Source organism: Phycisphaerae bacterium (assembly GCA_035275405.1).
Lineage (GTDB): Bacteria > Planctomycetota > Phycisphaerae > UBA1845 > UTPLA1 > DATEMU01.
Genome location: DATEMU010000003.1, coordinates 115,344 through 230,686 on the forward strand (window position 1 = coordinate 115,344; position 115,343 = coordinate 230,686).

Annotated in this window: 86 protein-coding genes (2 of these 86 cut by a window edge); 42 read left to right on the top strand and 44 right to left on the bottom strand. The window is 61.9% G+C overall.

Features of this window, described 5'->3' with window-relative positions; all coding sequences use genetic code 11:
• The 5 genes in view from VJZ71_02450 to nuoH are tightly spaced (at most 21 nt apart) and all read right to left on the bottom strand, a layout consistent with a single transcriptional unit that may run on beyond the window.
• Positions 1-301: the start of an NADH-quinone oxidoreductase subunit M gene (locus VJZ71_02450; GenBank protein ID HKQ46911.1), read on the bottom strand. The gene continues 1,265 nt to the left of window position 1, outside the view; 301 of the gene's 1,566 nt are visible here — the first part of the coding sequence; its start codon is at positions 299-301; its stop codon lies off the left edge, out of view.
• 17 nt (positions 302-318) lie between these two features.
• Complete coding sequence (locus VJZ71_02455) at positions 319-2,739, bottom strand: NADH-quinone oxidoreductase subunit L (GenBank protein ID HKQ46912.1); 2,421 nt, start codon at positions 2,737-2,739, stop codon at positions 319-321.
• 9 nt (positions 2,740-2,748) lie between these two features.
• On the bottom strand, positions 2,749-3,060 hold the full coding sequence (gene nuoK / locus VJZ71_02460) for an NADH-quinone oxidoreductase subunit NuoK (protein HKQ46913.1): 312 nt from the start codon (positions 3,058-3,060) through the stop codon (positions 2,749-2,751).
• Between the two features lie 5 nt (positions 3,061-3,065).
• Positions 3,066-3,560 carry an NADH-quinone oxidoreductase subunit J gene (locus VJZ71_02465; protein HKQ46914.1) on the bottom strand — a complete coding sequence of 165 codons (495 nt, stop codon included), beginning with the start codon at positions 3,558-3,560 and terminating at the stop codon, positions 3,066-3,068.
• A 21-nt stretch (positions 3,561-3,581) separates the two neighbouring features.
• Positions 3,582-5,309 carry an NADH-quinone oxidoreductase subunit NuoH gene (nuoH, locus tag VJZ71_02470; GenBank protein HKQ46915.1) on the bottom strand — a complete coding sequence of 576 codons (1,728 nt, stop codon included), beginning with the start codon at positions 5,307-5,309 and terminating at the stop codon, positions 3,582-3,584.
• A gap of 437 nt (positions 5,310-5,746) precedes the next feature.
• Here nuoH and VJZ71_02475 point away from each other — a divergent pair, with 437 nt between their 5' ends.
• Positions 5,747-10,225, top strand: coding sequence for a hypothetical protein (locus VJZ71_02475; protein ID HKQ46916.1), 4,479 nt, complete (start codon positions 5,747-5,749; stop codon positions 10,223-10,225).
• A gap of 60 nt (positions 10,226-10,285) precedes the next feature.
• Here VJZ71_02475 and VJZ71_02480 read toward each other — a convergent pair whose 3' ends face one another.
• The 6 genes from VJZ71_02480 to VJZ71_02505 all read right to left on the bottom strand — a co-directional run bounded on the left by VJZ71_02480 (position 10,286) and on the right by VJZ71_02505 (position 15,851).
• The gene (locus VJZ71_02480; GenBank protein HKQ46917.1) at positions 10,286-12,166 is read right to left on the bottom strand and encodes a S8 family serine peptidase; all 1,881 of its coding nucleotides are present in this window, start codon (positions 12,164-12,166) and stop codon (positions 10,286-10,288) included.
• Between the two features lie 267 nt (positions 12,167-12,433).
• Positions 12,434-13,624, bottom strand: a complete 1,191-nt coding sequence (locus tag VJZ71_02485; protein HKQ46918.1) for an NADH-quinone oxidoreductase subunit D — start codon at positions 13,622-13,624, stop codon at positions 12,434-12,436.
• An 11-nt stretch (positions 13,625-13,635) separates the two neighbouring features.
• Positions 13,636-14,199 (bottom strand): NADH-quinone oxidoreductase subunit C, encoded by a 564-nt coding sequence (locus VJZ71_02490; protein HKQ46919.1) that lies wholly within the window; start codon positions 14,197-14,199, stop codon positions 13,636-13,638.
• Between the two features lie 14 nt (positions 14,200-14,213).
• The gene (nuoB, locus tag VJZ71_02495) at positions 14,214-14,750 is read right to left on the bottom strand and encodes an NADH-quinone oxidoreductase subunit NuoB (protein HKQ46920.1); all 537 of its coding nucleotides are present in this window, start codon (positions 14,748-14,750) and stop codon (positions 14,214-14,216) included.
• Positions 14,751-14,770: 20 nt separating this feature from the next.
• Positions 14,771-15,217 carry an NADH-quinone oxidoreductase subunit A gene (locus VJZ71_02500; GenBank protein ID HKQ46921.1) on the bottom strand — a complete coding sequence of 149 codons (447 nt, stop codon included), beginning with the start codon at positions 15,215-15,217 and terminating at the stop codon, positions 14,771-14,773.
• A gap of 4 nt (positions 15,218-15,221) precedes the next feature.
• Complete coding sequence (locus VJZ71_02505) at positions 15,222-15,851, bottom strand: NADH-quinone oxidoreductase subunit I (GenBank protein HKQ46922.1); 630 nt, start codon at positions 15,849-15,851, stop codon at positions 15,222-15,224.
• Positions 15,852-16,104: 253 nt separating this feature from the next.
• On the opposite strand from VJZ71_02505, the gene VJZ71_02510 reads away from it, so the two are divergent.
• Together VJZ71_02510 and VJZ71_02515 are read left to right on the top strand one after the other, a co-directional pair.
• A complete protein-coding gene (locus VJZ71_02510; GenBank protein HKQ46923.1) occupies positions 16,105-16,506 on the top strand; it encodes a BlaI/MecI/CopY family transcriptional regulator in 402 nt (133 codons plus the stop codon).
• A 575-nt stretch (positions 16,507-17,081) separates the two neighbouring features.
• Complete coding sequence (locus VJZ71_02515) at positions 17,082-19,622, top strand: M56 family metallopeptidase (GenBank protein ID HKQ46924.1); 2,541 nt, start codon at positions 17,082-17,084, stop codon at positions 19,620-19,622.
• Here the strand turns inward: VJZ71_02515 and VJZ71_02520 are convergent.
• Genes VJZ71_02520 through VJZ71_02530 form a run of 3 tightly spaced genes read right to left on the bottom strand, consistent with a single transcriptional unit; the run spans position 19,619 to position 22,532 of the window.
• A complete protein-coding gene (locus VJZ71_02520) occupies positions 19,619-20,530 on the bottom strand; it encodes a hydroxymethylglutaryl-CoA lyase (GenBank protein ID HKQ46925.1) in 912 nt (303 codons plus the stop codon). The genes VJZ71_02515 and VJZ71_02520 overlap by 4 nt on opposite strands.
• The gene (locus tag VJZ71_02525; GenBank protein ID HKQ46926.1) at positions 20,502-21,038 is read right to left on the bottom strand and encodes a biotin/lipoyl-containing protein; all 537 of its coding nucleotides are present in this window, start codon (positions 21,036-21,038) and stop codon (positions 20,502-20,504) included. The genes VJZ71_02520 and VJZ71_02525 overlap by 29 nt, the downstream gene beginning before the upstream one ends.
• A complete protein-coding gene (locus tag VJZ71_02530) occupies positions 21,039-22,532 on the bottom strand; it encodes an acetyl-CoA carboxylase biotin carboxylase subunit (protein HKQ46927.1) in 1,494 nt (497 codons plus the stop codon).
• A 115-nt stretch (positions 22,533-22,647) separates the two neighbouring features.
• On the opposite strand from VJZ71_02530, the gene VJZ71_02535 reads away from it, so the two are divergent.
• Both VJZ71_02535 and VJZ71_02540 read left to right on the top strand, forming a co-directional pair.
• Positions 22,648-22,917 carry a DUF4160 domain-containing protein gene (locus VJZ71_02535; protein ID HKQ46928.1) on the top strand — a complete coding sequence of 90 codons (270 nt, stop codon included), beginning with the start codon at positions 22,648-22,650 and terminating at the stop codon, positions 22,915-22,917.
• Between the two features lie 15 nt (positions 22,918-22,932).
• On the top strand, positions 22,933-23,232 hold the full coding sequence (locus tag VJZ71_02540; GenBank protein ID HKQ46929.1) for a DUF2442 domain-containing protein: 300 nt from the start codon (positions 22,933-22,935) through the stop codon (positions 23,230-23,232).
• A 20-nt stretch (positions 23,233-23,252) separates the two neighbouring features.
• Here VJZ71_02540 and VJZ71_02545 read toward each other — a convergent pair whose 3' ends face one another.
• From VJZ71_02545 to VJZ71_02555, 3 genes are all read right to left on the bottom strand, one after another.
• Positions 23,253-24,038, bottom strand: coding sequence for an enoyl-CoA hydratase/isomerase family protein (locus tag VJZ71_02545; GenBank protein HKQ46930.1), 786 nt, complete (start codon positions 24,036-24,038; stop codon positions 23,253-23,255).
• 103 nt (positions 24,039-24,141) lie between these two features.
• Positions 24,142-25,557, bottom strand: coding sequence for a M64 family metallopeptidase (locus tag VJZ71_02550; GenBank protein ID HKQ46931.1), 1,416 nt, complete (start codon positions 25,555-25,557; stop codon positions 24,142-24,144).
• Between the two features lie 119 nt (positions 25,558-25,676).
• Positions 25,677-27,287: a carboxyl transferase domain-containing protein gene (locus VJZ71_02555; GenBank protein HKQ46932.1), complete on the bottom strand. Its 1,611-nt coding sequence runs from the start codon at positions 27,285-27,287 to the stop codon at positions 25,677-25,679.
• 67 nt (positions 27,288-27,354) lie between these two features.
• Between VJZ71_02555 and VJZ71_02560 the strand changes: the two genes are divergently transcribed.
• Genes VJZ71_02560 through VJZ71_02570 form a run of 3 tightly spaced genes read left to right on the top strand, consistent with a single transcriptional unit; the run spans position 27,355 to position 29,989 of the window.
• On the top strand, positions 27,355-27,999 hold the full coding sequence (locus VJZ71_02560) for a CDP-alcohol phosphatidyltransferase family protein (GenBank protein HKQ46933.1): 645 nt from the start codon (positions 27,355-27,357) through the stop codon (positions 27,997-27,999).
• Between the two features lie 3 nt (positions 28,000-28,002).
• Positions 28,003-29,256 carry a GTP cyclohydrolase II gene (gene ribA, locus VJZ71_02565; GenBank protein ID HKQ46934.1) on the top strand — a complete coding sequence of 418 codons (1,254 nt, stop codon included), beginning with the start codon at positions 28,003-28,005 and terminating at the stop codon, positions 29,254-29,256.
• Positions 29,246-29,989 carry a GNAT family protein gene (locus VJZ71_02570; GenBank protein ID HKQ46935.1) on the top strand — a complete coding sequence of 248 codons (744 nt, stop codon included), beginning with the start codon at positions 29,246-29,248 and terminating at the stop codon, positions 29,987-29,989. Before ribA ends, VJZ71_02570 begins: the two co-directional genes overlap by 11 nt.
• A gap of 349 nt (positions 29,990-30,338) precedes the next feature.
• Here VJZ71_02570 and VJZ71_02575 read toward each other — a convergent pair whose 3' ends face one another.
• The 3 genes from VJZ71_02575 to VJZ71_02585 all read right to left on the bottom strand — a co-directional run bounded on the left by VJZ71_02575 (position 30,339) and on the right by VJZ71_02585 (position 32,475).
• Positions 30,339-30,575 (bottom strand): hypothetical protein, encoded by a 237-nt coding sequence (locus VJZ71_02575; GenBank protein ID HKQ46936.1) that lies wholly within the window; start codon positions 30,573-30,575, stop codon positions 30,339-30,341.
• The gene (locus tag VJZ71_02580) at positions 30,553-30,840 is read right to left on the bottom strand and encodes a BrnT family toxin (protein ID HKQ46937.1); all 288 of its coding nucleotides are present in this window, start codon (positions 30,838-30,840) and stop codon (positions 30,553-30,555) included. Before VJZ71_02580 ends, VJZ71_02575 begins: the two co-directional genes overlap by 23 nt.
• Before the next feature lie 912 nt (positions 30,841-31,752).
• The gene (locus VJZ71_02585) at positions 31,753-32,475 is read right to left on the bottom strand and encodes a phosphatase PAP2 family protein (protein HKQ46938.1); all 723 of its coding nucleotides are present in this window, start codon (positions 32,473-32,475) and stop codon (positions 31,753-31,755) included.
• 295 nt (positions 32,476-32,770) lie between these two features.
• Here VJZ71_02585 and VJZ71_02590 point away from each other — a divergent pair, with 295 nt between their 5' ends.
• Complete coding sequence (locus tag VJZ71_02590; GenBank protein ID HKQ46939.1) at positions 32,771-34,834, top strand: glycoside hydrolase family 9 protein; 2,064 nt, start codon at positions 32,771-32,773, stop codon at positions 34,832-34,834.
• Here VJZ71_02590 and VJZ71_02595 read toward each other — a convergent pair.
• Positions 34,829-35,368 (bottom strand): hypothetical protein, encoded by a 540-nt coding sequence (locus VJZ71_02595; GenBank protein HKQ46940.1) that lies wholly within the window; start codon positions 35,366-35,368, stop codon positions 34,829-34,831. The genes VJZ71_02590 and VJZ71_02595 overlap by 6 nt on opposite strands.
• A 50-nt stretch (positions 35,369-35,418) precedes the next feature.
• Between VJZ71_02595 and nadB the strand changes: the two genes are divergently transcribed.
• Together nadB and VJZ71_02605 are read left to right on the top strand one after the other, a co-directional pair.
• The gene (gene nadB / locus VJZ71_02600; protein ID HKQ46941.1) at positions 35,419-37,068 is read left to right on the top strand and encodes an L-aspartate oxidase; all 1,650 of its coding nucleotides are present in this window, start codon (positions 35,419-35,421) and stop codon (positions 37,066-37,068) included.
• 113 nt (positions 37,069-37,181) lie between these two features.
• On the top strand, positions 37,182-37,811 hold the full coding sequence (locus tag VJZ71_02605; protein ID HKQ46942.1) for a MotA/TolQ/ExbB proton channel family protein: 630 nt from the start codon (positions 37,182-37,184) through the stop codon (positions 37,809-37,811).
• Here VJZ71_02605 and VJZ71_02610 read toward each other — a convergent pair.
• From VJZ71_02610 to VJZ71_02625, 4 genes are read right to left on the bottom strand one after another with little or no spacing between them, the layout of a single operon-like run.
• Positions 37,789-39,870, bottom strand: a complete 2,082-nt coding sequence (locus VJZ71_02610; protein HKQ46943.1) for a hypothetical protein — start codon at positions 39,868-39,870, stop codon at positions 37,789-37,791. The genes VJZ71_02605 and VJZ71_02610 overlap by 23 nt on opposite strands.
• The gene (gene rsgA / locus VJZ71_02615; GenBank protein HKQ46944.1) at positions 39,863-41,020 is read right to left on the bottom strand and encodes a ribosome small subunit-dependent GTPase A; all 1,158 of its coding nucleotides are present in this window, start codon (positions 41,018-41,020) and stop codon (positions 39,863-39,865) included. The genes VJZ71_02610 and rsgA overlap by 8 nt, the downstream gene beginning before the upstream one ends.
• Positions 41,020-41,778 carry a hypothetical protein gene (locus tag VJZ71_02620; GenBank protein HKQ46945.1) on the bottom strand — a complete coding sequence of 253 codons (759 nt, stop codon included), beginning with the start codon at positions 41,776-41,778 and terminating at the stop codon, positions 41,020-41,022. Before VJZ71_02620 ends, rsgA begins: the two co-directional genes overlap by 1 nt.
• Positions 41,771-42,391: a sigma-70 family RNA polymerase sigma factor gene (locus tag VJZ71_02625; protein HKQ46946.1), complete on the bottom strand. Its 621-nt coding sequence runs from the start codon at positions 42,389-42,391 to the stop codon at positions 41,771-41,773. The genes VJZ71_02620 and VJZ71_02625 overlap by 8 nt, the downstream gene beginning before the upstream one ends.
• Before the next feature lie 107 nt (positions 42,392-42,498).
• Here VJZ71_02625 and moaA point away from each other — a divergent pair, with 107 nt between their 5' ends.
• The 5 genes from moaA to VJZ71_02650 all read left to right on the top strand — a co-directional run bounded on the left by moaA (position 42,499) and on the right by VJZ71_02650 (position 51,878).
• A complete protein-coding gene (gene moaA, locus VJZ71_02630; protein HKQ46947.1) occupies positions 42,499-43,530 on the top strand; it encodes a GTP 3',8-cyclase MoaA in 1,032 nt (343 codons plus the stop codon).
• A gap of 67 nt (positions 43,531-43,597) precedes the next feature.
• Positions 43,598-44,674, top strand: a complete 1,077-nt coding sequence (gene tilS / locus VJZ71_02635; GenBank protein ID HKQ46948.1) for a tRNA lysidine(34) synthetase TilS — start codon at positions 43,598-43,600, stop codon at positions 44,672-44,674.
• Positions 44,671-46,002, top strand: a complete 1,332-nt coding sequence (locus tag VJZ71_02640; protein HKQ46949.1) for a glycosyltransferase family 39 protein — start codon at positions 44,671-44,673, stop codon at positions 46,000-46,002. Before tilS ends, VJZ71_02640 begins: the two co-directional genes overlap by 4 nt.
• Complete coding sequence (locus VJZ71_02645) at positions 45,987-49,631, top strand: hypothetical protein (GenBank protein ID HKQ46950.1); 3,645 nt, start codon at positions 45,987-45,989, stop codon at positions 49,629-49,631. The genes VJZ71_02640 and VJZ71_02645 overlap by 16 nt, the downstream gene beginning before the upstream one ends.
• A 162-nt stretch (positions 49,632-49,793) precedes the next feature.
• A complete protein-coding gene (locus VJZ71_02650; GenBank protein HKQ46951.1) occupies positions 49,794-51,878 on the top strand; it encodes an amylo-alpha-1,6-glucosidase in 2,085 nt (694 codons plus the stop codon).
• A gap of 63 nt (positions 51,879-51,941) precedes the next feature.
• Here VJZ71_02650 and VJZ71_02655 read toward each other — a convergent pair whose 3' ends face one another.
• Positions 51,942-55,121: an integrin alpha gene (locus tag VJZ71_02655; GenBank protein ID HKQ46952.1), complete on the bottom strand. Its 3,180-nt coding sequence runs from the start codon at positions 55,119-55,121 to the stop codon at positions 51,942-51,944.
• A gap of 390 nt (positions 55,122-55,511) precedes the next feature.
• Between VJZ71_02655 and VJZ71_02660 the strand changes: the two genes are divergently transcribed.
• On the top strand, positions 55,512-57,509 hold the full coding sequence (locus tag VJZ71_02660) for a TIGR03960 family B12-binding radical SAM protein (GenBank protein ID HKQ46953.1): 1,998 nt from the start codon (positions 55,512-55,514) through the stop codon (positions 57,507-57,509).
• Between the two features lie 9 nt (positions 57,510-57,518).
• On the opposite strand, the gene VJZ71_02665 is transcribed toward VJZ71_02660, so the two are convergent.
• Positions 57,519-58,247, bottom strand: coding sequence for a hypothetical protein (locus VJZ71_02665; GenBank protein ID HKQ46954.1), 729 nt, complete (start codon positions 58,245-58,247; stop codon positions 57,519-57,521).
• A gap of 156 nt (positions 58,248-58,403) precedes the next feature.
• Between VJZ71_02665 and VJZ71_02670 the strand changes: the two genes are divergently transcribed.
• Positions 58,404-58,988 carry a YiiX/YebB-like N1pC/P60 family cysteine hydrolase gene (locus VJZ71_02670; GenBank protein ID HKQ46955.1) on the top strand — a complete coding sequence of 195 codons (585 nt, stop codon included), beginning with the start codon at positions 58,404-58,406 and terminating at the stop codon, positions 58,986-58,988.
• A gap of 135 nt (positions 58,989-59,123) precedes the next feature.
• Here the strand turns inward: VJZ71_02670 and VJZ71_02675 are convergent, their stop codons facing one another.
• The gene (locus VJZ71_02675) at positions 59,124-60,176 is read right to left on the bottom strand and encodes a P63C domain-containing protein (GenBank protein ID HKQ46956.1); all 1,053 of its coding nucleotides are present in this window, start codon (positions 60,174-60,176) and stop codon (positions 59,124-59,126) included.
• Positions 60,177-60,280: 104 nt separating this feature from the next.
• On the opposite strand from VJZ71_02675, the gene VJZ71_02680 reads away from it, so the two are divergent.
• The 3 genes from VJZ71_02680 (at position 60,281) to VJZ71_02690 (ending at position 64,727) form a co-directional block, all read left to right on the top strand.
• On the top strand, positions 60,281-61,108 hold the full coding sequence (locus VJZ71_02680; protein ID HKQ46957.1) for an IS1 family transposase: 828 nt from the start codon (positions 60,281-60,283) through the stop codon (positions 61,106-61,108).
• Between the two features lie 89 nt (positions 61,109-61,197).
• Positions 61,198-61,836, top strand: a complete 639-nt coding sequence (locus tag VJZ71_02685) for an NYN domain-containing protein (GenBank protein HKQ46958.1) — start codon at positions 61,198-61,200, stop codon at positions 61,834-61,836.
• 110 nt (positions 61,837-61,946) lie between these two features.
• A complete protein-coding gene (locus tag VJZ71_02690; protein ID HKQ46959.1) occupies positions 61,947-64,727 on the top strand; it encodes a DUF2339 domain-containing protein in 2,781 nt (926 codons plus the stop codon).
• Positions 64,728-64,732: 5 nt separating this feature from the next.
• Here VJZ71_02690 and VJZ71_02695 read toward each other — a convergent pair whose 3' ends face one another.
• Both VJZ71_02695 and trxB read right to left on the bottom strand, forming a co-directional pair.
• The gene (locus VJZ71_02695) at positions 64,733-65,845 is read right to left on the bottom strand and encodes an SGNH/GDSL hydrolase family protein (protein ID HKQ46960.1); all 1,113 of its coding nucleotides are present in this window, start codon (positions 65,843-65,845) and stop codon (positions 64,733-64,735) included.
• A gap of 193 nt (positions 65,846-66,038) precedes the next feature.
• Positions 66,039-67,016: a thioredoxin-disulfide reductase gene (trxB, locus tag VJZ71_02700; protein ID HKQ46961.1), complete on the bottom strand. Its 978-nt coding sequence runs from the start codon at positions 67,014-67,016 to the stop codon at positions 66,039-66,041.
• 222 nt (positions 67,017-67,238) lie between these two features.
• Here trxB and pepT point away from each other — a divergent pair, with 222 nt between their 5' ends.
• Together pepT and VJZ71_02710 are read left to right on the top strand one after the other, a co-directional pair.
• On the top strand, positions 67,239-68,468 hold the full coding sequence (pepT, locus tag VJZ71_02705) for a peptidase T (GenBank protein HKQ46962.1): 1,230 nt from the start codon (positions 67,239-67,241) through the stop codon (positions 68,466-68,468).
• 127 nt (positions 68,469-68,595) lie between these two features.
• Entirely contained in the window at positions 68,596-70,725 is a 2,130-nt protein-coding gene (locus VJZ71_02710; protein HKQ46963.1) for an oligopeptide transporter, OPT family, read from the top strand.
• 14 nt (positions 70,726-70,739) lie between these two features.
• Here the strand turns inward: VJZ71_02710 and VJZ71_02715 are convergent, their stop codons facing one another.
• The 3 genes from VJZ71_02715 to VJZ71_02725 form a co-directional block, all read right to left on the bottom strand.
• The gene (locus tag VJZ71_02715; GenBank protein ID HKQ46964.1) at positions 70,740-72,293 is read right to left on the bottom strand and encodes a peptide MFS transporter; all 1,554 of its coding nucleotides are present in this window, start codon (positions 72,291-72,293) and stop codon (positions 70,740-70,742) included.
• A gap of 331 nt (positions 72,294-72,624) precedes the next feature.
• Positions 72,625-73,674, bottom strand: coding sequence for a lysophospholipid acyltransferase family protein (locus VJZ71_02720; protein HKQ46965.1), 1,050 nt, complete (start codon positions 73,672-73,674; stop codon positions 72,625-72,627).
• A gap of 98 nt (positions 73,675-73,772) precedes the next feature.
• Positions 73,773-74,324 carry a hypothetical protein gene (locus tag VJZ71_02725; protein ID HKQ46966.1) on the bottom strand — a complete coding sequence of 184 codons (552 nt, stop codon included), beginning with the start codon at positions 74,322-74,324 and terminating at the stop codon, positions 73,773-73,775.
• A gap of 256 nt (positions 74,325-74,580) precedes the next feature.
• On the opposite strand from VJZ71_02725, the gene queA reads away from it, so the two are divergent.
• Positions 74,581-75,621, top strand: a complete 1,041-nt coding sequence (gene queA / locus VJZ71_02730) for a tRNA preQ1(34) S-adenosylmethionine ribosyltransferase-isomerase QueA (protein ID HKQ46967.1) — start codon at positions 74,581-74,583, stop codon at positions 75,619-75,621.
• 41 nt (positions 75,622-75,662) lie between these two features.
• Here queA and VJZ71_02735 read toward each other — a convergent pair whose 3' ends face one another.
• From VJZ71_02735 to VJZ71_02745, 3 genes are all read right to left on the bottom strand, one after another.
• Entirely contained in the window at positions 75,663-77,084 is a 1,422-nt protein-coding gene (locus VJZ71_02735) for a hypothetical protein (protein HKQ46968.1), read from the bottom strand.
• A gap of 22 nt (positions 77,085-77,106) precedes the next feature.
• Entirely contained in the window at positions 77,107-77,730 is a 624-nt protein-coding gene (locus tag VJZ71_02740; protein HKQ46969.1) for a hypothetical protein, read from the bottom strand.
• 66 nt (positions 77,731-77,796) lie between these two features.
• On the bottom strand, positions 77,797-78,192 hold the full coding sequence (locus VJZ71_02745; protein ID HKQ46970.1) for a hypothetical protein: 396 nt from the start codon (positions 78,190-78,192) through the stop codon (positions 77,797-77,799).
• A gap of 161 nt (positions 78,193-78,353) precedes the next feature.
• On the opposite strand from VJZ71_02745, the gene VJZ71_02750 reads away from it, so the two are divergent.
• The 6 genes from VJZ71_02750 to VJZ71_02775 all read left to right on the top strand — a co-directional run bounded on the left by VJZ71_02750 (position 78,354) and on the right by VJZ71_02775 (position 85,404).
• On the top strand, positions 78,354-79,652 hold the full coding sequence (locus tag VJZ71_02750; protein HKQ46971.1) for a DEAD/DEAH box helicase: 1,299 nt from the start codon (positions 78,354-78,356) through the stop codon (positions 79,650-79,652).
• Positions 79,653-79,901: 249 nt separating this feature from the next.
• The gene (locus VJZ71_02755; GenBank protein ID HKQ46972.1) at positions 79,902-81,503 is read left to right on the top strand and encodes an NfeD family protein; all 1,602 of its coding nucleotides are present in this window, start codon (positions 79,902-79,904) and stop codon (positions 81,501-81,503) included.
• Positions 81,504-81,555: 52 nt separating this feature from the next.
• Positions 81,556-82,053 (top strand): NfeD family protein, encoded by a 498-nt coding sequence (locus VJZ71_02760; protein ID HKQ46973.1) that lies wholly within the window; start codon positions 81,556-81,558, stop codon positions 82,051-82,053.
• Positions 82,054-82,088: 35 nt separating this feature from the next.
• Positions 82,089-83,264, top strand: coding sequence for a flotillin-like FloA family protein (locus tag VJZ71_02765; GenBank protein ID HKQ46974.1), 1,176 nt, complete (start codon positions 82,089-82,091; stop codon positions 83,262-83,264).
• 8 nt (positions 83,265-83,272) lie between these two features.
• A complete protein-coding gene (locus VJZ71_02770; GenBank protein HKQ46975.1) occupies positions 83,273-83,857 on the top strand; it encodes a hypothetical protein in 585 nt (194 codons plus the stop codon).
• Positions 83,858-84,414: 557 nt separating this feature from the next.
• Positions 84,415-85,404, top strand: coding sequence for a sigma-70 family RNA polymerase sigma factor (locus VJZ71_02775; protein HKQ46976.1), 990 nt, complete (start codon positions 84,415-84,417; stop codon positions 85,402-85,404).
• A 153-nt stretch (positions 85,405-85,557) separates the two neighbouring features.
• Here VJZ71_02775 and VJZ71_02780 read toward each other — a convergent pair whose 3' ends face one another.
• The 3 genes from VJZ71_02780 to VJZ71_02790 all read right to left on the bottom strand — a co-directional run bounded on the left by VJZ71_02780 (position 85,558) and on the right by VJZ71_02790 (position 88,099).
• A complete protein-coding gene (locus VJZ71_02780; GenBank protein ID HKQ46977.1) occupies positions 85,558-86,832 on the bottom strand; it encodes a PDZ domain-containing protein in 1,275 nt (424 codons plus the stop codon).
• Between the two features lie 90 nt (positions 86,833-86,922).
• Positions 86,923-87,510, bottom strand: a complete 588-nt coding sequence (locus VJZ71_02785; GenBank protein HKQ46978.1) for a hypothetical protein — start codon at positions 87,508-87,510, stop codon at positions 86,923-86,925.
• Entirely contained in the window at positions 87,494-88,099 is a 606-nt protein-coding gene (locus VJZ71_02790; protein HKQ46979.1) for an RNA polymerase sigma factor, read from the bottom strand. The genes VJZ71_02785 and VJZ71_02790 overlap by 17 nt, the downstream gene beginning before the upstream one ends.
• A gap of 197 nt (positions 88,100-88,296) precedes the next feature.
• Between VJZ71_02790 and VJZ71_02795 the strand changes: the two genes are divergently transcribed.
• Positions 88,297-90,303 (top strand): PDZ domain-containing protein, encoded by a 2,007-nt coding sequence (locus VJZ71_02795; GenBank protein ID HKQ46980.1) that lies wholly within the window; start codon positions 88,297-88,299, stop codon positions 90,301-90,303.
• On the opposite strand, the gene VJZ71_02800 is transcribed toward VJZ71_02795, so the two are convergent.
• Positions 90,300-92,519, bottom strand: coding sequence for an oligopeptide transporter, OPT family (locus tag VJZ71_02800; GenBank protein HKQ46981.1), 2,220 nt, complete (start codon positions 92,517-92,519; stop codon positions 90,300-90,302). The genes VJZ71_02795 and VJZ71_02800 overlap by 4 nt on opposite strands.
• Positions 92,520-92,775: 256 nt before the next feature.
• On the opposite strand from VJZ71_02800, the gene VJZ71_02805 reads away from it, so the two are divergent.
• Complete coding sequence (locus tag VJZ71_02805; protein HKQ46982.1) at positions 92,776-95,319, top strand: M1 family aminopeptidase; 2,544 nt, start codon at positions 92,776-92,778, stop codon at positions 95,317-95,319.
• Between the two features lie 98 nt (positions 95,320-95,417).
• The gene (locus tag VJZ71_02810) at positions 95,418-97,862 is read left to right on the top strand and encodes a M1 family aminopeptidase (GenBank protein ID HKQ46983.1); all 2,445 of its coding nucleotides are present in this window, start codon (positions 95,418-95,420) and stop codon (positions 97,860-97,862) included.
• Positions 97,863-98,989: 1,127 nt separating this feature from the next.
• Here VJZ71_02810 and VJZ71_02815 read toward each other — a convergent pair.
• The 4 genes from VJZ71_02815 to VJZ71_02830 all read right to left on the bottom strand — a co-directional run bounded on the left by VJZ71_02815 (position 98,990) and on the right by VJZ71_02830 (position 103,334).
• The gene (locus VJZ71_02815; GenBank protein HKQ46984.1) at positions 98,990-100,534 is read right to left on the bottom strand and encodes an excinuclease ABC subunit UvrC; all 1,545 of its coding nucleotides are present in this window, start codon (positions 100,532-100,534) and stop codon (positions 98,990-98,992) included.
• A 179-nt stretch (positions 100,535-100,713) separates the two neighbouring features.
• Positions 100,714-101,418 carry a 7-cyano-7-deazaguanine synthase gene (locus tag VJZ71_02820; protein HKQ46985.1) on the bottom strand — a complete coding sequence of 235 codons (705 nt, stop codon included), beginning with the start codon at positions 101,416-101,418 and terminating at the stop codon, positions 100,714-100,716.
• A 144-nt stretch (positions 101,419-101,562) separates the two neighbouring features.
• Positions 101,563-102,384 (bottom strand): polyphenol oxidase family protein, encoded by an 822-nt coding sequence (locus VJZ71_02825; protein ID HKQ46986.1) that lies wholly within the window; start codon positions 102,382-102,384, stop codon positions 101,563-101,565.
• The gene (locus VJZ71_02830; GenBank protein ID HKQ46987.1) at positions 102,381-103,334 is read right to left on the bottom strand and encodes an alcohol dehydrogenase catalytic domain-containing protein; all 954 of its coding nucleotides are present in this window, start codon (positions 103,332-103,334) and stop codon (positions 102,381-102,383) included. The genes VJZ71_02825 and VJZ71_02830 overlap by 4 nt, the downstream gene beginning before the upstream one ends.
• A 166-nt stretch (positions 103,335-103,500) precedes the next feature.
• On the opposite strand from VJZ71_02830, the gene wecB reads away from it, so the two are divergent.
• From wecB to VJZ71_02875, 9 genes are all read left to right on the top strand, one after another.
• Positions 103,501-104,631 (top strand): UDP-N-acetylglucosamine 2-epimerase (non-hydrolyzing), encoded by a 1,131-nt coding sequence (wecB, locus tag VJZ71_02835; protein HKQ46988.1) that lies wholly within the window; start codon positions 103,501-103,503, stop codon positions 104,629-104,631.
• Entirely contained in the window at positions 104,631-105,584 is a 954-nt protein-coding gene (locus VJZ71_02840; protein ID HKQ46989.1) for a GDP-L-fucose synthase, read from the top strand. Before wecB ends, VJZ71_02840 begins: the two co-directional genes overlap by 1 nt.
• Entirely contained in the window at positions 105,571-106,170 is a 600-nt protein-coding gene (locus VJZ71_02845; protein ID HKQ46990.1) for a transcription termination/antitermination NusG family protein, read from the top strand. Before VJZ71_02840 ends, VJZ71_02845 begins: the two co-directional genes overlap by 14 nt.
• Before the next feature lie 242 nt (positions 106,171-106,412).
• Positions 106,413-107,357 carry an SDR family NAD(P)-dependent oxidoreductase gene (locus tag VJZ71_02850; GenBank protein ID HKQ46991.1) on the top strand — a complete coding sequence of 315 codons (945 nt, stop codon included), beginning with the start codon at positions 106,413-106,415 and terminating at the stop codon, positions 107,355-107,357.
• Between the two features lie 42 nt (positions 107,358-107,399).
• Entirely contained in the window at positions 107,400-109,055 is a 1,656-nt protein-coding gene (locus VJZ71_02855; GenBank protein ID HKQ46992.1) for a lipopolysaccharide biosynthesis protein, read from the top strand.
• A gap of 165 nt (positions 109,056-109,220) precedes the next feature.
• Complete coding sequence (locus tag VJZ71_02860; protein HKQ46993.1) at positions 109,221-110,282, top strand: sulfotransferase; 1,062 nt, start codon at positions 109,221-109,223, stop codon at positions 110,280-110,282.
• A 59-nt stretch (positions 110,283-110,341) separates the two neighbouring features.
• Positions 110,342-111,910, top strand: a complete 1,569-nt coding sequence (locus VJZ71_02865; protein ID HKQ46994.1) for a lipopolysaccharide biosynthesis protein — start codon at positions 110,342-110,344, stop codon at positions 111,908-111,910.
• Positions 111,907-114,618: a VCBS repeat-containing protein gene (locus VJZ71_02870; protein ID HKQ46995.1), complete on the top strand. Its 2,712-nt coding sequence runs from the start codon at positions 111,907-111,909 to the stop codon at positions 114,616-114,618. Before VJZ71_02865 ends, VJZ71_02870 begins: the two co-directional genes overlap by 4 nt.
• Positions 114,619-114,649: 31 nt before the next feature.
• A protein-coding gene (locus VJZ71_02875; GenBank protein HKQ46996.1) for an SGNH/GDSL hydrolase family protein crosses the window boundary here: on the top strand, positions 114,650-115,343 show its 5' portion. The gene runs 539 nt beyond the window's last position; 694 of the gene's 1,233 nt are visible here — the first part of the coding sequence; its start codon is at positions 114,650-114,652; its stop codon lies beyond the right edge, outside the window.

Sequence of the window (115,343 nt, forward strand, 5' to 3'; positions counted from 1 at the left end):
GCCATGTAATCAGCGTGGTAAGAATAATGAGCGGAAAAGAGAGCCCGTCGATGCCGACGTGGTAGTTGATATTGAAGTTGCCAACGTGGATCCACTCGACCTTGGTTTCGTATTGGAGGTTGGTGCCGTACTCGCCGCCGAAGGCCCCGCCGATGAACGGGCCGAAGAGGCTGCAGGAGATCAGAAAGACGGCGAAGGTAAATCCCCAGGTGATCGTCCGCGCCAGCCGCGCGGGGGCGGCGAGCACAATGATCGCGCCGATTGTCGGTAGAAAAATGAGCCAGTCAAGTATGCGTGCCACGGATCAAACTCCACAATTCATTTCTGTGCGACCGTCGTCGTCTTACTCGTAATCCACTGAAATCCCTCCGCCAGGCGCTCGTGAAACAGCACCGCCATGAGGGCAATCGCCGCCGCTCCGGCGACGCAGAGGACGTAGTTGCGTATTCGACCGTTCTGCGGGCGACGAATCTCCGTGCCGATGTCCAGCATCGCCCCGGCCAGACCGTTGGCGACGGCATCGACCAAACCGATGTCGCCGCGCTGCACGGGCATGTCCAGTTGCCGGCCCGTGAAGACGCCGAAGACGCGCGTGATCGCCGCGACGGCGTTGACGAGGCCGTCGATCACAAGCTTGTCGAAAAGACCGGCGATGCGCCCGAACAGGACCGTTCCGGCGACGAGCACGCCGTCATAGACGTGATCGAAGTAAAGCTTGTTCTCAAGGGCGGTGTGTACGGGTCCAAACGACCGCTTGAGTTTTTCGGCGACTTCCAATCCGCCGCGGTAGATCATGACGGCCAGGCCCATGCCGATGATCCACGCGAAACCGACGCCGTACTTCAGCCAATCGTGGGGGTTCTTACCGGCCGCGTGCGTCAGCGTCAGCATCGTGCCTTTTCCTGCCTCCGCGACGCTCTGCGCCTCGCCGTCGATGGCCACGATCGCCGGGGCATTCGTCGCCACTTTCGACGCGTCGTGAATCAGCGGACGAAACGTTGCATAGCTGCAATAGATCGTGCCGACGGCGAGAACGGCGAGCGGCAGGTACATCTTCCAATTCTCATGGGCGTGATCATAGACGTGGTGATCGCGCGGTTGGCCACAGAAGGTCAGCCACCAGACGCGCATCATGTAGAAGGGCGTGATATAGGCGATGAGGATCGGCAGCCAGAACATCCATTTGGGGAGTGTGCGAAGATTCGCGGCGATAGAGAGTTTTTCAGGTGTTCCGGTGCCGTGTTCTCCGCCGTGCTGGGCGGCTGCCCCGCCGTGCGGTGGGTCGCTCATGGCCAGGAGCAAGCGATTGTCGTTTGTTGCGGAGGCGATTTGAATTGGGCCTCCGGTTGCCTTCGCATGTTCCCCGGCATCGTCCGCTGCTGCGTCCGTCTTTTTCAGTGCCGGTAGGTTGAACGCCCGTTCGTAGGCGACGGCCAGAATCTCATCCTTGCTGAAAAAGCCGCCAAGACCGATGTGGGTAGCGGGAATACCGAACCCCGCGATAGCCAGCACGCCGATGAAAAAGGTCCAACACGTGACCGGCATCTTCTTTCGAAGTCCGCCCATCTTGCGGATGTCCTGCTCGTGGTGACAGCCTTCGATGACCTGACCGGAGCCGAGGAAGAGCATCGCCTTGAAGAAGGCGTGGGTCATCAGGTGAAAGAGCGCGGCGACCCACGCGCCGACGCCCAGGCCGAAGATCATGTAGCCAAGCTGGCTGAGCGTGGAGTACGCGAGCACCTTTTTGATGTCGGTCTGCACGATGGCGATGAGGGCCGTGATCGTCAGCGTAATACACCCGATGACGGCAACGAACATCTGCGCGTCGGGCGTCAGCAGCCGGAAGATCCGTGCGACGAGATAGACGCCGGCGGCGACCATCGTGGCGGCGTGGATCAGCGCGGAGACGGGCGTCGGGCCGGCCATCGCGTCCGGCAACCAGACGTGCAGCGGAAACTGCGCGGACTTGCCCATCGCCCCGCAAAAGAGGCCGATGCCCATGAGTGTGGCGAGCGAAAACCCGAACAGCGATATCTTCGAGGCGAAAATGCCCGTGCCGCCGCTGAATTGATCGGCGAAGTTCTTCGCGGCCAGGTCGAGATCAAACGTCCCCAGATAAAGGACGACCAGGGCCAGCCCGAGGATAAAGCCGAAGTCGCCGACGCGGTTGGTAATAAAGGCCTTCATCGCCGCGTCGCTGGCGAACTTCTTGTCGAAGTAGTAGCCGATCAGCAGATATGAACAGAGACCGACCAGTTCCCAAAAGATGAACAGGAACAGGAGGCTGTTGGCGACAACGAGCCCCAGCATGCTGAAGCAGAAAAGGCACAAATAGGCGAAAAAGCGATGGTACTTGCTGACGCCATCCACCTCGTCGCTGTGGCCCTCCATGTACCCGATGGAGAAAAAGAAGATCCAGAACGAAATAAACGTGACCATGAAGTACATGATCACGGTCAGCGAATCGAGCTTGACACCGACGTTGATGGGGATGTCGCCAAAGGTCGCCCAGTGCACCTGAGCCTTGACGGCGTGGGCGGTCAGCGCGTTGCGTTCGTTGCCCGATTTGTTAAGCCAGCCGAGGAGAACCCAGGCGGAGAGCAGGCAGCTCAAACCGATCGCTGCCAGCGCGACGTAGGAAGCCCGGGGCTTGCCAAGGCGCGGACCCCAAAAGGCGAGGATGGCAAATCCCGCCAGGGGTATGACGACGCCGAGTGCTAAAGCGGTGTGGTATTGCATTACAGTGCGTCAATGCCTCAGTTGGTCGCCCTGATCGACGTCGATGGTTTGCAGCGTGTTATAGAAGTTCATGAATATGGCAATGCCGATCGCGGCCTCGGCGGCGGCCAGCAGGATGACGAAGACGGCAAAGATATGGCCGTCGCCCGTTCCCGTCTGATAGCGGCTGAAGGCCACGAGGTTGATGTTCGCGGCATTGAGCACCAGTTCGACGCCGATAAGGATGCCGATGGCGTTCCGCTTCGTGACCATGCAGAGGATGCCGAGCGAGAAGACGGCCGCGGCGAGGAGCAGATAGTGATGAAGGCCTATGGTCAGCATCGCGGCTATTTCTCCGGTCGCGCCAGGTAGGCGGCGCCGATCATGACGACAAGCAGTAGCACGCTCGCGGCCTCGAATGGCACGAGATAGTCGGTCAAGAGCGATGTCCCGACGGCCTTGACCTGGGGTGAGGCCGCGAGTTGCCCGGCCGAGTGCGACCAATCGGCTTGCAGAAGGAGCGTAAAGAGCCCGCCGGCGAGCAGGAGCGTTACCAGAACGGAGGCGATGATCTGACCGCGCGTGGGCGAGAAGATGACAAACGGCGATTTGCTGGTGAGCATGACGCCGAAGACGATCAGGACGAGCGTTCCGCCGGCATAAACGATGAGTTGAATGACGGCCAACAGGTTGGCGTGCAGGACAAAATAGAGGGCCGCCACGCCGCCGAGCGTACCCAGGAGGCAGGTCGCCGCGCGGACGATGTTGCGCGAAAGGACGATGCCCAGCGCGCTGGCCAGCACGACGGCGGCGAATACATAAAATGCAAGGGCTTCAATCATCCGTTAATCAACATCAGCCTCTTACGATCCCGGCAAATGGTCAATGACCAACGTGCCGACGAGCCGCTTGCGATGCACATACCCGTACGTGGCGATGGCCAACATGCCGATCACCGCCGCGTAACCGATTAGCACCAACAACCAGTGAATCCCGCGGTCCAGGGCGATCATCCAATTCAATTGCAAGTGCGTCGTACCGAGGATCCAGAGCGTGTTGCCCAGGAGCATTACCATCGTGAGCGGTAGCAACACCTGAACACAGGCGTAGAGCACCTGGTCAATGCGAATCCGCGGCAGCGTCCAGCGAATCCACAGTTGAACGTAATAGAGGAACGCAGCCTTGAGGACAAAAAGGATGGGGCCTTCAAAAAACAGCCCTCGAATCAATCGCGGCATGAAGCCGTCGCCACCTGGCGCCCAAGCGGCCGGCATCGGCGACTTCCAGCCACCAAGGAAGAGAATCACGGCAAGGCCGGACACGACAAACATCGCAACATATTCGCCGAAGAAAAAGAGCGACCAGCGGAACCCGCTGTATTCGGTGTGAAAGCCGGCGACCAGTTCCGACTCCGACTCCGGCAGGTCAAACGGCGCCCGTTTGCACGAGGCCAGCGAAGCGATGTAGTAGCTGAAGAACGCCGCGAAGCACCACGGGTTTTTGAAGATGAACCAGCTCGCGAAGCCGTCCCCCTGCTGATCGGCAATGGCCGTCAATTGCAGCGTCCCGGCCGTCATCACGGGGATCAGCAGGCTCATGCCCATCGGGATTTCGTACGAGACCATCTGACACGCCTCGCGCATCGCCCCATAGACCGACCATTTGTTGTTGCTGGCCCAGCCGGCGAGGATGACGCCGACGACCTCGATGCCGAGCATGGCCAGAATGAAGAGCAGGGCCACGTCCAAGTCGCGAAAGACCCAGGCGCCGGCGAACGGCAGGGCGATAAACGCACAGACCGGCGGCACAAACGTCAGATAGGGCGCGAGCCGAAACAGAAGTTGGTCGCCCTCGGGAGGGATGAAATCCTCCTTGAAGATCAGCTTGACGCCATCGGCAGGCGATTGCAGCCAGCCATGCCAGCCGCCGACGCGCATCGGTCCCAGGCGGGATTGAATGCGACCGGCCACCTTTCGCTCCCACCAGATGCCAAAGACCGGCACGATGCTGAGGAAGCCGATGATCGCGGCCACGGCGACCAGATCGCGGATGAGATCAAATTGGAGCGGCCAGAGGACGTAGGCCACGAGCGGCACGGCCAGCAGGGGACGTACTTGTTGTACGCTCTCGTGGATTTCGCGCGTGGTAAGCGGCGCCCTGATACCCGTTCCGGGAATGGTCGTGACCACTGAGTTTTTGCCGGAGGTCGCCAAGGTGGACCGCGTGAATGCGAACAGCGCCGCATGGAGCCAAACGATGAGGCAAACGCCTATGACCCCGCCGAAGAAAAGCGTGAAGGCGACGTAGGGTGCCCGGAGAAATGCGCCGATCTGGCGATACCCCGCCACCGCCAGACCGCCGAGCACAAAGACCACGCCTCCGACGAACGGTCCCACGACGAGGGCCAGCGCGGGAAGGATCTTCCAATCCGCAATGCGCCGAGGATCGCCGAGTGCACAGAGCCAATAAGCGACCAAGGCGATCGATAATTGAGCCACACCCAGCCCGATCAGCAGTCGAATCGCCTTGGTTCGGTAGGTTTGAAGGACCTCGCGATCCTTGTATGTCCAGGGGATTGTGATCTGGCTCAAAAACGGGCGCTCCGGGGTTGTCCAAACTCCCACCCCATTACAGGGGCCCCGCGTTATAGCAATTCGGCCCGGGGTTTGCAAAGCCGCCCCTTCGGCGTGAAACCGGATCGGGATTCACCCCTATTCGCATGAGACTTGTGATAACAGGGGGTGAAAAGTTATACTGGATTTCTCGGGGTAGGAAGTCCCCATTCTGGGCGGGCCGGGGCAGTATGCCCGGAGCCGAAGGAACTATAAGCCCCTCCGGATTTCATGGAGGGCCGCCTCGCAATACACCGCGACGTCCACACGCGAACATTTCCCGCAGGCACGAGCGAGGAATGACGCGAACGGAGCATCCGCCGCGCAAGCGCGATGCCCCCGGACTTCGCAGGGCTCAAATTCTTTGCGCGAGGGCGTATGCACTTTCCTGCATTGCCCCGAAGGAGGGACATTCCATGTCTTGGATGACTCGTCGATTCCGTACCGTTTCCCTGACCTTAGTCTGCATCACGTTTGCCGTTTCCTTACTGCAGTGCACGCCCCAGCAGCAGGAGCAGCTAACCGGCCTTCCGTCGGGAAGCACGAACCCCGCTGTGGTGAACCAATTCGCCGTTCTGGCCCCGCCCAAGGCGGACCTCAACCAGGTCCGCAACGGCTCGGGCACTTCGATGACGACGCCTGCGTGGAGTTGGGAAAACGGCAACGTCAACGCCAGTCAGGCGCACATGATCGAGGGCTATTCCATTCCCTATCGCTGCGTCCTTGAGAACATGCCCACCGGGGTGGAGATCCGGTTAGTACTGGGATACGACGTCAAGCACAGCGATAAGCACGCGATCGACTACCTGACGCACTACCAGCGCCTGGAGCCGCACAATCCGCCCTTTGCGCACAGCGCAGAGGTGATCAACCCCCTGGTGGGCGTGTCGGGCGTGGACGCTCTCACCACAACATGGCCGTTGCCGGCACCGCGAGTCAACGAAATCGTGAGCTGCCTGCCCGGTAACTTCTCGCAGCCGGAAACAAGCTTCAATGGCCTCCCCGCGAACGAAAGAGTCATGACGCTCTTCGGCGGAACGCTTACCAACGTCTTGTTTGACACGGACGGCGGATTCACGGGCCCGGACTTTGCTGACGAGCAATCGGAAGAGCGAATCGCCATAAGCTTCATACTGGACAGTCCCACGGCCGTCCTCGCCTGGGGGGGGCACATCGGCAGCCGGGAGGATTGGGGCTGTCCCAACGACCCGCAATCGGCCGGTGGAATCAGCGGCTCGCCTTATCACATGCGGCGGCACGGCTGGAGCGGCGACGACAGCCTGCCGAACCTTGGCAGCACGGATCGATCACTTTCCGCCGGGGCGATTTTCGTCGTAGATTGCGGAACCTGTGAGGTCGACGGTCCCTCTACGGTCTGTCAGGGAACCACCAACGAATACACGTCGACGATTACGGGCGATTGCGACACCCCCGTTCATAGCTGGTCTGTGACGGCCGGCGATTGTTCGATCGACGGAGCCGACGACGAGGCGTCCGTAATGATCGTGGCCGGTACGACGGCCTCTTGCACGATTCAGGATGCGCTGAGCTGTTCGGAATGCCAGGGTACTCCGCTACCTTGTGAGCTGACCATCACGGTAAACCCCACATCCACGGCATCGGCCGGAGACAATCAGTCAATCTGCCAATCCGAAAGCGGCGAAAGCTGCTTCGATCCGCTGGACGGCAATGCGTCGGGCGGAACCCCTTCGTGGTCGGTAATCAGCGAACCCTCGATGGGCTGCGTGGATATCACCAATGGTAGCACCGCCACGCCGACAGTCTGCTTCGCAGAAGGCTGCACGGGACAAGCGACGCTGCGGATCACCGTACCCGGTGCTGCGCCGTGTCCCGACGACACCGACGATGTGATATTGACCGTGAGGGCGCGCCCTGTGGCGGATGCGGGCGATGATCAAACCATCTGCCAGGCCGAAAGCGGCGAGACGTGTTTTGCCCCGCTCGCCGGCGACGCTGACAACGGCACGCCGTCGTGGTCCGTCATCAGCGAACCCTCCATGGGCTGCGTCGACATTACGAACGGCAACACCGCCACCCCGACGGTCTGTTTCGCGGCGGGTTGTACCGGCCAGGCCACGCTCCGGTTGACAGTGACCGGGACATCGCCGTGCACGACCGACGCGGACGACGTGATCTTGACGGTGACGGCGCGACCTGCGGCGGACGCCGGCGACGACCAATCGACCTGCCAGGCGATGAGCGGTGCGACCTGCTTCACTCCATTAGCCGGCGACGGCGATAATGGCACACCCTTGTGGTCGGTCATCGATGAACCTTCGCCGAATTGCGTCGACATCACCAACGGTGATACCGCTACGCCGACGGTTTGCTTCGCAGAGGGTTGCACGGGCGAGGCCACGCTTCGCATGACCGTGACCGGGACGGCCCCCTGTACCACCGACACAGATGACGTGACGCTGACCGTCACGGCAGAATCCAGCGCGAGTGCGGGTGACGATCAGAGCATTTGCCAGGCGACGAGCGGCGAGACGTGCTTCGCCCCGCTGGCCGGCAGCGGCATGGGCGGAACGCCGTCCTGGTCCGTGGACAGCGAGCCCTCGGCCAATTGCGTCGACATCACCAATGGGAACTCCTACACGCCGACGGTCTGCTTCGCGGAGGGCTGCACCGGACAAGCGACGCTGAAATTAACAGTCATGGGCGATGAGCCCTGTCCGGATGCGGAGGACACCGTAACCTTGACGGTGAGAGCGCGGTCGACGGCCTCGGCGGGACCGAATGACACCAAGTGCCAGGCGGTTAGCGGGGAAACCTGTTTCGGCCCACTGGCGGGCAGCGCCTCCGGCGGAACGCCGACGTGGTCGGTGCAGAGCGAACCATCGGTGGGCTGCGTGGATATTACGAACGGCAATACCGCAACTCCCACAGTCTGCTTCGAAGCGGGCTGCACGGGCTCGGCGACACTGCGGATCACGGTGCCGGGAACATCACCCTGTCCGAACGCGACGGACGAAGTAACGCTGACGGTCGTCGAACGACCTACAGCGTCGGCGGGGGACAATGACACCGCGTGCCAGGCGACGACCGGCGAGACGTGCTTCGGCCCGCTGGATGCCAGCGCATCGGGCGGAACACCGTCATGGTCGGTTGAGAGCGAGCCAGAGCCCAATTGCGTGGACATTACAAATGGCGATACAGCGACACCCACCGTCTGCTTTGCGGAGGGTTGCACCGGCACCGCCACAGTGCGGCTGACCGTGACGGGCACTTCGCCCTGTCCCAACGCCACGGACGACATCGATCTGACGGTCGTCGCGCGGCCGACCGCGGCGGCGGGCGACGACGACGGTCAATGTCAGGCGGAAAGTGGCGAGACCTGTTTCGGCCCCTTGGCCGGCAGCGGATCCAACGGAACGCCGTCGTGGTCAGTGGTAAGCGAACCTTCGCCGAATTGCGTGGATATTACGGACGGGGATACATACACCCCCACGATCTGTTTTGCGGCGAATTGCTCAGGATCGGCCACGCTGCGATTGACCGTTACGGGCACGTCGCCGTGTCCAAACGCCACGGACGATGTCGTTTTCACCGTAACGGGCCGGCCGACTTGCACTCTTTCGGCACCTGACCCTCTCCCGTCCTGCCGCACTACGGGCAATCAATTGACCGCTGATATCTCGGGCGGTTCAGGCGATCTCACGCTGACGTGGATGTTGACTGGTGACGGCTGGGAGATCACCGACGGGCAGGGAACGGACACGATTACGTACAGCACGGGACTTGGAGGGGCCGGCACGTTCACGCTCGAAATCGTCGACAACGTGACGGATTGCGAGGGATCTTGTGAGGTGACGTTCGAGTGTAACCCGAACGAGTCAGATTGCTTCGTAACACCCATTACGGGATTCTCCTGTGACGACGGTTCGGCGATGTTTTGTGCGCAGGCCGTAACGGGCATCGCACCGTTCCAAATCACCTGGTACGACGACATGGACAACGTCCTCGAGACCTGTTCTGACCGCGGCTTGAATGAGACTTGTTGTTTTACGGTCACGGATCCAGCCGAGGGTACGTATTTCTATCACGTCGTGATCATGGATTCGGGCACTCCACCGTCGATGGATACTTGCAACGCCACACTTCTGGTGGGTACTTGCGAGGAGTTTTGCAGCCTCACCCAGGGCGCCTACGGCAATGCCGGCGGGACGTTCAACGGGCTGGGAACGCTGGACTTGATCGAAAGCCTGTTAGCGAGTGACCTTACGGTCGGAAAGCCGGGCCGATCCGTCACGATCCAAATGGCCGCGGCACAATGTATTATCGATCGCATGCCGACCGGCGGTACGGCAATGACGTTGCCCAACAACCTGGGCGCTCCGATCCTCAACGCGATGACGTGCCAGACATCGCCGGTCGGCCTGCCGCTGTTCGCCAACAACGGCCGCTGGAAAAACATCCTGCTGGGGCAGACGGTCACCCTGGCGCTGAACATGCGCCTGGACCCGATGCTGGCCAATTTCATGCTGCCCAGCGAGGCCTTCTGCACGCAGGCGACGCTTCCGGGCGAGGATGGGCTGCATGGCGGGTTCGACAACGATGACGAACTCGATCCGGGGCCCGACGGCACCTTCGGCTGCAATGCCGAGGGGATCAACGACGATCCCATTATCGAACTGGTCATTCCGCCGTCCGTCCTGGCGGCTCTCACGACCCTCGGATTGGATCATGATGTCACGGGGCTCCTGGAGCTGTGCAATCGCGCGTTGGCGGGACAAGACGTGGGCGGCGCCAACCTGGGCGCTATCACCGAAGCGGCCGACGTGATCAACCGCGGATTCGACGAATGTCGCATCATCGTGCCGTGTCCGGAGCCGTGTCCGCCGCCGCCGGAGCCCACCACGATGCCTTCGTAACCGAACGGGAATCCGCCACGGCTCGATCGTGCCTGTCGGCCTGTTTTGACTGTCCGTCGGCTAGTTCTTGTACACCGTCACGACGGCGGACGCGCCCATGTTGCCGGCGGCGTCGTAGGCCCGGCATTGCAGGTAGTGCGCGCCGCGAGCCCAGCGGCGGGGGTTGAGTGAGAAGGAATAAGGAGCCGCCGTTAGGGCATCGCTCAGCACGCCGTCGACATAGAGTTCGACACGGCTGACGCCGACATTGTCCGTGGCCGTTGCCGCGACGGTGAGCCTTCTCCCCAGCGTCGAGCCGTCGGCGGGCGAGACGATGGCCGCTGCGGGAGGAACGGAATCCAAGGTATTCGTCACGACGACTTCAAGTGCCACGCTGCTTTCGTTCCCCGAGGCGTCCCGCGCGGAGGCCTGAAGCGTATGGCCGCCATTTGACGCGCTGGCCGTATCCCATCCAAACGAATAGGGCGGCGAGGTGTCCGTGCCGAGCGACGCGCCGTCTATCGTGAGGTTGACGGAGGCGACACTGACATCATCCGAGGCGCTGACTTGGACATTCACCAGCCCTCCGACGCTCGCCCCGTCTGTCGGCGAGGCGAAGCTGACGCTGGGCGGGTTGGCGTCGGCTGGCGCTCCGGCGCTGTTCAGTGCAAGACTCACCGCCTGCGCGGCGTTCACGCGGCCCCAGCCGAAGGTCGGGTCCCATCCTGCCGCCCCGAGATCATCGGCCGATTGTTTAAGAAGGTCCTGAAGTTCCGGCCCGGTCAACTCCGGTTGGACGGACAGGGCCAGCGCCGCAATGCCTGCCACAATTGGCGCCGAACACGATGTACCGCTCGCACTTGCGTAGCCGCCGCCGTGCTCCGTCGTATTGATCGCAAAACCCGGCGCCGAGAGGTCCACGTCGTTGCCCGTATTGGAAAATGACGTGATCTGATCGCTTTGGTCGGTTGCGCTCATATTAAGGACATAGGGATTGTCGGCCGACGCGATAAAGTATGCGTTATTCCCCGCCGCAACCGTGACGACGCCGCCCCCGTTTCGGCCTTGAAAATACTCCGCCGCGCTGGCCACCGTGGGACTGGCGGAAATGCCGCCGTAACTGGCGTTGGCCACCCGCGCGCCATGATCGGCCGCCCAGGTCAGCCCCGCGGCGATGGACGACGTGGTCGTCGTCCCGTTGGCGCTCGACACGCGAATGGGCATGAGTTTGCATCCCCACGCTATGGAGGCTACGCCCGTTCCGTTATTGCTGGCCGCCGCCGCAATCCCCGCGACGGTCGTACCATGACCGTTGGCGTCGCTCGTGTCGGAGTTGTTTGCCGGAATGTTCCAACCCGGAACCATCTTGGAGGCCAGATCGGTGTGTCCCCCGTACACGCCGGTGTCGAGAATAGCAATGACAACGCTGGAACTGCCGGTCGTGACATCCCATGCGCCGGGTGCGGAGATTTTCGGCAGGTGCCATTGCGGCGCGGCGCTGTTGGCGTACCACGGATCGTTCGGCACCACGGCCGGCTCCCACACCCGGTCCAGCTCCGCGAACTCCACTTCCGGTCGCACCTGAAAAGCGCGAAGCTGCCCGGCCGTATCGGCCGCGGGATCGAGTTCAACGATATGGACGCCGGTCTGCGGAACTTCGCCGGACGCATTGGCGTTCGTCAGCGACAGGACGGAGTTCGCGCCCTCCGGTGACGTTGACTTGAATTTCACAAGGAGCTTACCGGTGACCAATGGAGAATTGCCGGCGTCCGCTTCAACATCCGTGGGGACCTGCGAATCCTGCAACGATGGCTCCGGCGCGGGGTTTGTTCCGCAACCGACCGCCAGGTAGCACGACATCGCAGCAATAACGATCAGTTCCCAGATCGGCGGAGATTCTTCCGCGTTGCTGACGCGATCACGCGGCGCGGACCGCCGCAAAGAAGGATGGGTTCCTCCCATGATGCACCTGATTGAAAGAGGATCTCACCGGCAGGAGCGCCGGTGGCTTGGCCGCTGCGCCTCGTTACCCTGGCACACCGGTACTCAATGGAGAGTACGATACGCGCGGCGCGATGAGCAAAGTATGGCCGTCAGAAGCAGGCTCGCGTCCGGAAAAAAAGTATGGAATGAGTAGGGCTCAAAGACGCGCGGGAACCGAGCTTAATCGGACCAACGCAAGGTCAAGGAGTGCGACGCGGCGGCCATCAACTCCTTGGAATCACAGCCTTACCGATCCACCTCGCCCATCACCACATCGATGCTCCCGATGATGGCGGCGACGTCTGCGAGGAGGCAGTTCTTACAGACGTGGTTGGTGATCGAGAGGTTGCAGAAGGAGGGGCCGCGGGCCTTCACGCGGGCCGGGATGGCGGAGCCGTTGCCGCGGACGTAGAAACCAAGCTGGCCGCGGGGGTTTTCCATCTCGTAGTAGATTTCGTCGTCGGGCAGCTTGAGCGTCTTGCCGCGCTTGTCAAGCGTCTCGCCCTCCGTGCCGCGCAGCTTTTCCAGCGCCTGCCGCAATATGCGCACGGACTGCTTCATTTCCAGGATGCGAACGTAATAGCGGTCCCAGCAGTCGCCGATGGTCCCCTTGAGCCCCTCGCCGACCGGGATGTCGAACTCGAATTCGTCGTAGCAGCAGTCGGGCTGTACCTTGCGCAGGTCCCAGCGCACGCCGCTGCCGCGCAGCAGGGGCCCGGTCAGGCCCCAGGCGAGCGCGTCGGCCGCCGAGATGACGCCGATGTTCGCCGTTCGCTTGACGAAGATGTGGTTGTATGAAAGCAGGTCGTTGTACTCGTCGATCTTCGGCTCGAAGTAGTCAAGGAACTCGGAGGTCAGATCGATAAACCGCTCCGGGATGTCCTGCGTCACGCCGCCGATGGTGATGTAGCTGTACGTCAATCGCGCCCCGCAGGCCGACTCGAACAGGTCGAGAATCCGCTCGCGCTCGCGGAACGCGTACAGAAACGGCGTGAACGCGCCAATATCCAGACCGTAGGTCCCCATCGAGACCAGGTGCGAGGCGATCCGGTTCAATTCCGCGAAGACCACGCGGATGTACTGCGCCCGCTTGGAGACCTCCAGACCGGCGAGTTTTTCTACGGCCAGCGAGAAGGCCAGGTTGTCGTTCATCCCCGCCAGATAGTCCATCCGGTCGGTGTAGGGAATGTATTGGTAGGGAGCGACATTCTCGCCGATCTTCTCGGCACAGCGGTGCAGGTAGCCGATATGCGGCACGGCCTCGAGGATCATCTCGCCGTCGGTGCGAAGGACGACACGGAGCACACCATGCGTCGCCGGATGCTGCGGCCCCATATTGACCAGCATCTCCTCGGTCTGCAGGTCTTCCTGCACAATCCGATCGGCGGTCAGGTCGGCGTATAGGTCGGGCTGGGATTCGAGAAGAACGTCAGGCACTATTTACCTCATCAATGAATCGGCCGCGTCTGGCCATACTCTGTCACCGCCGGGATGCCGTGGTATTCCATCGGGAAGACATAGTCTTTGCGAAGCGGGTGGCCTTCCCAGTCGTCCGCGCACAGGATCCGCCGCGGATGGCGGCCGGCGGGATCGTCCACGCTGTCGGGATGATCGTCGAAGACGATGCCCATCAGGTCGTACGCCTCGCGCTCGTGCCAGTCGGCGGCGGGCCAGACGTCCGCCACGCTGGGGATGTGCGGATTGCCACGCGGCACCGTCACGCGGACCGCAAAGATGTGCTCGCGCTTCCACAGCTCCGGCCGGTTCGGCTCACCGACCAGCGCGTCCAGGTCGTAGATCGCCGCGAACTGGTCGTCCTCCAGCAAGTCGAGCGCTGTGACGCAGCGGAGCATGTTGAACCGCAGGCGCGCGTCGTCGCGCAGGAACCGGGCGACCTCGGGCCACGCCTCGGCTGAGATGCCGACATAGGGGTGAGCCGTTTGCAGGTTCGACGACGTGACCTTGTCGCCGAACTTCTGCTTGAGGATATCTGCAATTGCCTCGGGGGCCATCGTGGTGTGTTCCTTTACGCCGACTCCGCTGCGCCAACGAGCGCCTCTTTCTTCGCGATTATCCACCGATCTTTGGCAATCGTCTGATGCTTGATCTTGTCCTGCAGCCGCATGAGCCCTTCCAAAAGCGACTCCGGACGCGGCGGACAGCCGGGCACATAGATATCGACCGGCACAATCAGATCGACGCCTTTCACGACGTGATACCCGTGCTTGTAGTACGGCCCGCCGCCGACCGTGCACGCGCCCATCGCGATCACATACTTCGGCTCGGGCATCTGGTTGTAAAGCCGCTTCACCCGGCTGGCCATTTTGAAATTCACGGTCCCGGCCACAATCATCAGATCGGATTGCCGCGGCGTCGCCCGAAACGCCCCCGCCCCAAACCGGTCAATGTCAAACCGGCTCGCCCCGACCGCCATCATCTCAATCGCGCAGCACGCCAACCCGAACGTCATCGGCCAGATGCTGGAGCGCCGGCCCCAGTTGATCGCCCAGTCCAGCGAAGTGACGATCAGGCCTTCTTCAAATCTGTTCTCAATCCAACTCATGCGTCAGCACGTCCTTGTTATCACGCCCATCGTCGGGCGGCCCGGCCCAGTTCATCGTCGGGCCGAACAATACGTTCACGCTTGTCGTGGAGACCCGTCGCCCGGACCCAGTCGAGGTATCCGAACCGCCACAGGTAAACAAACCCTACGACGATCACGCCGAAGAAAAAGAGCATATCCCACAGCGCGGCAATCCCGGCATCGGCATATACGACCGCCCACGGATAAAACAGGGCGATCTCAATGTCGAAGATCAAAAAAACGAGGGCGACAACATAGAAGCGCAGGTCGAACTGCACCCAGCTCGACCCGATCGCCGGCTCCCCGCACTCGTACGGGGCATCCTTCTCCGGGTGTGGCAGCCGCGTGCGCACAAAGCGCCCTATGATCAGCGCCCCCGCCGACATGGCGATCCCCGCGATCGTAAAGATCAGCAAACCCAGGACCAGACTTTGACCTTCGGGCATCGAACTATTCCTTCTTCGCCGTGGACGGAGACAGCGCCTTGATCATCTCTTCCCGGACCGGCTTGGCCCGCTCTTCCCAGCGTGCCTTCATCGCCGCGGCCCATTCCGGCGGATTCGGCTGCTGCATCCAGAACGGCTCCGGCGTCTGCTTGCCTTCCTTCGCCAGGTCGGTGAACTCCACGCACATGTCCTCCCGCGTATAGGCCGACAAGTCGTGATTGTCCCCCATGTGGATACAGTCCGTCGGACACGGATCGCAGCATAGGGCACAGAACATACACTTCGCGTAGTCGATCGCATAGCGGCTCAGCGCCCCGCCGACCGCGATGCCCGTTGCCTTGTCGATCTTTCGCGGACCGCTTTTTTCGATGTAGATGCAATCGACCGGGCAGGCCTTGGCACACATGTCGCAGGCGATGCACTTTTCCGCCTCGAACCAGTGGAACCCCCGATAGCGGGGCTGCGTGACCGGGGCCATGTCGGGGTACTGGACCGTCACGGTCCGGGCAAAGCAGTATTTCAGGGTGATCCGCATCCCGATCGCGATGGTGCGGACGGTATCGTAGATATTCCGAAAGTAGGCCCGGACGGAACGATCAGAATCGGCGTTCGATGTCGATGCAGCGTAGGCCATACCCCGTCTTTCCTTCCTGCCGGCTCAAAAATCACCGGACAACGGCCCGATGCCGCTTCCGGGGCATTATAGGGAAAAACCGCCCAAGGGTAGCCTGCGCGGGCAACACCGGCCCAGGTCGCGGGGGCGGTGGCGGTCCGGATACTCTCTCATGAGATTCCCGCCATTGGCCGATGCGAAAGATTGACAACCTACGACCGTTGTAGTAGGATGGGTACGACGTTGGTAGTAGAGAAGGGTGCTCGGCGGCCTTATGACCGATCGATTGAATGAACTCGGGGCGGCGGAACTGGAGGTCCTGAAGGCCCTCTGGGACATCGGCCCCGCCACCGTCCGCCAGGTTCTAAACCACCTGCACGAGCGCGGCCGCCGCGTCGCCTACACCACCGTCCTGACCTTCCTTAGCCGGCTGGAACAAAAGGGCTTCGCCGCCAGCAACAAGAGCGGCCTCGCCTACGTATATCGCGCCCGCGTCAGCAAGGAGCGAGTCAGCCGTTCTCGCTTACGATCATTGGTCGAGCAGCTTTACGACGGGGCGGCCGGCCCTCTGGTCCTCCAGCTGATGAAAAGCGAACGGCTCACACCGGAAGAAATAGACGAACTTCAGAAACTCATAGAGAAGCTGGACGACAAGACCCCCGAATCGGGTTCGTAGGGATTCGGATGGCGGAAACGACGCAAGCCTGGTTGGACGTTCTGTGGCGTGGCGCGCTGGCGGCGACCATTCCCGCCCTCGTCATCGTCGGCATCGGTCGGTTCGTCACCATGCGCCCGCCGACGCGGCATGCCATGTGGCTGATTGTCCTGATCTGGTTCGCCGTTGCCCCGATCCTTCCTGCCGCGCCGAAGGGCATCGTGTCGCGTCTCTTGACCCCACCGAAAGACTCGGTGCCAAGTCCTGAGCAAATAGCTTCATTGAAGACTGGCGATTCGCCGGTTCAAAGGAATCCTATTAACCGTGCGCCCCTCCCTTCCGAGGAACGAAGGGACTTGCGGATTAATGTATCGGGAACTGACGCTTCCCTTAATCCCTTAATCCCAGTTCCCTTAATCCCTCGTGAGCGGGATTCCATCCACGCCTGGACCGGCTCGTCGGCGCCGAAACGGCTCGCACGCGCGCCGCGACCGGTCGGGCTTGGACGGAGCGAGAGATCAACCGTTCCTCCTCCGATCAGCATCCCGGCGTCGCCCGATCCTTCGTTGTCCATCGCATCGGGTGGGTCCGACAGCATGAACAAAAAGACGCGTCCCAAGGCGGCCCCGGAGTACGCGCTGCGTCGGTCCACGGGTTACCTCCTGCACGACCGTACGATGCCAAGCGAGGTACGCGCCCAACCGCTGGAATCCGAAGCCGGCTCGGTTTCAGCAAGTATCGAGGCCGCGCCGCACACTCCCATGGAGCCGCCGTCAGCCATCGCGCTATGGATGATCGCTTGGCGATCGGCCGGCGCGACCATCGCGGACGGGCTATCGCGAATCCCGCCGATCCCGCCCGCCGTCTGGCTTTGCGGAATCGCCTTCCTCCTCGCGGCACGAGCGCTCGCGTGCGCTCGATTTGCCCGCGGACTGCAGACCGCCAGTCGCGCGCCGTCCAGCATTCAAAGATTGGTTCGCCGTTCCGCCCGGTCTATCGGTCTCTCGCCCGCGCCGCAGGTCTTGATGATCGCGGGCCGCGTCTCCCCGATGGTCTCATTCATCGGCAAGCGCCGACTGCTCTTGCCGACGGACCTCTGGTCGCAGCTCGACGAGCCCGGCCGGCAGGCCATCGTCTATCACGAGCTGGCCCATCTTCGCCGGCGCGACGACTGGGTCCGCTGGTTCGAAAACGCCGTCCACTGCCTCTATTGGTGGCACCCTGTCGTGTGGTGGCTCTGTCGCCGTTTGCGCGATGAAGCCGAGAATTGTTGTGATGCCTGGGTAACCTGGCTCATGCCCGGCGGTCGCCGCGCCTACGCCGAGGCCCTGCTGACCACCCGCCGTTATGTCGGATCGAGTTCAACCGCCCTGCCCGTGGTGGGCATCGGCGCGACCAGCGTGCGAGCCAAACGTTTTGCAAGGAGACTGACCATGGTAATGACAAGTCCTTCGCGACCCCGTATTTCCCGGTCCGGCGCGGCCCTTACTGCCGCGTTGGCCCTGGCTGCATGGCTGACCACACCCGCCTGGTCCTCGCCGGGGACGCCTGCCCCCGATCGGCCGGCCGAGGCCCCCGCCCCGATGGCAAGTACCCCATCCGCAGCGACATTGCCGCCGGCCCCGCCGCTGATGCCGATGACGCCCGCGCCACCCGGCGCCCTCCTTCCAGCAGTCTCTTGCACCGCTCCAACGCCGCGGCCGATGACCGGTCTGACGCCGCCGGCCCTGTTCGACGCGATCGGCACGACCGTTGCTGGTCTTATGTCGGCGACGGAGTATCCTCCGCCGCGACGGCGATCGGACGGGGGCGACTTGGAAGCGCGCCTGGAGCGCCTCGAACGCCGGCTCGAGGAAATGATGGAGCGATTGGAGGGGCAGCCCTCTCCGCGCGCGCCGCGCGTCGTCGCCATCCCCCGAACACCCGCCCCGCCCGGACACGCGACCATGGCGCCCCGCATGCGTCATGCGCCGGAAGCGGACGGCGCTAAAGAATGGCGACACTACGACCTTCCGGACGGCAAGCGGGAGGCGATGGTGGGGCTCATGTCGCGCGACGACGTACCTGTTCTCATCCGCACGGTCGAGGGAGGGATTGATGTCGAGGCAACGCCGGCGCAGCACGAGATCTTCGAAGCGTTTGTCCGGCTGATCGACCCCGCGCCAGGCCAACCGGCGCCGGAGCGATCGCGGGTCCGATCGCGAGTGCGGGCGCCGCGCGCCCGCGGACCCGGAGCCGACGGATCGCCCATGATCATTCGCCAGCGCAGTTCGAACGCCCGCGCACAGGCGGAGGCCAAGGAGGCCGAACTCGAGGCCATGGAGGCACAAAAGGAGCAATTGGAAGAACTTTCTGACTCTCTTCGCGAGAAGGCCGAGTCGATGCGCGATAGCGCCGAGGGCCTTCGCGACGAGGCCAAGGCGCAGGTCATGAAGCAGGTGGCCGAGATCGTCGAACAGGCCAAGGCCATGGCCGCCGAGACGAAGAAGATCGAACAATCGCTCCGAGAGACGGCCCGTGAAATGCACACCCTGGAGCAACAGGCCGACCTGTTGGAGGAAGAGGCCGACGGCAGCGAAGACGCTGTCGATGCCGCCGATGCGGAGGACGCGGCGGAAGAAGTGGCCGCGGTGCAGGCGATGGCCAAAGCGCTCAAGGCCCACGGCAAAGGGGCCGGCATCGATCACGCCAAAATGAAGGTCAAGGAAAAAGACAAGGAGCGGGCCAAAGCGGCACAAAAGGCGGACGAAAAAATCTCTCAAAACGGTGACGACGGTCGTGCATGGTATGACCGCGGGTACGCCTACCACATGGAAGGCCAGTACGACAAGGCCCGCGAAGCGTTCTTGAAGGCGGCGGAACTCGGGCCGCGGACGGCGGACTCTCTTTACAACATTGCGTGCGGCTATTCACTGGCCGGCGAGGAGGATCAGGCCATTGCGTGGCTGGAGAAAGCAATCGCGGCGGGCTACAGCGATACGAACAACATGGATGGCGATTCGGACCTCGACAACATCCGCGACGATTCGCGGGTGCAGAAGATGATCGAGTCCCTGAAGGGCTCAGACCAGGACGACGATGCGGACGACGACCAGGATGAGGACGAGGACGGAGACGAGGACGAAGACGAGGTCTAGATTCTCCTTCGCAGCCACTGCTTGCTGGCGATCGGCCGCGAAATGTCGCCCGCGATGACTTTGACGGCCTCGATGACTTTCGCGAGGTCGACGCCCGTTCGGATGCCCATTCGATCGAGCATGTACACAAGATCCTCCGTCGCGAGGTTTCCCGCCGCGCCGGGTGCGTAGGGGCATCCGCCCAGACCGCCTGCCGAGGCGTCATACGTCGCGATGCCGAGTTCGAGCCCCGCCAGGACGTTGGCCAGCGCCGTGCCATAAGTGTCGTGCAAGTGCAGCGCGATCTTACTGCGCGGCATCGTTCGCAACAGATAGCCGACCGTGTTTTGAATATCCGTCGGGCCCGCGGCGCCGATCGTGTCGCTGATGGCGATTTCGTCGCAACCCAGTTCCAGGAGGCGCTGCGCGACGCCCCGCACCTTCTCCTTATCGATCTCACCTTCGTAGGGGCAAACAAAACACGTCGAAACGTAACCGCGAACAGTGATTCCCTTCGTCAGCGCCGACGACACGACCGGCGCAAACGTCGCCAACGACTCGTCGATCGACATCTTGATGTTCTTCTTGGTGAAAGTCTCGGACGCGGCCGTGAAGACGGCAATCCGGTGAATGCCCGCCTCGATCGCCTGGTCCAGTCCTTTTTGATTTGGCACCAGTGCCGAGAACGTCACGTCGGGCCGTTGAGGCAGCCCTCGGGCAACCATCATCGCGTCGGCCAATTGCGGGATCGCCTTGGGATTTACAAACGATGTGGCCTCGATGTGTCGAATCCCCGCACTGCACAGGGCGCGGATAAAGGCGGCCTTCACGTCGGTCGCGATCGGCGCGGGCTCGTTCTGCAGTCCGTCACGAGGTCCCACTTCAATAATCTTCACTTCGCTAGGCAGCGTCGCCATCATCCGCCTCATCAAATCGCATCAACACTGCTCCCATCGCCACCATTTGGCCGGTCTGGCACGCAATCTCCTTGACGCGACCGGCGTGCGGCGCCGAAAGCGTCATCTCCATCTTCATCGACTCCATCACCACCAGCGGCGCGTGGGCCGCGAACCGTTCGCCGCGCGCCACCAGCACTTTGAGCACGGTGCCCGGCATCGGGGCGGTCAGATCACTCCGCCGCATCGCCGCCGACTCGCCTTTGGCACGGCGGGCAGCCCGTTCGATGATTTCGAAGCGAGACGTCGTGCCGGAGGCCCAGACATGCACGACGCCGTCGGCAATCGCGACGTGGTAATGCACGACTCGGCCGTTCAGATGTAAAAAGCCCGTACCGGCTCCAATCGACTCGACGCGAAATTCGAACGTCTGGTTATCGATGCTTGCGGTAAACGCGTGTTCCCGGCCGCTTGCCGATTGCTGCGTCACGATGCGTACCGGCGTCTCCACACCGACGGGTTTGAGCACGATGGTCGCCATCTAGTACGCCCTCCAGGCGCCGACGGCACGCCACGGCCCGGAACTCGGCCTCGTCACGCTATCTCGGTGCGTCGCCGGACCGACCCGGCCGTTTTGCGCGGCCAGGGCCGCGATAATCAGGGCCGCATCTGGACGGACGGATGGTGCGGACGACAAAACGTCATGCGTCTCGAGGAAGTGCGTGTGCAATCGCCCGGCGGCGAACTCCGGATGGGCGATCACCGCGCGCAGCAGGTCAATATTCGTGGTGATGCCGAGGATGACGTAGCGATCGAGCGCCCAGAGCATTTTGTCCAGCGCCTCGCGGCGCGTGCGGCCATGAGCGATGAGCTTGGCCAGCATGGGATCGTAGTGAACGCTGATTTGCGAACCCTCGCCGACACCGCTGTCAATCCGCAAACCACCGCCGATTGGCGCGACGTAGCGCAGTATCGTGCCGATGGAGGGCAGGAATCCCCGCGCGGCGTCTTCGGCATAGATACGGCATTCGATGGCATGGCCGTCCTGCCGCAGGTCGTCCTGGGAAAACAGGAGGGGTTGACCGGCGGCAACAAGAATTTGCGCGCGGACCAGGTCGCGGCCAAGGGTCATCTCGGTGACTGGATGCTCGACCTGGAGCCGGGTATTGACCTCTAAAAAGTAGAACTCACCGCTTTCGTCCAGAATGAACTCAACGGTGCCGGCGTTGGTGTACCCGATGGCCTGGGCGGCACGGACGGCGGCATCCCCCATCTGGGCGCGAAGCTCGGGCGTCAGGGCCGGCGAGGGAGATTCCTCAATGATCTTCTGATGTCGCCGCTGGATGGAGCACTCGCGCTCGAACAGGTGGACGACATTGCCGTGCGTGTCGCCGAAGATCTGAAACTCGACGTGGCGCGGCTTAGTAAGGTATTTCTCCAGAAACACGCGGCCGTCGCCAAACGCGGCCCCGGCCTCGCGCTGCGCGGCTTCGATGGCCGCGGCGAGGTCGGATTCCTTTTGCACGACGCGCATCCCCTTTCCGCCGCCACCCGCCGCCGCCTTGATCAGCACGGGATAACCGATCTTCTTCGCGCACTTTTTCGCCTCATCGAACGTGCCGCTTTCCAACGTCGCGCCCGGTACAACCGGGACGCCCGCGTCGGCGAAAGTCTTCTTCGCCACAATCTTGTCGCCCATCGCGCGGATCACCGGCGGCGTCGGGCCGATGAAAGTGAACCCTGCATCCGCGCAGGATTGCGCGAAGTCCGCGTTTTCCGAGAGGAATCCGTAGCCGGGATGGATCGCCTCCGCGCCGCACCGCCGGGCAATCTCAATAATTTTGTCGCCGCGTAGATAGGTTTCGGCAGAGCTGCTTCCCTCCAACGGATACGCCTCGTCCGCCGCGCGGACATGCACCGCCCCCCGGTCAGCTTCGGAATAAACCGCCGCCGCGACAATGCCCATCTGCTGCAGCGTCTGAGCGACGCGGACGGCGATCTCCCCGCGATTGGCGATGAGGACTTTACGGAACACCGCAGGAAACTAGAAACCAGAACTGAGAAACTGGCAAGTCGTAGCCGCCCAAACACCGCTCGTGACTGCGAATCTGGAGCCTGACGCCTGACCACAAACGGGTTACAATCGCACGATGCCTGAACTGAGCCGCTTCTTTGGCATCATCGTGCGAATGTACATGGAGGCCGGCGGACCTCATCACTTGCCCCACTTTCATGCCTATTATCAGGAAGACACGGCGGTATTCAGCCTGGAGCCCGTCGAGTTGATTGCCGGAGCGCTCCCGCGCCGTCAGCGGCGATTCGTCGAAGCTTGGGCCGAGCTGCACCAGGCTGAACTCGTGGCGGATTGGAAGCGGCTGCAAGCGGGACTATTACCGCTGCCCATCGATCCGCTGGCATAAGGAAATGAGGACAACATGACGCATCCAATTCACAAGGTGAAGTCGTTTCGGATTGAAGGTCCCTATCGTCTTCGCGTGGGATTCGAGGACGACTCCGAACAACTGATTGACTTCAGGCCGGTACTCGCCGGCGAGCTCTATGGTCCGTTGCAGGACCTGGCAATTTTCAATCAGGTGCGGCTCGACCCGGAGGTCCACACATTGGTCTGGCCCAACGGGGCGGATTTTGACCCCGCGACACTCCATGACTGGCCGGATTTTGCTCAGGAACTCGCCGCCTGCGCTGGCCGATGGGATACCGCCCCGGCTGGTTGAGATTAAGGGGAGGACATAAACTACTTCGTCCAACTCGGTTTTCGTTTCTCCAAGAACGCCTTCAACCCTTCCTGCCCTTCCTTCGACACGCGGCGCTCGGCGATGCGCTCCACCGTCAGCCGTTGCTTCATCGACCAGTGCTCTTTTTCCTGTACGTCCGCGAGCACGCGCTTGCACTCCGCCAGCGCCTCCGGGCCGTTCTCCATCAGGATCCTGGCGATGCCGTCGATCCATGCGTCCAGTTCCGCCTCATTCTCCACCACGTGCGCCACCAGCCCCAGGCGCATCGCCTCGACCGCGTCAAACTTTTCCGCGGTCAGGGCGTACCGCCGCATCGGCCCCGGTCCCAACTTCTCCATCACGAAGGGCGAAATCACCGCCGGGATGATCCCCAGCTTTACCTCGCTCAGGCAGAAGACCGCGCTGCGAACGGCCACAGCCATGTCGCACGCCGCCGTCAAGCCCACGCCGCCGCCGATGGCCGCGCCATGCACGCGGGCGATGACCGGCTTGGGGCACTGGCGGATCGCCGCGAGCATCTCCGCCATTGCCGTCGCGTCCTTGACGTTCTCGCGCTGCGAATAGTCCACCATCTTCCGCATCCAGTTCACGTCCGCCCCCGCGCAGAAGCTCCTGCCCTCTCCCGCCAGGACGACGACTCGCACGTCTTCGCGCTGACCGAGCGCCTCGAACGCCTGCGTCAACTCGGCGATCAACACCTCGTTAAAGGCGTTGTGCAGGTCCGGCCGCGCCAACGTCACCGTGGAGACTGGGCCGGTCGGCAAAATCTTGAGAAAGCCGCTCATGGTTTGATTCCGGCGCTCGCCGCGGCGCTTCCGCGCTCGCGCGAACCGATGAAGTTTACATGGGTTCAGGCGGAATTGCGACCGCTTGCCGCCGCGGTGCCCATTAAGGCTGGATCAACGGCACGAACTCCTCGATGTCGCGGCCATTGAAAAGGCCGTTGCCATCGACGTCGGCCTGGGTGAGCGGGCAGTCCGGATAGACCGTCGTAAACTGCCCGGGATCGAGCAGCGCGAGGACCAGCGCTTCGACGTCAAATTGATTCACCCAGCCGTCGCAGTTCAGATCACCCAGGCGGAAGGGTACATTCATCTGCCATTGAAGCGACTGCGTCATCCACGTGTTTCTCGCAACTTCGTTGCGGACGAGCAGGGTGGCGTCCCAAACCGTGACGCTCAGCGTGTGCGCACCCGGCGGAATCATGACCGTCGCCAGATCGAGATTGACGCTCGTCGCGCCCGGGATCGCATTGGTATCCAGCGACCACTGAATCGACAGCGGGTTGCCGACCGGATCGACCGGATCGACGAAGACCGTCTCGCTCCCGTCCAGAACCTGCCCCGTATTCGTCGATCCGTCGATCGGCTGGACGATCTTGTAGATCTCGATGATGAGCGATTCGGCGCTGGGGCGATTGAACGGCCGCCCCAGGGCGCGCATCTTCGAGTTGTTGCTGGGCCGGTAGATTCCAAGCAGGCTGTAGTTGGCTCCTTCGTAGGTGGAAACAAGCCCGTCGTAGGCCGGATCGTTGAACCCCAGCCACGTGGCCCATTTCGTCCCGTTCAGGGTCATCTGCGCGGCGTTGTAGATCGAAACGTTGGACGTCGAGGGCTCCGGTCCGATGTAAACGGTCGGACCGCCGTAGTCGTACTCATCGGCCAGGTTGCCGAGGCTATGGCCGAACTCGTGAATGGCGACCTCGGCGGCGGACCCATTCCCGCCGGAGGTCGTGGCTAAATCGTCGGAAGTGTAACCGGCGCCGCCATACATCGTCGAGTTCGCCACTGCAAGAACAAGGTCCACGTCCGGCGCGGCGGCGGCGAAGTTGTAGGCCTTGAAGACGCTGACGCACAGGAGCCGCTCGATCCCATTGCACCAGAAGCGCATGTCCATGGCCGTGTTCTTGAGGATGCCCTGCGTCGGGTCGTTGTCCACCCCGGAATCCACCGAGACGACCTCAACTTCGTGGACATCAAAAAACGGGCCGTACGTGGCAAAGGGTTGTTGTGAAAAAAACGACGCCATCGCGGCGGCCGCATGCGTATGAAACAGGCCCTGCTGCGCCGCCTGATACCCGTCGCCCACAATGACAATGTCCACCCGATTGTTGACCAATCCGCGGCCCTTGCCGCGCAAGCCGACGGGTTTTTCAACCGGAAGCTGCAACATGCCCCCCGCGAGCTGCCCGTTGTTGTCAACATAGTCGTAGTAGACGGTCTGCAACGGCTCGGCGATAGGCTCTGCCTGGCTGGCCGCTGCCGCGCACCCTGAGCCCAGGGCCGCAAGACCGATCAAAAACAAGGACCGGTCCCAACGGCGCCGGACAGTGCCAAAATTTTGAAGCAATGTTGAGTCCAAAGGCCCGCTCCTTGGCTGCTCATTCTAGGAAGCGATCCGAAAAAGGCAACGAATCAGCCGACTTACATCCTGAATACACTCTGCCGCCGCTCTCCGAACGGCGCATTCAACGACGCCCCGATCGCCAGGCCCAGCACCATCCGCGTGTCCGCCGGGTCAATGATCCCGTCATCCCACAGTCGCGCGGTGCTGTAATACGCGCTGCCTTCTGTCGCATATATTTCCAGCGTGGGGCGCTTGAATTCCTCCTCCTCGGCCGCCGTCATCGCCTTCTTCTTCTCCCGAGCCAGTTGGTCCTTCTTCACCGTCAGCAGCACATTCGCCGCCTGATCGCCGCCCATCACGCTGATCCGCGCGTTGGGCCACATCCACAAGAACCGCGGTTGGTACGCCCGCCCGCACATCCCGTAATTCCCCGCCCCATACGACCCGCCGATGATGACCGTGAACTTCGGCACGCAGGCGTTCGACACCGCCGCGACCATCTTCGCCCCGTCCTTGGCGATGCCGCCCGCCTCATATTCTTTTCCAACCATGAAGCCGGTGATGTTCTGTAGGAAAACGAGCGGCACGCCGCGCTGGCTGCACAGCTCAATGAAGTGCGCCGCCTTCTGCGCGCTCTCGGAGAACAACACGCCATTGTTCGCCAATATCCCGACCGGATAGCCCCAGAGATGCGCGAATCCGCAGACCAGCGTCGACCCATACAGCGCCTTGAACTCGTGCAGCCGGCTGCCATCGACGATCCGCGCGATCACCTCGCGGACGTCGTAAGGCTTGCGGATGTCCTTCTGGATAATGCCATAGATCTCCTTGGGATCGTGCGCCGGCTCTTCCGGCTCCCGCACATCCAGGGTCGACCGCGGCCGGGTGTTCAGATGCTCGACGATGTGCCGCGTGATCGCCAGCGCATCCTCATCATCCTGCGCGTAATGGTCGGCCACGCCGGAAGTCCGACAATGCACATCCGCCCCGCCCAGATCCTCCGCGCTCACTTCCTCCCCAGTCGCCGCCTTCACCAGCGGCGGCCCGCCCAGAAAAATCGTCCCCTGATTCCGAACGATGACAGCCTCGTCGCTCATCGCCGGCACATACGCCCCGCCCGCCGTGCACGAGCCGAGCACGACGGCGATCTGCGGAATCCCCTGCGCGCTCATCCGCGCCTGGTTGTAAAAAATCCGCCCGAAGTGCAGCTTGTCGGGAAATACCTCCGCCTGCAGCGGCAGATACGCCCCGCCGGAATCCACGAGGTAAATGCACGGCAGGTGATTCTCCTCCGCGATCTCCTGCGCCCGCAGGTGCTTCTTCACCGTGATCGGATAGTACGTCCCGCCCTTCACTGTCGCATCGTTGGCGACGATCATGCACTGCCGCCCCTGCACCTGACCAATGCCGGTCACAATCCCGGCCCCTGGCGCCTCGCCGTCATACATCTCCCACGCGGCCAACGGGCTGAGTTCGAGGAACGGACTCTGCGGATCAACCAGATGATCGATCCGATCGCGCACGAGAACCTTGCCGCGACCGGTATGCTTCTCAATCGACGCCGCCCCGCCGCCTTTCCGCACGTCCGCCACGCGCCCGCGCATCTCCGTCACCAGGCCCTCCATGTGCGCCTGGTTTTCCTTGAACGCCGCCGACGCGATATCAATCTTTGAAGGGATGACATCCATGGCGCAAAATGTATCCGCTTTCACACGCCCGTGACAGGTCCGGTGTCCTCCACTAGACTCTCCGCTCGTGGCAACCCACCTCCACATGGGCTGGCCCAACCGGATCACCCTCGGCCGGCTCCTCGCGATCGGGCCCTTTGTCGTCTGCCTGCTCAATCTCGATCAGCCCGACCGAGTCTGGCTCCGCTGGGTGGCCATCATCATCTTCGTCCTCATGGGTCTCAGCGACCTTGTGGACGGCTACCTCGCCCGCCTCCTCAAGGACGAATCCCCCCTCGGCGCCTTTCTCGACCCCCTCGCCGACAAGCTCTTCATCACATTTTCCGTCATCATCCTCTGCATCAAAGGCATCCACTTCCGCGATTCCTTCGGCGCGGACGTCGTCCTGGCCCTTCCCAACTGGGTCGCCGTCGCCGCCATCAGCAAAGACCTCGTCGTCTCGATGGGCTTCGGCGTCATTTATCTCATCACCGGTCGCGTATTCATCCAGCCCCGCCGACTGGGCAAATGGTGCACAACGGTCCAACTTGCACTAGTATTATGTGTCCTGTTGTGGCCCAGTTTGCCCCAGCAATTAGGCAGATTGCCCGAGGCCCTTTGGTATGCCGCCACGGCCATGGCCATCCTCGCGACGCTGGACTACATCAGGCTCGGCAGCCGCTTCTTGGGCACGACGGCCACTGAGGCGAAAGGAAATGGCAAGGGAGAATAATGAATGACCGCTGGTGACAGCCCGTTCAGCTCGATCTCCGAAGCCCTCGCCGAACTCAAGGCCGGTCGCTTCATCGTCCTCGTCGATGACGAAGACCGCGAGAACGAGGGCGACCTCGTCTGCGCCGCGGAGCTCGTCACGCCCGAGATGATTAACTTCATGATCCGCCAGGCCGCGGGCAAGCTCTGCCTCAGTCTGACCGCCGAGACCTGCGAACGGCTCCATCTCTATCCCCAGGCCAACGAAAACACCGCGACTCACGGCACCGCTTTCACCGTCTCCATCGACGCCGGCCCCGAACTCGGCGTCACCAGTGGCGTCTCCGCCGCCGACCGCTGCCGCACCATCCGCCGCTGCCTCGACGCCGACGCCAGGCCCTCCGACTTCCGCCGCCCCGGCCACATCAGCCCGCTGAAAGGCAAATCCGGTGGCGTCCTCGTCCGCGCCGGTCATACCGAGGCCAGTATCGACCTTGCCCAACTCGCCGGTCTTAAGCCCGCCGGTGTCATCATCGAAATCCTGAACGATCGTGGCGAGATCGCCCACCTCGACGACCTCATCGCCTTCGCCAAGCGGCACGATTTCAAAATCTGCACCATCGCCAACCTGGTGGAGCACCGTCTCCAGCGCGAGCGCTCGATCATGCGGATCGAGTCCATCCCGCTGGAGAACCGCTTCGGCCGCTGGACCCTCCACGCCTACAGTTCCGTCCTCGATTCCGAACCGCACGTCGCCCTCACCATGGGCGCGATCGGCCGATTCGACGCCGTCGGCGATCCGGTCCCCCTCGATCATCCCATCCTCGTCCGCGTCCACTCGCAATGCCTGACCGGCGACGTGTTCGAATCGCTCCGCTGCGACTGCGGCTCGCAACTGGAACGGGCGATGCAGCTCATCGCCGAGGTTGGTGAGGGCGCGATCGTCTATCTCCGCCAGGAGGGCCGCGGCATCGGCCTGACCAACAAGCTACACGCGTACCGGCTCCAGGACGAAGGGCTCGACACCGTCGAGGCCAACGAAAAGCTCGGTTTCCCCGCCGACAAGCGCGACTACGGCATCGGCGCGCAGATCCTCCGCGATCTAGGTATCCGCCAGATCTGTATTCTCACGAACAACCCCAAGAAAACGAACCGCCTGGCGATCTACGGTCTCGACGTCATCGAGCAGCGCCCGCTGCAAATCGCCCCCAACCCCCACAACCGCCGCTACCTCGAAACCAAGCGCACCAAGCTGGGGCACACCCTCGATGAAATCTAATCCCCATTCGGTAGCGTCACCCCTCGTGGGGGATGACCGCGCCCCGCCGCCGCCCCGACCTCCGCTCCTCAAGCCTCAAGCCTCAAGCCTCAAGCCTTCCGCTTGCTATCTCTCCCCCTTCACCCCCGACTTCGCCCCGCTCGTCGCCTCCTGGGTTCGCACCGCGCAGGAACTAACCTGGCTCGCCCCCGGCACCCCGCCTCCGGTGACCGCTGAGAAAGTCGCCGCGTGGGGCGAAGACAGGAAAAACCGCTACTTGTTCTGGGCAAACTCACCCTCCCCTTACGAAGGAGAGGGCCGGGGTGGGGTCTCATCTCCCTCTCCCACGCGGGCCGGGGTGAAAGCCGACCTCCCCGCCGGCTACGCCGAACTCAACGAGATCCCCAACCAACCCGCCCACCTCTGGATCGGTCACTTCCTTATCGACCCGTCGCGCCGCGGTCGCTCCCTCGGCGTCCGCTTCGCCCAGGCCCTCCTCGCCCGCGCCTTCGTCGAACTCGCCGCCAGGGAAGTCGTCCTCGTGGTCTTCCCCGACAACAAGAAAGCGATTCGCTGCTACGAACGCGCCGGCATGTTGCAGTCCGGTCACGAGCGCAAGTTCTTCAAGGCCACCAACGCCGAACACCAGTTCCTCCGCATGGCGATGACACGAACCCGCTTCCACCGCCTCGCCGCCTCCGGCCGCATCGAAGGACGACCGTTACCGCTCTGTAGCATCACCCCTCGTGGGTGACGATCCGAGCCCCGAGCGCAAGGGAAGGGTTTTTCTCCCTCTCCGTCGGGAAAGGGCCGGGCTGAGGGCTGCCCGTGTGGCCCCGACTCTCAGCCGGTGATGTATGTAGGGCAGTGTCGAGTCTTCGAGACCTGCCGGCCCTGTCGTACTATCCGCAGCGGCCGTGCCGGGCGATCTGAACCGAGCGCCGCGGCGCAAGCCCGGGTTTTTTTAACCCGCTACACATAACTCCGCCCCATTGGGGCGCAGGAACGTAGCCACGAGCCCGTGGGACAGGAACGCCCCCCATTTCTGTTCCCCGTTCCCTTATTCCCTCTCTGGGATGGAGGTCCGGCGATTCGAAGTTTTGTTATCGCCGCGAGTTCTTGTCCGGCATGGTCTTGAGCAACGCGCGCAAGACGGCGTTCACGGATTCCGGCGTCGGGAACGCGCGAGCAATATCCGGATCGAGAAGAACGACGCGGCTGCCCGCCTTGTATCGTGAGGCAAATCGGTTTCGCCTGGCCCTGCGATAGTCAAATCGATATTCCGACTTCAGCCCGTTGCCGGACTTGTTCGGCTTTCTACGAGAGAGGGTTTTCTTCATAATCCTGACGCTCTCGAAGCGTGGCCTTTCGTGCGCTGATGATGCGAATCCTGCCTGACCGTTCCAAGAAGCTCACCACGATCAGGCGATCTTGCGCGGAGTGTCCTATTATAATCTCGCGGCGCTCCTGGGTCGAGTGTTCTTGGTCCGTGAAGATGGCCGCGAGCGGATCGCCGAAAACTGTGGCAGCCTCCTCAAACGCGACTCCGTGCTTATTGAGGTTCGCGGCTGCCTTTCTTGAGTCCCATTCGAACTCAACAAACATGATTCCGAGCCTACGCCGGGATGCACATCTGTTCAAGATCTGCATGTCTCCGCGAAAGACTCGCCCGCCGGAATCGATTGGATAAGATGGTGCACGCTCGCGGGCTGCGATACGTGTCCCCAAAAAAGGGGGCGACATAAGACCGTTGCTAACCCGCGGGAAAAGACAAGGAGTGAACCATGAAGACGCGATGGATTCTCGGTGTCGCCGGACTTGCCCTTGCCAGCATCGCCGGCTGCGGGCCGTCCCGCTGAGGGCCCGGTACAAGCGGGACTCGGTCCGAGCCCCGGCGAACCAATCAACCCACCACGGCCCCGTCCGCCGCGCGCGATGCCGCCAGCACGTCGCTCGCCTGCCGCAATGACCTCCCCAGCCCAATACCCACGGAGTTCACTCGCTTGGGCGACTAATCCGACCCTCTGTTCCCTGTTCCCTTAATCCCTTATTCCCCCGACTCCCCCTCAAGCCTGCAGCCTCAGGCCTTTTTACAGGGAGCGCTGAGCAAGGGTGGTAGGCAGAGGACAAGAACAGCAGCGAAGCCGCCGTCTGCCTATGGCTTTCGGCGTCGTCCCGGAGATTCCGCGCCCATGCGTCAAGAAACGCAGAAATTCAACTTTGTCAGGGTATTTCAACCACTTTGTTTTTTTCCCGCGACGTGCGACGCTCCATCCTCAACGCTCAGGTCGCGCCATTGCGCTCGTTTGCGGTCGATTGCGCTTCAAAAAAACCTGCGACCAGGAGGTTATCCGCTCGCCACGTCGAGCCGCCGTGTCGCAGACCCGCCGTGGTGGGGAGACCGCGGCGGGCGCCATCTGCGGTTTCGTTCGTTCTCGCTCGATTTCGCCCCTCCCCTCCCCGGGGGGTTTCCAGGGCACCATCGACGCATCGCTGGGAGATCCCACACTGCAAGGATTACTTATTAAGAGCAGTGGGGCGTCGCCGTTGGAGCCAGCGGGCGACGAGCCAGCAGAGGATGGCCCAGGCCGCGCCCAGGCACCAACCCGCTAGGACATCCGTGGGATAGTGGACGCCCAGGTACACCCGCGTGCAGCCGACGAGGAGCGTGAGGAACAGGGCCACGCCGAGGATGTAGAACTTCTGTCGCCGCTGCCGCGCCGCCGACGCCAGGGTCGCGCCGAGCGTAAGGTAGACGACTGCCGCCATAAGGGAGTGACCGCTGGGGAAGCTGGGGCTCAGGTGCTCGGTCAGCTCGGGCAGGATGGCCGGTCGCGCGCGGCCGAAGGCTCCTTTCAACAGGTTGGTAAGGATTGTGCCGCCGACGACCGAGGCGAGGATGAACGTCGCCGTGAAGGTACGACGAACCAAGAACAGGTAGCCCGTGACGGAGAGCACGATGATGGTCAGGATCGGCGCCGCGCCGAGGGCGGTCCACTCCAGCGCGGCATTGGCGAGCCAGCGCGGCCCCTTCGGCCGCGACGTGTCGGCGGGGTCGCGCAGGGACCGCATGATGGCCAACTCCGCGTCCTGGGAGTTGCCTTCGGCCACTTCGTCCGCGACTTCGATGAACGCCCAACTCAGACCGGCCAGCACGAGGATACCGGCGAGAACGAGCGGTTCCTGACCGCGCGTCCAGCGCCAGGTGCGAGTCGCCAGTGATCGAAGCTTTGAGGGCATGGCCGCGCAGTGTAGGGTGTCCACGCGCAGCGGCAACGCGGCCTTTGCTGGGTTAGTGGTTAACGCGTTGACTCCGTGCGATGTACAGGCTCAGGGTGGCACGGTCTGACCCGCCGCGGAGGGGCAGGCCGTGTTGGTCGCGTGCACCACGGCCTCGCTGCTGCGAGACCGTGCCACCCGAATTGGCCTGGTAGGGGATATAATGCGGTATTCGTTGGTTCGCCGAAATGTCTTGATGCGACGGAGTCGGTTCATGGCTGCGCGAATCCCCGCACCGGTCGCCCGGAGTCGATGGATGATTCGTGCATCGGCGAACATCCGCGGGGTGCTGGGCCTCATAATCGCGATGGCGGCGGCCGAGGCGGCGCTCGCCCAGCCATACTCACCGCACGTCCGTATCGATCAGTTTGGTTACCTGCCGCAGGCCAGGAAGATCGCCGTGTTCCGCGAGCCGGTGCAGGGATTCGATGCTCCGTCGCCCTATTCACCCGGTCCGCTCATCCAGGTGCGCCGAGTCAGCGATCAGCAGGTGGTGTATTCCGCTGCTCCCGCGACGTGGAACGGGGGCGCCATCCACACGCAATCGGGAGATCGGGTCTGGAGGTTTGATTTCAGCGCCCTCACCGTGCCGGGCACTTACGATATTTACGACCCCGCGACGGGCGCTGCGTCGGAGCCGTTCAACATCGTGGATGATGTGTACGACCTCGCCCTGCGCCAGGCCGTCCGCATGTACTACTACCAGCGCTGCGGCACGCCCAAGGCCGTCCCTCATACGTCCGCGGATTGGTCCGACGCCACGTGCCACCTTGGCACCCAGCAGGATTTGGATTGCCGCTCTGTGTCCAACCCCGTCCCGGCCACGTCGCGCAACCTCTCCGGCGGTTGGCATGACGCCGGCGACTACAACAAGTATGTCAATTACGCCGACTCCGCGCTCCACTCGCTGCTTTTCGCGTATCAGGATGTGCCGTGGTACTGGACGGATGATTACGGCATTCCTGAATCCGGCAACGGTATCCCCGACCTTCTCGACGAGATCAAGTGGGAACTGGACTGGCTGCTGAAGATGCAGAACCCCGACGGGTCGGTCCTGCACAAGATGGCCGTGACCGACTTCAGCGCCGCCAGCCCGCCCAGTTCGGACAGCGGGGCGCGGCGATACGCGCCCGCCACCGCGTCGGCGACCATCTCCGCCTGCGGGGCGTACGCCCATGCGGCGCAGGTCTATGCTTCGTTGCCGCAAACTCAAGCGTACGCGACGATCCTGCAGACCGCGGCGGTCAGTGCGTGGAATTGGTTGGTGGCCAACCCCGGGGCCATCCCCTCGTCCTACAACAACGCCGGGTTTGTGAACGCCGCCGCTGAGGAATCCGCCTACGACCAGCAGACCAGCCGGCTTTGCGCGGCCGTTTACTTATTTCGATTGACCGGCCAGGCGACTTATCGCAATTACGTGGATGCCAACTACACGACCGCGCATCTATTCGTCTGGTCGTACGCCTCCGTCTGGGAACAAGAATACAATGACGCCTTGTTGCTCTATGCCGCGTCGCCCGGGGCCACGGCGTCGGTCGCAGCGCAGATTCGCCAGCGTTACACCGCGTCCGTCGTCGGCAATGACCACCTGGTCCAGGTGCAGAACGTCGTGGACCCGTACGGCGCTTACCTCGAAGACGGCAATTACACCTGGGGCAGCAATCGCACCAAGTCCCTGCAAGGGCAGATGTACGCGTCGATGAACCGCCATTGCCTGGGCGGTGCGAGCGCGACGGCCCTGCGCGACGCGGCCGAGGCCCTCGCCCATTACTTTCACGGTGTCAATCCGATGGGCTTCACTTATCTCACGAACATGGGCGACTTCGGCGCGCAATCCAGCGTCAACGAGATGTACCATGCGTGGTTTGCCGACGGCACCGTGTGGGACAGCGCGGCGACATCGCCGTTCGGCCCGCCGCCCGGTTACTTGACGGGCGGGCCGAATCCATCCTATACACCCGATGCGAGCTATGTTGGTCCGCCCATTGAGCCGCCGGAAAACCAGCCGATTCAAAAGAGCTATCGCGACTGGAACACGAACTGGCCGCAAAACTCCTGGGAAGTGACGGAGTGCCATATCCCGTATCAAGCGGCGTACGTTCGGCTCCTGGCCAACGTCGCGGCCGGCGGCGCGATCTGTCCGGGCGACGTGAACCGGGACGGTGGTTTCGACGGACGCGACATCGACGGCTTCATCGACTGCATCATCGGCGGCGGGACGAACTGTCCCTGTGCGGACCTGGATGGAAACGGGAGTACGACGAACAGCGACGTTCCTCCTTTCGTCGCGCAGTTGTTGAACCCGCCGGCATGTCTATAGCGGCGGCTGCCTCAATCCGTCGCCCAGGAGCGGCCGGAATCGGCGGGTCAGTTCCTCGTCGCTGAGGTTGGCGGCGAGCTGGATGAGGCGGGCCAGGTTTTCCTTTGTGCCGCGGCGGCGGATTCGCACGGCGAGGGAGTCGTCGGGAAGTTCGTCGATCAGGCCGGGCTCAATCTCCTGCTCGACGTCGACGACGATCTCCTCCCATGCGTACGCGCGGCGGCCCAGCGGGCCCAGATCCAGCTCCAGGCCGTGCGCGGTCGCGTTCACACCCAGTGGACCCGGCCAGACAGCAAGCAGGAGCCATCGGACGGCGGCAACGAGCAGCGTAAACGCAACGACCGCCAGGCACACGGTCAAGAGCCCGAGCGCCAGGCACGAGGCGGGCTGCGTCTTCCACAAGAGCGCCCAATCTGGTCGAATTTGAAACAAAAGACCGCCCACCACGACCGCGCACAAGAGCCGCCACAGCGCGCGGACGAGGGCCCGGCTGCGATCGACCTTCAGGAAGAATGTGGGGAATGATGGATACATGCACCTGACCGCGCTCGCCGTCCGACGGCGGCGATAGTAGCATATCGCCCATGGGCGAACATTTCGCCGATCGCCGCTACCTCCTGAACTTCGAGAGCCAGCGCCTCGGACAGGTCTTCACCGACGTGCTCGTGATTGGCGCGGGCGTGGCCGGCCTGCGCGCGGCGATCGAGGCGGGCCGCCGCAGCCATGTCATCCTCATCAGCAAAGACGGACTGGCGGAGTGCAATACGGCTTATGCCCAGGGCGGCATCGCCGTTGTCACGGATGCGAGCGACACCGTCGACGCGCACGTCCGCGACACGCTGGAGGTGGCCTGCGGGCTGGGCCATCGCGACCGGATCGAGCGGATGGCCCGCGACGGCCCGGCGTGCCTGAAAGAACTTCTGACGTGGGGGGCGAAGTTTGATCTCGACGGCGGCGTGGTGGCCCTGGCGATGGAAGGCGGGCACTCGGCCCGGCGCGTGGTCCACGCCGCCGGTGACGCGACGGGCCGGGAACTCAGTCGCGCGCTGGCGGCCCGCGCTGCATCGCTGGAGACCATTCGTCTCTTCGAGAACTGCTTCGTCATCGATCTGGTCGTCGAGGACGGCCGCTGCATTGCCGCCTTGACGCATCATCAGAAATACGGCCATCAGATCATCTGGGCCAAACAGACGATCCTCGCCTCCGGGGGCGCGGGTTGTCTCTTTCGCGAGACCACCAACAGCCCTTCCGCCACGGCAGACGGTCACGCGATCGCTTTCCGGGCCGGGGCCATTCTCCGCGACATGGAGTTCGTGCAGTTCCACCCGACGGCGCTGTACATCGCCGGCGCTTCGCGCGCGTTGATCAGCGAGGCGGTTCGCGGCGAGGGGGCCTACCTGGTCGATCGCGAGGGCCGGCGCTTCATGCCGAGTTATCACCCCGACGCGGAACTCGCCCCGCGCGACGTCGTCAGCCGGGCGATCCTGCGACAGATCGCGGAGTCCGAGGCGACCTGCGTATATCTGGACGTTCGCCATTTTCCCGCCGGTCAGTTCGCGCGGCGGTTTCCCAACATCGCCGCGTTATGCCGAGACTTCGACATCGATGTGTCCAAGAACCTCATTCCCGTCCGACCCGCGGCGCACTACATGATCGGCGGCGTCGCGGTGGATTCGAACGGCCGGTCCTCCATTGAGGGGCTTTGGGCGTGCGGCGAGGCGGCCGCCAGCGGCGTTCATGGGGCCAATCGTCTGGCCAGCAACTCGTTATTAGAGGGCCTGGTCTTCGGTAAATTGGCCGGGCACGAATCGGCCGAGGCGGCGGCCCGAATGACCGGCCCCGGCGGCCCCCGGCCGCTGCGAAGCGTCATTGCCCCCAGCGTTCGAACGGAACTGGACCTGGCGGACGTCCGCAACAGTTTGCGGGCGCTGTGCTGGCGAAACATCGGCATCGACCGCACAGGCGACCGGCTCCGCGAAACACTGGAGATCATTGATTTCTGGGGCCGTTATGTCATGGACAAGGTCCTAGATCACCGGGCCGGATGGGAGACCCAGAATATGCTGACCGTCGCGCGATGCACGGCGTTGGCGGCGCTGGCCCGCGAGGAGTCGCGCGGGGTCCACTTTCGCGACGATTATCCGTCGCCCGACGACGCCCGCTTTCTCGGTCACGTGACGCTGCAACGGCTGAACGAGTCCGTGCGGGAGGGCTTCGAGCCCATCGCGCGATGAGCGGCTCTTTCATTCACATTCCCAATTCCACATTGGCGTCATCTAATCGCAGAGAGTGCCTTATCCGATAGCTCCACGGTCCACCTCGTACGGTGGGCCGGGAGTCCGGAAAGATGTCTTCGCTACCCCTGAACCATACTCCGCGAGGTGCGGAGCCGATTCATCGCGACCGGCATCTGATTCCGATCCTGGTCGGGATCATCGGCTTCTTCGTGGTGCTCGGCATCGCCCAATCGATTCACACGGGCCGCGATCCCCAGGGCGGCGGCGTCCATGCGTACAATTTTCTGATCGTGTGCCTGGCGCCACTGGCAATGCTCGCCGCAGTCTATGGGTGGGCCGGGGTCGTCGACGCGTTTTGCTGGATTGTCCGGCGGCCGACACGGGGAACCTCGGCGCGCGAAGCCGTCACGTTTTTTCAGTTGGGCGCGGCGTTTGCGATGGCCGTCGGTTGCTTGAACACCCTCGTCGGGCTGGTACTCAGTCTGACCGATCTGACCGACACGCAGCGGCTGGGATCGGGGATCGCGCTCGCGCTCCTCAGCCAGCTTTACGGCGTATTTGTCGCGGTCACATGCATCGCCGTGGCCGCCTACATCGCCCGGCGACATCGGGAAACGCGCGTGCTGACGCCGCTGGCCAGACGGGCGGCCAGCGTTGCCGGGCTGACGATCGTCGCGGGGACGCTGACGACGCTCCTGGTCTTCGGGATTCTCATGCTCAGCGCGGCGCCAGGGCTGTGATTTCGTACAGCGTCGCGTAGGGCGGGCGATTCTGGTCGACCGCGAAGTTCTGAACCGCCCGCAGACCGTGCTCCTGCAGCTTTCCGAACAGATCGGCGTCGACCGCTTTCCAGAAACCGTACCGTGAACGGCGCAGGCGCGACATTTCGCCCCAATCCACGTAAACGTTTGTATAGCCGCGCTGCCGCAGCCAGTCGACGAGTTGAACGGGGGACAATTGCTCCGCCGCCTCGGCAAACGGATTGCGGTTGAAGACTACGCAGTAATCAACGCCCTTGTTAAGATAGAACCGGCGCGCGTCGCCGATCATGAGGACCATGCCGCCCGAGGCCGCCAGGGTATTGAGCCGAGGGATGTGGTCGGCACGCACCCATTCGCCGTCGGTGAACCAATCGAGTCCGTCCGTCGCACGGGCGGCAAGAACCTCAAAGGCCTTCGCTTCCGCGAATGTGCCCAGCGTGGTCCTTAGATTCAATCCCGCGGTGGCCACAATGACGAGCGGAAAGACCCAGCTTCGGACCACCGGCCGCAAGCCCGCATAGGCCCTGGCGAACAACACGCACGCCGGAATCAAGAGCACGATGGCGAAGCGATCGACCAGGTGCGTCAGACTTATCCATGTAGCCAATCCGATGAACAACATCAGGTAGCATGCGGTAACGCAGGTCTTGTTTATTGCACTGAGCTGGTCTTCTTTAGCGACCCTTCGCCTTGTCACTATACGCCGCGCTATTTCCGCGACGATGGCCAGGCCCATCACCGGCCCGAACAGCGGCGAGCCGAAAATCTGCTGCCACGTTCGCCAAAGCCGCGCGGGAAGCGGTCGATCCACGGGCGCGGGCAGGTGACCGTCTCTCCAGCGCGCTGCGCCGTCGTCGTTCCATATTCCCGCGCGCTCGGGAAAGACGCTGCGCGCCAATGGGAAGACCGGATTGCCGGTGCAGGCGATGTTCTTGATGAGCCACGGCGATAGTACAGTGAGACTTGAAACGAGAAATGCCGCCGCGTGCCAGGGCGCGCGTCGCGGCCTGAACGAAGATGTCCACAACGCGGCGATGCCTAGCGGTATGAGTGTTGCGGGGATCGCCGTGTATTTACATCCGCACGCGAACCCGGCGCAGAGACCGGAGACAACAATCCAGCGTGTCGCCGTGCGCCCTTCGTCCCGCGCCGATCGGATCGTGGCGGCGAGGGCCATGGCCGAAAAAAAGAGAAGGCCACATTCGACGTAGGCCAGCGCGCCCAAGTACGCAATGAAAGGGCAAATTGCGGCCATGACGCCTGCGACGATGCCGGGGCCGCGGCCCATTTCGCGGGCGGCGAGCCAGATGGCCGCGACCGCGAGCACGCCGAGCAGGGCGTGCAAGAGGTTTGCGGTCAGCGCCGCCTGCACTGCATCGCCGTGCAGAACCATCGCCAGCAGATAGAGCATCTCCACGTTGAAGGGGAAGTTGGTGTAGATATTGTGCGGCAAGTAGCCGATGCGACCGGCCTCAAAGTATTCACGCGGGGCGGCAAGGTGGTATTCCAGAACGTCGTAGCCATTTGCTTCATGCGGCCAGAGGATGCCGGGCGGGAGCGTGGCGGCCAGAAACATCAATCCGCCGAAGATTCCGGCGGCGAGCCAGAGCCACATGAGCCCCTTTGCCGGTTCGCCCTCGCTGAAGAATGGCGGACCCGCGCGCCGGACCCAAACTCGCCAAGTGCCGAGGCACAGGAACGCGGCCAGAAGGATGATCCACAGCGCGCGGTGCAAAAGTCCCGCCGTACCGAGGCCCAGCACGAGGAGCGACAAGGCCCCCAATCCCAGGGCCGCCGCGGCCATCCAGCGCCAGCGCGCTTCGATCGGGCCCAAGGACAAACTGTCGACGAGACACAATCCCAATCCGCTGGCCGCCGCGAGGATGCCCAATGCCAACGCCCCGTGTTTGATCAAGACGACGAAAGCGTTAGGCGACGCGGTCGCGACGATGACGAACGCAAGGAGAATAGTGCAAACGGCGACAAAGACCGGTGAGCCGCCGGAGCGGATCGGCAGCGCGTCCGACTGGCTACTCATAGTGCCGCCTCGCCGCGCACTCCTCATACATCTTGCAATAGCTGTCGTAGCGCTCGGGCGTGATACGGCCTTCCTCCACCGCCGCCTTGATGGCGCAATTCGCCTCGTGCGTGTGAGAGCAGTTGGGGTATTTGCACTGCTGAATAAGGTCGACAAACTCCTTGAAATACGCCTCGACCTCCTCAGCCTCGACGGACGCGAGTTCGAATTGGCGAAGTCCGGGCGTATCGACGACGTATCCGCCGAAACTCCACGGCAATAGCCGCGCCGTCGTCGTGGTGTGCCGCCCGCGCGCCAGGTCGGTCAGCGTGCCGACTTTGAGCGAGAAGCCCGGCTCAATCGCGTTGAGCAGTGAACTCTTGCCGACGCCGCTGGGCCCGACCAGCGTGGACGTCTGCCCCGCGAGCAGTTCGCGCAGTTCGTCCAAGCCTCGTCCTTCCGGGACGCAGGTGAAAAATGCCTTGTAGCCGAGGCCGCGATAGCGTTCGACGACGGCTTCGGCCTGGCCCTCCACATCCAAGTCGGCCTTGTTGATGCATATCGCGGGGCGCATGCCGCCCTTGTGGACAGAGACGAGATAGCGATCGATGAGGTGCGGCCGGAGCGTCGGCTGATCGGCGGCCATGGTGATGACGACGAGATCGACGTTGGCGGCGATCACCTGCACGCGCCGCTCGTATTGCCGCTCGAGTACCGAGCGCCGTGGCTCGACGTCCTCGATGACCCCTTCGGGAAGATCCCGCGCTTCGCTGGTCGTCCGGCCCTGCTCCTCGCCATGCGCGACCGGGGCAAAGCGAACGCGGTCCCCGACGGTGACGGATGCCCGTTCGTCGATGAGCCGCGTCCGCACCATTCCACGGACGGTGCAGGCCCAGTGGCGCTGCCCGTCGTCCACTTCGCAGATCAGCCCGCGGACCGTGACGACGATTCCCGATTGAAGCGCCTGCGATTCCGCCGATTCGTCGTCAACGATGATCGTTCGCCTGCGCGACAGATCGCCTTTGGCGCGGACGTTTTCGACTTGCTTCGTCTCGTCGGATTTTGGGTCGCCCCCGCGGTGCCGGCGCGTCCACTCGCTCTTGCCGCGCCCGGGCTTGCCCCGGTTCTTGCGAAGATCGACGCGAACTTTTCGACCTCGACCTTTGGCCACTAGGGGATACTCCGTGTGGTGGGTTGCGATGCGGCCGGCGCGCTCGTGGTGGTCGGGGCGCTGGTCGGCGCGGACGTCGTCGTCGGTTGAAGAACTGCGCCGGCCCAGCCGTACTCGGCTTTCAGGTCCGTCTCGGCCGTCCGCGATTTCGCGGCAGCGCCGCTGATCGAAGGCGGTGCGAGCGCCAGGGGTGCCTCGTTACCGCGATCGCTCCGCTCGGCGCTGTCGCTTTCCTGTTTTTCTGCCGGACGAACCATTTTGCGGCTGGCGAAGGACCTTATGGGGGTCTTGAGGGCCAATGACGATTCCTCTTCTTCGCGTGCCATGGTTGTGTCACCGGGGACGGCGCGAGGTAGTGGTCGAACGGCGACGGGTGTCTCCGTAGCGGACCGAGGCTGCACCTGCGGCCACAAGAGCCAGCCGGCGGTCACCACAAGCACGAATCCGGCGGCGAGTGATAAAGGACGCATCCAGCGCAACGGCCGATGCGATGGCCCACTCCCCGCGTCCGCGACCCCGAGCAGCGCCTCGCGCTCCAGGCGATCAGCAACATGGAGCGCAAAGTCCGCCGGCGCCGAAGCCCGCGGAAGCGATTTCACCCTCCGCGCTATGTGGCGCAGACTATCGAGCGCTCGGGCGGCGTCGGGGTCCCGCGCGACGAGTTGCTCAACCTCGGCGCGCTGCCCCTCCGACAACTCCCCGTCGAGATACGCGGTGAGTTGTTCTAGTTCTATTTCGTCCTGTCGCCTGTCAGCCATGCTTCGGCGACTCCCTCATCGGCTGCAGCCGATCGCGTAACGCCAGCCTCGCGCGGTGCAAGCGCGACTTGACCGTCCCAACGGCGACGCCGAGCACCTCCGCGATTTCCGAATAGTCCAGCGACTCCACGTTGCGAAGCAGGACGGCCGCGCGATGGTCCACGTCCAATTCCGCCAGTGCCGCCAGCACCTGCCCATGCTCCTCGCGGAGCGCTGCCTGCTCCATCGGTCCGGTCTCCCGGGCTGCCGGGTCGATCCGGAGTGAAGCGTGACCGGAATCGTTCGCTGCCAGCCGCCCGTCATCCAGTGATCGTATCGTCGCTCGCCCGTCTTTTCGGCGGCCGCTGATAACCCCATTCACGGCGATCCGAAACAGCCACGTATAGAATCGGCTTCGACCGTCGAAGCGATCGATCGACCGCATCGCCTTGACGAACGCTTCTTGAGCATAGTCCTCCGCGTCGGCCGCGTTGCCACACATCCGCAGGCACAGGTTGAACACCCGGTCCTGGTACAGGGCAATGAGCCGCCCAAAGGCCGCCCGGTCGCCGCCGCGGCAACGCTCGACGAATTCGGCCTCTTCGCTGGCATCGGCGACGCACTGTCCCTTCACGCATGCGATCCTTTAATTGGACGCCGAGTCTGCCCACGCGGTTCCACGCCGCACACTTTGCAGGCCGGCGCGTGGCCCGGTCCGGTCCGATACCCTACCATATAGGGATGCCCGTCGCATTACCCATCGTGGAGCGGCCCGAGATTCGGCCGGATTCGATCACCGGTCCGCGCGATATCCGCGCCGTGCGGACGCTGCGGATCAGCGTGACCGATCGTTGCAATTTCCGCTGCGTTTATTGCATGCCGGAGGACAATCTCGACTGGGTCCCGCGCGACACGCTGCTGACGTTTGAAGAGATCGTCGAGGTCGTCCGCGCGGCGGTGGGTCACGGTATTACGGCGTTCAAGCTCACGGGCGGCGAACCGCTCGTGCGGCACGATCTTCCGCGGCTGGTGGCGATGCTCCGGGCCGAGCCCGGTGTGACCGACCTTTCCATGACGACAAACGGGGCGCTTCTGGATCAATATGCCGGTTCCCTGAAGAGGGCCGGGCTGGATCGATTGACGGTAAGTCTCGATACGCTGGATCGCGAGAAGTTCCGTGCCATCACTCGCGGGGCGGACATCGAGGCGGTGTGGCGTGGGATTAACTCGGCCGTCGCCGCCGGGTTCAAGCATCCGAAGATTAACTGCGTGGCGATGCGCGGCATCAACGATGACGAGTTCGCCGATTTTGCCATGCTGACGCGCGAGACCGACCTCACGGTACGCTTCATTGAGTACATGCCGCTGGGCCGAACGGCGCTGGGCGGCGAGTACGAGGCCCGGTTCATCGGCGAGCAAAACATCCGCGACCGGATTACGCAGTGGTGTGGTTCGTTGGAGCCCGCTTCGAAAGACAGCGGTTTTGGCCCGGCGAACGTGTGGCGCCTGCGCGGCGCGCTTGGGCGAATCGGATTCATCAGCGCGATGTCCAAGCCGTTTTGCGCGACGTGCAATCGCCTCCGTCTGACCGCCGAGGGGCAACTGCGGAGCTGCCTTTTTGATGGCGGCGAAGAGGAGCTGCGGCCCATTCTGCGAAGCGATCGTCGCCTTGCGCCGCGCGAGCTTCAGCACGCCTTTCTCCGCTGCGTCGCCTTTAAGCCGGAGGTGCATTCGTATTGGGGCAATCGGCAGATGTCTCAGATTGGCGGATAATGGCTGGTGAGAGACGACGATCCCGCCATTGAGCAACTAAGCTGGCCCGGTGAATCCGGTTTTCACGATGATGGACGTACGGCAATTTCATCGACGGTTTTTTGACGCAAGCCGGGATCTCCTACCCGCCGGCGCGAAGATCGTGTGCGCCGTTTCGGGCGGGGCCGATTCGATGGCGATGCTGCATGGGCTTTGCGCGGTGAACGGACTGCGCGATCGGCGATGGCTACTGTCCGTCACTCATGTGAATCATCAAATCCGGAGGGACTCGGAGGAGTGCGCGAAGTTTGTGCGCCAGACCGCGTGCGACCTTGGATTGGAGTGCCGCGTCGAGGCGGCGGATGTGCCCGCAATTCAGAAGGCCGAAGGCGGGACCCTGGAAGAGACGGGGCGGCGCGTGCGTTATGAGTTTCTGCACCGCGCGGCCGGAGATACGGGCGCGAGCGTCGTCGCCGTGGCGCACCATGCGGACGACCAGGCCGAGACGGTGCTCCATCGCATTGTCCGTGGGACCGGGTTGCACGGGTTGGCGGGGATGCGGCGATCGCGACCAATCGAGGAAGGAAACACCATTGTGCTGGTTCGACCCCTGCTTGGCTTTCGGCGGGCGGAGTTGCGCGAATACCTTCTCGCCAGGGGCCTCTCGTCTTGGGAGGATGCGACGAACGCTGATCCGGCGGCGGCGACGCGGAATCGCATCCGCCATGAGGTCATTCCGCAACTTGAAGCGAAACTGAATCCCCACGCGGTCGGTGCGCTCGTGCGATTAGCGAATCAGGCCGATGACGCGGCACAGACCATTCGATGGGCGGCGGAACGGGCCATGGCGGAGATTCGCGTAGAGGCCGGGGGCGGCGAGGTTCGGCTAACGGCATCGTTGTTGGCGGCGTTTCCAGCGGCCCTGCGGTCACAAATCGTGCGGCTGGCCCTGGACGAAGTCGGTGCGGAGTTTGGACAATTGGGACAGGAGCGCATTAATGCGGCCGTAGAATTGGCAAATCGCGATCGGCGGCGGCGAACCATTGAGCTGCCCGGTGGGATCCGCGTCGAACGACAGAGTGATCATTGGGTAGCCCGGCGGCCGTGCAGCGCTGCGGTCATCGGCGCCGAGGGCCCCCTTCAAGTCAAGCAGCGCTATTCGTGAACGAAGACCAGCGAAGCGGGATGACGATCGAGGCACTGGATGGGCCGGCGACACCGCGCTTCCGTCGGTGGCTCGCGGGCATCCTGTTCGCGGCGGCGGTCTTGCGCGTCGTACTCGTGGTTTACGCCGAGCGCGATCCGAGCCGGTTTGACTACCCCGATACGCATCGCTACGTACAGGTGGCCCGCAATATCGCGGCCGGACTGGGGCCGATCGATTCGCCGGAAGTGCGCGCGGGGACCGATCCGCTGTATCCCGCGATCCTGTCCGCCGGAATCTTGCTAGGGCTCGAGGACACGAGGTCCATTCTTCGATTCGGACGAGTCGTCAACGTACTTTGTGCGATTGTTTCCATCGCGCTTCTGGCGGCGATTGGACGGCGGCTTATGGGAGGCCGAGCCGGTTTGATTGCGGCGGGTTTTTTGGCGGTGGACCCTATCCTGCTTTTTTTCAACGGTCTGGTGCTGACGGAGACGTTATACATCACGCTGCTCCTCGCGGGCATGTATTGCATCATTCGCCAACAAGGGGTGCCCCACGCAGGCTGGAGTCTTGCGGCGGGGATAATGCTGGGGCTTGGCGTCGTTACACGTAGCACCAGCCTTTTGCTCCCAGTGATGCTGTTTCCATTTGTTGTGGCGTTCGCCAATAGTCCGCGGGTTTCCCCTCACGGCTTCGCTGGTGCGAGACCGTGCCACTCACTGACTCGGCGGCGCCTCGCCCTGTTATTCATTCTCGGGACGGTAGCCCCTGTGGGCCTTGTGGTCGCCCGGAATTACGGGCTATTCGGGCATTTCGTTCCGGTGCGAACCGGCGGAGGCGCGAGCCTGCTGGAAGCGTTCGGACCGTGGGCGGACGGGGGACCGGGAATGGACCGCATCGAGTATCCGATCGTGCCGGCGGGTACTGACGAATATGAACGGGATCGAGTGCATCGGGAGGCGGCATGGAATTGGATTCGCGCGAATCCGAGGGAGTCGATGCAGCTTGCCTGGGCGAAGCTGCGGCGGACATGGTCGGTGACGCTCCATGCGCCGGGCTATTCGACCACGCGCTACCTGCTAATCGGATGGTTGACGGTGGCGCCAGTCTATGGCCTCGCTCTGATAGGGGCCTTTTTGCTTCGGAAACAGGTGTTTGTGGTTTTGCTCCTCATCGCACCGGGAGTTTACTTTAGTCTGGTCCACATGGTGTTTGTGGGCTCGGTAAGATATCGTTTGCCAGCGATGCCGTTCCTTTTCTTACTGGCGGGAGCGGCGATCGATTATTGGCGGTGTCGGGAGCGACCCGACGGGGCGGCCAGGTGTTCACAATGGCGAATTCCGTAATCGCACGCATCCCGGCGCGGCAGACGCTTTCGCGCGCGGTTCTGGAGCGACGGACTTTTGTTCGCCACCCGGTCTCGCCGACCCGATTTCGACTGGGGGTCGGCCTGCTGGTCCTCCTGCTGCTGGGGTTCGCGGGGTACAGCTATTCGACGCGCGACGAGGCCATTCGGCTGCGGGCGATGCGTTTCTTAAGCGAGGCGACGTCGGGCGAAGTGAGCGTGGCGCGGGCGAAGTTTCGCATGTTCGGCGGGATTACACTGGAGGAAGTCAGCATCGCGGTCCCGTTCGATCAGCGGCTGGACCCGGCGGCGAAAGACGCCCGGGCGCGCGAGATTTTCGCGGCCAAGTCGCTGACGTTGATCCACAATCCGTGGCGGCTTATCGGCGCGGGGTTTCACGTTGATCAAATCATCGCGACGCAGCCGACCATCACGCTCCTGCAGAATGTGGATACGGGTCTGCGAAACTGGCAGTTGCTTCGGGGAATGCGAAAGACGCCGCAGACAGGCGATTCCGGCGATCGACCGCGGATCACGCTGCGCTCGGCGAAGGCCGTGGTCGCGAGCCTGGATTCGAAGGGACGGCGCGAGTGGCGGAAAGAGGAATTGGACGCGGACGTCCGGCCGCATCCGAATTCCGAGACGGGCTATTGCATCGAGGTGCGCCGCTACAGCGAGCCGGCGGAACGAACGACGGTGATCTTCGATCCGGGGGCGCGACTGGTGACGAACACGCCGTTCGTGGATGCGCGGACGGTGCGGCTGCAACTGCCCAAGGCGGCGCAGGCACTGTTCGATGGGCTGTCGCTGGTGGGAGAGGTCAAGCTCAATCGGCTGGTGTATGACGCGCGGGCAACACAGAGCGAGAATACGGAGATCCGCCTGCGCAACGTCGCTTGTTCCATTCCGCTTTCGATGATGCGCTCTGTCAACAGCAAGGAGGACCCTCCCTCGAGAAAGCGCCCGGAGGAGGGTGCGATCCACATGACGGATATTAAAGGAGTCCTGGCGCATCAGGGGGGGCGGTGGAACGTGAACGTCTCGGGTCTGGTGAACGAGGCGCGGTGCGAAGTGAAGGGCCGACTGGACCTCGCCGACGGCGGGCTGGCGGAAATGGGATTGGACCTGGAAGTTCGGGGCGCGCGCGTACCGGCCCCTGCGGCCTCGCTGAGAGATGAGCTTCTGGCGGATCCCGAACTTCCCGAGGTCATCCGCGAAGTGCTGGGTGATTACCATCCCGATGGTCCCTTTGATGTCGCGTTCAAACTCGTGCGTTCAGAAGGGCCGGAAGGATCTCTACAGGTCTTCGGAGTGTTTGAACCCCAGGGCGTGAAAGGGATAGCCCGGCATTTTCCGTATCCCCTGGAGGACATCCGTGGCCGGATTCGAGCCCAGGCGAATGAAGTTCGGTTGGAGGAAATCACCGCGCGAAACGGCCCGGCCCACGTGAAGGTCGCGGCGCAGATCGATCGATCTTTGCCGTGGGCCGACGTGGCGGTGCAGATCGATGCGCGAGACGTGCCCTTGGACGAAAGGCTGTATCAGGCACTTTCCCGGGAAGATCAGTCGCTATGGAAGCGATTTAGTCCGCGCGGCGCGGCGCATCTGGGGATTCAACTTCGGCGGCCCGGGTCCGACGGTTCGGCGCCGATGCCGTGGGATTCACATGTCTCGGCCGAGCTCCTCGATGCCGACATGCTCTTCACTGAATTTCCCTATCCACTGAAAAAAGTGACCGGGCGGATTGAACTCACTCCGAATCGAATTGAACTATACGATGTGGTGGGCCGACAAGACGACGCGGTCGTTCGGCTGAAGGGGTTCGCTACGATCGGAGAGGTCGCGGAACCGAAGGCGGAGATTCACCTTGACGCCAGCGACCTGAGATTGGACGGCGTTTTGGCCGGGGCGTTGCCACCGGAGGGCAAGGGGGCCTTGGCGGAGTTTCAGCCGGAGGGCAGGGTCCAACTCGCGGGGACGGTCGCGCTGAATGATGTGAATCAGGGGCTGGTGTATGACCTCCGCGCGACGCTCTGCGATGCGGCGATCCGGTATCGCGAATTTCCCTATCGAATCGAGAAAGTGGGCGGGGAGATTGTGATTCGTCCGGACGGTTATTCCGTCACGGATGTCGTCGGGGTCCATGGCTCGACACGGGTCAGCGCAAATGGGCGGGTCCGCCGCCACGACAACGGATACATCGCCGACCTGACGTTTCTCGCAGCCGGACTGGAGTTGGATCAGGAACTTTACGATGCCCTTCCTCCGGCCCTCCGTCACGTCTGGCACCTCTTGAAGCCCGCCGGGCAGATCGATGCGGAGACGGCGCTGCACTATGTTTCTGAAGGAGGGAAGACCTGGCAGCGCCATCGGACCGTCATCGCGTCGAAAGCGGCGAACATCTGCTTTGCGGGGTTTCCGTTGCCGCTCGATCGTGTAGAGGGCCGGGCGGTGGTGACGGATGAGCAAGTCGAGATTCTGTCGATGCGGGGCAAGACGGGGGAGGGCGAGGTAGAACTCTCCGGCAAGATCGACGTGGGAGGGCCGGGATATCGCGGCGCGCTGGTCGTTCGGGCCAGGGACATGGCCTTCGGCGAGGCCCTCCTGACGGCATTGCCCGAGCAGGTCCGGGCTGCGATGGAATCGATGGGTCCGACCGGCAAGTTCGATCTGGACCTGGACGAGCTGCGGTTTGATCTGAACGACGCGGGACAAGGGCGGTGGGAGATAGCCGGCCGCCTCTCGATTCGCGAGGGCGGCGCGAACCTGGGGTTCGCGCTGCGCGACGTTGCGGGGGCCGTAGAGGGACGAGTTTCGATCAACCACCGCGGCCAGTCGTTCGTGCAGGCCCGCGCGGCGCTCAAAAAGGCGACGCTGGCCGGATGGCAATTGAGCAACGTCACGGCGAAAATTTCGACGGACCCGCATACGCAAACGCTCCACATACAGGACGCGACCGCGGATGCGTATGGCGGCGAGGCGACCGCCACGGCGGAGATCGGATTGAGCCGGCGCGATGCGGAATACCAGGCGTCGGTCATCGCCCGGGACGTGCAACTATCACATTATTTCCGAACTCTGGACAGCGAATCGGATTCTCCGGAGGCCGAGGGATCGATCTTTCTGAATATGGTCCTTCAGGGTCGGTCCGGGGCGAACGCGTATCGGGAGGGGGCCGGGGAAATGTACGTGCGCCACGCGCAGGTCTGGCGGCTGCCCCTCTTGTTCGCCATCTTTCAGGTTTTGAATCTGACGCCGGATGAGAATGTTTTTCACGACGGCCGGATGCAATTCTATCTCTCGCGGGACGAACTCACCTTTCAGCAGATTGATTTGCAGGGCAACGCACTGTCGCTCATCGGCGGCGGGCGGATGTATCTCGATACCAACAAACTCGATGTCACGCTGGTATCCGGCAGCCCGCTGCGGATGCGGCTGCCGCTCATCACCGATCTTCTGGATGTCGCCTCTAAGGACCTCCGGCAAGTACATGTGACGGGGACATTGAGCAAACCGAAGATCACGCCGCAACCACTAGCCAGTTTGACGAAGGCGCTGAAGTCGGTGTTCCCCGACGCGCCGCGCCAGCTCAGTCCTCGTTCGAGGGTCTCGACGGGGGATCGGCGATAGAGGGGATTGCGGCGGTAAGGGGGTACAAGCAGCCGGGGGCGGCTGTTGTCCAAAGTGAGCAGCCGAGGGCGGCTGCTCTCCATGCTGATCCGGTTGCGAGGGTCGGTCGCCTGCGGTACGGTTTGAGGCACGTCCGAGTACGAAAAGAGAGGACGAGAGCTTATGAGCGTCGATCCATTGGCTATTGAAACGGGGCGCTGCGCGGACCTTTCCGTGGGGCGGCGGCTGGAGTGGCTGGTGACCAACGGTCGGGGCGGGTACGCCATGGCCGCCGTCAATCAGATGTTGACGCGCCGGTATCACGGGCTGCTCGTGGCCGCCGTCGAGCCGCCAGTCGAGCGGTTTGTGTTGCTGGCCAAGCTGGATACGACCGCGACAATCAACGGTCTTACGTATGAATTGGCGACGAACGACTATGCCGAGGCGGTCCACCCGCAGGGGTATCGGCTGCTCGAATCGTTCACGCCGCGGCCGCAGCCGACGTGGCGATGGCGGGTCGGCGATGCCTTGATCGAACAGACGCTGTGCATGACGGCGGGCGAGGATACGACTTGGGTTCGTTACGTTCTGGTGCAGGGGGCGACGCCGGTCGCGCTTTCGGTGCGTCCATTGTGCACGAGCCGGCACTTTCATCACCTGGCGCATTACCAGGACGTGGGACCGCCGACGGTGGAGGAGGACAGCGACGCGCTTCGCTTTCACTGGGCCAACGGGCGACCGCCGTGGCAGATTTCGCACAACGGCGTTTTCAAATCGCGTCCGGATTGGTATTACCGGTTCGTGCTGACGGCCGAGGCGGAGCGGGGCTACGACTATCTTCAGGACCTGTTCATGCCGGGCGTGATCGGCGCGGTGCTCCAGCCGGGGGACACAACGGGCTTGATGGTTGTTGCGTCGACGCAGGCGGCGAGTTGGCGGAATGGGGGACAGGCGTTTACCGGCGCTGCGGCTCGCGACAAACTCGCCGTCGGTGCGCTGCCGATGACGGATCCGCTGGTGGGACCATTGGCGCGGGCGACGGCCGATTTCATCGTCTCGCGCGGGGATGATCAAAAGACCGTGATTGCGGGATATCCGTGGTTCGGCGACTGGGGGCGGGACACCTTCATTTCGCTGCCGGGGCTTTGCCTGGTGACGGGGCGGCACGACACGGCGCGGGAAATCCTGGAGACGTTCGCCCAATATGTCGATGGCGGGATGATTCCGAACCGCTTCCCAGATTTCGGCCAGGCCCCCGAATACAACACCGCCGATGCGGCACTATGGTACATCCACGCCCTCGATCGCTATGTCACCTATTCCGGCGATACGGCGCTGGCAGATCGGATGTTTCCGATCGTCGAGAAGATACTGGCAGCGCACCAACAGGGGACGCGGCACGGCATCCGCGCCGATTCGGACGGCCTGCTGGCGGCGGGGGAAAACGGCTTTGCGCTGACCTGGATGGATGCCATGGTGTCGGGCCAGGCGGTGACGCCGCGGATCGGCAAGCCGGTGGAGATTTCGGCGCTGTGGTACAACGCGCTCTCGATCGCGGCGGGACATGCGGAACGACTGGGTAAGACGGGGCTCGCCCAATCGTGGCGAGCGCTAGCAGCTCTCGCCCGCAAGTCGTTCAACGGGAAGTTCTGGAACGCCGCCTCGGGCTGCCTTTATGATGTCGTCGATGTGAACGGTCAGGCCGACGCGGCCGACGTCTCCATCCGGCCGAATCAACTCCTGGCGATCAGCCTGACGCACCCGATCCTGGACGAGGAAAAGTGGTCGCCGGTGGTCGGAGTTTGTGAGCGGTTGTTGTGGACGCCGTTGGGCCTGCGGTCGCTGGCCCCGACCGACCCGGCGTATCGGGGGCGGTATGCGGGGGGTGTGGCGGCGCGGGACCAGGCGTATCACCAGGGGACGGTCTGGCCGTGGCTGTTCGGGCCGTTCGTGACGGCTTACGTCCGGGCCCACGGAGGCACCGCGCAGGCGGTTTCGTCGGCGCGGACGATGCTCGACGGTCTGATCCATCACTTCGGGGAAGCGGGGATCGGCAGCGTGAGCGAGGTAGCGGACGCCGACGCGCCGCACGCGCCGGGCGGCTGCCCGTGGCAGGCGTGGAGCGTGGCGGAGCCGCTGCGGGCGCTTTGCGAAGACGTGCTGGGGACGCATCCGCAGGCGATGCGGCGGGAAGGCAGCGCGGCGGCGCCGAAACCGGCGTTGACCGCGGCGAAGCCCGCGGCGGTGGAGCGGACAGTGGCGCCGTAGGCCATTCACTGAAATCCCAGAGGCCACGCCCGATTGGCCAAAAGGCCTTCGAAACATCACTTTCTATGGACAATCGGGAGACGCGGGCGGGAACGTCGACGGGTTATTACCGGCGAAGTTGTTGCCGTAAATAAGGTACACCTCTCCGGCGTCGATGAGACGCTCGGACGGCAAAAGCGGGTCGACATAATCTGCCTTGGGTGATCCTATGATGATGTCGCCAAATTGATCGCCGTCAACGTCGCCAACTCCCGCGACAGTCTCCAAAGCGGCAATCGTCTCCGCTCCGGTACCCTCCAGAGTGCGAGGAAGAAAGACAATGCCGGGAAGGGCTGCGGTGCCGACCTGATCTAAATAGAATGTTCGGTTGCAAAGATGCGGGCCACCGAAAACCAGATACGCCACTCCCACACGGCCTTGTCGTGTTTCGCCAGGTGAGGCAATCAAAAGGTCACCAAGTCCATCGCCGTTGAAATCTCCGGCCGACGAGGCGTGGGCGCCTGCTCGCGCGCCTGCAGTGGCCCCGATGAACCTCACGCCTGGCAGCGTAGCGGTAGCGATTTCATCCACCGTGCGATTGCCGACAAAGCCGCCGGCCCTTGCAAAGATCACTCCGACAAAGCCCGCGTTGACTCCTTTCACGGGATCATCGTAAAAATCGGAGGCGACGATCGCATCATTTACTGTACTGACAGCGGTCGTCATGGATTGAACCCCGCCCTGAACTCGTCCGAACTGATCGTCGTCATGGGTGCCGAATAGCCGGAGGCTCGTTATGGTGTCCGATTCGATCGTTGCATCGAAAAAGCCTGATCCCAAGGTATAAACGACATACGCAACGCCATTGTCCGTGAAGCCGTTGCGGTCCGCTCGCGGAGCGCCGGCCATGATTTCCGAGTTTCCGTCGGCATTCAGATCGCCCCCATTCGTTGCATTGCCAAGCTGATCTCCAGCTTGCTCGCCAAAGACTGTAAAAAACACCGGCGAGTTCAAACAACGTATGCAAAGAGGAGGCATCGTGTCGAGGCACGTTCCTGCGGCGCAGGTTCCATATGCAGGCAGCGACCTAACGCCATCTTCGTATCTAAAGGGGGCGATGTAATTGTCAGTCAACCACACTTGAAATCCGCCACAATCCATGATATCCGGGACCGTATCCCCCGTATCATCGCGATCCAAGAAGGGAATGGAAATCAGCAAATCGTCCTCGTCGTCATTGTCCACGCTCTGGACATTGGAAACCGTTTGGCCAAAACCGGTATCATCAAAAAAACCATTGTTCACGAAAGAAAAGATGTCCGCCAACCAGCCGCCGCGCAATCGCACTCCGCGGGGAACTTGGCCCAGGTCTTCGTTAAGAGTCACGCCTTCATCTGTAATCGGCAGATTACCGTCCTCATCAAACTGGCCCGCCATTCCGGCGTCCACAAATTTCGGGAAGTCTTCGACTGTATTGTTCGTGGCGTCGGCGATCGCAACCAAGCCCATACGGCCCGGATCCTCGAAGCCAGCAGAAAAGAAAAGTTGATCGTTATCCGGAACGTCCGAGCACCGTAACTGGTTAGGTAAACCGTCGCCATAAGGATCGCCATCGCAACCATCCGAAGGGTCGTCGTCCTGGAAATCACGGGCCCCCGCAATAAAGGGCAAACCGAACACCAAGTCGGGTACTGACTCCTGGCCTTCGGGCACGCCTTCAACGCCTGCATCGTTCCCAGTCACGTTGACTCTTGCAATGGAGGTCAAACCCGCACTATTGGGAAGCGTGGGAGCCGTGGGAAGGCTCGGATCCCCCAAATGAGGAGGTACACTTTCATTAACATGTCCCTTCGGCATGACGTAAATTGTCCCTCGAATGTGGCTCGATGGGGTGCCGGCCGCGCTTTCGACGCTTAGAACCCCTCCGTAACGACCCACGAGGCCTGGATTGTAGGGATTCGTCAAATACCCTGGTGGCTCAGGATAATTGATGACGTTGTCGTTGGCATCGAGGCGCCCGCCGTCAGGACGCCCATCTCCGTCGGTATCGGCGGGAAAGGGCAGCTTGCTGCGTCCGTAGATCAGGTACGCGGCGCCGGAAAATCGACGCCCGCGCGGGCTGGCGAAACGGCTCCCGATCACGAACTCACCGACTCCATCGAAATCCAGGTCGCCCATTCTCACGAATACGTTGCCGAGATTGGCATAGCTCTGAAACGCCGCAAATCGTGCACCGGCAAAATCAAAGCCGATCTTGCTGATGTCGATCGTTCCGTTGGCTGAACCATTAATGCTCAATGAGCCCGGCGCGTACACGTGCCGAACGTTGTCTCCGTCGTTAAGCGTGGCCCGTATGAAGTACGGCGATGTACGGGGCGGAACTTCGGAGAAATTCACGCGGAAAACATACGCCTTCTCGTCGCCCGCCAACGGCGCTCCGGGGAATGGCAATTGACCCGGTATCGTCTGCACAAGTACTCTCGGATTCGTTCGGATTTCCAAACTGTCGGGCTGCTCGATGGGATCTTCGGGCGTACCGGGCGGTGGCGGATCGCCATCGAACGTAGGGTCCAGCGGTAGTCGTGCCGCGGATGGAAGGATGATGATTTTGGACGAGGGATCGAGGGGACTTCCTGGATTGTCCACATCGTCGTTAAAAGGGTTTACATCTTTGTCAAGAAGAAGTGTAAGCAAAGCAGTCGAGTCTACGTCAGCGAATATGTATTGAATCGTCAATTCGTCGTTCGCAGATATGCTCAAACTCGGAAGCGGAGACAGAAAAACCAGTTGGGGCGGACTCGTTGGAGGTCGCGAACCCACGGGCCCAAGTTGCAATTGCGAAGCGCTGAGAACACGAACCGGGGCATTCACTCCGTCACTGATTTCCGCGAAGATGTTGAAACCGCCGGGAATCAGCCCGGTGGTGTCCCACTGCGCCAAGCCGCTTCCTACGCCCGGACCCACCGGGAATCCGCTTAAGATCGGTATCTCCTCCGCGGGGGTGGGATTGGCGGCCGTCGAGGCAAAAATCCTCACGGTCGCCGTATCCTCGGCGTCTTCGCCGGTGAACGCGATCTGAACTATTTCGCCGACTTCTGCAAAGTTGTTGCCAAAATCGGTGCTGATGCTCGTAATCAGCACGCGCGGCGGAGTGTTGCCGCCGGTGACCGGAGGGTTGAGGGGGGCGAGACCGTCGTCTTCGCCGGGGCAGGTCAGACCGGCCGCGACGGATACGAGAACTCCAAGTAGGGCGAGCGGCCGCACGAAACGACCTGCGCTAGTGTGACGATTCATCTTTGATACTCCTCCATCGCGGGCGGGATAAGCGCTACCAGGATCCCAGGCATGGGGGGCGGGGTGGGATGCACAGAGAGCCCCTCAACACCGTATGGTACGCCTTTTGAGGGCCCAGGGTCAAGGCTTTTTTGGTATGCAACCCCGGAGCCGGTAAGCACTTTCGCGTTTTCTCTGGTTTCCTACATCAGCGAGGATCGTGCCGGGTCGGTTGGCGTGGTCCGAATGTCGTAACTCCCCCAAACAGCGTGGCCGGCGTGGCCCATCGAGCGAATCGGATGCACGTGCCATTGGCTCCGCCGCGCCGCCCCTACATTCTAGGCCCTGCCAAGTGTCCGAGTATAGGTCAACGCGTCCGAAATGGCTATTCTCCGCAACGGCGGTCGAAGCAGTCTCAGCGGGAGCCTCACCTTCGCTTTGGACCGATGCGTCGTCTTTCGAGGGCGGGCGATCTACGATAAGCTACGCGATTATCAGAAGTTGGCCGGGCTGGAATACGCGAAACGAGGTCGTTCGGACGTGACTACCGCGCTCAAAGACCGAATCAGCGACGAGCTGCTCCCCGCCGTGAACCAGCCGGGCCAATACATCGGGCGGGAGATCAACCAGCTTGTCCGCGATGGCGACTGGGAGCGGGCGGAGGTCCGCGTGGCGATTGCGTTTCCCGACGCCTACACGATTGGGATGTCGCACCTCGGCTGTCAGATCATCTACTGGCTCTGCAATCACACGCCGGGGGTTTGTGCCGAGCGGGTCTATAGCCCGTGGGGCGATGCGGAGGCGCGGATGCGCGAGCGGTCGATCCCGATGTTTACGTGGGATACGCGGCAGCCGGTCGCGTCGGCGGATATCTTCGCCGTCTCGCTGCAATACGAGTTGGGTTTCACGAACCTCTTGGCGATGCTTGAACTCGCGGGGATTCCGCTGCGCTCGCGCGATCGCGACGATTCGCATCCGCTGGTGATCGCGGGGGGGCCGCAGGCGGACAACCCCGAACCGGTCTCGGACTTTGTCGACCTGGTCGTCATCGGCGACGGCGAGGAGTCGATGGCGGCGATCCTGTCGCTGTACAAGGAGCTGAAGGCGTCCGGCGTGCGGCGGCGGGACATGATCGAGATCATGGCCAAGCGGTTCCCGTGGATTTACGCGCCGGGTCTATACGATGTGACGTATCACGCCGATGGGACGATTGCCGGGGTGCTCCCGCGCGTTGCCGGTCTGCCGCGGCAGATTGAACGGTGTCAGACGCTGGATTTTGAGAATGCGCCGTTTCCGGTGCGGCCGCTGTTGCCGTTCGTCGAGGTCGTGCATGACCGGATGGCGATTGAGGTGATGCGCGGTTGCCCGCAGCGGTGCCGGTTCTGCCATGCGGGTTATACGAAGCGGCCGGTGGGCGTGCGGTCCGTTGAGAAGATCATCGAGATTGCTGAGCAGCAGTACGCGGCGACGGGGCACTCGGAACTGGGGCTGCTGTCGCTTTCGACGGCCGATTATCCGCATCTGCGCGAACTGGCGGCGAAGGTGAACGAGCGTTTCGCGGCGCGGCGGGTGAATATCTCCATGCCGTCGCTCCGTGTGGACAAGATGCTACAGAACATCCCGTGGATGGCGGGCGAGGTCCGCAAGGCCGGTCTGACGATCGCGATCGAGGCGGCGCGGGACAAGATGCGCGCGGCGATTCGAAAGAAGGTGACCGACGGGAACCTCATGGACGGGATCATGGAGGCGTACAAGGCGGGGTGGCAGCGGATCAAGTGCTATTTCATGGCGGGCTTTCCCGGCGAGACGGAGGATGACATTCGGGGCATCCACGAACTGTCGATGCAGATGTCCAAGGCGCGACAGCAGCTCGGCAAGGCCCCGGCGATGATCAATGCGAGCGTCGGGTGGCTGGTTCCCAAGCCGTACACGCCGTTTCAGTGGATGGCGCAGCCGCGCGTGGAGTATTTTGAGGAGGCCCGGCGAGTGCTATCGGAGATGTCGCGTAACCAGCGCGGCAAGGCTGTTCGCGTCCGAACGCATGATTGCAAGCGGTCGATTCTGGAAGCGGTCCTGTCGCGGGGTGATCGGCGGCTTGGGGCGTCTATCGAGCGGGCCTATCGACTCGGGGCGCGGTTCGATGGGTGGGATGAGTGCTTCAAATACGAAACGTGGCTCCGCTCGTTTTCCGAGACGGGCATCGATCCGGACTGGTATGCCCATCGCGAGCGGTCGTATGCGGAGATTCTGCCGTGGGACCATATCCGCAGCGGCCCGAAGCGGGATTATCTGGAAGGGCAGTATGACGATGTGTTTGTGAAGACGGAGCAGGCGATGCCGGTGGCGGGGGTGCTGCCGTTGACGGTGATGAGCGCTTAGACGACTATCTTAAAAATCCCATTTCCAAGTATACCATGCCCCGTCTAGATGGGAGTATTCCTCACGTCCGTTCTGCGGCAGCGGAGTAGAACTCCAAGCAAATCCATATCGATCGATGAATCCAGAGTAGGGGATGACAAATCGCATCCCTCCGGGGATTCGTTCGATTTCATCTGCGTAGTAAAGTCCCGCCCATCGCGATTTCGGATTCAGATCTGTTCCACTAATTGTCTCATTCGCAAGGGCGTCTATTGACGATCGCGACAGCCAAAATGCAACGTTGAACGGAACATTCGTAGAAAGCAAAATGAAGCTAGTGAATGCGGATGCTGGAATACTCAACCAATGCCAGAATTTTCGGCGAGAAGCGGGTATGTCGTTTTTGTAACGCTTGCGAAGCCACACCCAAATTGCCAGCCGAATTGCCCATGCAATCAGAAAGATCTTCCACAAGAAAACGGAGATGACCAAGGCAACAAAATACCCTCCAGGGGGAGTCCCAGCTGCAAAAGACATAAGCAGCACAAAGACCGCGACGACGTGTGTTGGCCAGCCCGGCGGCCGCAACAAGAATCTTGCGATCTTGCCGGGGCTTCGCGGGGTCCGCACCGTTCGTGGGTCGGCGGGATCAAACGCCCGACCGCATTCCGGGCAGCGATGCTCGGACAGGCTCATCAGCGGGTAGTCGCAGCTGAGGCAGCGCGGGGTCTGCGAATCCTGAACAGCGGTCGGCGTCATATGGGCCCTCAACGGCATCGCATTATATACAAAGTGCCCTCGCCCAAGTTGCTGGCTACTTGACGGTCTTTGCCCGCGTCGATTGAATGGCGGCCGTCTGCGGCATGACCACTCAATTCAATTTCCGCGGCCCTACCGCCACAGGAGGACCACGCCATGGCGACTCACATAGCGAATGCCCAAAAAGTCGGCCCGACTAAATCCTACGCGGCCCTTCGCCCGCAACTCCGTTCGGGCGATCTCTTCTTTTGTGCGGGGCGGTATCTGGTCTCCCGGGCCATCCAGCACATGACCGGTTCGCCGTGGAGCCACGTCGGCATCATTATCCGCGCGGAGAAGATCGATCGCGTGCTCTTGTTGGAAAGCGTGGAGGACATGGGCGTCCGGTTCGCTCCGCTGTCAAAATACCTCGACGACTACGAGGATGCACGGCCCTATCGCGGCGAGATGGTCGTGGCCCGCGTCAGTGCCTTGAAGCAAAGCGACGTCCCCAAGATCGCCGAATTCGGCGTGGATGAGTTGACCCGTCCCTACGACAAGGATGAGATCGCCAAGATCATCGCTCGAATCGCCCTCGGCCTAGGTCGCAAGGAACGCGACCGCGAGTACATCTGCTCGGAACTCGTCTTCGAGTGCTTTGCCCACGCGGGCATGGGTTTTGCCTACAACCCCAAGGGATTTATCAGTCCCGAGGATGTGTGGACCGATCCGCAGGTACTGGTAAGGTTTGAAAACTCCTAGGTCGCCAGCCCAGGTTATACTCCGGGCATGGCTAAGAAGAAAAAGACCGTCAGACGCAAGCGGACGAAGGACGTATCACAGGTCGCCTTGAGCATGGTCGAGCGGGCCATAGGGGGGAAGTTGGTGAGACGAAAATCAAGTCGCTAATTGTTTATCCTCCCAATCGGCGGGGTCATCAAAAAGACCGGGCGCTTCAGGATAGACAGGAGACACCCGATCAAGCTGCCCATGGAAGGTGTCGTAGTCGGTATTTATTTTCATAAGCCCCACGACCGTCCCAAGATGAAGCAACAATGACGGATGCCCCAAGTCTTCACTGGTCCACCCATACAGCTTGTCACTAGGCTTTCCGCGCTCAAGCCGACGTTCTTTTAGCCGCCTCAGTAACCCGGGCGCAATCCGGCGATATACCAAGTCGTTTGTAAGGTGTCCGAAATACTGCGGGAGCTTCATGTCGGTCCTCAATTCAATACCCTTGAGCCTGCACAAATGTTTGAAATAATCGTTGGGAAACGTCCTCGCGTAGCGGACGAGACCCTCAGCCAAAAATAGCTTGAGATACTCCTGAAGGTCTCTGCGCGGGCGTTCGTATTGATAGCCCGTCGCCTCATCAATAAGCGCGATGATTCCGACCTGTGCCAGACCGCGCACCACAATATCGCAGACCGTAATTATCTTTTCGTATTGTGGCGGAATGGTCTTCTTGTTTGTTACGTAATCGTCGCGGAGCCTCAAGTAGACTTCTGCGACTTTTGGCAGCAACTCGGCGTCGAACCCAACGAACCGCCGCCCAGATTTGTCTTTGAAAAAGATGGGAGTGGTCGACGCCATTAACTCTTGTGTGATAAATGGCTTAAGAGCGTCTGCCTGCAAAAAAGACGGCAACCCGTCGACGTGGCTCAAAACGCCTGTTCCAGCCTTCGGGGTTCGTGATCGACCGATTGCGATCAGGAAGGCGCTTTGCGTCAGCACTCTCTGGCTGTTCGGCAAGACGGCGCATGGGAGCGAAACCACGCCTCCTACGCTACGAAGCTCAATTTCACCAGTGTGGTTCGTTTGAGGAAGATTCTTTCCCCATCTGGCCTCAATCGCGCGTTTGCCAATCTCGCTTTTTTGCTCTTTGCTTAGGGATCGAGCCCGCGCCCTCCCACCCCTACTCGCAAGGTCCGATATTGCCTTCGACTCCATTGTACTGGCTCCCTTCTTAGTCAAAGTATACGTGCCGGAAAGAAAAAGTCAAATTCTTTCCTGAAAGTATTTGCTTTCTACGTGCAGGCACGTATAGTAGAGGCATGAACAAGCTCAAGACAGAGAAGCGGAAGGCGATCATCGCGGCCCTCATGGAAGGAATGGGCGTCAACGCGATATCGCGGATTACCGGGGTTTGCAAAGAAGCGATCCTAAAGCTCCAAAAAGATTTGGGCTGTGCCTGTGCCGCCTACCACCATGAACACGTTCGGGGCCTCAAGCCGGAGCGTGTCGAATGTGACGAAATTTGGGCGTTCAACTATTGTAAGGCGAAGAACGTTTCCAAGACAAAGAAGCGCGACATCAGCTACGGCGACACTTGGCTCTGGACGGCCATCGACGCCAATTCAAAACTCATGATTACCTATTTCGTCGGGCTTCGCTCGTCGCAAGACGCCCATGCGTTCATGGACGATCTTTCCGGGCGTGTCATCGACATCGGGACACTCACTACCGATGGCTACGGACCATATCCGCAAGCCGTGCAGGCCGCGTTCGGCCTGGAAGTACCTTACGCCCAGCTAGTGAAGCACTACGACAATCCGGGCGTCAACGAGAATCGTTATTCGCCGGGGTCATGCGTCGGATGCGAAAAGCGAAGCGTCATCGGCTTTCCCCACGCGGACCACATTTCGACGAGCATCATCGAGCGGAGCAATTTGACTTTGCGAATGTCCCTGCGGCGATTCACGCGACTCACGAACGCCCATAGCAAAAAGATTGAGAATCACGGCCATGCGGTCGCGCTGTTTTTCATGTACTACAACTACTGCCGCAAGCACGAAACACTTAAGGGTAGAACCCCGGCAATGGCCGCCGGCCTCGCCGATCATCGGTGGACGCTGGAAGAACTAATTGGCTTAGTTGGGTGAGTAAAAAGCAAAACGCCCGGCCGTTAGGCCGGGCATTAGTCCGGAGATGCTATCTCCGGGGCTGTGTGGTTAATATATCGGTGTTTACCATGAAAAAGCAAGGGGCAAAACCGGTCGGGCGCATAAGCTGTTTTGTGGACGGATTTAACCTTTATTGGGGGATGAAATATAAGAAGCTCGATAGGTATCTCTGGCTAGACATTCGTAAGCTGATGGAATCCGTTGCGGGCGGACCCGAACACGTTGTATCCGTCAACTATTTCACGGCTTTTGTTCTGGGTGACGCGGACAAACAAAAGAGGCAAACATCCTTCATCGAGGCCTTGGTCGAACACTCTGGGCTTCATGTCGTTTTGGGATCGCACCAAGCAGATGATCGGGTCTGTAAAAAATGTGGGCATGTAGAAACCCGCTATAGCGAAAAAATGACCGATGTCGGGCTGGCCGTCCAGCTTATGACGGAGGCGAGTCAAAACACTTTCGACACGGCCATAATATTGTCGGCCGACAGCGACCTCGTGCCTTCGCTGCAAGCCGTTAGAGATTTGTACCCGGAGAAAACGCTGATCTCGGTATTCCCACCTGGAAGGGGCTCGAATCATTTAAGGAAGGCATCGCATGGAGTGATACGCATCGATAGCGAACCCCTGTTTGCGGCCTGTCAACTTCCGGAAGAAATTACGAAGGGTGATGGATATGTACTCCGTAGGCCAGACGCCTGGAAATAGCCCAGTCAAACCTTACCAGTACCGATCCGCAGGTTCTGCCGCTGGCGCGGATCGGTTAGGCTACCGTTGGCCGCGCTTGCAGCTTGACTCTCCCCGCACTTCGCGGTGTCATGATTCAATCATTCGAGCGCGACTTCGACGCACATCTGCGAGCGGGCATGGCCAAATCACCCATCGATGATGAACTTCAACAGATCAAATCGCTGGCCTTTCAGTTGCGCATGGAGTTGCATGCGCTGACCAACCGGATCGATCGGCTCGAAGAGCAGCGGAAGGCCGCCTCAGAGATCGATATTGCTCCATTGCCGCCGCCGCCGCCCGCCGTTTCTCCATCGCCTTCACCGTTTGAAAAACCGCTGTCGCCGGAATCCGCCGCGCCGACCGGCGCGCCGTTCGCTTCGCCGGAAAAAGTGGCGGCGGTTGATGCGCTGTTTCAGTCGATCAACCGTCAACGACCGTTCGCGAAGGATGACGAACCGGTCAGCGAAGCTCCTTCGTCCGGCCTCGAAGAACGCATCGGGAAGATCTGGCTCAATCGGATTGGGGCGCTCGTTCTGCTGCTCGGTGTCGCTTTTTTTGTCAAGTACTCGTTCGATCAGGGATGGATCAGTCCGACTCTTCGTGTATCCATGGGCGGCGCATTCGGCCTGTTGCTCATCGGCATCGGCGAATACTCGCTTCGGACGGGAAGGCGGCCCTTTGCTGTTGGTTTGCTCGGGGCGGGCGTTGTCGTTCTCTATTTCTCCGCATTTGCGGCGTACTCGTTCTACCACCTTGTTTCGACTCAGACGGCGTTCGCGATGCTGAGCGGCGTTACGGTTATTTCCTCGTTGATCGCGGTGCATGCGCGGATGCTGCCCATCGCAATCATGGGGCTCGTCGGCGGCTTCTGGACACCCATCGCCTTGAGCACGGGCGTCAACCAACAAGTCGCGCTAATGACGTATCTGCTGATCCTCGACGCGGGCTTTGTGGTCGTGGGGAGCATCCGGCGTTGGGATGTGCTTCGGCTGCTTTGTTGGGTCGGCTCGGCGATTCTGTTTGCGGGCTGGTATCAGCAGTTTTACGCCCCCGATGCCTTGCACCCCACGCTTTGGTTTTTGCTGGCGTTCTATCTGCTTTTCCATGCGGACGCGATTGTCAGCCTGAGACTGCGCCGCAGCGAAAACCTGTGGGTACTCCCCGGCCTCATTCATGCGAACAACACGGCGTTTTTCGCGGCCGCGTACTTCATTGCGCGAGAAACGCACCTCGATCCATGGCTCGGTTCGCTCTGCGTGATTCTCGCGGCGCTTCAGCTTGTCGCCGGTTGGCGGCTGATTGGCGGCGGCATCATCGCCGACCGGTGCCGCGAGAGTCTTTACCTCGACGCGGCGGCAATGCTGGCGCTGGCCGCGCCGATCCAGTTTGATCGCTATCTGGTCCCTCTGGCGTGGGGCGCGCAGGCGGCAGTGACGCTTTGGTACTGCCGCTGGAATGCGCGGGCGTGGTGGCGGCTCAAGGCCGTCGGCATCCTGGCCGCAGCGATGGTGCATCTCGTCGTCTACGACTTTTCCGAACCGGTGTTGACGAAGACGATCCTCGCGGTCGGACTGTGGAACCTGAATTGGATCACCGTCCTGTTCGTTGGATGGGGTCTGTTTGCGTATGTCGGCGGGGCGGGGCTTACCTTGGGCAGGCCGTCGCACACTATCGATCGGCCATTGGCGGTCGCGTTGTTATTGGCGGGCAGTGCTGCCATGTTAGGCATTTGGGCGCACGAGTATGAGCGCTACCTCGCCACGTGGTGGTGGCTCGGGTTGGCGCTTTGTTGGCTTCTCGTGTCCAGGCCCATCCCCTTCGCCGCGTTGACGTACAGCGTGTTGGTGGTTGCAGCGGCGGCCAAGTTCCTTGCCTGGGACACTGTTGCCGCGGTCCAGGACGGCGCGTGGGCCGGAATCTCGGGCGTCGTGGTCAATCGCGCGGTCCTTACCGGCGCGCTCGTCGGCCTGGCCATGATATTGGCTACCCGGCAGTTTCGCAGATACATGAACCGGCTTTCGAACGACTCGGCCATTTGGCAATTCGTGTCGCCGGATGAATCCGCGCCCGTGCTGGTGGTACTGGCCGCGCTGGTGTTCACGTGGACCGGCACCTTTGAGATTGCCCGTATCTTCACATTCGAGCCGTGGGGAACGCGCTTCGAGGCACCTCGCCTTTTAGCAAATGTCGTCGTTACCGCCTTCTGGGCGATAAATGCGGCCGGACTATGGCTCGCCCTCGGGAGCCGGCGCGCCGCAATCGCGGGCTACGCCTTGATTCTCTGCCTCATCGCCACCCTTAAGTTCGCGTTCGGGGACACCGTCGGCGCGGCGACAACCGTTCGCTGGCAATATCTTCGCGGACTATGCACCAACCGCGTATTTCTGGCCGGTCTCGTCGTCATCGCCGGCTGGTTCGTCTGTGCGGCCTTGTTTCGCGCCCGGTCGAAGGCCGACGCCGCGCCGGGGCAAAGGACCAAGCTATTTCACGGCATGTTGGTCTGGGGAGCGATGCTGGTGGTCTGGCTACCAACGTTTGAGATCATGCGGAGCTTCCGGTTCGAGCCGTTCCGCGAGCGTTTCGCCGACCCGACGTTAGCGATGCACGTCGCGTTGTCGGTGTTTTGGAGCGTCTCGGCCGTCGTGCTATTGGCAATCGGCTTTGCCCGCCGGATCGCGCCGCTTCGCTATCTCGCTATCACTTTGTTTGGTGTTACGGTTCTAAAAGTATTCATCGTTGATCTGGCGAATCTCGAGACGGTCTATCGTATCGTGTCGTTCATTGTGCTGGGCATATTGCTGTTGGCCGCTTCTTTCCTGTACCAACAACTCTCGGCGCGAATACTCGTGAATCGTGCGGCGAATGTATAGGAGTGTTATTTGGTCGGACGCTTCGCAAAATGCTCCGCGACGATTTCCGCCATCCGCCGGGCGCCGGCCTCGTTGAAGTGACAGTCGTCGTAGTAAAATTGCTCTTTCCCATTCATCGAGCCCGCATCGATGCATTCGACGCCCAGGGACTTGCACGTCTCCAACAGCAGGGCGTTGTAGCGATCCTCGCCCTCGCGGAGTTTGGCGATGCTGTAATACGCGCCGTCGGGGCGATTGGAGATGCCGAGGAGTAGCAACTCCTGCATGGCGGGAGAAAGGCCCACATCCCAGACGATTGGTTGCGTCACGAAGATCGGGCGCACGCCCTGTTGACGACAGATCGCGACGATTCGCTCGATGCGGCCCTGATAGGCCCGCAGGGGCTGCGTCAGGTCGGGGAGTTCGTCGACGATCTTCGCTTCGCGTCGCTTCTGGCGGCGCGTTTCGTACACCCGGCCTTCCGCGTCCTCGATCATTCCCCGCTCCAGGCGCAATCGCGTGTAGGCTTGCATCGTGACGCTCCATACGGCAGTCTGCCGCCAAAGGGGAGAGGCGGTCCGGTCGAGCAGGATTCCGGCCAGGTAATTCTGAAAATCGTTGAGACCGACCATGAAGACGGCGCAGTCGATGTCGCGAAATACTTCGCATGAATCGATCAAATAGAGGTGCTCGATCGTCGAGGCGCCGCTGATTCCGGCATTACCCACCCAGACCTTCCGGCCATTGCTTTGAAGCGACTTCCCCAGCAAGTAAGGCCAGGTCTCCAGGTCGTCGAGATAAGCGCATTCCGTTGCACTGCCGCCGATGCAGAGGATGCGATAGGCATCATTGCGCGAGGGCCATTCTTCTCCGCGGACGCCCATTGAATTCGTGCGAAAGTGGGACACCCCTTCGATACCCGGCATGATGGATGCGCGAGGGCGGAAGGTGAAATCCCGGTTCGGCGGGCGCAGATTGAGCTGCGCCGCCAGCATCCAGCCGCAGCACAAATGCAGGGCAATTTCGATCAAAGCGACGGACGTCACGAAAGCGCCGACCAGCAGCACGAGGCGTGTTCCAAATCGCCCGAGCACACGGCGTGTGCGGGGGATCGCGTATAACGCCGGAGCGACGACCATTACAATCATCAATAAAATAAAGACGGCCGTCTCCAGTCGGGACCGAAACCGCCACCCTCGGCCGTACGCCAGGACTGTGTCGACCGCCACGAGCGCGGGAACGACCATCAGCGCGAGTAGACCTGCCAGGGCTCCAGACGTTCGTTGAGTAGGATTCATTGGTTGGGCGGGGGTACGACCGTTCCCTCCGGCCCTATTCGATCGCGTGCTCTGCGAGCCAGCGTTCGGCGTCGAGGGCGGCCTTGCAACCCATTCCCGCGGCGGTGACGGCCTGACGATAGACGCTGTCCACGCAGTCACCGGCCGCGAAGACGCCTTCCACATTCGTCGTGGACCGATACGGGTCCTTGAGCTTGATGTAGCCCTTGACGTCGAGTTCGAGCTGGCCGCCGAGGAACTTGGTCGCGGGCGTATGACCGATGGCCATGAAGAGGCCGCCGAGTTCGATCGTCGATTCGTTCCCGGCGATCGTATCTTTCACCTTTACGCCCGTGATTTTCTGATCGCCGAGGACGTCGACCACGACTTTGTTCCAGACCATTTCGATTTTTGGGTTCTTAAGGGCCCGATCCTGCATGACCTTGGAGGCGCGGAGCTTGTCGCGGCGGTGGATCATCAGGACCTTCCCGGCAAACTTCGTCAGATAGGTCGCCTCTTCGACCGCGGAGTCGCCGCCGCCGACGACGCCGAGCACCTTGTTGCGGAAGATGGGCAGGGCGCCGTCGCAGACCGCACAGGCCGAGACGCCGCCGCCGGTCCTGGCCAGCCGTTGTTCATTCTCCAGGCCCAACCAGTTGGCGGTCGCGCCGGTGGAGATGATGAGGGCGTGGGCCTGCGCGATCTGATCTTCCGAGTCCCACAATTTGAAAGGCCGGGACGAAAGATCGACGCGTTTGATCATCTTCCGCACGATCTTGGCGCCGCAGTGCTGGGCCTGCTCCTGGAACTTGGTCATCAAATCCGGACCAAGGATGCCCTCGGGAAAGCCGGGGTAGTTCTCCACGTCGGTTGTGGTCATGAGCTGACCGCCGGGGAGGATGTTCAGCGCCCCCTCCTGGCGGGGTTCGTCGGTATAGACGACGGGGGCCATGTTGGCGCGGGCGGCGTAGATGGCCGCCGTCCAGCCGGCCGGACCGGAGCCGATGATGATGAGCTTCTCGACGTTCGCCATGATGCTGACTTCTCCCATGCGTTTGCGGTACGGTACCGTGCCTGAATATTAGATGATGGGGGTTACAACGTCGATACGCGAGGCTTGGAGCATCTCCGTCCTCGGCGGTGATATTGCGATCGAGGACAGGCAGCCGAGGGCGGCTGCTCTCCATTGCCGTTGCATGGAATCGGCCGTCGCCGTACAACAACCGGGCTGGTGTGACCAGTTGGAGGTGAGGTGATGGACACGCTCTTAGATCGATTCTGCCGGTATGTGAAGGTGGAGACGACGGCCGCGGAGGACGCCAAGACCTATCCCAGCACTCCGGGGCAACTTGACCTGGGGCGGATGCTGGCGGACGAGCTGCGGGCCCTGAAGCTCGACGCCGTAAGTATGGACGAGAACGGGATTGTGATGGCGACGGTGCCGGGCAATGTCCCCGGCGCGCCGACGATCGCGTGGTGTTCGCACATGGACACCTCGCCGGAGTTTACGGCCAAAAACGTCAAGCCCATCGTCCATCGGAACTACGACGGCAAGGATATCACGCTGCCCGGCGATCCGTCGCGGGTCATCAAGGTCAGCGAGTCCGACGGGTTGGCGGCGCTGAAGGGTAAGACGCTGATCACGAGCGACGGGACGACCCTGCTCGGCGCGGACGACAAGGCGGGGCTCGCCGCGATCATGACGGCCGCGGCGCATTTGATCGCACATCCGGAACTCAAGCACGGGCCGATCCGCATCGTATTTACCTGCGACGAGGAGGTGGGGCACGGCACGGACAAGCTGGATCTGAAGAAGATCGCCGCGCAGGTCGCGTACACGCTCGACGGGGAGGCGGAGGCGCAGATCGAGAATGAGACGTGGTCGGCGAACCTGGCGGTCGTGACGATCACGGGCAAGAACATCCACCCCGGTTTCGCCAAGGGGCGGATGGTCAACGCGATCCGGCTGGCGGCGGCGTTCATCGAACGGATGCCGTGGCAGACGCTGGCCCCGGAGACGACAGAGGGCCGCGTTGGTTTCCTGCACCCGTACGTCATCGAGGGCGGCGTGCCGGAGGTGAAGCTTCGCGTGCTCCTGCGGAGTTTTGTGACGAAGGAGCTGGCGGATCAGGAGAACATCCTGCGCAACGTCGCGGCGACGCTGATGGCCGAGTTCCCCGGGGCAAAGATCGACATCGCCGTGACCGAGCAGTATCGCAATATGCTCGAATATCTCGCGAAAGACCCGCGGGCGGTGAAGCTGGCGGAGCAGGCCGTGCGAAACGCGGGCCTGACGCCGAAGTTCCAGTCGATCCGCGGGGGAACGGATGGCAGCAAGCTCAGTGAAAAGGGCCTGCCGACGCCGAATCTGTCGGTCGGGATGCACAATTTCCATTCGCCGCTGGAGTTCGCGTGTTTGGAGCAGATGGAGAGCGCCGTGAAAGTGCTCGTGGAATTGGCGCAGTTGTGGGGGAAGGAGAAATAGCGAGTAGTGAATGGCGAATAGCGAAGTAGGGCGGGCTCCGCCCGCCGCCCGAGGGTAGCGCTTTGGTGACAATCCATTTCGCTAATCGCTATTCTGAATTCGCTATTGGATTGTTGAAAGGTCCCCCATGTCCGATCCTGTCGTCGCGACCCGACTTCCTGAAAACGCCTACCGAGAACTGAAGCCCGGCGAAGCCTATACGCCGATGGTGCCCCCCTACGAGACCGTGCCAGAGGTCACGCGGCGCTCGATCATCTTCGGGATCATCATGAACGTCGTCTTCGCCATGGCGGCGACCTATCTGGCATTAAAAGCGGGGCAAGGAATCGAGACGGCGATTCCGATTTCCATCCTCGCCGTCGGTCTGTCCGGGGTGCTGGCGCGGTTCGGCCATCGGCGCAGCAGTCTGCTGGAAAACGTCAACATCCTTGCAATTGGAACGACGTCGGGCATTGTGGCGGGAGGGACCTGCTTCACCATGCCGGCGATTTACATGCTCGGCCTGGACACGAAGCTGGGTATGGGAACGTTCGGGCTCTTCCTGCAAATTTTTCTCGTCCCTTTTCTTGGCGCCGCTCTCGGCGTCGTGTTCATGGTCCCATTCCGCCGCTATTTCGTGCGTGACATGCACGGCAAGTTGCCCTTCCCGGAAGGTACCGCCACCAATGAAATTCTGGCGACGGGGGCGTCCGGCAACACCGGCCAAGCCTGGGTGTTGATCTATTCATTCGTACTCGCAGCCGCGTACAACTTCTGCAGCATGGCCCTCAAGCTGTTCACGGAAGTTTTCACCACGGGACGCACAGCGATCGAGGTGGGCAAAGAAACCTTTACCACGCTGGCCATTCCGAAGTTGGAGCGGATTACGGAAGGCGCCAAGGCCGTGTTCAACATGGGGACCGGAGCATATTACCTGGGATTGGGATACATCATCGGTCTGCGTTATGCGACGATCATTGCCTGTGGGTCTTTCCTGTCATGTTTTGTGATCGTGCCCTTGTTTGCCGGATTCGAACTGGAACAGTTGCGGAAGATCAGCCCGACGATGGAAGCCACGACTCCAAAGGCGCTCTTCGAGGGGATTCCCAAGATCATCGGCATCGGCGGCATCTTCACCGCCGGCATCCTTTCCATCATCAAGATGAGCAAGGTGATTGCGACCGCCCTGGTTCAAGCGATCGGCAGTCTTTTCAAGCGATCGTCAACGGCGACCGTCGATCGAACCGACGAAGATATCGGCTATCCCGCACTGTTCGGGCTGGCTGCGGTATTGACCGTCGCACTCTTCGTCTATTTCCGATTCGTGGTCATGTCGTCGCTGCCCGACGCGACGCGACTGGCCGCCATCTCCACCGCCGTTGCGCTGGTGCTGTCGTTCCTGTTCACGACGGTCTCCGCGTGGGCGATCGCGATGATCTCGACGACGCCGCTTTCAGGCATGACGGTCACGACGATCATTATTACGGCGGCATTGCTCACCTGGCAGGGACTTCCCAAAGGGGATTCAAGCATGCTCGCCGTGCTGCTCGTGGGCGGCGTCGTCTGCACGGCACTATCCATGGCCGGGACGATGGTGACGCAATTCAAAATCGGCTACTGGATCGGCGCGTCGCCGCGCAAGATTCAATGGAGCGGTATCATTGCATCGTTTTTGGCCGCCATCCTGGTCACGATCGTCATCATGGTTCTGGCCTACAAGCCTGGCTACGTTGCAACGACGCAGCCGGGCGTCGAACCGCTGCCTGCCCCGCAGGCCAACATGATGAAGAGCGCGCTCGAGACGTTTCTCGGCAAGGATGCGGTCGTGCCGTGGACGCTCTATGGCACGGGCGCGGTCATCGCAATCATCCTGCTGTTCTTGGGCATCTCACCGCTAGCGTTTTCACTGGGAATGTATTTGCCGATGTTCGTGAATACGCCGTTGCTGATTGGGGGCCTGATCGCCCATTTCATCGCGAAGGGATCGAAGGATGAGGCGGTGAACAAGGCGCGTAATGACAAGGGGGTGCTGATCGCGTCGGGCCTGATTGCCGGCGCTGCGATTATTGAAGTGAGCTGCAACGCACTGGCAATCTTCGACGAGAAATTCGTTGGCGGCAGAATCATGCCTTGGCTGGATATGACGGAGTCGATGATGCGCGGACGGACGCCGGAGCAACTTGCTCAATTCAAGAACTGGCTCGGGCTGGGCGCGTTCGGTCTACTTTCACTGCTGATGTTTCTTGATTGTCGACGGACCAAGCCGGCCGCGGCGTAGAGCGTATGCGCGAGTCAGCGCCGGGTCTTCACGGCCGCCTTCTCTGTCGCCGTCGGTTCCGTCAGGACGGGAAACCCGCTCGGCGCTGGCTCGTGGTGGCTGGCGAGTTTGATCCGCTCCCATTTCTTAATGAGCGGCGACAAGATCAGCAATACCACGCCCGACGCGCAGGCGAAATAGACGATTCCTTGAAAAACCGGGCCGAACCCCGCGGCCTTGCCGGTCATTCCAGAAATCACGCCGCCGAGTAAATGGGCGAACGCGGTGCAGAGGAACCAGAAGCCCATCATCAATCCGCCCATTCGTGCGGGGACGAGTTTGGTGATCATCGAGAGGCCGACGGGTGACAGACACAGCTCGCCGGTCGTATGAAAGAAATAGGCGAGGAATAACAAGATGAGCGCGGCCTTCGCTCCGCCGGTGGCCTGATTGGCGGCGATCACCAATGCGATGAACCCGACACCGACCTGGATCAGGGCCAATCCGAACTTCACGGGTGAGGACGGTTCCAATCCCGCCCGACCCAGCCTTGTCCACAGCCACGAAAACAACGGGGCGAGCAAGACGATGAATGCGGCGTTTACGAACTGAAACACGGATGCTTCAATCGTCCGACCGAATACAGTTCGGTTTACGTGGCTTTCCGTAAACAGGTTCATCGAGCTGCCGGCCTGTTCAAAACAGGCCCAGAAAACGATCGAAAAAAACGAGAGGATCAGGGCAGCGAAGATTCCGACTCGTTCCGCGTGATTCCCTCTCGCCGCTTCCCACAAGATATATACGAGAAATGCGCCGCCCACGACTGGAGCGGCCCATTTGATGACGATGTCCGGCTTGGAGACCAGGAAGGCGGCGAGCGGCACGAGCAGGAACGCGCCGATGTAGACGGCGATTCCGTTTGGAACGACGCCCAGAGACTTGTTGGCCAGCGCCGCGTGATTCGGCGGGAGACCGTGATCGCCGAGGATTTTCTTTCCAAGGACAAAGATGATCAGGCCGAGGACCATTCCAAGCCCCGCGAGACCGAATCCGTAGTGGAAGCCGTACTTTTGACCAATCTGGCCGCAGAGGATCGGCGCCAGAAAAGCGCCGATGTTGATGCCCATATAGAAGATGGTGAACGCGCCGTCGCGCCGGGGATCACCCTGGCGATAGAGTTTCCCGACCAATGTCGAGATGTTCGGCTTGAAGAAACCGTTGCCCATGATGATCAGGGCTAGGGACATGAAGACGGTGTATGAATTCTTGGGGATGATGCCAAAACCCGCAAAGCAAAGCCCGAATTCCCCGAGGCCCATGAGAATCGCGCCGAGGATGATCGAGCGGCGATAGCCGATGATCTTGTCCGCGAGCATTCCGCCCAGAAGCGGCGTTGCATAGACCAATCCGTTGTACGCGCCGTAGGACTCGCTGGCCTCCGTTCGATTGAACGCGAAGGTGTCCATGAAATAGAAGATCAGCAGGGCCCGCATGCCGTAGAAGTTGAAGCGCTCCCACAGTTCGGTGAAGAAGAGCACGAACAGGCCGCTGGGGTGACCAAGAATTTGACGTTCCGAAACCTGCGACATGAATCGCCGCCTCCGCTTCTATTTGAACAGGCCCCGGCCATTCGCCGGTCGACTCGCGTAGCCTACGGAAACGCCCCCGTCATTGCGAGCCTTTTTCGGACGATCTTCAACAAGGCGGCAGGACCGATAAGGACCGCTTGCGTTTTGACCGGGTGATATCGTTACCGTCCGCCGGGGAAAACTAAGTTCAGTCCGCCCTGCTTCGGTCCGCTATACAGAACGATGAACACGGACTCAAACAACACGGATTCTCGCACGAGCGAAGTACCCGCTTCCGGGCGGCGCTCCTGGACGCGGATTATCACGATGGCCGGTCTGGTCGTTCTCGGCGTTACGCCGTGGGCACAGGCGCAGTTGGCGACGCCCGATCTGCCGGCGCTTTGCCCGCCGCTGACGGCGTTTGCCACACCGACGCTGTTCGACTACGTGTGGGGCACGACGCCGATCCGCTTTCCGTACCAATAGGCTCCGCGCCCGACTTCGCGACCCATTCCGGCGCGACCGAGTTCGCCGTGCCGCCGGCCAATGACCACAAGTACTGTTCCGGGCTGCGCAGGATCGCATGTTCCAGCGCGCCGATAATCGCCTCCATGAGGCCCGCGTCCGATGCTTCGTCGCGCGGCGGGGCGATGGTCGAGTGCGTCTGAAGCCTAAACGTAAACGGCCGGGCCTCGCGCACACAGGTCACGACCGCGATCGGCAACTCATGCCAGCGCGCGAGCCGGGCGAGCGTCGGGTAACAACGAAGTGTCCGGCCAAGGAAGGGGACGGAGATGCACGGACCCCGGCGGCGCTCGTGTTCGCCGATCATCAGAACCGCGCCACCGCGATTGAGAATCGACGGAAGTGAGGTCGTCGCCTCGCGGCGATCGACGATGCGGACATTGCGATAGGCGACCAGTTCGTCCTGCCAGGCGCGGAGCACCGGATGCGCGAATCGGTCCGCCACGACATGGACCGGGTGGAAGATCTCGCCGAGCGCGTAGGCGGCGACGGCGGGATTCCCCAGGTAGGCCGTAGTCAACAGACAACCACGACCGCCCGCCGCCAACGCTGTCAGCGACGCTTCATTTTCTAGGGCAATTGAATTTCGCCAGCTCGCTTCGCGAAGAAGCCGCCGGGCGAACAGCGCCTCGACGCAGAAGCGCCCGACGTGCTCGTACATGGCCGCGATGATCCTTGAGGCTGTGGCGGTCGAGCAATTATCCGGCAGCGCGTCTGAAAGCCGGGTCTCGGCGCGGCGCCGCATCGGCGTATTCAAGCCATGAACGGCTCGGGCCATCGAGCGCGCCAGACGATCGGCGGCATCGAGACCGAGGACGCCCAGCGCCGTGCCGACGACGCGGCGGAGATAGGTAAAGCGCAGGGATTCGAGGTCCATTCCCTAATTGATCGGCAGGATGGGCAGGGAGACAAGCAGAAAGGGGCGGTTCGCGTATTCCACGGCCGGCAGGGGCGCCGGCCGCTACGCGGCAGAAGCTAGCGCCAGAGCTGATCGATACGGGTGAGGCCCGCCGGATCGGTGCGCTCCCACTCCTTGCGGACGAGGCCCAGGCCGTAGACGCAATACTCGAATTCGTGGCTCAGCGTCGAAAGGACCGAGGCGGGCGGGCGCGAGTCGTCGCTCGACAGACGCGAGGCGATGGCGTAGGAGCGCTTGCCCTGGTCGAGATAGTTGAGCAGAAAGTCGGCCGCCTGCTTGCGCTGGAGGCGCTTGAGGTTCTCCGGATAAACGCCGGTCCAGAACAGCGTAAAGTCGCCGATGTGGCGGTGGACGGCGCGGCGGCGGTCTTCGGTGGTCGCCGTCGGGCCGATCTCCACTTCGCTGACCATCTCGGCGACTTCCTCGATCCGGCGTCGGCTGCCGTCGCCCAGGAGGTTGATCCGTTCGACGTGGATGAACTCGGTCAGCAGGTCCACGATGTAATCGAGCAGCGACGGGTCACCCAGGCCGATCTGCTTCTGGAAGCTGTCCTCGACCAGGCCGGCGAACCAACGCCGCAGCGGGTGTGTCTGGGGTATGGGGGCCATCTACAAGGGCTCCTGACGTTGCGAGCGGTGACGGGCCGTCGAGGGATGCGCCGTCCACCAAGAGGGAGGGCGCCACCTGATGCCGACGGGCTCCGCTTCATGTATTCTAGGATTCGTGCAAAGCCCGGGTAAAGCGGCGTCCGCTCAATCGTCCGTCATCTATTTTTTATCGGCGGCGCGTGGGAGCAGCTAATAGCGTGTCGGCCCGGCACTGAGCCCCCGGTGTCAGACTGCGGATTTTGGCGGGAGAACGGCCATCCAGACCAGCGAGCTACGCTACGAATTACCGCCCGGGCTCATCGCCCAGCGACCGCTGGAACGGCGGGATGAGGCACGCATGCTCGTGCTGCATCGGGCGAACGGGCGAATCGAGCACCGGCGATTCGCCGACCTGACGGAGTATTTGACGCCGCGGGATTGCCTGGTCCTGAATGTGTCGCGCGTCCTGCCCGCGCGTTTTACGGCGGTGCGTCAGACGGGCGGGGAGATCCCCGGGCTGTTCCTACGGGAGAGTTCGACGGGCTATTGGCGCGTACTGCTCGCGGGGGGCGGCAGGCTGCGCGACGGCGAGACACTGACTTTTCGGGGCGGGACGTGGACGCTGACGCTGGTGGAGCGGCTGGAGCGCGGAGAATGCGAGGTGCGAGTCGAGCCGCCTGACGCAGCGGCGCTGGTGCTGGCGGTCGTGGGGTCGATGCCGGTTCCGCCGTACATCCGCCGGGACGAGGCTGATCCGGAAATGGACCGGCTCGATCGCGAGCACTATCAGACGATTTACGCGTTGCGCGACGGCTCGGTCGCGGCGCCGACGGCGGGGCTGCACTTTACGCCGAGCCTGATGGAGCGAATCCGAGCCATGGCGACGAGATTCGCCGAACTGGTCCTGCATGTCGGGCTGGGTACGTTTCAGCCGATCGAGGTGGGGGACCTGGCCGATCACAAGATGCACAGCGAGTGGTACGAACTCCCCGCCAAGTGCGCGGAGACGATCGCGCGGACGCGTGCGGGGGGCGGTCGCGTGGTCGCCGTGGGGACGACGAGCGTGCGAGTCCTGGAAACGTGCGCCGACGAGTCCGGGGCCCACGCGGGGTCGGGCACGACCCAACTCCTCATCTATCCTCCGTATCGATTCAAGGCGACGGACGCACTGGTGACGAATTTTCACCTGCCGGAGAGTACGCTGCTGGCCCTTGTGTTTGCCTTCGCGGGGCGCGAGGCGACGCTGGCCGCGTATCGAGAGGCGATTGAACGACAATATCGGTTCTTCAGTTACGGAGATGCGATGCTCGTTATTTGAAAGCGCCCACGGCGATCTACGGCCGGCAGGGGCGCCGGCCGCTACTTTGGCTTGCGGCCGACGCGGGCGTCTTCTCGGTTGTAGGCTTCTTCCAACTCGGCCATACGCTTCTGCGCGGCATCGATGCGATCTGAGAACAGGCGGGAGAGTTCCTGGCCCTCCGCGCGGGTCATGGTGAGCGGGCCGGTCTTTACGAGGAGCGTCCGCCCCGCGCCATCGACGTACAGCCTGGTGGGATCGGCGGCGAGTCCTTCGCGATCTTCCAGTCGAAACACTCCGTCATTAGATGGGATGCCCGCGGCGGAGTCTTCGCCCTGGCATTCGATGACCCGTGCCACGAGACCGGCGCGACCGTGGTCGAAGGTGACGAAGGCAAAGCTCTGCTTTTTGGCCAGATCATCGATGAGCCGCGGCAGCAGGCGGATCACGGCGCGGGAGACGTAGGCTTCGGGCAATTGCAGGGCCGGATTGGCCTGCGCCGGGGCGCCCATGGAATACGTTTGATTGGTGAGCAGCACATCGCCGGTGCGGAGGCCCTCTTCCAGGGCGATGTCGAGATACTCCGGTTGATTGCCCGTCGCCGGGACCAGCGTCGTGACGCTCGTTTTCCAGCGCTCGTGTTTGAGGTCGTAGCTGATGAACATGGAATTCTGGAGCCGGCGGGCGCGACCGTCCTTTTCGAAGGTCCAGCCGCGCTCGCGGATGCGGATGCCGGGATATCCGCGGTCCGGCGCTCCGGCCTTGCTGCTCGGTTCCCAGGTGCTCTCGGCTTGATAGACCGCGACGAAGCCGATGGTCCGTCCCTCTGATTCAAACTTCAGGAACTCCTCCGGCAGGATGGCCGCCTTGAGTTGTTCGCCGCTGATCGAGCGGAGGAGACGGACGCCGGATTCGAGGGCATCCTTCATCCTGGTTTCGTCCACTTGATCGGCGAGCAACTGCAACGAGCCGAGGACGCGATGGAAGAGCGGCTCGCTTTGGGCGCGGAGGGCGAGCGGTCCGCTGTAAAGCAGAATGTAGTAGGATTGCGGCTTGTGTTCGACGACGGCCTCCAGTCGCAGCCGCTTGACTCCCTCGTGGAAGAAGCTGGCGGAGAGGATCGCACCGGGCCGGCCTGCAATCTGCTGCGTTTGTTGGGCGAGAATGGTTACGTCGCTGAACTCCAATTCAAGCGCGTCGGAAATTCGCTTGAGCATTTCGTCCATGGGGACTTTTTGCGTCGTGGATGACTGTTTGAGGACGATTTCCTGAGTAAGAGTGGGCGAGACGCGATCGGTCATCTGCAGAAGAGTTACGCCGCGGCGCTCGGGGACGCGCTGGCGCGTGATCTGCCAGCCTTTGGGCGGGTTGATCGAGTAACCGTAGGTGCCGTCGACGTACGCATCGGCCAACGGGCCGGTGTCCGCCAAGGGGGCAGTTTGTCCCAAGACTGCCAGCGGAAGAAGAAAGGCAAGTGGGCTCATGTGCAGGCTAATCCGCGTCGGACTAAAAAAGGCGATCCATCCAATCCTGTGCATCCCTGGACACGTACCAATCCCGGAACGCGACCGATCGGCAAATCCCGCGAAACAGGCCCTGGGGATTGCGGAGGCCGGGCGGACAGATCAGATCAATCCGCAGGGCCAATCCCTCGTCGGTCCTGGCAAACGCCGAATAGAGGCGGCCGCCGTCGGGCGCCATGCGGACATCCAGACGTCCAGACATCGGCCCCACGTCGATTTCGCGGTCGTCGTCCAATCCGTCATCGAGGCTGCGACTACGCAGTCCCGGCGAATCGTCGTCATCCACGACGACTTTGTAAGCCAGAACGAGTGTCGTAGACTGGACGATCTCAGGGCTATCCCAGGAATACGCCACGACCCCTGCATTTCCGGCAGGATCGGCCCCGAGTTCTTCATTGTTCCATTTTGCAAGCGGCTTGGCGCCCTGAGGCAGCGAAAGGGAGACCGGCCAATAGGGAGGCGCTACCGGCTCGGCCAACGTCGTGGAAGAAAAACCCTGGTGGGCCAGCACCCAGGCCAGACCGGTGGTCAGGGCCAGTGCCGCTCCGGCCGAGGCAATCGCCCAGCCCGGCTTGGCCGGTGTTTCTCGCGTGTATTCCCGCCACATGCAAGGAGAGCATATTCAGGATGAGGGGTCGCGGCAATCGTGAAGCAGGGCGGCGCCGAAAAGCCGCTAGAAGGGTGCGATGCCCATCAATCGCAAAACCCCGTAATTCACGACCACCAAAAGGAGCATCACGATCATGCGAATGACGGCCGCCGTCCTCCTTTGCGTGGCGATGTCATCTTCCGGAGTCGTTTGCGCTGAGGGCATTGCTGCAAGCGGAATCAATGCGCCCTCGTACTCGACTCCGCGAATCAGGAGCTCTGCCTCGAAGCGATCGATGTCCAGCCGCTCGGCAAATTTCACCAGTGCCCGGCGGCGCAGCCAGGTGAGCGGGCCGACTTCCATCTCGCCTTTGACCATGTCGCGAAAGAGGCGGCGATGGGCCCCTCGGCGTTGTTGTCGATCCGCCAGCGCCTCGTCGAGCGGCGCGAGCGATAAAAGTTGATCTACTTCCGCGTCCATGTGCTCCCTCCCTTGGACGTTAGGCTATCGTGGACGAGGGAATCCACGCCCGATAGCTCAGCGCACGCGCCGGGAGGGCTACTGCTTGTCAATCCGAGGGTTGCGCCGTACCATGTCCGCTGACACCTTGACCGTCCAATAGAAAACGCGATTAGCCCACTATGCATCGACATCCGGATTTGCCGAAGGCTTTTGCCGACCTGGGATTGGAAGTGCCCGTTCTTCGAGCCCTTGTGGCGATGGGCTTCACCGAACCCTCTCCGATACAGCGCGAAATCGTGCCCCTCGTCTTGTCGGGGCGCGACGTTCTTGGACAGGCGCGGACGGGCACCGGCAAGACGGCCGCGTTCGGGATGCCGGCGCTGCAGAAGGTTGATCCGCAGGGCCGGTTGCAGACGGTCGTACTGTCACCGACGCGCGAGTTGGCCGCGCAGATCGTGGGCGAATTCCGCCGCCTGGCGCAGTTCATGGAAATCCATTGCGTGCCGGTCTACGGCGGCACGGCGATGAAGCAGCAACTACACGCACTCGGCCGCAAGCCGCACGTTATCGTGGGCACCCCCGGCCGCGTCATGGACATGTTGCAGCGGGGGGCGATCAACTTCGATGGGGTCACGATGGCGATCCTGGACGAAGTGGACCGCATGCTGGACATCGGCTTCCGCGACGACATCCGCAAGATATTGGGCCGGATCTCCCACGCGCATCAGACGGTCTTCGTCTCGGCGACGATCGATGACGAGATCCGCCGGCTCGCCAAGCAATACATGAACGATCCCGCGGAGATCAATGTCTCGCGCGACGACCTGACGGTCGATGAGGTCGCGCAGTTCTACTGCGTGGTGGAGCCTTGGGACAAGTTCAAGCTGCTGCGACAGATTCTCCAGGAAGAGGCGCCCAAACTGGCGATCGTATTCACCAACACCAAGCACGGCGCCCGCAAGGTGGCCCAGCGCTTGCACGCCATCGGCATCGATTGCCGCGAGATTCACGGCGATCTGGTCCAGCAGAAGCGCGAACGGGTCATGGAGCGGTTCCGCAAGCACCAGATTCCGGTGCTGGTTGCGACGGACCTGGCCGCGCGGGGGATCGACGTGCAACAGATCACGCACATCATCAATTACGACCTGCCGCAGGACATCCAAGTGTACGTGCATCGGATCGGCCGGACCGCGCGGATGGGCTCGTCGGGCCGGGCCATCACGTTTGTCACCCGCGAGCAGGGCGGTGATCTGACCGAGATTGAAATGCTCATCAACAAGCAGATCGCGAAGCTGGAGGTGCCCGGTTTCGCGCCGACTCCGCCGCCGCGCGAGTCGATGGATCGGCCCCACGGTCCCCCGCGCTCTGCCGAGCCCGCCCTGCAACCGGCAGGCGCGTTGCCCGCGACGCCGGCTCGCCCCTCCGCCGGGCCCAACTTGGGCGGCAAATTCCCCCTCTCGCGTCGCCGACGGCGCTAGCGTCTTTCGCCGTATTTCGTAGAGCCGATTCGAAACGCCGGTTGTGTTTATAGCCGCCGATGGCCGACCTGTTGGGGTACTATGATCCGGGTAGAATGACCGCGGCGCGGGAGACGTTCTACACTTGGTGGACTTGTCCGGAATCGGTGTAGTGTGGAAACGTTGGCCATGATCAGAATTTTGAATGCGGAATTTCCGCCATGGCGGATAAACGTCATGCGGAATGGAAGTAGTCGACGCCGAGGCTCTATGTTGAACATGGGAGCGGGGTTTAGCACGTCCGGCTTCGCGAGGCGCTCCCTTACGGTCGCGGCTCTGACTTTGGCGGCAACGGCGTCGACGTTCGCTGTGGCCGGTGAGGGGACGACGACCGCGCCGGCGGCGCATCGCGGCGCCATCGTGACCATCGAGGACGAAATCAACGATGTGACGCTCGCCTCCATGAAACGCCGGGTCGAACAGGCCCGCGAGGACGGGGCCGATCTCATCGTCTTCGAGATGAATACGCCCGGTGGGCTGGTCAGTAGCGCGCTGGAGATCTGCACCTACATCAAGAATATCACGGACCTCAAGACCGTCGCGTGGGTGAAGCCTTCGGCGTATTCGGCGGGGGCGATGATTTCGCTGGCCTGCAATGAGGTGGTGATGGCCAGCGCCAGCAAAATGGGCGACTGCGCACCGATTGTCATCTCACCGACGGAGGGGTTGCAGGAACTGGGCAAGACCGAGCGGGCCAAGGCGGAGAGCCCGATTCTCAAGGAGTTTCGCGACAGCGCCCATCGTCGGGGGTATGACCCCCTGCTTTGCGAGGCGATGGTTCGCCAGGGTTACGAAATCTGGTGGCTGGAGAAGGGGCCGGGTGGCGAGCGGCGGTTCGTGCTCAAGGACGAGAAAGAAAAACTGCTCGGCGAGAAAAACAGCCCCTGGCGGCCGGTCGAGAAGATGAAAGATCCCGTTTCCGGCGGGGAGCTCGACGTGCGCCAACCCGTGGTGGAGGACCGCGATTTGCTCACCCTCACGCAGAGCGAGGCGGTGGCCTTCGGGTTCGCCAAGGCGATCGTCAGCAGCGAGAACGAACTGCGCTCGCACTACGGCATCACGGGTGTGCTGGAGCGCTTCACGACGACGTGGTCGGAGGATGTGGCGGACTTTTTGAGTTCGCCGGTCGTTCGCACGATCCTGATGATGCTCATCATGCTTGGCGTGTATGCCGAGTTCAATGCGCCGGGGCACTTTGTCGGTGGGGCCGTCGCGTTGATCGCCCTGATGGTTTTCCTCGGCGCGCCGTACATCACGGGCGTCGCGGATGCGTGGGAGATCCTGCTCGTCGTGCTTGGCGTCATCCTGCTGGGAGTGGAGATCTTCGTGCTGCCGGGGTTCGGCGTCGCAGGCATCCTCGGGATTCTGCTGATTTTCGTCGGGTTTATCGCCACTTTTGTGCCCGCGGAGCCCGGACCGATCATCGTCCCACGCATGCCCGGCACGTGGCTCGGACTGAAGACGGGGTTACAAGTAGTGTTTGGCGGGCTGCTCCTGGCGATGGTGGGGATGTGGGCGCTGAACAAGTTTCTGCCGAAGATGCCGGGGGCGCGCGGTTTGTTTCTTGCGCCGGCGTCCGCGACCAATATCGTTGCGGCGGGATTGGACATTCCCGCCGGACCTCAGCAGATTGTGCAATTGGGCGACCGCGGACGCACCTTGACCCAGCTTCGACCCGCCGGTAAGGCACAGATCAACGGGCGGAGAGTGGATGTCATCGCCCAGGGATTAATGATCGACGACGGACGCGAGGTGGAGATCGTCGAAATCTCCGGCGGCCGCGTGGTGGTTCGCGAAGTACGGGGAGCATAGGCCTCTGGCCGGTGCGCACGGGCCGGAGGCCCATGCTCCCCTGAGCAGTCGCATGGATTACTGGCTCATCTGGTCTTTGGTTCTCTTTGCCGTCGGCCTGGTCATCGTCGTGGTCGAGGTGATCGTGCCGTCGGGCGGGATACTGGGCGTGGCGGCGCTCGGGGCGCTGGTCGGCAGCCTGGTCTGTGCGTATCAACTCAGCGGGTGGGCAGTTGTCGCTTTGGCCGCCATCGAGTTGGTGTGCGTGCCGATCGTAGTGGTGCTGGCGTTCAAGATCCTCCCGAGGACTTCGCTGGGCCGGCAGCTTATATTGAGCCCGCCCTCGTCGCCGAACACCGGCAGCGCGGTACCGTTGCCCAACGCCGGCGATGGTTTTTCCGCGCTGTTGGGGGTAGAAGGCAAGGCGGCGACCATGCTTCGGCCGAGCGGCACTGCCGAGTTCAACGGGCGGCGGATCAGCGTCGTGACGCGAGGCGAAATGATCTCTTTGGGCAGCAGCGTGCGCGTCATCGAGGTCGAGGGTAATCGAATCGTCGTCGAAGCGGTTTGAGCGGAAGTCGTCGGGTTTATCACAAAGGACAGGCCATGAGCATTCTCAGTGCAGCGGAAGGTGATGTCAGCCGGTATCTCTGGTACGGCCTCACGTTTGTCGGCTTTATCCTCATCCTCGTCGTCGCAATGGTCGTGCTGGCCTTCGGCAAGCTGTGGCTTCGTGCGCGCTTCAGCGGCGCTCCCGTCGGCTTCGGAGCCCTGGTCGGCATGTTCTTGCGGCGAGTTAACGCCCCGCTGATCGTGGACGCCAGAATCTCCGCTGTACAGGCCGGCGTTACGAACATCACGACGCCTCAGTTGGAAAGCGTCTACCTCGTCCGTCGAAATCCGGAGGACGTGCGGATCTGTGTGACCGGGCTGATCACCGCACACAAGGCGGGCCTGCCGATCGACATGGATCAATTGCAGAGCCACCTTTTCTCCGGTGGAAACGTCAACAACGTCGTCCGGGCCATGGTTGAGGCCACCCGAGCGAGGATTCACCTCGATCTCGACAGCGCCCGTGCCATCGACCTGGCCGGTCGCGATGTTTTGGACGCGATTCACACGTCGGTCAATCCGAAGGTCATCGACTGCCCGCTCGCCTCGCTCGGACCCGATGCCCGGCTTGATGCCGTGGCGAAGGATGGGATCCGCCTGCTCATCAAGGCCCGCGTCACGATCCGCACCTGCCTGGAGCGGCTCGTCGGCGGGGCCACGGAGGAGACGATCATTGCCCGCGTGGGGCAGGGTATCGTGAGCGCCGTCGGATCCTCGAAGTCCTACAAGGACGTTTTGGAAAACCCGGATCATATTTCGCGAGTGGTGCTCAATCAGGGATTGGACGCCGCGACGGCGTTTGAAATCGTATCAGTTGATATCGCAGATGTGAGCGTGGCGGGCGTCACCGAGCGGGCGAACGTGGGTGCGTTCCTGGATACCGAGCGGGCCTTGGCGGACAAGCAGCAACGCCAGGCCGAGGCCGAGGGCAAGCGGGCCATGGCCATTGCCCGCGAGGCCGAGATGCGGGCCCTCGTCGAAGAGAATAAGGCCAAGCTCGTCCTCGCCGAGGCGCAAGTGCCGCAGGCGATCGCCGATTCCTTCCGCTCGGGCAACCTGGGCATCATGGACTACTATCGCATGAGGAATATCCAATCGGATACAGCGATGCGCGAATCGATCAGTAAGGACGGCGATCAAAAGGGACGACCCGGCGATAAGCCAGTGTAGAGACTGTCGTGACGGCAAACGTGGAAATAGCTCAGGTACTGGCGGCGTCGGATTGGCAGACAATCGCTGCGATCGTCGTCTTTACCGTAATCAGCATCGTTGCGAACTGGGTCAAGAAGCGATCCGAAGCCAATGCTCCTTCGTCCCCGGCGCAGGCCGATGCGGATGAAGAATTCGAGCCAGTAGAGGTCTTCGATGAATCTCGACCGATCCGCCGGGCTCCTCCTATCGCTCGTCCGACGGCTCCACCCATCCCGGTCGCCGGGCCCCGGCGCATGACGCCGTATGGGGAGAGACCGGAGCTTATTCGATCGCGAACGTCGGAAGCCCAGGATCGCGTCAATTCCGTGCTGCAGATGCCTAAGGTATCCGTTGCACCCGCCATCCGTGTGGCGGAAAAAGCGCGGCCTCAAAAAGCGGCGCGAGTGGCCGTTCCGCAGGCGGCAGTTCCCGAGGCGGACTTGGTCAACGGCAAGGGGATTCTGGATCTGCATAATCCCAGATCGCTTCGGCAGGCGGTCGTCGCTGCGGAGTTGCTCAAGCCCCCCATGGCCCTTCGGGGAACACCTGACCTGCCGGGCCTCACCCCTTGAAATCAGCTTCAAGGTGTGCATAGTTACCCGCTTGGCGTGCGAAGGCTGGCGATAAGTGGGTACTATTGTCCGATCGATACCCATGAGCAGAAAGTGGGGTAATTACCTAGAAAAGTGGGTGCGAGTGATATTCAGAGTTAACAGTCGTGATATATCATGTTCGATGTCAAGCGATGGCGAAAAGTTATTGGTCCGTAACATTCAAATAACCATATGCCATTAAGCATTTTATGGTCGTATAAGTACAATTACGTAGGTATGGTGGAAACATTTATCGTTAGCTTAAATTTGCCATCCTTGATTCTTGTGCTATATTCGACTTGACAGCAGCAACCCCAAGCTCCCCCCGAGTCCTCGCAGATGAGGGCGATGTAAGACCGGGCAGGCAACTGAGAGCGAAACCTGCCGCCGGTCCAACAGAGTGGAATTGCCCAGTGTTGAGTTGAGTCTCTGACGCGACGCGTCACCGGTACGTCGTATCGGGCGATCGTCCCCCCGTTGGAGTGCTCAAGTCGGCATCGGGAAGTGGCCCGAGGAGGTCACGGGAGTAAAGAGCCATGACACCGCTGAACCAGGGAAACGAGCCGGCCCGCCGCGAGACCTTCATTCCGACCGCTCGAGGCCCCGTGGGCTCCATCGTGGACAAGCTGAGCCAGGAGGATCGAGTTCGTTTGCGGCAGATCCTCTCCGAACCGATCGAGTATCTGGATCACGAGAGCTTCTCCAGGAATTCTACGGCGCACGAGCTGTTTTCGGCCGTTTCGCGTTCGAGCCACCGGCCTCAACCGTGGTGCAATCTGGCGGAACTCGGTCCAATAGACGGTCAACCCGCCGTGAAGTGCGTCACGCTGAACACGGCCCAGGAGCTGCGGCTGTTTCTGCGAATGAACTATGCCCGATTTCGCATGTCGCGGATCCTTAAGGAATACGCGGACAATCGGCTCACGGCCAAGGCGGCAGGAGAGCTTCTGTGGTGGCATTCGCAGGCCATCGCGGCGCGGTGCGAGATCGTGCAAGCCAACGTGCCGTTGGTGCTGGCCATGGCCAAGCGTACTCGGATGGGCAACATCGATTACGCCGAACTGATCAGCGAAGGAAACATGGCCCTGTTGCGGAGCGTGGACAAGTTCGACTGCTCGCGCGGATTCAAATTCAGTACGTACGCATGCCGGGCGATTCTCAAGAGCTTCAGCCGCGTGGCCATGAAGACCAGCCGGTATCGCGGCCGCTTCCCGACGGAATTCGACCCGTCGCTGGAGAAGAGTGACTTCCTCGATTTGCAACGGGTCGGCGTCGAGGCCGACTGCGTGGACGAGCTTCGGGGGATCCTCCTGCAGAACACGGCGGAGCTAAACGACGTCGAATATAAGGTCATTCAGGCCCGCTTTGCGCTGGGTCAGGTGACCGACGAGGTCGGCGGGGGGCCCAAGACGCTGGAGCAGGTCGGTCTGCTCATCGGCGTGACGAAAGAGCGCGTGCGACAGATACAGAACCGGGCCCTGGCGAAGCTGCGCAGCAAGCTGCAGGATGATTTCCTGGCGGCGTAGCGTTGGCCCGGCGAAAATATACGCGGCCGCGAGTGACGGGGCTGGATCAGCCTTGCGTCGCTCGCGGCCGTTTGCGTTTGTCGCCTCCGGTTGGTGGAGGGAGGCGGCAACCGCGTGGGTGGAGTGGGAGTCTGTGATTTCCAGCGGTCGCCGTTACGGCGTTTCTGACTTCTCCTGGAACTTCTGGTATTTCTTGAAGAGGTTGGGATTGGCGGAGCGCAGGGCTTCGGCACTGTCGTAGTTCTCGACCAGTTCGTCGTCGCCCTTGCGGATCGTGACGCGAATTTTTCCGTCGGGAGTTGTCTCGAAGCTGGTGCTCGGCTTATGGAAGCCGAAGGCGAAGCCGCCCTTGCCGTCGTGGAACTGCCGAATGGCGTCCTCGTAGTGCTTCATCGCTTCTTCAGAGTTTTTCAGGGCATCCTGCCACTGACCGTCCTGGTAGAACTTGAACTTCCGCGGACCGAACTTAGCCGGGCCGTGACTCATGGACTTGTGGGCGTCCGGATCACGGGCCTTGAGGTCGTCCTCGTTTTCATAGGTCGTGGTTGTGGTGTCTTTTTTCCCATCCTCGATTTTCGTCCGCGTGACGGTGATCCGGCCGTCCTGTTCGCGAACGATGTTCAGCGTTTCGCCCTTGTTCTTGAACACGTAAACCTGTTGACCGTCGCCGCCATCGGGGCCGGGGATCGGGAAGTTGAACTGGAAGTCCATATCGCCGACGTCGGGGATGGCGTGAAAGGCGTCGGGCAGGTCCTTCATGTTGAGACCCTTAAAGACCCAGTTGCCCTGGTCGTCTTTTTCCAACATGCCGCCGCGGCCGAAGACTTTGCCGTGGGCGAGGTCTTCCATCGGCGTTTCGTACTTGTATTCGAGGGATTCAAAATCGTCGGGCCGTGTGCCCACTGTGACTTGAACCTGCTGCGACTGACCGCCGCGGAGGAGCGAAAAGGTGTGCACTTCGTTGGGGGTGAAAGCGCGGACACGCTCCAGAAAATCGCCGATGTCCGCGGAGGCCTGTTGGCCGTCGATCTGGGTGATCACGTCGAACTGCTGGAGACCGGCCGTATCGGCGGGGGAGCCTTCGGCGACGTTGAGGACCATCTGCCCGGCTTCGCCTTCGATCTTGAGGTGCGAGGCCAGTGGCTTGGGGACCGGGCCGAACTGGATACCCAGCCAGGGTCCGCCGGGTTCGATATTGCCGACCGGGGCGACGTCTTCGTCGTCCTCGTCGAGTTTGCGCACGATCATTTTCGGGGCCTGCCCGGCCGAGGCTTGATCGTCGGCAGCGAGCCAGACGATCGAATACTCGTCGGACGGATTGGCAGGATCGCCGGCGGCCGCGAGGAGCGCGCAGTCTTTGCCGCCTGCGGCCAAAGCCGGGAGGGTCAGGGTGAATGTCAGTATCCACGTCAGGGGGAGAGAGATCATGTTCGTATTCCTTTTAATTGGCCATCGATCACGGCGGTCAGAGCCCGCCCTATGCCGAAGGACCGTGTCCGGGCTCGCACATCGCGGCGCTTAGAAGTCGCCGGATATAGGAGTGATCTTGGTGGCCTGGGTGTTCCTTTCAAAAATATAGATGACGTCCTGATTTTTGTTATTTTTGCCACGGACGCCGATGAGGTCGCGGTACACGTCCTGGCGGCGTTGCTGAGGCAGGGAGTCGTATTCGCGATAATCGACGAATTGCCCGGTCCGGCCCATATCGGCGGGCGAAATTTGCGGTCTGCCATGGCCGATCTGCGACTGAACGGCGATCGGGCCGGCGGGAGTCAGGAGGGTAGCGCCGGTCCAGAGATTGGGCAGGAATGACAGCGCGATGACGGCGGCCGCCGTGAAGACGGCCCCCGCAGCGGCGAGCCGAATGCCGCGGAATCGTCCGGCGGCCACCGTCTTCGCGCTTTCGAGGTCGCGCCGGATGGCGCGGATCGCCAGGCGATCGATCTCTGTGTATTCATCCAGGAGACGCCGGGCGGCGGCATTCGTACGGAGGATCTCGGTCAACTCCGCGCGCTCGTCCGCCGTCAACTCGCCGTCAATCGATCGGCAGATGAGGCGTTCGGTGGGCTCGTCCACTCCTGCCGGGATGTCAAATTCCTCGTTCATGGCCTTCATTTCTCTGCACATTCAGATCCGCCAAGGCGGATCGCAACAATCGTCTTGCCCGGACCAGCCGCGTCTCGACCGTGTCCACGGGGAGGGACAGCGCTTCGCCGATCTGGGCGTAGCTCCAATCCTCCATGTGGCGGAGGAGGAAGGGCTCGCGATAGATCGGCGGCAGGCCACGGATGGCATTCAGCACTCGCCGGTGCTGTTCGGTCTGCATGACCGAACGCGCCGGATCGGATTGCGTGTCGCCGACGAGTTCGATGCCATCGGCCGAAGATTGCCGCTTGCGATCCCGAGCGGCCTTCTGGCCGGCGTCGATGGCGGCGTTTCGGGCCGTCGTACATAACCAGCCCCGCCAACGGGCGGGATCTTCGAGCGAGCCGATCTGCTCGCAGACGCGGGTCCAAACATGTTGGGCCACGTCGTCGACCAGTCCGGGGTGGCCGAGCGTCGAATAGACGATGCTACGGACCAATCGATCATGGCGTCGCACGAGGGCGTCCAGCGCGGATCGGTCACCCCGCTGCGCGGCCTCGATCAGCCGGCAGTCGATGTCCTCCACCGTCAAAACCGGCGCTGCGTCCACTCCATCATTCATAGACGTAGGGTGAGCCATGTCGCTGTCATATCTATCGTGGGGCGACGGCCCGGTGTTCGATCGCCGATAGTAATAATAGCGGGCCTTTGTGCCAAAATAGCTGTGGCTACTATAGTTACAGCATCTGAATCCGTAGGGCATTGATTCCGCGAGTCAAATTGTCGCCATTCGCGAGAGACAGTTGAATGATCAAAAATAGCCTCCCTGCCCGCCCTCTTCCAATTCTGACTTCCGCAGTTCTCGTTGCCACCCTCACCGCGCGGGTCGTGGCACAAGGCGCAACTTCGCCGTCGACGAGCGGCGGAGACTGGTCGCGAATCGTGCCCGGCGACGCCCGGTTTTATGTCGAGCTGCGCAATCTTGGGGAGATACGCACCTTCTGGCAGGGGATTGGAATCTGGCACACCGTCCGCGAGATGGCACAGGACAAGGCGCAGCCGACGAGCCGGCCGTGGCCGAGCCGGGCGGAAGAATTACTGGGCCTGGGGTCCGAAGATGCGATCACGCACCTCTTGGGGCATCGATCGGCGCTCATCGCGGCTGAGTCCTCGCAGTGGAATGGCGGGGTGGTGCTGGCCGAGTTGGAAAGTACTCCCGATCTGGAAGCGCTGCTCAAACGGTGGGAGGCGCGACAGCAAGCGGACGAAGGGCCCGTCAAGCGTTACACGCTGGCCGGCGGCATTCTGCTGGCGGTCTCCGATCGCACCCTCGTACTCGGCCCGGCCGATGATCCGGATGGACTGTGGGGTCGCACCGTGCTGCTGCTCGGAGGGCGGCGCGGCCCTTCGTTGGCGGCCCGGTCCGATTACGGCGCGCTACGGTCACGGCTGTCGGGCGATCCACAGGGCCTGCTCTTTTCGGCGTGGCAACCGGATGATCCTTACGCCTTCGCGGGCTGTACGCGGCTGGTGGCCACGGCGCAGGTAGCGGCTTCGGAAATCAACTGCGATCTGATGGGTCAACTTCCGGCGCCGCGTCCCGACGAATCGCCGCTGTCGGCGGCGGACCTCGCCGCGCTGCCCGCGTCGACGTTGGCCGTCTGGGCCGGGCCGGTCGATTTTGCCGGGATCATTCGCAAGAACGCAGAGGGCCGATTCGGCAGCCCCGAGACGCTGGCGGGGATTTTTCTCGACGTCCTGACCGCAAGCCGGTTCGGGGATACGTCGTTTATAGAGCAACTGGGGCCCACGGTCCGCCTCGTCGCAGCGATCGATCCGGGCGCCGCGGGCGGGGCCGTGGACCTGCCGGCCCTGACGCTGTTGATTGAGTCGAAAAAACGAACGGAGATTATTGAACATCTCGACGGGCTGCTGGGAATTTTTGTGGCGATGCTTCAATACGCGCCGAGCCCCTCGTCGGAGCCGGCGCCCGGCGCGTCGGTGGAGCTTCAGCGCTGTGAGGATGTCGAACTCCACAGCATTCGGATCGGCCCCTTCCTCGCTCATCGATTTCGCCTCGAATTCCTTGACAACATCGAACTGGCCTGGGCCTACGTCGATGACGCGCTCTTGCTCTCCACATCGCGCCGCCATTCGGAGCAGATCGTCCGCGCCCTGCGCCGCAAGGCCGATCGTCTGGACAGGTTTCCCGACGCCATAGCGATTTTTCCCCCCAGCGGCCGCCGGGAAGAGATGACTGAGTGCTTCTATCTTCGCGGCCGCGCGCTCTCGGAGATGTTGTCCAACTGGCTGGCCTCTCTGGAGGGAAGCGAGTCGCCGGCGAGGCAACCGGAATGGTGGCGAACGTGGCTGGACGAGCGCCTGGGCCAACGCGACAAGCTCGGGCTGGCTCTTGGGGCGGATCCCGCCGATCCTCGGCGCGCCGTGGTTCTGGAGATCGACGAGGGTTCGCCCGCCGCCGGTTATTTGGAAATTGGCGATCGCATTATCGGGGTCGGTGGATCACCGGTCGCGACGGCGCAGGAGATTGCGCGGCGCTATCGCCGTCGCGGCGGGGCGACGGAGTTCTCGCTGGATGTTGTGCGCGGGGAAAAGACGATCCGCGTCCAGATCCCCGTTGCCCCGTCGCCGATGACCGGGCTCGACGATTTCGATCCCGTGCGGGCGCTGCGGCAGATTGCGACGCTTTCGCGGCATGCGGAGTCGGTGAGTGTGTGGCGCTTTGCGTCGCGGAGAGACCGATTGGATGCGCAGGTGCGGGTGCGATGGCAGCCGCCGGGGCCATCGCGCTAAAAGGCCCGGGACTTTCTTCCTCCAATCACCAGGAGCACCAGCACAAGCAGACCGAAGGGGATCATTGGCAGCCACGCGGAGTTTGCGGCCTCGCCAAACACCGTTACGCCGATCTCGAGCTTTTTGGACAGATCGGTTGCGAAAGCGGCGAAAACGGCGCAAACAATCCCGGCGATCGACCCGCCCGCGATATAGCCGCTGGAGAGCAGAACGCCCGGGCTCATCTCGGACTCGGCGGCGGATCGCCGTGCCAGCCGATCCGCGAAATATCGCGCCATGCCGCCAAAGAAGATCGGGGTTGAGGAAGCAAGCGGCAGATAGACCCCGACTGCAAAGGGAAGAGAAGGAATGCCCGCCAGTTCCAGAACGATGGCGATGGACACGCCGAGAAGCACCAGGTCCCACGGCAACTTTTGTGTCAGGATGCCGTCCACGATAAAAGACATCAGTGCGGCCTTGGGCGCGTTGTACTTGTCGACGCGCGTTCCATCATCCTGCGCCTTCAGCTTGCCGTTGATGCCAGGATCAACGAGATAGGAAATCTCTCCCGCGTCGTTTACGAGGTATTTGCCTTGCGGGACGCCGGCGATTTCTCCCGCCCGCGCCTGCAGGACAAGGTATTCCTTGGAATCACTCGCCGCATACGCTCCGGCCGGTCTTTCCTTCGCCGTCGAATCAAGCTTTGACGCGTCGATCGCGACAGGCGGCAAATCTTTTTTGGAATAGACCGTGGCGGTGTCGTTGAGCAGCAGCAAGGTCCATCCAATAACCAATGCCGAGGTCAGCGCCCCGACCAGGATGGCAATTTGCTGGCTGCGCGGCGTTGCGCCGACGATGTAGCCGGTCTTCAAGCATTGGGCCACCGTTCCGCCGTTCGAGCAGGCGATGCAGACAATTGCGGCGATGGACAATGCGGTGAGCCGGTAACCGGGCCCGGTCCAGCCGACGGCGACAAAGATCAGGCAGGTTAGTAGCAGCGTCGCAACCGTCATTCCTGAAATGGGATTGGACGACGAGCCGATCTCGCCCGTGAGCCGGGCGGAGACCGTGACAAATAGGAAGCCGAAGAAGACGATGAGGAGCGCCTCCAGCGGATGATCAACATTCAACATGGGAGCGAGATAGATGGCAATGACCAGGGCGAGACATCCGAGGATCACCACTTTCATGGACATGTCGCGATCCATTCGGGAACCCACGCGACCGGTGGAGACTCCGCCCTTTGCCGCGAGGTCTCCGAAGCCCGCCTTGACCGAACCGAGGATCGTCGGAAGGGATTGAATCATGCTGATGATTCCGCCCGCCGCTACGGCTCCCGCGCCAATGTAAAGGACATAGTCGTGCCAGATTTCGTCCAGGCTCATCTGACTGATGGGTTTCTCGGCGGGAAAGAGCGGTTCGGCCAATCCCTCGCCAAACAGTTTGATGGCGGGAGTGAGGAGCCAGGACGCCATAATGCCGCCGCCGACCATGATGCAGGCGATTCTCGGTCCGATTACGTAGCCTACGCCGAGCAGCGCGGGCGAAGCCTCGAGGGCCACGGACGCCCCTTTGAAATTGAAGATTGTGCTGCCATCGGCGCGGGTAAAATGCAGAAGGCGGCTCGGAATGTCCTTCCACATCTTCAGCCCCATCATCATGATCTGATACAGGAAGGCCAGCCCGAAACCCCCGAACACAGTGGCCGCGCTCGATCCACCCTTCTCGCCGACGATCAGGACGTCCGCACAGGCGACACCTTCGGGATAAACCAGTTTGCCGTGCTGCTTCACAATGAAAACCCGCCGCAACGGGATCATCATGAGCACGCCAAGCAGCCCGCCCAGGACGGCGACGAGCATGACGCGCACGACCTCCAAGTCATACCCCAGGATTAGTAGCGCCGGCATGGTGACGCCCACGCCGAAGGCGATGGATTCCCCTGCCGAACCGGTCGTCTGAACAATGTTGTTTTCCAAAATGGTGGCGTTGCGACCGACGAATGGTTTGGCAGCGCGAAAGAGCGTGATCGACAACACGGCGATCGGAATCGACGCTGAGACGGTCATTCCGACTTTGAGTACCAGATAGAGCGACGATGCGCCGAAAATGATCCCAAGGATCGCCCCGACGATGACCGGCGCGAAGCCCATTTCCGGGATGAGTGATTCTGCCGGTACGTAGGGCCGATGCTCCGGGACTTGCCCCGTTCCGCTTGCTGCTGCGTCGTCTTTCATACGAGTGTGTTCCCATGCACGGTCAGGATGCGAACGCGGCTTCCGTGCGGCCAAGCCGAGCGAAGTGTCGCTAGGTGAGCCGATAAACGCAAGCGGGAAGGCTTGGATCGGTCCGGCCTCCCGGATATACTGATAAGGGTGTATGTTTCGGCGGCAACTCTCCTGGCCGCCGCTCTAAGATGGGGGGGCGGTCGTTCCGATCAGCGGACCGGCTTGAGCTTTCAGAGGGGTTCCCGTTCCTTCGCTAAAAGGGTTTATGATGATGGTGTTCAGTTTTATCGCTGCGAAGTCCCACAAAATCGGCGTTCTGGGGTTATCCCTTCTCCTGGCAATGACCGCCTCCACTGCGGTGGCCCAGCACGGTCACGACGCCGAGTTCTGCGACGAGCCGGTCATCCTCGGTTGCGGAAAGGCCCATGCGATGGCCGCCCATGCCGCACAGCAGGACGTTTCGCAGCCGATTCCCGGCCTTCGCGAGGCCATGTCTGACACCGACGTCCTGCACCATACGCTGGACATCGAGATTTCCAACCTGAACACCGGCGCCAACACCTGCACGATCGCGGGCAGCAATGCCACGCTGATCGAGAGCAAATCGCCGGCGCTGACGGAGTACACCTTCCGTCTGCGCAACCAGTATGTCATCACCAGCGTGATCATCACCGATGAGTTCGGCGCGAACCCGGTGGATATCACAGCCGGAGTGAACACCGCTTCGACGACCTCGCGGATCGCCACTCTTGACCGAACCTACACCGACGGTGAGCGGTTCATTATCACCATCGCATATAACGGGACTTCCGCCTCGCGCGGGTTCGGCTCGATCGATGTGGGCACTCAAGGCGGCACGCCAGTCGTCGCGACGCTGAGCGAGGCGTATTACGCCTACACCTGGTGGCCCTGCAAAGACGGCGACGTCCAGGTGCCCGGCGACAACTCCGACAAGTTCACGATGGATTTTTATCTCACTGCGCCAAACAACTATGTCGTGCCCTCCAATGGACTTCAGATGGGCGCCCCCGTGAACCTCGGCGGAGGCCGGTTGAAGTATCACTGGCACACTGACTATCCCATCTCCACGTATCTCGTCTCTTTCGCGGCAACGAACTACACGAAATGGGAGCAGACCTATTTCTATCCCACGGGACCGAATCCGGAAGATGTCGGCGAAATGCCGGTGGAGTTCTACATCTATCCCGGCAACGACTCGCCGGGCAACCGGACGGCCTGGGAAAATGTCGTCAACATGCTCGGCGTTTTCCGCACGGTTTTCGGCGAATACCCGTTCATCAACGAAAAGTACGGCCACTACAACTTCAACTTCGGCGGCGGCATGGAGCACCAGACCATTACGGGCCTGGGCACCTTCAGCGAAAGCACGATCGCCCATGAACTTGGCCACCAGTGGTGGGGCGACATGATTACCTGCAAGAACTGGAACAGTATTTACCTGAATGAGGGTTTCGCCACCTACAGCGAATGTCTCTGGTACGAGCGGAAGGCCGATCCGGACAACCCCAACTTCGCCGCCTACAAGTCCGCCGTTCTGGCGCGCAAGCCGTCGAGCGTGGGCGGGACGGTCTATGTCTCCGACGCCGGGACGGCCGACATGAATACCATCTTTTCCAGCACGAACAGCTATCGCAAGGGCGCCTGGGTCCTGCACATGCTTCGCGGCGTCGTCGGCGATGCGGCCTTCTTCGAAATTCTGGCCGACTATCGCGCCGCGTTCGAATTCTCCGCCGCCTCGGCGCAGGAATTCGCCAGCCTCGCCTCGGCCTCCAGCGGCCAGGACTTGTCCACCTTCTTCGACCAATGGGTGATGAGGCCCGGCGCGCCGACATACCAGTACGGCTGGCAGTCGATCAACGTCAACGGCCAGAACTACCTCCTGGCGCACATCAACCAGACTCATACCGCCGCCGGATACCCCCTGGTCTTTGAAATGCCTGTTCCGCTCCGTCTCACCATCGGGGGAAGCCCGCAAACCGTCACCGTGCTGAACAACGGAAATGGAATAAACGAGAATCCCCAAGTGGATGAAGGTCCAGAGTGGTTTGTCGTGCCGGTCAGCGGGCCGGTTACGGCGTTGGCGTTCGACCCGGATGAATGGATCCTGCGCCTCGCGGCGCCGAGCAGCGTTGCGTATGTCGCCGGTCCGCCAAAGATCGTGCAGACGGCCCCGTCGCCGGGCGGAACTCTAACGGGGACGCCCAGCCAACTTACGGTCTGGTTTCACACCAACGTGAACGCGGTCGACGCAAATTTCTCGCTGGTGGGCAATGCCGGCGGTCCACAAACGACCTGGATCTCTTCGGGCGCGAACGTCAACCCCGTCGTCATTAACACGTTCTCACCGCTTGCACCCGATACTTACACGCTCACCGTTACCTCCGGCGTAACCGCGGTCAACAGCGGAATGGCTCTGGACGGCGAGATCGCGAATCCGGTCAGCCCGGCCTCGCTGCCCTCCGGCGACGGCACCGTGGGCGGCAACGCGGTAATTCAATTCAATGTGTGCAACGTCTCTGTCGCGCCGGCGTCGCTGCCCGCGACGTTTGTCGACCGAGCGTATAATAAGACGGTTTCCGCCAGCGGTGGAAACGGCGCCTACAGTTTTGCGGTGACAGCCGGCAATCTCCCACCGGGGCTCACGCTGACCCCCGCCGGCAACTTGACCGGCTCGGCCACACAAGGCGGGACGTTCAACTTCACCGTAACAGCCACGGATACCTCAGGGTGCTCAAGCAACCGGGCGTATTCAATTGTGGTTCGAGCTCGTGTGATCGATCCGATTTGATTCGGTACCCTCCGACCGCCGGTTCGAAGTTCGCGGAGTTTGCAGAATGTCGTTGGGGGCCTTCTGCACCTTTAGCGGTAAAGGAGTTTCCTTACGTGATGAACTACGCTCCAATCGTTTTCAAATGGCGGCGGCCAATTTCGGCCGCTTGCGTCGCATGGGTGCTCGGCTCCACCGCGTCGTTCGTTTTCGCCCAGGACGGCCATGATGTCGAATCCTGCGACGAGCCAGTGATCCTCGGTTGCGGAAAGGCCCAGGCCCTGGCAGCCGCGCACGCCGCCCAGGATCTCTCGGAACCCGTTCCGGGGCTTCGGGAGGCCATGACCGAAACGGATGTCCTGCACCATACGCTGGACATCGAAATCTCCAACTTCGACACGGTGAATAACCACTGCACGATCGCAGGTAGCAACGCCACACTGATCGAGAGTAATTCGCCGGCGCTGACCCAGTACACGTTTCGCTTACGCAACCAATACGTCATCACCAGCGTGATTATCACCGATGAGTTCGGCGGAAATCCCGTCGATATTACCGCCGGCCTGACGACGCCCTCCACCACGACGCGCGTGGTCACGCTCGATCAAAGCTACGCGGAGGGCGAGCGGTTCATCATCACGATCAGCTACAACGGAAGCTCGGAATCGCGAGGCTTCGGGTCCATCGACGTCAAGACGCAATCCGGCACGCCCGTCGTGGCCACGCTGAGCGAAGCCTACTATGCGTACACCTGGTGGCCGTGCAAGGATGGCGATGTCCAGGTGCCCGGAGACAACTCCGACAAGTTTACGATGGACTTTTATCTCACCGCGCCAAACAACTACGTCGTGCCTTCGAATGGGTTGCAGATGGGAGCGCCGCTCAACCTCGGAGGCGGTCGCCTGAAGTACCACTGGCATACCGATTATCCGATTTCCACCTATCTCGTGTCTTTCGCGGCGACCAACTACACCCAATGGTCGCAGACCTACAATTACCCGGGCGGCACCATGCCGGTCGAGTTCTACATCTACCCCGGCAACGACACGCCGGGCAACCGAACGGCCTGGGAAAATGTTATCAACATGCTCGCCGTCTTCCGCACCGTCTACGGCGAATACCCTTTCATCAACGAGAAATACGGCCACTACAACTTCAACTTCGGTGGTGGCATGGAACACCAGACCATCACCGGCCTGGGGACGTTCAGCGAGAGCACGATCGCCCACGAGCTGGGCCACCAGTGGTGGGGGGACATGATCACCTGCAAGAACTGGAACAGCATTTATCTGAACGAAGGCTTCGCTACCTACAGCGAATGTCTCTGGTATGAGCGAAAGGTCGATCCGGAAAATCCCGACTTCGCCGCCTACAAATCCGCCATCCTCGCTCGCAAGCCATCGAGCGCTGGTGGGACGGTCTATGTGTCCGACGCGGGAACAGCCAGTATGAACACGATTTTCAGCAGCGATAACAGCTATCGCAAGGGCGCGTGGGTGCTGCATATGCTCCGTGGGGCCGTCGGCGATGCGGCCTTCTTCGAAATTCTGACCGACTATCGCGCCGCGTTCGAATTCTCCGCCGCCTCGGCGCAGGAATTCGCCAGCCTCGCCTCGGCCTCCAGCGGCCAGGACTTGTCCACCTTCTTCGACCAATGGGTGATGCGACCCGGTGCTCCGACGTATCAGTACGGATGGCAGTCGGTCAACGTCAACAGCCAGAATTACCTTTTGGCGCACATCAATCAGACACAAACCACAACGGATTACCCCAAGGTCTTCGAAATGCCCGTCCCGCTTCGCCTCACCATCGGCGGAAGCCCGCAGACCGTGACGGTTATGAACGATGGAAACGGAGTTCTGGAAGTCCCCGAGCAGGCGGATGAAGGCGCGGAGTGGTTTGTGGTGCCGGTAAGCGGGAACGTGACCGCCCTGGCCTTTGATCCGGATGAATGGATCCTGCGCGTCGCGACACCGAGCAGCGTTGCCTATGTCCCCGGTCCGCCGAAGATCGTGCAAACGGTTCCCGCGCCGGGCGCGGGCGTGGTGCAGACCATTAGTCCGAGCCAACTCACGGTCTGGTTCCATACTCCAGTCAATACGGCCAACGCACACTATTCACTGGTCGGTGACGTGAACGGCCCGCAGACCGTGTCCATCGTCTCCGGAGCCAATGTCAATCCCGTCGTCATCAACACCGCCGCCCCCTTGCCGCCGGACAATTATTCGTTGACCGTGACGAGCGGCGGCGTGACGGCGGTGAACAGCGGTTTGGCGCTCGACGGCGAAGTCGCCGATCCGCTCGATCCGGCCTCGCTGCCGTCCGGCGACGGCACGATCGGGGGTAACGCGGTCATTCGCTTCGAGGTGACGCCGTGCAGCGTGCTGGCCGACATCGACGCCGATTGCGACAAAGACCCGATCGACATCGATCTCTTTGTGGACGTTCTCCTGGAGAACGACACGGATCCCGGCCATATGGCCCGCAGTGATGTCAACAACAGCGGGCTGCCGCCCGATGCGCTCGACATTCAGCCGTTCATCGACGAACACTTGACGCCGTAGGTCCAACACAGGCGAGATCTTCACCTCTCTATATTTCCGCAGAGCAGCGACGGTCTGCGCAGCGTGTTTCCCCGGCGTGCGGGAGGTCGCCATGACCCCGTCCCGAGAGCGTGCGTTTGGATTCCTGAAGACGGGCGGGGGGCGCATTTTTTTTGGCCGGAAAATAGTGGAAAATAATGGAAGCACCCAAGCGGGGGGACGCTGAGGGGTGTTCAGCATGGGTCCCTCCGGTGGGTGGACGAGGCTGAAGGAGGCGGAACCGCCCTAATGCGGAAGTTGGAATGCGGAATGCGGAATCTAAGAGCATCACGATCCGCCACGGCAAGTAATCTTCTGTACGCAGATTTTTTTGGATGCGCAAACGAGCGCAATCGAGCGCAAAATTGAGGCTCGATTGCTTGAATGCGCTTGAAAATCTTGAAATTCGCTGGCACGGCGCGGAATCTCCTTGGCCGACGGACGGAGCGGTCGTCGCGCGGCGGCTCGGCGATACCTATTAATTACCTAATATAGCACTGATTTCGGGAAAGGCAAGCCGAGAAGGCGGATTTTTTTAGCGGCATGACGAGGCCTTTGCCGTCGGTTGCGGTTTCAAGGATCGGGCGGCGGTGGCGGGGCCGATACCGCTTGCGCGCCGCATTCTGGACAGCGTAACGCTTCGTTTCCAAGTAGATTGTAACCGCATTTCGGGCAACGTCCTGTGACAATTCTCTTGCGATCGCAATACCAGAACCAACCAGTGAGAATCGCTATCGCAATTACAAGCGTCCACAACGGGAGCCTAATCGACAATACTATTTGGTCGGTTCCATCGCCTTTGGGAGACTCAATATTATCCTCTTCGCCGACATGTATGCGATTTACACTTACTGTGGGTGCTCGTAGGCCAAAATCTTGTCTCATTCCAGTATCAAGAAAGGACCCTTCGTCCTCAAACGGTTTTCTGTACAGGGGATCACGAATGAAATAGATGATGCCGCGCGAGAGGCCGACATTATATCGACTTCCCCAATACCCGCATCTCCTTGTTGCCGACCAAGGCCAGACCACCAGAGCAACGAGTAGAGTAACAAGGGACATCCATTTAGCAATCGTTCTACTTGTGCTCAAAATCTGCATAGCCGGTCTTATTGGGTATCGTCGGCAGGCCGCGGATTCACGTCTTCATAGTTGATGGGCGGCGGGGTGTCGGCGGGTTCGGGGTCGTACACGGGCGTGGAAGCGGATTCAAGATTGGCCGGTGCCGGCGAGCCGGGATCGGGCGGAGGCGAAGTACCTGTGACGGGCGCGCGGCGGCCCCGGCGCGGGGGGCGCTTGCCGGCTTTGATGTCTTCGTCGAACTGCCGCTTGCTGCGCAGGATGTGGTGGTAGTGCTGACCGAAGCGGTGGGCCTCGTCGCGGACTTGCTGCAATAGTCGTAGCGCCGGGTCGTTGCGCGGGAGCTTGATCGCGCGCTGGCGGGCCTGCACGAAGATTTCCTCCTCGCGCTTGGCGAGGGAGATGACCATCGGCGGTTTGACGAACATCTCGCTGCACGCCTCCAGGGCGGCGTGAAGCTGGCCGAGACCGCCGTCGATGAGGATCACGTCGGGGTAGAGTTCCTCGCCCTCGGCGGCGTGGCGGTAGCGGCGCTGCACGACCTCGCGGATCATGGCGTAGTCGTCCTGGCCCTCGACGGTCTTGATGCGAAAGCGCTTGTAGCCGTTCTTGAAGGCCAGACCGTCGATGAAGCAGACGAGGGCGCCGACGGATTCTTCGCCCTGGAGGTTGGCGATGTCGATGCCTTCGATGATCCGCGGAGCGTGCTCCAACTCCAGGACCTTGGCGAGGCGCTCCAGGCCCTTGCGGGGGTCGACGTAGAAGGACTCGGGCTGGATCTCCTCGTCGAGTTCGTCACCGGTCATCTTGAGGTGCTGGATGGCCTTGATGCGATCGCGGACCCTGGCGGCCTCTTCGAAGTCGAGGGCGTCGGCGGCGGCCTTCATCTCCGCCTCCATCTCCTTGAGGACGACGCTCCGCTTGGAGGCCATGAAGCGTTTGAGTCGCTCGATGTCCTTGCGGTAGTCCTCGCGGCTGATGCGATCGGCACAGGGGGCGGTGCACTGGTTGATGGCGTGCAGCAGGCAGGGGCGGAAGAAACGGCGCTTGTCGTCGTCCTCGCGGATGTCCAGCTCGCAGGTGCGGAACTTGAAGACCTTTTGCAGGGCGTTGACGGCGTCGCGGAGGCTGCCGGCGGAGGTGAAGGGACCGTAGAGTTTCGTTCCCTTGTTGTGCGGCGTTCGCGTGACGAAGACGCCGGGGAAATCGTCGCTCGTGGTGATTTCGAGGAACGGGAAGGTCTTGCCGTCCTTGAGCGCGGCGTTGTGCGGCGGCTGAATATCCTTGATGAGGCGGGCCTCCTGGAGCAGGGCACCCACCTCGGTCTCGCATTCGAGGAAGTCGATGTCGGTGACCTTGGCGATCATGCGGGCGATATCTGGCCCGCGGGAGTTTAAGAGGTCTGCGGAGTCCTGAAAGTAAGACCCGACACGGGCGCAGAGGTCCTTGGCTTTGCCGACGTAGAGGACGCGGCCCTTGGCGTCCTTCATGAGATAGACGCCGGGGGTTTTGGGGAAGCGGCAGATCTTGGCGCGGAGTTGTTCGGGGCTGGTGTCGCTATTCGGCGAGGACATGTTCGTATTCTAACGGCGCGGCAAAGGGCAATCAGAACCGGGTACGCAAGTGCCTGCAAAGAAGCGCCCGGCTCAAGATCGGGTACCGATTCGCGAGGTAGCGTTGGCTTTCCCGCCCTTGCGGGCGGGGTTCTGACAGGCGGACGCCTTCGTGCGCGGTGCGGCGGGCCGCGCCCGCCCTACGCACCGGCGGCGACCGGTTGGAGGAGAATCGGATCGGGCACCGCCGCGTCGAGGAAGCCGCGGTTGCGGGTGGCGCAACCGAGGCAGTGGCCGCAGGGGGTTTCGCCGGAGGCGAGGCACGACCACGTCAATTCGAAGGGCGTTTGCAGGCGGCGGCCGAGGCGGATGATGTCGGCGCGGTTCATTTCGATCAGCGGCGTTTCCAGCGTGATCGCGCGGTCGGGGGCGCCGACGGCGTAGAGGTGGCGACAGAGCAGGGCGAAGTCCCGCGAGTATTCCGGGAAAAGGGCGCCCGATTGCGGGCCGGGGGGGCCGGGGTTTTCGCAGACACCGAGGAAGATTTTCGTCGCGCCGTTGGTGTGCGCCCACGTAAACGCCGCCTGGACGAGCGCGCCGATCAGGCCGGGAATGATGGCGTTCGATTCGCTCTCCCGGAGGGTCAGCGCATCCTCGGCGATTCGCTCGCGGCCGACGCGAATGATCCCGCCGATCTGCTCAAAATGCGGCATCTCTACCACCAGGCGCTCCGCGGCCTCGAAATGGTCGGCCTGTTTTTCGAAGAGGCCTGTTTCCTGATCTTCAGCGCGATGACCGACGCGAACGTGCAGCATCGCCAGTTCGTGCTCGTCGGCGACCATGGAGGTCAGGACGGCGCTGTGGAGACCGCCGGAGTTGAGGACAATCGCTTTTTCCTTGGGCATGTTCTGTTATCGGCGCAAGTAGGGAGCGGGTTTTGCAATCGCCGCCTACGTGCGTCCGAAAACGAACATGAAGAGGCGATTTGAAGGCATCGTTGGCTCAAATCGCGAAGACTTCTTGCCGTCGCAGCGTTACCCGGCGCTCCCTTACGGTCGCGGCTCTGATCGAAATCCCGCAATGAGGGCGAAGCGGCCGGTGTCCGGACCGTCGCGGCGGTGGGAGAAGAAGCGCGGGTCGGTCATCGTGGAGGGGGCGGCGACGGCGATGTGGTCCGGGCGAATGCCGGCGTCGAGGAGCTGGGCGACGTTGGCGGCACGCAGGTCGAAGCATCCCGGCGCGCCGGGATCGCCCTTCGCGTGAAAGAAGCGCGTCGCGCCAGGGAGCCGGGCCAGAGCGATTCGACGGACCACTTCGCCGACTTCGTACTCGCCGGGGCCGGCGCAGGGGCCGATGCCGACGAGAAGGTCGTGCGGACGGACCTTGAAGTTTGCCGAAAGCTGCTCGACGAGTTCCATCGCGATGTGGGCAACGGTGCCTCGCCAACTGGCGTGGGCCGTGCCAAAGATGCGGCGGCGCGGATCGACGGCGAGGATAAGGGGACAATCGGCGGAGAATTGCATGATCGGCACGTCCGGCAGGTCGCAGACGAGGCCGTCGACGAATTGGATCGCGGTGTCGCGGCCTTCGCGGCCAGCGCCGACGTCAGAGGGGCCGACGCGAAGGACGTGGGGGCTGTGAATCTGATCGGGCGCGGTGAGGTTGGCGAACGGCAGGCCGAGGTGCTCGCAGACACGGCGGCGGCGCTCAACTGCAAGATGATTGTCAGGGCCGCGGTGCGGGGACATGTTCCAGGGACGTGTCGTAAAAGCGTGAGCGAAGCCATCGATATTATCGAACTGCGGGAATGAAAGAAGAGCGGAGTCTTCGAGGGGACGGCTGGCCAGTTCGATCGTCCGGGTTTCGTTCATGCGTTTTTGAGGAGGACTTTGATGTGGCCGGGTTCCGCGGCCAGCGCCAACGCCGCCGGTCCTTCGGACAGCGCAAGTTGCCGCGTGATCATGCTCGCGACGTCGATTTCCTTTCGGGCGAGCATGTTGAGAGCGTCGCGCATGGGACCGCAGCGACTGCCGATCAGCGAGACTTCGTTGACGACGAGTGGGATGAGGTCGGCATCGGCGCGGCCTGCGCACGTCGTCTTCATCACGATGGTTCCTCGCGGACGGACGAGGCGAAGGGCGAGGGGCAGCCCCTCCGGAGAGCCGGTGCAATCAACGACGACGTCGAAGGTGCCCCATTGGTTCAAGTCGGCGACGGTCGCATTGCGAATGCGCTTCTTGTCCATCATGGCCAGCGTCGCGGGGTTGCGACCGACGGCCGTGAGTTTGCAGCCGGTGCGGGCGAGGACCTGGGCGACAAGCAGACCGAGGCGTCCCGTACCGAGGACGGCGATGTTCATTCGCGTCTCGACCTTGACCTGGCGCGTGACCTGAATCGCGGCGGCGAGGGGCTCGGCGAAAACAGCCTCTTCATCTGTGACGCTATCGGGCACATCCAGGCAATTGCGTTCGGGTAGGGCCACGAATTCGGAGAAACAGCCGGGGCGGCCCTGGATGCCCATAACGGTGCGATTTCGGCAGTGGTTGGACAGACCGCTGGCGCACATGTCGCATTTGCCGCAGACGCAGTTGATCTCGCCGACGACGCGCTTTTTGGCGAGCGTGGTCGATCCGGAGACGACGGTGCCTACGAATTCGTGGCCGAGGATTCCGGTGTAGCCGCCATACCCTTTAAGGATTTCCAGGTCGGTCGAGCAGATGCCGGCGAGACGGACCTGGATGAGGACCTCCCCAGGTGCGGGGGCGGCTTGCGGCACCTCCTTGACGATGGCCTTTCCGGATTCGACGACGAGCGCGCGCATTTCAGAGGAGTCCTTTCAGCGCGGCATGATATCCGACCGGACCGAGAACGCGAAGGGAAGGCGAGGCGTAGTCATGATGCGGATGAGGTCGAAGTGTCGTAAACTGATGGCGGCGTCGAGGATGGTCGAGGAGAATAAGTCCAATAGGACCGATAGGACCTATTTCATGCTGAAGTTGATGTGTGTTTGCGGGGCGCGGCCGAATTTCATGAAGATCGCGCCGCTGGTGGACGCCTTTGCGAAGACGGGGCGAATCGAAACGATCCTGGTCCATACCGGCCAGCACTACGACGAGAAGATGAGCAAGCTCTTCTTCACGGACTTGGGCATCCCCGAGCCGGACATCAATCTTGAGGTGGGGTCCGGCAGCCATGCATCCCAGACGGCGGAGATTATTCGCCGATTCGAGCCGGTCGTCCTGCAGCACAGGCCGGACTGGGTCGTCGTGGTGGGCGACGTGAACAGCACGATCGCCTGCGCGCTGGTGGCGTGCAAGCTCGGCATCAAGGTCGCGCACGTGGAGGCGGGGCTGCGGAGCTTTGATCGGACGATGCCGGAGGAGATCAATCGGCTGCTGACGGACTCGATCTCGGATCTGCTACTGGTGAGCGAACCGAGCGGGGTGGAGAACTTGAAGCGCGAGGGGGTGGCCGACGAGAAAGTGCATTTCGTGGGCAATGTGATGATCGATACGCTGATGCGGCATCGCGCCCGGGCGGATCAATCGAAGATCCTCGAGGCCATGACGTTGGAACGCACGCGGTATGCCGTCGTGACGCTCCACCGACCAAGCAACGTGGACGATCCGGCGACGCTGGGTTCGATCCTGGGCGCCTTCGAGCAGATCGCGCGCGAGATGGCGATCGTATTTCCCATGCACCCGCGGACGCGAAAGAACATCGGGGCGATGGATCTGGAGAAGCGGATGACGGCGATTTCGGGACTGACGACGCCGGAGCCGCTGGGGTATCTCGATTTTCTCAAGTTGATGGCCGACTCGGCGATCGTCCTGACCGACTCGGGTGGGGTGCAAGAGGAGACGACCATTCTGGGCGTGCCGTGCCTTACACTCCGGTTGAACACGGAACGACCCGTGACGATCACCGAGGGCACCAACCGGCTGACGAGTCCGGAGACCGGTGCGATTGTGGCCGCCTATCGTGACCAATTGGCGCGGTTCAGGGGTCGCGATTCAGGAGACGCGAAACGACCGGCGTTGTGGGACGGCAATGCGGCGGAGCGAATCGCGCAAGTGTTCTTGAATATAAGTCGTATAAGACCGATTGGACCTATTTGATGGACCTGACACGACAGCGAATCGTCCTGACCGGCGGGGCGGGGTTTCTCGGGCAACAGGTATATGCGCAGCTCTTCGCGGCGGGCGTCTCGCCGGATCAGATCGCCATCCCACGGCGGACGGAGTATGACCTGACGAAATCGTACCAGGTCGCGCGGATGTACGCGGATTTCAAGCCGACAGTGGTGATTCACCTGGCGGCGGAGGTCGGGGGTATCGGGGCGAATCGCGAAAACCCGGGGCGGTTTTTTTACGCGACCCTGGCGATGGGGATGCACCTAATCGAACGGGGGCGACAAGCGGGCGTGAAGAAATTCGTGCAGATCGGGACGGTCTGCGCCTATCCGAAGCATACGCCGGTCCCGTTCAAGGAGGAGGACCTTTGGGCCGGTTATCCCGAAGAGACGAATGCGCCCTACGGTGTCGCCAAGAAGGCACTTCTGGTCATGTTGCAGGCGTATCGTGCGCAATATGGTTTCAACGGCGTGTACCTGTTGCCGGTGAATCTCTATGGTCCGGGCGATAACTTCGATCTGGCGTCGAGTCACGTGATTCCGGCGTTGATTCGCAAGTTCGTAGAGGCCAAGGCGCGGGGCGAGAAGAAGGTGGACGTCTGGGGGACGGGGACGGCGAGCCGGGAATTCCTCTACGTCGAGGATTGTGCGCGGGCGATCCTCCTCGCGGCGGAGCGCTATGATGAAGCGGAGCCGATCAACATTGGATCGGGCAGCGAAATTACGATTCGCGATCTGGCAACAAAGATCCAACAGCTCGTGGGGTACGAAGGGCAAATCGTGTGGGACCCCACGCAACCGGACGGCCAGCCCCGGCGCTGCCTGGATTGTTCGCGGGCGAGGGAGCGGTTGGGGTTCACCGCGGAGATCGACTTGGACGAAGGTTTACGGCGCACCGTCGAATGGTATCAGTCATCGCGGGGCCATGACGCCCGTTGAGGTAGAATCCGACTTGAGTCCGCTCGTCGTTGCACAAGATCCCGACGCCGTCTTGCCGGTCGAGGCGATACCGGACAATCTTCCCGGCTCATGGTGGGTTGCGCACACAAAGCCGCGCAATGAAAAGGCGCTGGCGGCCGACTTGTCAAAGCTCGGGATTTTTCATTATCTACCGCTGCGGAAGCGGGAGACGCGCAGCCGAAAGACGCGGCGGATCTCGCGCAGCCTGCTTCCGGTCTTTCCGGGCTATCTGTTTTTCAACGGTCGGGAGGAGCAGCGTCATCGGGCACTGGCCACGCATCGCATCGCAAACGTTTTGGCCGTGACCGCGCAAGATCGGTTGATTACCGAATTGCGACAGGTCCATCAGGCGCTCTTGGCGGGGGTGGACGTACGCTGGCATCGCGAGATTCAGGTGGGTCAGGCAGCGCGGGTGATGGAGGGCCCATTGGTCGGCGTCGAAGGAGTCATTTCCGCAAGGCGCTCCAAACTTCGGCTGGTCCTGAACGTCGAGATGTTGGGTCAGTCGATCAGTGTTGAAGTATCGGCCCATCAACTCGAGCCCGTCGGCGAATCGCGCCTCTGACTGCGTCAGACCGCCCCTGAAGTGATCACTAACTGAACGAACCGAGCGGCGCAACGTGCGTAATAGTAAAAAGTTGCGCGCCTGTCGATGCCGGTTTCGATGATGTAGTGCATGTGGGGGATAACCGATATCATGGGGGCTTAATTTGCAGGGTTTCTTTGCGTAACTCCTGCAATGACAAGGAATTCTGACAGCCGCCCGACGACGGCTGACGGGGACGGAGTCTGCCCGGAGGTAGCCAAATGGCGACGGCATTAGTCACTGGAGCCGCAGGGTTCATTGGGTCTCACCTTTGCGAAGCGTTGCTGGCGGCGGGGTGGCGCGTCGTGGGGTTGGACTCGTTTGATTCGTTTTACGAACCGGCGGTGAAACGCCGAAACCTCACAACTTGCACCGAAAATCCCCGATTCTCGTTGATAGAGGGCGATATTCGGGATACCGAAGCGGTTGAGAACGCCGTTCGCGGGGTGGACATGGTGGTGCACCTGGCGGCTCGGGCCGGCGTACGACCCTCCATCGAGCAACCGCTCTTGTATCAGGACGTCAATGTCCACGGGACTTGCGTCATTCTCGAGGCCATGCGGAAATTCGGTGTCCGGCGCATGGTCTTCGCGGGCAGTTCCAGTGTTTATGGGAACAACTCCAAGGTCCCCTTCAGCGAGTCCGACAACGTCGATCACCCCATTTCGCCCTATGCGGCCACCAAAAAGGCCGGCGAGTTGATGTGTCATACCTACCATCACTTGTTCGGAATGGACATCACCTGCCTCCGCTTCTTCACCGTGTACGGCGCCCGGCAGCGACCGGACCTGGCGATTCATAAGTTTACGCGACTGATCGAGGAGGGCAGACCAATTCCCGTCTTCGGCGACGGAAGCATGATGCGGGACCATACCTATATTGGGGACATCGTTTCGGGAGTTCTGCGTGCAATTGAGCGGTGCAGCGGGTATCATATTTATAATCTGGGAGAATCTCAGCCAGTCTCCCTATCCGATCTGATTGCGGCCATCGAGACCGCATTGGGCAAAAGGGCCGTAATTCAGCGCTTACCCCCGCAGCCGGGCGACGTCGAGCGGACGTACGCGGACATCGCGCGGGCGCGAGCGGAGATCGGCTATGAGCCGCGGACGGCGCTGGCCGAAGGACTGGCACGGTTTGTCGAGTGGTTCCGCGCGAATCGCTGATCGCGCGGGTACGTCAGAGGAGCGCGAACCTCACTTCATCAGATGTCGGATGCAACTCCACAATCGGAAGCGATCGCCCCGGCCATGGTCGGACCGCGGGTGGTGGGCCTCTCCATGGGGCAGGCCAATCGGCTGATCGTCAACACGCTGTCGAATTACGCGTTGACGTTCGTGTCGATGATCGCGGCGCTGGTAATGACGCCGATCGTCGTTCGGCATCTGGGTCAGGCGGGATACGGTGTCGCGGCAATCGTGTTGGCGCCCTTCGGCGTGTTCGAGACGCTGGCGGGCTCCTTTGGGCGCGCGCTGCACCGATTTATCCCGATGAGCCTGGCCGAACCGGATCATCGCAATCTGCATCGTGTTTTTTCAACGGGGGTTTGCGGCTATGTTCTCATCGGGGTGATGGGAGCGCTGTTCGTTCAGGCATTTTCCGGGGTTCTCCTGGGGGGCGACGACGTCCGTCCGCAATTGATCAAGGATGGAGCGCTGGCCTTTCACGTGCTCGCCGTCTGGCTCCTCCTGGGCTTTCCGTTATGGGCATATCGAAGGGGTCTCGAATCGATCCAACGATTCGATCTGATGAACCTGGCCCACGGCACCATCACCGTGCTGCGGATGGTTGTCGTCATGGTCGTTTTCGTATTGGGCTATGGGAGCGTGACGTTCTTTGTCGCTTCTCAGCTTCTGGGCCTGCTCCTCTCCAATTGGATCTGCCGTCGGCAACTGCATCGATGCCTTCCCGACCTGGTGTTTTCGCCGCGGCTGGTCGATCGAAGGACACTTTGGGTCATGGGGTCGTTTGCACTGGCGACGATTCTGGGCACCCTCGGCGAGATCATTGGGGGCCACGGATATCGAATCTTCGTGGGGAAGGCGATCGGATTGCACGAACTTGGCGAGTTTGCCGCAATCATGACGCTTCAGACGACGATTTTTCGACTGGTGGACGAACTGACGCTGGCCTTCGCCCCGGCGGTGAGCGCGCTGGACGTGCAGGGAAAGGGCGTCAACGTCGCGAAGTTGCTGGTTTCGGGGACCAAGGTATCCATTCTGGTCGCCCTATCAATGGCCGTGGTTCCGCTGGCGGTGTCCAAGCCCTTTCTGAATCTGTGGCTGGGCCCCGCCTTCGCCCGGCGCGATACCCTTTTTTGCTTCCTGCTCATTGCGCTGATTCCCTTCTGCATGGGCAATCCCGCCATGCATGTTCTTTACGGATTGGGCAAGGCCTCCGTGTGCGGTCCGATTCAGTTTCTACGAAGTTTCGTGGGCCTGATCGCGGCCTTTGTCTATGTCGTGTCTTTCCAGCAAGGCCTGACCGGGGCGTGTATCATCATGTTCGGCGCGCAGGGGATCGGGGGAATCGTCTTGATGCTTCAGGGGTGTTCGGTGACCGGTGTGCCGTGGGCCCAGGCCTTGCGAAAAACACTTCTTCGCCCGTTTGCTATTGCGTTACTGGGCGCTGCCGTGACGTATTTCGTGCTGCTCGCGGTCGGCGACGATACGTGGTGGAAGATCGGCGTGAGCGTGGCCAGCGGTGAGGCGGTATTTGTCTCCCTGGTGCTGATCGCGGGGGTCGGCGTTGAGGAATGGCAGCGGATCATTTCGTTCCTGGCTGCGGCCCGTTCGGGAATTCAGCGGCTACTTCGACCGGGAGAATCACCCGGCGGAAACGGCCCAACTTCGCATGTGGACTAGTGTGCGATTCCGGGAGCAGACGCACACTTCGCGTTCAGGAAGTCGGCGCTTGGTGGCCCGTTGGCGTTCCCGCGGACAAAAAAAAGCGCGCCTCATCGAACTGAAGATCGCATTCCGTTAGGATATCAAGTAACTAAGGGGGATGATCGCGTGAGAAATTCGTTGATGGATCAAGGGCAAGTCCGCCTCATGGATGGGCGAGGACAAGGTCTCGGACCGCCAAAACGCCGGGCGACGGAAGGCGTCCGGGCCGAGGCATTTCAACCGTTTTTCATCGTCGGCTGTCAGCGTTCAGGGACGACCGCGTTGGCCGTGATGTTCGATCGGCACTCCGCGCTGGCCGTGCCTTCGGAGACCGAATTCTTCAGGAAGTTTGCGCGTTCGGATCGCCTCCGCCGACTCCCGATGACGCACGAGCAACTCCTGTCCAGGGCGTGCGACGATTTCTATATTCGCTTGACCGGCGTTCGTTTCGAGGATGCCATCGAACGGTTTCGCCAATATCCCGCGACCTACAGTTACCTTTTTCGTGCATTGTTGGAAACGCACGCGGCCAAGGAGGGAAAGCGTCGTTCGGGGGAAAAGACGTGCGATCATCTGTATGCCGTCGATGAAATTCTGCGGGAATATTCCGAGGCCAAGGTGATCTGCATCATCCGCGACGGGCGCGACGTCGTACGCTCCATCAGCGCGGCGTGGGGGCTGAAAAGGTGGAACGTGCTTTGTCGGCAATGGATTGCCTTTGCGCGCCTGGCGGGAAAGCTGCAACGGAGACTCCCGCCGGATCGATTTACACTGGTGAGGTACACCGATCTCATGCGCGAACCGGAACGGGAAATGCGCCGCTTGTGCGCGTTCATCGGCGAGCAGTTCGAGCCGGCGCAGATCGAGACGGGGGGAGGATCGACGACGGTTCCGACCTACGAATTGGCCTGGAAGGGTAAGGCCAGGGAAGGCCCCGATCCGACACGCGTAGAAGCGTGGAGGAAGTGTGAAGATCGTGAACTGATCGCCAGGCTCAATTTCTACATGGGCCGAACGCTTCGCGAATGGGGCTATCCCGACACCGAGGTCGTGGGCATTCCCTGGACCCGAAGGCTGCTTTGGTGGATGCAATACGTCCCTTGTTGGCGCGGAGTTTTTCCGATCGCATTGCGCGTTCATCGCGTGATTCGGTCGATACGCGGCCCCGCCCAAAGTCCCTCCACCCCGAACGTCAGCGCCTAGACTGCGTCAATCGTTCCGGAATCGCTCCTCTTACCATGCCTGATTGGAAGTGAGGCCCCGTGAGGCTGGCTGACCGGATTATCATCAACGTCATCTCGAACTACGGGCTGACGGCACTGGGTATCGTGGCCAATCTGGTCATGGTGCCGGTGGTCATCAATGGCCTGGGGCGTAGTGGGTTCGGTCTGGCCACCATGATCCTCGCTGCACTGGGGGTGTTTGACCTTTTAGCCAACACCGTGGGCCGCGCCCTGGAGCGCCAACTCCCACCGTTGCTTGCGGACGACGATCGGGAACAATTCGGGCGGACATTCAATACCGGGCTGTTGGCGTTCGCGGCCATCGGGGCCCTGGGGGCGTTGGTCATCCTGGCGATCAAGGACTGGCTAACGGGAGATGCGCACAAGGAACTTGGTTTCGAGGGGGATGCTACGTTGACGTGTTGGCTCTTGGCAGCCTACATGGTCGTGGGGTATCCGTGGGTTTGCTACCAGAAGACGCTGGGAGCGATGCAGCGTTACGACTTGATCGGTTTGTTCAGCGGGAGCACGACGCTGGTGCGGATCGTCATCGTGATGGGGCTGTTCTGGGCGGGGTACGGCAGCATCAGTCTATTCGCCGGGTCCCTGTTCGCGGCGCTTTGGCTCACGAATATTCTGTGCCGCGGATCGCTTCGACGATTGAGGCCGGGAATTTCGGAATCATTCAGCCAGGTCGATCGCGCGACTGTGCGACGTGTCGGAAAGTTCGCGGCGGCGACGCTATTCGTGGTGATCGGCAACGCGCTGGTGACCCAGGGGTTCACGATCCTGGTCGGCAAGCAGTTGGGAATGGGGGCGCTCGGAGGACTCGCCGCCGTTCTGACCATTCGCACGCTGTTGTGGACCTTGATTTACAACGTGGCCGGCGTCCTGACGCCGGCTGTCAGTAATCTCGAAGCCCTTGGACACGATCAGAATATCGCCAAGCTCTTCCTGTCCGGCGCGAAATACTCGGCGATGATGGCGGTGATGATCTGCGGCGTGCCGCTGATGATCGCAGCGCCGTTTCTGGAGCTTTGGTTGGGTGCGGAGTTCAAGGGGCTGGACTGGCTGCTGTACATGTTACTGGTTGTGCAGATTCCACTCTCTCCTGCGCTCACTTCCCAACAAGTGTTGTTAGGCCTGGGCCGCGTAAGGATCACCGGGCTGGTGGTCTTTGCCAGAGGAGCCTTGGCGATTCTTCTGGCCGCGGGTTACTTACAGTGGATTGGGCAGAGCCTGGAGGGATCGGCGGCTTGCGTGTTCGGCATGCAATTCATCGGGGGAATGACGCTCTTCTTCATTGCCTCATCCGTCCTGAAGATCGGCTGGTTCCGGGCCGTTAAGGAAGTTCTCGGGCGTCCCCTCGCGATCGGCGTTGTAGGCGGCATCGTGACCTGGCTGATGTCGAATCGGCTCGGCACGGAGAGCTGGTGGCCGCTCATCGCCGCGACGGCGGCGGGAGAACTGGTTTTTCTGGTGTTGGCTCTGACGATTGGATTCAACCGCGAAGAACGGGCAAAGCTGCACTCCTTCGCTGGCCGCGCGAAGAACCGTTTGATGCCGACGCTCGAGTCGACCGTACGCGCCGCGGAGCGCGAGTCATGAGCGGACGGGCGATGTGGCTGTCGGTCCTCCTCGCAGGCCCTCCGGCGCTGGGCCAGGGACTGGCGGAATCCCTACCCGCTCGAGGCAATGCCTGGCACATCGCGAGCGGAGACGTGATCGGCGATTCGGCGACCGAGATCGTGTACGCCTGTTACGACGGCGCCGTCTGTTGCCAATCGACCTCCGACGCAACCGCAGGGTGGAAATATGAAACGCGGGCGTTTCCGTACGATCTTGCCGTCGTCGACGTGGACGACGACGGAAAGTGCGAAGTCCTGGTCGCCTCGGCCGATGGCCGATTAAGCTGCGTGGGGTCACAGGGGTCGTTGCGATGGACTATGGAGGCAGCGGCGCCGCTGTATCAAGTTGCGGTGATTCGTGCGCCCGGCGGGGTGCGCGTCGTTACCGGAGGCGTCGATCGCAAGCTCTATGTCGTCGATGCATCGGGGCGGCTGGAAAAGACGATTCCCTGGTTCAAACCAATTCGATTGATTCGCAGCGGCGATCTGGACGGCGATCAACGGCCGGAGTTGGTGGTCGCGAGCTGGAGCGGAGAAGTACAGGCCCTCCGCTGGCCGGAAGGGACGGAATGGTGGCGGAGAGATTTGCGTCGCGAATCGACGCCGGGCGCGAGGCCAGGGATCTGGTTTGCGCATTCGCTGGTCATCGGGGACCTGGAGGGTGATGGGCCTTGCGAACTGATCTTCGGGACGGGAAACGATCGCCGTCCGGGCGTTCGAGTACTGTCCGGGGACGGATCGCTCCGTTGGGAAACGTCCGAGGATATCGGCTCGTCGGACGGCGGCACCATGGGCCACACCGCAGTCGCCTTGTGCAATTTGGGCGGGCCCATGGGACGTCAGGTCGTGGCGCTGGACGGTCGCTACCTCTTTCTCATCGATCGATCGGGGCGATCGTGGGCGAAAGCCGCCGCCCCCGTCTCTTTCACGAACCTGTGCCAGGAAGAACCCGGAACCGCCGGATCATCGGTCTTTCTCTCTTCGTCGTCGAACGGGGATGATCGAGTTTATCGTGTCCGGTTGGAGAAGGGGTGGGAAAAATCGTTTGAGGCGCTGCGACGCGAAGGAAGGATGCAGCGGATCACGGATGATCTCGACCGGATCCGAAATCAGATCATGGACTATCGCGGTTCCGCGCCGGCCGGGCCGCGCTACGTGCAAGTCGTGGGATTCGGAAGCGTCGCCACCGCGCCCCAGTTAGATTCTTTTTTTCAATTGATCGCCCATTACCGCCGGGTTCTTCCCTATCCCAATTGCGTGTTTGCGATCAACGTATCGGCGAATGTGGAGAAGCCCGTCCCGGGTTTTCCCAGTGACGGGTCGACCGGCGGACATTCCATTTCATCCGCTCAGCTCATTGAGGTCGTCAGGAAATGTGAAAAGGCCGAAGTGCCATTCATCTTCACGGTCGCCCACGGGTGTCTTCCGTGGATCCCGCTGGATCTGGTGGAAACGATCGCCACCGAAGGCCGCAAGTCGTGTCTGGGGTTTCTCAGCAGCGAGGATGACGGCAATGAAGAACAGGTTGCTCATTTCCTGTTGGATTACTGGATGCCGCTGATGGAGATTTGCAGGCGCACGGGCAAGAAGGGAGTTCTGGTGGAGAAACATGCGTGGTGGGCTACGGTCCCCGCCATGAAACGATTTCGCAGCCTGTTCGACGGAACGTATCGGGATGTGCTCGTGATGAGCGTGGAAGACAGCAATTCACGCTCTCCGGAATTGAATCTGATGGGTCGGCTGGGATTGTATCTATCGGGTTGCGCCGAAATGTCAGCCCGGACCATTCTCGATGAGATGTGCTGGAATCGCCAATGGGAGTGGGAGGCGCCCACCACCGGGCACCCGTTCCTGCGGCGGCAGATCGTGCAAGGGCTCCTGGGGGCTCGCTATTACGAATACATGCTTCCGTTACAGTCGTACGAATGGGGCCGGCGCGGTGGCTTCTCCGTCATCGGTGCGGAATCCGCGGAGTTGATTATTCATATGTTGGGCAAGGGCTTACTCATCCCCCCGGTGCCGAGCGACATGGCGGGAATCTCGCCGGTGATGCTCCGAATGCGCGAGCCCAATGAGAGATTCACGAAAGAAGCCTTCAATATCCACGGCCATGATTCGTTCGTACCCGATCGGGAGGAGAATGAATCGCCCTTCGAGGGGCTCGCATGCCACCGGGGCGCAGCGCCCGTGCGACCGTCTTATGTCGGGGGCTATTTGCTTGGAATTGAACGTCACGCCGCCGGATTCATACCCAGTACGCCCTTCGGAATCCCTGCCCTCGTTCCACAAAGTGTCGAACGGAGCCGATGCAGTTGGGCAAAAAGCGACTGGGAGACGGACGGACGATGGTGGTTTGAGGGGACGGAAAGGCGGTCGGGGCTCGAGGCACGGTCGAGCGTCCTGCAGAGTTTTGAACAAAGCGCTCTCGACCTCCCGCTCCGCGTGGAAGGCGCGGTGTTCATGCAGGTCCAAAAACTCGGCCCCGATATCTTACGGGCCACGCTGGTTGATACGGGATTTCTGAATCCTGCCGATCGGGCCGTCTCGATACGCGTCCGAACAGGCTTGCGTGTGAACAAGGTCGTGGATCTGATGAGTGGGACACCGTTGGAAGTCAATGCGGGGTTGATCGCGCTTATCGTACCGGCCGGAGCGTTTCGAATCATCGAATTTCATGGACAATTCTGACGCAGTGGGACAGTCCGGTGATTCTGGCCGCATGGGCCCTCGACGTCTGAGGCGGTCGCGCCGCCGCTTCGCGCTAGCGGCGATTCTGCTGGCGTGCGTCGTGGCACTGGCGCTGTCGGAGGCCGTGCTACGGTTGTTTGTACCTGTCACGGACGTGCCTTTTCAGTTCTGGGATCCGGTAGTGGGTCCACGGCGGCTTCCCAATCAGGCGGGAAATTATTTTAGCGGGGCGTCGGTACGCGCCCGTTACCATTTCAATACGCAGGGTTGGAACTATCCCGATGACTTTTCATTTGCGCGGCCCGCCGGGACGCGGCGCGTCTGCATTGTTGGAGACTCCTACGTTGAGGCGCTGCAAGTGAATTGCGACAAGCAAATGGCCGTGGTGTTGGAGCGCCTGCTTTCGCGACCGGGTCGTCCCGTGCAGTGCTATCCCTTCGGGGTGTCCGGCTACGGAACGGCGCAGGAATACCAGATCATTCGCCACTACGCACTCGATTATGCGCCCGATGTGGTGATCGTGTTTTTTACGTCAAACGACGTCTACGACGCGTCACCCTATCTGAGTCCGATCGATTCAGCCTACGCGCGCTATCGACTTGACGCCTCCGGGGAGCTGGAGCGCATGCCGATGACGCCCTGGGCCCCTTCGGGGTTGCGAAGGTTCGCCGCAAAGTTCGCGTTGGCGCGATACACGCTCATTCAAAATCGCCTGTTGAGTCCCC

Excerpts from the sequence above, each read along its gene's own strand:
- VJZ71_02515 (HKQ46924.1), top strand. The coding sequence starts at position 17,082 with ATGAACAAAAAGACGCGTCCCAAGGCGGCCCCGGAGTACGCGCTGCGT.
- VJZ71_02810 (HKQ46983.1), top strand. The coding sequence starts at position 95,418 with ATGAACTACGCTCCAATCGTTTTCAAATGGCGGCGGCCAATTTCGGCC.
- VJZ71_02840 (HKQ46989.1), top strand. The coding sequence starts at position 104,631 with ATGGACCTGACACGACAGCGAATCGTCCTGACCGGCGGGGCGGGGTTT.
- VJZ71_02605 (HKQ46942.1), top strand. The coding sequence starts at position 37,182 with ATGTCTTCGCTACCCCTGAACCATACTCCGCGAGGTGCGGAGCCGATT.
- VJZ71_02785 (HKQ46978.1), bottom strand. The coding sequence starts at position 87,510 with ATGAACGAGGAATTTGACATCCCGGCAGGAGTGGACGAGCCCACCGAA.
- VJZ71_02845 (HKQ46990.1), top strand. The coding sequence starts at position 105,571 with ATGACGCCCGTTGAGGTAGAATCCGACTTGAGTCCGCTCGTCGTTGCA.
- VJZ71_02720 (HKQ46965.1), bottom strand. The coding sequence starts at position 73,674 with ATGGACCTCGAATCCCTGCGCTTTACCTATCTCCGCCGCGTCGTCGGC.
- VJZ71_02535 (HKQ46928.1), top strand. The coding sequence starts at position 22,648 with ATGCCTGAACTGAGCCGCTTCTTTGGCATCATCGTGCGAATGTACATG.
- VJZ71_02645 (HKQ46950.1), top strand. The coding sequence starts at position 45,987 with ATGGCGAATTCCGTAATCGCACGCATCCCGGCGCGGCAGACGCTTTCG.
- VJZ71_02610 (HKQ46943.1), bottom strand. The coding sequence starts at position 39,870 with ATGAGTAGCCAGTCGGACGCGCTGCCGATCCGCTCCGGCGGCTCACCG.
- VJZ71_02850 (HKQ46991.1), top strand. The coding sequence starts at position 106,413 with ATGGCGACGGCATTAGTCACTGGAGCCGCAGGGTTCATTGGGTCTCAC.
- VJZ71_02475 (HKQ46916.1), top strand. The coding sequence starts at position 5,747 with ATGTCTTGGATGACTCGTCGATTCCGTACCGTTTCCCTGACCTTAGTC.
- VJZ71_02815 (HKQ46984.1), bottom strand. The coding sequence starts at position 100,534 with ATGTCCTCGCCGAATAGCGACACCAGCCCCGAACAACTCCGCGCCAAG.
- VJZ71_02590 (HKQ46939.1), top strand. The coding sequence starts at position 32,771 with ATGATTCGTGCATCGGCGAACATCCGCGGGGTGCTGGGCCTCATAATC.
- VJZ71_02455 (HKQ46912.1), bottom strand. The coding sequence starts at position 2,739 with ATGCAATACCACACCGCTTTAGCACTCGGCGTCGTCATACCCCTGGCG.
- VJZ71_02575 (HKQ46936.1), bottom strand. The coding sequence starts at position 30,575 with ATGAAGAAAACCCTCTCTCGTAGAAAGCCGAACAAGTCCGGCAACGGG.
- VJZ71_02715 (HKQ46964.1), bottom strand. The coding sequence starts at position 72,293 with ATGTCGCAGGTTTCGGAACGTCAAATTCTTGGTCACCCCAGCGGCCTG.
- VJZ71_02825 (HKQ46986.1), bottom strand. The coding sequence starts at position 102,384 with ATGAACGAAACCCGGACGATCGAACTGGCCAGCCGTCCCCTCGAAGAC.
- VJZ71_02505 (HKQ46922.1), bottom strand. The coding sequence starts at position 15,851 with ATGGCCTACGCTGCATCGACATCGAACGCCGATTCTGATCGTTCCGTC.
- nuoK (HKQ46913.1), bottom strand. The coding sequence starts at position 3,060 with ATGCTGACCATAGGCCTTCATCACTATCTGCTCCTCGCCGCGGCCGTC.
- VJZ71_02765 (HKQ46974.1), top strand. The coding sequence starts at position 82,089 with ATGAGCATTCTCAGTGCAGCGGAAGGTGATGTCAGCCGGTATCTCTGG.
- VJZ71_02580 (HKQ46937.1), bottom strand. The coding sequence starts at position 30,840 with ATGTTTGTTGAGTTCGAATGGGACTCAAGAAAGGCAGCCGCGAACCTC.
- VJZ71_02795 (HKQ46980.1), top strand. The coding sequence starts at position 88,297 with ATGATCAAAAATAGCCTCCCTGCCCGCCCTCTTCCAATTCTGACTTCC.
- VJZ71_02675 (HKQ46956.1), bottom strand. The coding sequence starts at position 60,176 with ATGGAGTCGAAGGCAATATCGGACCTTGCGAGTAGGGGTGGGAGGGCG.
- VJZ71_02480 (HKQ46917.1), bottom strand. The coding sequence starts at position 12,166 with ATGGGAGGAACCCATCCTTCTTTGCGGCGGTCCGCGCCGCGTGATCGC.
- VJZ71_02490 (HKQ46919.1), bottom strand. The coding sequence starts at position 14,199 with ATGGCCCCCGAGGCAATTGCAGATATCCTCAAGCAGAAGTTCGGCGAC.
- ribA (HKQ46934.1), top strand. The coding sequence starts at position 28,003 with ATGACCGCTGGTGACAGCCCGTTCAGCTCGATCTCCGAAGCCCTCGCC.
- VJZ71_02545 (HKQ46930.1), bottom strand. The coding sequence starts at position 24,038 with ATGAGCGGCTTTCTCAAGATTTTGCCGACCGGCCCAGTCTCCACGGTG.
- VJZ71_02735 (HKQ46968.1), bottom strand. The coding sequence starts at position 77,084 with ATGAGCCCACTTGCCTTTCTTCTTCCGCTGGCAGTCTTGGGACAAACT.
- VJZ71_02690 (HKQ46959.1), top strand. The coding sequence starts at position 61,947 with ATGATTCAATCATTCGAGCGCGACTTCGACGCACATCTGCGAGCGGGC.
- VJZ71_02540 (HKQ46929.1), top strand. The coding sequence starts at position 22,933 with ATGACGCATCCAATTCACAAGGTGAAGTCGTTTCGGATTGAAGGTCCC.
- VJZ71_02585 (HKQ46938.1), bottom strand. The coding sequence starts at position 32,475 with ATGCCCTCAAAGCTTCGATCACTGGCGACTCGCACCTGGCGCTGGACG.
- VJZ71_02760 (HKQ46973.1), top strand. The coding sequence starts at position 81,556 with ATGGATTACTGGCTCATCTGGTCTTTGGTTCTCTTTGCCGTCGGCCTG.
- VJZ71_02820 (HKQ46985.1), bottom strand. The coding sequence starts at position 101,418 with ATGCCCAAGGAAAAAGCGATTGTCCTCAACTCCGGCGGTCTCCACAGC.
- VJZ71_02680 (HKQ46957.1), top strand. The coding sequence starts at position 60,281 with ATGAACAAGCTCAAGACAGAGAAGCGGAAGGCGATCATCGCGGCCCTC.
- VJZ71_02520 (HKQ46925.1), bottom strand. The coding sequence starts at position 20,530 with ATGAGGCGGATGATGGCGACGCTGCCTAGCGAAGTGAAGATTATTGAA.
- VJZ71_02555 (HKQ46932.1), bottom strand. The coding sequence starts at position 27,287 with ATGGATGTCATCCCTTCAAAGATTGATATCGCGTCGGCGGCGTTCAAG.
- VJZ71_02525 (HKQ46926.1), bottom strand. The coding sequence starts at position 21,038 with ATGGCGACCATCGTGCTCAAACCCGTCGGTGTGGAGACGCCGGTACGC.
- VJZ71_02620 (HKQ46945.1), bottom strand. The coding sequence starts at position 41,778 with ATGGCTGACAGGCGACAGGACGAAATAGAACTAGAACAACTCACCGCG.
- nuoB (HKQ46920.1), bottom strand. The coding sequence starts at position 14,750 with ATGAGTTGGATTGAGAACAGATTTGAAGAAGGCCTGATCGTCACTTCG.
- VJZ71_02665 (HKQ46954.1), bottom strand. The coding sequence starts at position 58,247 with ATGACGCCGACCGCTGTTCAGGATTCGCAGACCCCGCGCTGCCTCAGC.
- pepT (HKQ46962.1), top strand. The coding sequence starts at position 67,239 with ATGGACACGCTCTTAGATCGATTCTGCCGGTATGTGAAGGTGGAGACG.
- VJZ71_02670 (HKQ46955.1), top strand. The coding sequence starts at position 58,404 with ATGGCGACTCACATAGCGAATGCCCAAAAAGTCGGCCCGACTAAATCC.
- VJZ71_02570 (HKQ46935.1), top strand. The coding sequence starts at position 29,246 with ATGAAATCTAATCCCCATTCGGTAGCGTCACCCCTCGTGGGGGATGAC.
- VJZ71_02805 (HKQ46982.1), top strand. The coding sequence starts at position 92,776 with ATGATGATGGTGTTCAGTTTTATCGCTGCGAAGTCCCACAAAATCGGC.
- VJZ71_02755 (HKQ46972.1), top strand. The coding sequence starts at position 79,902 with ATGTTGAACATGGGAGCGGGGTTTAGCACGTCCGGCTTCGCGAGGCGC.
- VJZ71_02465 (HKQ46914.1), bottom strand. The coding sequence starts at position 3,560 with ATGATTGAAGCCCTTGCATTTTATGTATTCGCCGCCGTCGTGCTGGCC.
- VJZ71_02870 (HKQ46995.1), top strand. The coding sequence starts at position 111,907 with ATGAGCGGACGGGCGATGTGGCTGTCGGTCCTCCTCGCAGGCCCTCCG.
- VJZ71_02500 (HKQ46921.1), bottom strand. The coding sequence starts at position 15,217 with ATGCCCGAAGGTCAAAGTCTGGTCCTGGGTTTGCTGATCTTTACGATC.
- VJZ71_02775 (HKQ46976.1), top strand. The coding sequence starts at position 84,415 with ATGACACCGCTGAACCAGGGAAACGAGCCGGCCCGCCGCGAGACCTTC.
- wecB (HKQ46988.1), top strand. The coding sequence starts at position 103,501 with ATGCTGAAGTTGATGTGTGTTTGCGGGGCGCGGCCGAATTTCATGAAG.
- VJZ71_02510 (HKQ46923.1), top strand. The coding sequence starts at position 16,105 with ATGACCGATCGATTGAATGAACTCGGGGCGGCGGAACTGGAGGTCCTG.
- VJZ71_02860 (HKQ46993.1), top strand. The coding sequence starts at position 109,221 with ATGGATCAAGGGCAAGTCCGCCTCATGGATGGGCGAGGACAAGGTCTC.
- VJZ71_02685 (HKQ46958.1), top strand. The coding sequence starts at position 61,198 with ATGAAAAAGCAAGGGGCAAAACCGGTCGGGCGCATAAGCTGTTTTGTG.
- VJZ71_02650 (HKQ46951.1), top strand. The coding sequence starts at position 49,794 with ATGAGCGTCGATCCATTGGCTATTGAAACGGGGCGCTGCGCGGACCTT.
- VJZ71_02800 (HKQ46981.1), bottom strand. The coding sequence starts at position 92,519 with ATGAAAGACGACGCAGCAGCAAGCGGAACGGGGCAAGTCCCGGAGCAT.
- trxB (HKQ46961.1), bottom strand. The coding sequence starts at position 67,016 with ATGGCGAACGTCGAGAAGCTCATCATCATCGGCTCCGGTCCGGCCGGC.
- moaA (HKQ46947.1), top strand. The coding sequence starts at position 42,499 with ATGCCCGTCGCATTACCCATCGTGGAGCGGCCCGAGATTCGGCCGGAT.
- VJZ71_02740 (HKQ46969.1), bottom strand. The coding sequence starts at position 77,730 with ATGTGGCGGGAATACACGCGAGAAACACCGGCCAAGCCGGGCTGGGCG.
- VJZ71_02660 (HKQ46953.1), top strand. The coding sequence starts at position 55,512 with ATGGCTATTCTCCGCAACGGCGGTCGAAGCAGTCTCAGCGGGAGCCTC.
- VJZ71_02750 (HKQ46971.1), top strand. The coding sequence starts at position 78,354 with ATGCATCGACATCCGGATTTGCCGAAGGCTTTTGCCGACCTGGGATTG.
- VJZ71_02855 (HKQ46992.1), top strand. The coding sequence starts at position 107,400 with ATGTCGGATGCAACTCCACAATCGGAAGCGATCGCCCCGGCCATGGTC.
- VJZ71_02745 (HKQ46970.1), bottom strand. The coding sequence starts at position 78,192 with ATGGACGCGGAAGTAGATCAACTTTTATCGCTCGCGCCGCTCGACGAG.
- VJZ71_02695 (HKQ46960.1), bottom strand. The coding sequence starts at position 65,845 with ATGGTCGTCGCTCCGGCGTTATACGCGATCCCCCGCACACGCCGTGTG.
- VJZ71_02725 (HKQ46966.1), bottom strand. The coding sequence starts at position 74,324 with ATGGCCCCCATACCCCAGACACACCCGCTGCGGCGTTGGTTCGCCGGC.
- VJZ71_02830 (HKQ46987.1), bottom strand. The coding sequence starts at position 103,334 with ATGCGCGCGCTCGTCGTCGAATCCGGAAAGGCCATCGTCAAGGAGGTG.
- tilS (HKQ46948.1), top strand. The coding sequence starts at position 43,598 with ATGATGGACGTACGGCAATTTCATCGACGGTTTTTTGACGCAAGCCGG.
- VJZ71_02710 (HKQ46963.1), top strand. The coding sequence starts at position 68,596 with ATGTCCGATCCTGTCGTCGCGACCCGACTTCCTGAAAACGCCTACCGA.
- nadB (HKQ46941.1), top strand. The coding sequence starts at position 35,419 with ATGGGCGAACATTTCGCCGATCGCCGCTACCTCCTGAACTTCGAGAGC.
- VJZ71_02595 (HKQ46940.1), bottom strand. The coding sequence starts at position 35,368 with ATGTATCCATCATTCCCCACATTCTTCCTGAAGGTCGATCGCAGCCGG.
- VJZ71_02780 (HKQ46977.1), bottom strand. The coding sequence starts at position 86,832 with ATGATCTCTCTCCCCCTGACGTGGATACTGACATTCACCCTGACCCTC.